The organism is Desulfovibrio intestinalis (assembly GCF_014202345.1).
GTDB classification, from domain to species: Bacteria; Desulfobacterota; Desulfovibrionia; order Desulfovibrionales; family Desulfovibrionaceae; genus Desulfovibrio; species Desulfovibrio intestinalis.
In genome coordinates, this window is sequence record NZ_JACHGO010000004.1 from 288,357 (window position 1) to 386,327 (window position 97,971).

83 protein-coding genes, 2 tRNA genes and 1 pseudogene (1 of these 86 cut by a window edge) are annotated in these 97,971 nt (G+C 54.1%); 57 read left to right on the forward strand and 29 right to left on the reverse strand.

All coding sequences use genetic code 11. The annotated features are described in order from the left end of the window. Positions 1-744, reverse strand: partial view of an amino acid permease gene (locus HNQ38_RS08000; protein ID WP_183719187.1) — the 5' portion only. It extends 648 nt beyond the left edge of the window; the window shows 744 of its 1,392 coding nt (coding positions 1-744); it begins with the start codon at positions 742-744; the stop codon falls past the left edge of the window. Between the two features lie 219 nt (positions 745-963). Next, the gene (gene alr, locus HNQ38_RS08005; RefSeq protein ID WP_343060134.1) at positions 964-2,079 is read right to left on the reverse strand and encodes an alanine racemase; all 1,116 of its coding nucleotides are present in this window, start codon (positions 2,077-2,079) and stop codon (positions 964-966) included. A gap of 309 nt (positions 2,080-2,388) precedes the next feature. Here alr and HNQ38_RS08010 point away from each other — a divergent pair, with 309 nt between their 5' ends. Beyond that, complete coding sequence (locus HNQ38_RS08010; protein ID WP_183719191.1) at positions 2,389-2,703, forward strand: hypothetical protein; 315 nt, start codon at positions 2,389-2,391, stop codon at positions 2,701-2,703. 120 nt (positions 2,704-2,823) lie between these two features. On the opposite strand, the gene HNQ38_RS08015 is transcribed toward HNQ38_RS08010, so the two are convergent. From HNQ38_RS08015 to modA, 5 genes are all read right to left on the reverse strand, one after another. Next, positions 2,824-3,387 (reverse strand): Fe-S-containing hydro-lyase, encoded by a 564-nt coding sequence (locus HNQ38_RS08015; RefSeq protein ID WP_183719193.1) that lies wholly within the window; start codon positions 3,385-3,387, stop codon positions 2,824-2,826. A gap of 9 nt (positions 3,388-3,396) precedes the next feature. Beyond that, positions 3,397-4,242 carry a fumarate hydratase gene (locus tag HNQ38_RS08020; protein WP_183719195.1) on the reverse strand — a complete coding sequence of 282 codons (846 nt, stop codon included), beginning with the start codon at positions 4,240-4,242 and terminating at the stop codon, positions 3,397-3,399. Between the two features lie 808 nt (positions 4,243-5,050). Then, positions 5,051-5,827 (reverse strand): ATP-binding cassette domain-containing protein, encoded by a 777-nt coding sequence (locus HNQ38_RS08025; RefSeq protein WP_183719198.1) that lies wholly within the window; start codon positions 5,825-5,827, stop codon positions 5,051-5,053. Next, the gene (gene modB, locus HNQ38_RS08030) at positions 5,824-6,504 is read right to left on the reverse strand and encodes a molybdate ABC transporter permease subunit (protein WP_183719200.1); all 681 of its coding nucleotides are present in this window, start codon (positions 6,502-6,504) and stop codon (positions 5,824-5,826) included. The genes HNQ38_RS08025 and modB overlap by 4 nt, the downstream gene beginning before the upstream one ends. Before the next feature lie 407 nt (positions 6,505-6,911). After that, positions 6,912-7,664: a molybdate ABC transporter substrate-binding protein gene (modA, locus tag HNQ38_RS08035; RefSeq protein ID WP_183719202.1), complete on the reverse strand. Its 753-nt coding sequence runs from the start codon at positions 7,662-7,664 to the stop codon at positions 6,912-6,914. A 155-nt stretch (positions 7,665-7,819) separates the two neighbouring features. On the opposite strand from modA, the gene HNQ38_RS08040 reads away from it, so the two are divergent. Continuing rightward, complete coding sequence (locus HNQ38_RS08040; protein WP_183719204.1) at positions 7,820-8,944, forward strand: TOBE domain-containing protein; 1,125 nt, start codon at positions 7,820-7,822, stop codon at positions 8,942-8,944. Between the two features lie 767 nt (positions 8,945-9,711). Beyond that, the gene (locus HNQ38_RS08045; protein ID WP_183719206.1) at positions 9,712-11,517 is read left to right on the forward strand and encodes a methyl-accepting chemotaxis protein; all 1,806 of its coding nucleotides are present in this window, start codon (positions 9,712-9,714) and stop codon (positions 11,515-11,517) included. Between the two features lie 131 nt (positions 11,518-11,648). Here the strand turns inward: HNQ38_RS08045 and HNQ38_RS08050 are convergent, their stop codons facing one another. Then, positions 11,649-12,665, reverse strand: a complete 1,017-nt coding sequence (locus HNQ38_RS08050; protein ID WP_183719208.1) for a TIGR01212 family radical SAM protein — start codon at positions 12,663-12,665, stop codon at positions 11,649-11,651. Between the two features lie 243 nt (positions 12,666-12,908). On the opposite strand from HNQ38_RS08050, the gene HNQ38_RS08055 reads away from it, so the two are divergent. The 9 genes from HNQ38_RS08055 to HNQ38_RS08095 all read left to right on the forward strand — a co-directional run bounded on the left by HNQ38_RS08055 (position 12,909) and on the right by HNQ38_RS08095 (position 21,642). Further along, positions 12,909-13,949, forward strand: coding sequence for a rod shape-determining protein (locus HNQ38_RS08055; protein WP_183719210.1), 1,041 nt, complete (start codon positions 12,909-12,911; stop codon positions 13,947-13,949). 124 nt (positions 13,950-14,073) lie between these two features. Beyond that, a complete protein-coding gene (gene mreC, locus HNQ38_RS08060; RefSeq protein WP_183719212.1) occupies positions 14,074-14,964 on the forward strand; it encodes a rod shape-determining protein MreC in 891 nt (296 codons plus the stop codon). Further along, entirely contained in the window at positions 14,961-15,431 is a 471-nt protein-coding gene (locus tag HNQ38_RS08065) for a hypothetical protein (RefSeq protein ID WP_183719214.1), read from the forward strand. Before mreC ends, HNQ38_RS08065 begins: the two co-directional genes overlap by 4 nt. Further along, positions 15,415-17,331 (forward strand): penicillin-binding protein 2, encoded by a 1,917-nt coding sequence (gene mrdA, locus HNQ38_RS08070; RefSeq protein ID WP_183719216.1) that lies wholly within the window; start codon positions 15,415-15,417, stop codon positions 17,329-17,331. The genes HNQ38_RS08065 and mrdA overlap by 17 nt, the downstream gene beginning before the upstream one ends. Before the next feature lie 101 nt (positions 17,332-17,432). Beyond that, positions 17,433-18,539 (forward strand): rod shape-determining protein RodA, encoded by a 1,107-nt coding sequence (gene rodA / locus HNQ38_RS08075; protein ID WP_183719218.1) that lies wholly within the window; start codon positions 17,433-17,435, stop codon positions 18,537-18,539. 25 nt (positions 18,540-18,564) lie between these two features. Continuing rightward, positions 18,565-18,906: a polymer-forming cytoskeletal protein gene (locus HNQ38_RS08080; RefSeq protein WP_183719220.1), complete on the forward strand. Its 342-nt coding sequence runs from the start codon at positions 18,565-18,567 to the stop codon at positions 18,904-18,906. 189 nt (positions 18,907-19,095) lie between these two features. Further along, positions 19,096-19,650, forward strand: a complete 555-nt coding sequence (locus tag HNQ38_RS08085) for a GAF domain-containing protein (protein WP_183719222.1) — start codon at positions 19,096-19,098, stop codon at positions 19,648-19,650. A gap of 205 nt (positions 19,651-19,855) precedes the next feature. Further along, a complete protein-coding gene (gap, locus tag HNQ38_RS08090) occupies positions 19,856-20,872 on the forward strand; it encodes a type I glyceraldehyde-3-phosphate dehydrogenase (protein WP_183719224.1) in 1,017 nt (338 codons plus the stop codon). Between the two features lie 95 nt (positions 20,873-20,967). After that, positions 20,968-21,642, forward strand: a complete 675-nt coding sequence (locus HNQ38_RS08095) for a YoaK family protein (protein ID WP_183719226.1) — start codon at positions 20,968-20,970, stop codon at positions 21,640-21,642. A 191-nt stretch (positions 21,643-21,833) separates the two neighbouring features. On the opposite strand, the gene HNQ38_RS08100 is transcribed toward HNQ38_RS08095, so the two are convergent. Further along, entirely contained in the window at positions 21,834-23,849 is a 2,016-nt protein-coding gene (locus HNQ38_RS08100) for a methyl-accepting chemotaxis protein (RefSeq protein WP_183719228.1), read from the reverse strand. 639 nt (positions 23,850-24,488) lie between these two features. Here HNQ38_RS08100 and HNQ38_RS08105 point away from each other — a divergent pair. From HNQ38_RS08105 to lpdA, 5 genes are all read left to right on the forward strand, one after another. After that, positions 24,489-26,213: a sigma 54-interacting transcriptional regulator gene (locus HNQ38_RS08105; RefSeq protein ID WP_183719230.1), complete on the forward strand. Its 1,725-nt coding sequence runs from the start codon at positions 24,489-24,491 to the stop codon at positions 26,211-26,213. A gap of 810 nt (positions 26,214-27,023) precedes the next feature. Continuing rightward, positions 27,024-28,619: a sodium:solute symporter family protein gene (locus HNQ38_RS08110; protein ID WP_183719233.1), complete on the forward strand. Its 1,596-nt coding sequence runs from the start codon at positions 27,024-27,026 to the stop codon at positions 28,617-28,619. Positions 28,620-28,631: 12 nt separating this feature from the next. Further along, positions 28,632-29,102, forward strand: a complete 471-nt coding sequence (locus tag HNQ38_RS08115) for an OsmC family protein (protein ID WP_183719235.1) — start codon at positions 28,632-28,634, stop codon at positions 29,100-29,102. A gap of 190 nt (positions 29,103-29,292) precedes the next feature. After that, a complete protein-coding gene (gcvH, locus tag HNQ38_RS08120) occupies positions 29,293-29,688 on the forward strand; it encodes a glycine cleavage system protein GcvH (protein WP_183719237.1) in 396 nt (131 codons plus the stop codon). 39 nt (positions 29,689-29,727) lie between these two features. Next, on the forward strand, positions 29,728-31,131 hold the full coding sequence (gene lpdA, locus HNQ38_RS08125; RefSeq protein WP_183719239.1) for a dihydrolipoyl dehydrogenase: 1,404 nt from the start codon (positions 29,728-29,730) through the stop codon (positions 31,129-31,131). Between the two features lie 135 nt (positions 31,132-31,266). On the opposite strand, the gene HNQ38_RS08130 is transcribed toward lpdA, so the two are convergent. The 5 genes from HNQ38_RS08130 to queA form a co-directional block, all read right to left on the reverse strand. After that, positions 31,267-31,806 (reverse strand): 2-oxoacid:acceptor oxidoreductase family protein, encoded by a 540-nt coding sequence (locus tag HNQ38_RS08130; RefSeq protein ID WP_183719241.1) that lies wholly within the window; start codon positions 31,804-31,806, stop codon positions 31,267-31,269. Next, the gene (locus tag HNQ38_RS08135) at positions 31,799-32,614 is read right to left on the reverse strand and encodes a thiamine pyrophosphate-dependent enzyme (protein WP_183719243.1); all 816 of its coding nucleotides are present in this window, start codon (positions 32,612-32,614) and stop codon (positions 31,799-31,801) included. The genes HNQ38_RS08130 and HNQ38_RS08135 overlap by 8 nt, the downstream gene beginning before the upstream one ends. 2 nt (positions 32,615-32,616) lie before the next feature. Then, positions 32,617-33,732 (reverse strand): 3-methyl-2-oxobutanoate dehydrogenase subunit VorB, encoded by a 1,116-nt coding sequence (vorB, locus tag HNQ38_RS08140; RefSeq protein WP_183719245.1) that lies wholly within the window; start codon positions 33,730-33,732, stop codon positions 32,617-32,619. After that, positions 33,729-33,953, reverse strand: a complete 225-nt coding sequence (locus HNQ38_RS08145; protein ID WP_183719247.1) for a ferredoxin family protein — start codon at positions 33,951-33,953, stop codon at positions 33,729-33,731. The genes vorB and HNQ38_RS08145 overlap by 4 nt, the downstream gene beginning before the upstream one ends. A 201-nt stretch (positions 33,954-34,154) precedes the next feature. Continuing rightward, positions 34,155-35,252 carry a tRNA preQ1(34) S-adenosylmethionine ribosyltransferase-isomerase QueA gene (gene queA / locus HNQ38_RS08150; protein WP_183719249.1) on the reverse strand — a complete coding sequence of 366 codons (1,098 nt, stop codon included), beginning with the start codon at positions 35,250-35,252 and terminating at the stop codon, positions 34,155-34,157. Positions 35,253-35,380: 128 nt separating this feature from the next. Between queA and HNQ38_RS08155 the strand changes: the two genes are divergently transcribed. From HNQ38_RS08155 to HNQ38_RS08180, 6 genes are all read left to right on the forward strand, one after another. Then, positions 35,381-36,010: a hypothetical protein gene (locus tag HNQ38_RS08155; protein ID WP_183719251.1), complete on the forward strand. Its 630-nt coding sequence runs from the start codon at positions 35,381-35,383 to the stop codon at positions 36,008-36,010. Further along, positions 36,007-37,260 carry a bifunctional phosphopantothenoylcysteine decarboxylase/phosphopantothenate--cysteine ligase CoaBC gene (gene coaBC / locus HNQ38_RS08160; protein ID WP_183719253.1) on the forward strand — a complete coding sequence of 418 codons (1,254 nt, stop codon included), beginning with the start codon at positions 36,007-36,009 and terminating at the stop codon, positions 37,258-37,260. Before HNQ38_RS08155 ends, coaBC begins: the two co-directional genes overlap by 4 nt. Continuing rightward, positions 37,242-38,108 carry a hypothetical protein gene (locus tag HNQ38_RS08165; RefSeq protein WP_183719255.1) on the forward strand — a complete coding sequence of 289 codons (867 nt, stop codon included), beginning with the start codon at positions 37,242-37,244 and terminating at the stop codon, positions 38,106-38,108. Before coaBC ends, HNQ38_RS08165 begins: the two co-directional genes overlap by 19 nt. 448 nt (positions 38,109-38,556) lie before the next feature. Then, the gene (locus HNQ38_RS08170; RefSeq protein ID WP_183719257.1) at positions 38,557-38,913 is read left to right on the forward strand and encodes a LysO family transporter; all 357 of its coding nucleotides are present in this window, start codon (positions 38,557-38,559) and stop codon (positions 38,911-38,913) included. Further along, complete coding sequence (locus tag HNQ38_RS08175) at positions 38,910-39,509, forward strand: LysO family transporter (RefSeq protein WP_183719259.1); 600 nt, start codon at positions 38,910-38,912, stop codon at positions 39,507-39,509. Before HNQ38_RS08170 ends, HNQ38_RS08175 begins: the two co-directional genes overlap by 4 nt. 141 nt (positions 39,510-39,650) lie before the next feature. Beyond that, entirely contained in the window at positions 39,651-40,343 is a 693-nt protein-coding gene (locus HNQ38_RS08180; protein ID WP_183719261.1) for a DVU0298 family protein, read from the forward strand. An 819-nt stretch (positions 40,344-41,162) separates the two neighbouring features. Here HNQ38_RS08180 and HNQ38_RS08185 read toward each other — a convergent pair. Beyond that, positions 41,163-41,963, reverse strand: a complete 801-nt coding sequence (locus tag HNQ38_RS08185; RefSeq protein ID WP_183719264.1) for a DODA-type extradiol aromatic ring-opening family dioxygenase — start codon at positions 41,961-41,963, stop codon at positions 41,163-41,165. Positions 41,964-42,463: 500 nt separating this feature from the next. Here HNQ38_RS08185 and HNQ38_RS08190 point away from each other — a divergent pair, with 500 nt between their 5' ends. Next, the gene (locus HNQ38_RS08190; RefSeq protein ID WP_183719266.1) at positions 42,464-44,113 is read left to right on the forward strand and encodes a sensor domain-containing diguanylate cyclase; all 1,650 of its coding nucleotides are present in this window, start codon (positions 42,464-42,466) and stop codon (positions 44,111-44,113) included. A gap of 250 nt (positions 44,114-44,363) precedes the next feature. Here HNQ38_RS08190 and HNQ38_RS08195 read toward each other — a convergent pair whose 3' ends face one another. Continuing rightward, positions 44,364-45,641: a DUF4910 domain-containing protein gene (locus tag HNQ38_RS08195; protein WP_183719268.1), complete on the reverse strand. Its 1,278-nt coding sequence runs from the start codon at positions 45,639-45,641 to the stop codon at positions 44,364-44,366. Between the two features lie 683 nt (positions 45,642-46,324). Between HNQ38_RS08195 and HNQ38_RS08200 the strand changes: the two genes are divergently transcribed. Then, on the forward strand, positions 46,325-46,597 hold the full coding sequence (locus tag HNQ38_RS08200; protein ID WP_183719270.1) for a CD3324 family protein: 273 nt from the start codon (positions 46,325-46,327) through the stop codon (positions 46,595-46,597). A gap of 362 nt (positions 46,598-46,959) precedes the next feature. Here HNQ38_RS08200 and HNQ38_RS08205 read toward each other — a convergent pair whose 3' ends face one another. Together HNQ38_RS08205 and cysK are read right to left on the reverse strand one after the other, a co-directional pair. After that, complete coding sequence (locus tag HNQ38_RS08205) at positions 46,960-47,916, reverse strand: chemotaxis protein (RefSeq protein ID WP_183719272.1); 957 nt, start codon at positions 47,914-47,916, stop codon at positions 46,960-46,962. Between the two features lie 321 nt (positions 47,917-48,237). Beyond that, entirely contained in the window at positions 48,238-49,161 is a 924-nt protein-coding gene (gene cysK, locus HNQ38_RS08210; RefSeq protein WP_183719274.1) for a cysteine synthase A, read from the reverse strand. Between the two features lie 220 nt (positions 49,162-49,381). Between cysK and HNQ38_RS08215 the strand changes: the two genes are divergently transcribed. Both HNQ38_RS08215 and HNQ38_RS08220 read left to right on the forward strand, forming a co-directional pair. Next, positions 49,382-49,843 (forward strand): nuclear transport factor 2 family protein, encoded by a 462-nt coding sequence (locus tag HNQ38_RS08215; protein WP_183719276.1) that lies wholly within the window; start codon positions 49,382-49,384, stop codon positions 49,841-49,843. 535 nt (positions 49,844-50,378) lie between these two features. Further along, entirely contained in the window at positions 50,379-51,335 is a 957-nt protein-coding gene (locus HNQ38_RS08220; RefSeq protein ID WP_183719278.1) for a TIGR01777 family oxidoreductase, read from the forward strand. Positions 51,336-51,739: 404 nt separating this feature from the next. On the opposite strand, the gene gap (HNQ38_RS08225) is transcribed toward HNQ38_RS08220, so the two are convergent. The 3 genes from gap (HNQ38_RS08225) to surE all read right to left on the reverse strand — a co-directional run bounded on the left by gap (HNQ38_RS08225) (position 51,740) and on the right by surE (position 55,043). Next, entirely contained in the window at positions 51,740-52,741 is a 1,002-nt protein-coding gene (gap, locus tag HNQ38_RS08225) for a type I glyceraldehyde-3-phosphate dehydrogenase (protein WP_183719280.1), read from the reverse strand. Positions 52,742-52,775: 34 nt separating this feature from the next. Further along, a complete protein-coding gene (gene fba, locus HNQ38_RS08230; protein ID WP_183719282.1) occupies positions 52,776-53,702 on the reverse strand; it encodes a class II fructose-1,6-bisphosphate aldolase in 927 nt (308 codons plus the stop codon). A gap of 573 nt (positions 53,703-54,275) precedes the next feature. Continuing rightward, positions 54,276-55,043 carry a 5'/3'-nucleotidase SurE gene (surE, locus tag HNQ38_RS08235; protein WP_183719284.1) on the reverse strand — a complete coding sequence of 256 codons (768 nt, stop codon included), beginning with the start codon at positions 55,041-55,043 and terminating at the stop codon, positions 54,276-54,278. A 108-nt stretch (positions 55,044-55,151) separates the two neighbouring features. Between surE and HNQ38_RS08240 the strand changes: the two genes are divergently transcribed. The 6 genes from HNQ38_RS08240 (at position 55,152) to nspC (ending at position 62,786) form a co-directional block, all read left to right on the forward strand. After that, positions 55,152-56,183, forward strand: coding sequence for a 3'-5' exoribonuclease YhaM family protein (locus HNQ38_RS08240; protein ID WP_183719286.1), 1,032 nt, complete (start codon positions 55,152-55,154; stop codon positions 56,181-56,183). Further along, complete coding sequence (gene tmk, locus HNQ38_RS08245; RefSeq protein ID WP_183719288.1) at positions 56,159-56,812, forward strand: dTMP kinase; 654 nt, start codon at positions 56,159-56,161, stop codon at positions 56,810-56,812. Before HNQ38_RS08240 ends, tmk begins: the two co-directional genes overlap by 25 nt. A gap of 94 nt (positions 56,813-56,906) precedes the next feature. Beyond that, positions 56,907-57,248: a hypothetical protein gene (locus HNQ38_RS08250; protein WP_183719290.1), complete on the forward strand. Its 342-nt coding sequence runs from the start codon at positions 56,907-56,909 to the stop codon at positions 57,246-57,248. After that, positions 57,241-58,671: a histone deacetylase family protein gene (locus HNQ38_RS08255; RefSeq protein ID WP_183719292.1), complete on the forward strand. Its 1,431-nt coding sequence runs from the start codon at positions 57,241-57,243 to the stop codon at positions 58,669-58,671. The genes HNQ38_RS08250 and HNQ38_RS08255 overlap by 8 nt, the downstream gene beginning before the upstream one ends. A gap of 439 nt (positions 58,672-59,110) precedes the next feature. Further along, positions 59,111-60,322, forward strand: coding sequence for a saccharopine dehydrogenase family protein (locus HNQ38_RS08260; RefSeq protein WP_183719294.1), 1,212 nt, complete (start codon positions 59,111-59,113; stop codon positions 60,320-60,322). Positions 60,323-61,565: 1,243 nt separating this feature from the next. Beyond that, positions 61,566-62,786, forward strand: coding sequence for a carboxynorspermidine decarboxylase (gene nspC / locus HNQ38_RS08265; RefSeq protein ID WP_183719296.1), 1,221 nt, complete (start codon positions 61,566-61,568; stop codon positions 62,784-62,786). A 288-nt stretch (positions 62,787-63,074) separates the two neighbouring features. Here the strand turns inward: nspC and HNQ38_RS08270 are convergent, their stop codons facing one another. Continuing rightward, positions 63,075-64,157: a polysaccharide deacetylase family protein gene (locus tag HNQ38_RS08270; protein WP_246388049.1), complete on the reverse strand. Its 1,083-nt coding sequence runs from the start codon at positions 64,155-64,157 to the stop codon at positions 63,075-63,077. Between the two features lie 277 nt (positions 64,158-64,434). Between HNQ38_RS08270 and HNQ38_RS08275 the strand changes: the two genes are divergently transcribed. The 4 genes from HNQ38_RS08275 (at position 64,435) to HNQ38_RS08290 (ending at position 66,207) form a co-directional block, all read left to right on the forward strand. Beyond that, positions 64,435-64,510, forward strand: a tRNA-Val gene (locus HNQ38_RS08275). Between the two features lie 8 nt (positions 64,511-64,518). Further along, positions 64,519-64,595, forward strand: a tRNA-Asp gene (locus HNQ38_RS08280). Positions 64,596-64,907: 312 nt separating this feature from the next. After that, on the forward strand, positions 64,908-65,351 hold the full coding sequence (locus tag HNQ38_RS08285) for an MmcQ/YjbR family DNA-binding protein (RefSeq protein ID WP_183719299.1): 444 nt from the start codon (positions 64,908-64,910) through the stop codon (positions 65,349-65,351). 268 nt (positions 65,352-65,619) lie between these two features. Then, positions 65,620-66,207, forward strand: a complete 588-nt coding sequence (locus HNQ38_RS08290) for an adenylyl-sulfate kinase (protein WP_183719301.1) — start codon at positions 65,620-65,622, stop codon at positions 66,205-66,207. A 142-nt stretch (positions 66,208-66,349) separates the two neighbouring features. On the opposite strand, the gene HNQ38_RS08295 is transcribed toward HNQ38_RS08290, so the two are convergent. Then, positions 66,350-67,693, reverse strand: a complete 1,344-nt coding sequence (locus HNQ38_RS08295; RefSeq protein ID WP_183719303.1) for a deoxyguanosinetriphosphate triphosphohydrolase — start codon at positions 67,691-67,693, stop codon at positions 66,350-66,352. A gap of 227 nt (positions 67,694-67,920) precedes the next feature. Beyond that, on the reverse strand, positions 67,921-68,805 hold the full coding sequence (locus HNQ38_RS08300) for a LysR family transcriptional regulator (protein ID WP_183719305.1): 885 nt from the start codon (positions 68,803-68,805) through the stop codon (positions 67,921-67,923). Positions 68,806-68,980: 175 nt separating this feature from the next. Between HNQ38_RS08300 and HNQ38_RS08305 the strand changes: the two genes are divergently transcribed. After that, positions 68,981-69,361 (forward strand): hypothetical protein, encoded by a 381-nt coding sequence (locus HNQ38_RS08305; protein WP_183719307.1) that lies wholly within the window; start codon positions 68,981-68,983, stop codon positions 69,359-69,361. Positions 69,362-69,670: 309 nt separating this feature from the next. Here the strand turns inward: HNQ38_RS08305 and HNQ38_RS08310 are convergent, their stop codons facing one another. Then, positions 69,671-71,434, reverse strand: a complete 1,764-nt coding sequence (locus tag HNQ38_RS08310) for a methyl-accepting chemotaxis protein (RefSeq protein ID WP_183719309.1) — start codon at positions 71,432-71,434, stop codon at positions 69,671-69,673. A gap of 1,801 nt (positions 71,435-73,235) precedes the next feature. Here HNQ38_RS08310 and HNQ38_RS08315 point away from each other — a divergent pair. The 13 genes and pseudogenes from HNQ38_RS08315 to HNQ38_RS08375 all read left to right on the forward strand — a co-directional run bounded on the left by HNQ38_RS08315 (position 73,236) and on the right by HNQ38_RS08375 (position 86,004). Then, the gene (locus HNQ38_RS08315; RefSeq protein ID WP_183719311.1) at positions 73,236-74,399 is read left to right on the forward strand and encodes a tyrosine-type recombinase/integrase; all 1,164 of its coding nucleotides are present in this window, start codon (positions 73,236-73,238) and stop codon (positions 74,397-74,399) included. Further along, positions 74,392-75,573, forward strand: coding sequence for a hypothetical protein (locus tag HNQ38_RS08320; protein ID WP_183719328.1), 1,182 nt, complete (start codon positions 74,392-74,394; stop codon positions 75,571-75,573). Before HNQ38_RS08315 ends, HNQ38_RS08320 begins: the two co-directional genes overlap by 8 nt. 141 nt (positions 75,574-75,714) lie before the next feature. Then, positions 75,715-75,921 carry a MerR family transcriptional regulator gene (locus HNQ38_RS08325; protein WP_183719331.1) on the forward strand — a complete coding sequence of 69 codons (207 nt, stop codon included), beginning with the start codon at positions 75,715-75,717 and terminating at the stop codon, positions 75,919-75,921. Positions 75,922-76,104: 183 nt separating this feature from the next. After that, the gene (locus tag HNQ38_RS08330; protein WP_183719333.1) at positions 76,105-76,527 is read left to right on the forward strand and encodes a hypothetical protein; all 423 of its coding nucleotides are present in this window, start codon (positions 76,105-76,107) and stop codon (positions 76,525-76,527) included. After that, on the forward strand, positions 76,514-76,777 hold the full coding sequence (locus HNQ38_RS08335) for a hypothetical protein (protein WP_183719335.1): 264 nt from the start codon (positions 76,514-76,516) through the stop codon (positions 76,775-76,777). Before HNQ38_RS08330 ends, HNQ38_RS08335 begins: the two co-directional genes overlap by 14 nt. A 69-nt stretch (positions 76,778-76,846) precedes the next feature. After that, positions 76,847-78,637 (forward strand): DUF3987 domain-containing protein, encoded by a 1,791-nt coding sequence (locus HNQ38_RS08340; protein ID WP_183719337.1) that lies wholly within the window; start codon positions 76,847-76,849, stop codon positions 78,635-78,637. 545 nt (positions 78,638-79,182) lie between these two features. Beyond that, the gene (locus tag HNQ38_RS08345; protein WP_183719339.1) at positions 79,183-79,806 is read left to right on the forward strand and encodes a YagK/YfjJ domain-containing protein; all 624 of its coding nucleotides are present in this window, start codon (positions 79,183-79,185) and stop codon (positions 79,804-79,806) included. Positions 79,807-80,054: 248 nt separating this feature from the next. After that, complete coding sequence (gene qatA / locus HNQ38_RS08350) at positions 80,055-82,013, forward strand: Qat anti-phage system ATPase QatA (protein WP_183719341.1); 1,959 nt, start codon at positions 80,055-80,057, stop codon at positions 82,011-82,013. A 3-nt stretch (positions 82,014-82,016) separates the two neighbouring features. Continuing rightward, positions 82,017-82,901 (forward strand): Qat anti-phage system associated protein QatB, encoded by an 885-nt coding sequence (qatB, locus tag HNQ38_RS14470; RefSeq protein WP_343060137.1) that lies wholly within the window; start codon positions 82,017-82,019, stop codon positions 82,899-82,901. Continuing rightward, complete coding sequence (gene qatC / locus HNQ38_RS08360) at positions 82,898-84,268, forward strand: Qat anti-phage system QueC-like protein QatC (protein WP_183719345.1); 1,371 nt, start codon at positions 82,898-82,900, stop codon at positions 84,266-84,268. Before qatB ends, qatC begins: the two co-directional genes overlap by 4 nt. Beyond that, positions 84,265-85,065 (forward strand): Qat anti-phage system TatD family nuclease QatD, encoded by an 801-nt coding sequence (gene qatD / locus HNQ38_RS08365; protein ID WP_183719346.1) that lies wholly within the window; start codon positions 84,265-84,267, stop codon positions 85,063-85,065. The genes qatC and qatD overlap by 4 nt, the downstream gene beginning before the upstream one ends. A 196-nt stretch (positions 85,066-85,261) precedes the next feature. Next, the gene (locus HNQ38_RS08370; protein WP_183719348.1) at positions 85,262-85,651 is read left to right on the forward strand and encodes a hypothetical protein; all 390 of its coding nucleotides are present in this window, start codon (positions 85,262-85,264) and stop codon (positions 85,649-85,651) included. A gap of 21 nt (positions 85,652-85,672) precedes the next feature. Continuing rightward, positions 85,673-86,004 (forward strand): annotated as a pseudogene (locus HNQ38_RS08375) (hypothetical protein). Positions 86,005-86,562: 558 nt separating this feature from the next. Here the strand turns inward: HNQ38_RS08375 and HNQ38_RS08380 are convergent. From HNQ38_RS08380 to HNQ38_RS08390, 3 genes are read right to left on the reverse strand one after another with little or no spacing between them, the layout of a single operon-like run. Next, the gene (locus HNQ38_RS08380) at positions 86,563-87,201 is read right to left on the reverse strand and encodes a phospholipase D family nuclease (RefSeq protein WP_221277849.1); all 639 of its coding nucleotides are present in this window, start codon (positions 87,199-87,201) and stop codon (positions 86,563-86,565) included. A gap of 9 nt (positions 87,202-87,210) precedes the next feature. Continuing rightward, complete coding sequence (locus tag HNQ38_RS08385) at positions 87,211-87,573, reverse strand: hypothetical protein (protein WP_183719350.1); 363 nt, start codon at positions 87,571-87,573, stop codon at positions 87,211-87,213. A gap of 18 nt (positions 87,574-87,591) precedes the next feature. After that, positions 87,592-87,900: a hypothetical protein gene (locus HNQ38_RS08390; protein WP_183719352.1), complete on the reverse strand. Its 309-nt coding sequence runs from the start codon at positions 87,898-87,900 to the stop codon at positions 87,592-87,594. 296 nt (positions 87,901-88,196) lie between these two features. On the opposite strand from HNQ38_RS08390, the gene HNQ38_RS08395 reads away from it, so the two are divergent. Then, complete coding sequence (locus HNQ38_RS08395; RefSeq protein ID WP_343060138.1) at positions 88,197-88,550, forward strand: helix-turn-helix domain-containing protein; 354 nt, start codon at positions 88,197-88,199, stop codon at positions 88,548-88,550. Positions 88,551-88,676: 126 nt separating this feature from the next. On the opposite strand, the gene HNQ38_RS08400 is transcribed toward HNQ38_RS08395, so the two are convergent. Next, positions 88,677-90,365 (reverse strand): L-lactate permease, encoded by a 1,689-nt coding sequence (locus HNQ38_RS08400; RefSeq protein ID WP_183719354.1) that lies wholly within the window; start codon positions 90,363-90,365, stop codon positions 88,677-88,679. A 1,156-nt stretch (positions 90,366-91,521) separates the two neighbouring features. Here HNQ38_RS08400 and HNQ38_RS08405 point away from each other — a divergent pair. The 5 genes from HNQ38_RS08405 to HNQ38_RS08425 all read left to right on the forward strand — a co-directional run. Then, on the forward strand, positions 91,522-91,974 hold the full coding sequence (locus tag HNQ38_RS08405) for a universal stress protein (RefSeq protein ID WP_183719356.1): 453 nt from the start codon (positions 91,522-91,524) through the stop codon (positions 91,972-91,974). A gap of 53 nt (positions 91,975-92,027) precedes the next feature. Then, complete coding sequence (locus HNQ38_RS08410) at positions 92,028-93,449, forward strand: sodium:proton antiporter (protein ID WP_183719358.1); 1,422 nt, start codon at positions 92,028-92,030, stop codon at positions 93,447-93,449. A 107-nt stretch (positions 93,450-93,556) separates the two neighbouring features. After that, positions 93,557-95,020, forward strand: coding sequence for a DUF1538 family protein (locus tag HNQ38_RS08415; protein WP_183719360.1), 1,464 nt, complete (start codon positions 93,557-93,559; stop codon positions 95,018-95,020). Between the two features lie 86 nt (positions 95,021-95,106). After that, the gene (locus HNQ38_RS08420; protein ID WP_183719362.1) at positions 95,107-95,820 is read left to right on the forward strand and encodes a P-II family nitrogen regulator; all 714 of its coding nucleotides are present in this window, start codon (positions 95,107-95,109) and stop codon (positions 95,818-95,820) included. Between the two features lie 1,451 nt (positions 95,821-97,271). Beyond that, positions 97,272-97,971, forward strand: a 700-nt coding sequence (locus HNQ38_RS08425; RefSeq protein WP_183719364.1) for an ERF family protein, incomplete at its 3' end; no start/stop codon positions are given.

The window sequence follows — 97,971 nt, forward strand, 5'->3', positions numbered from 1 at the left end:
CCACAGCACCTTGTTGATGGCCGAAGGAATGGATTTTTCGGGGTTGCAGGCTTCACCAGCCGTAACGCCGATAAGTTCGATACCCACAAAGGCGAACATAACCATTGAAAGGGCCATAAACACGCCGGTCATACCGTTGGGCAGGAAGCCGCCCTCAAGCGCGTACAGATTGCTGATGCCCGTGGGCACCCCGCCGTGGCCGAGACCGAACAGAATAATGCCAAGACCAATGGCTATCATGGCAATAATGACCACAACCTTGATGAGGGCGAACCAAAATTCAAATTCGCCAAAAAGCTTTACTGAAATAAGGTTGACGGTTGTCATGGCCACCAGCGCCATCAGCGCTGGAATCCACTGTGGCAAGTCTGGCCACCAGAAGGTGCAGTACACCCCCACTGCTGTGATTTCAGCCATGCCGGTTACAATCCACACGAACCAATAGGTCCAGCCAGTTATGTAGCCCATACGCGGACCCATAAACATGTTCGCGTAGGCGCTGAACGAGCCGGACACGGGATAGGCAACAGCCACTTCTCCCAGGGCGCGCATGACAAAGAAAATGATTATTCCGCCAATGAGGTAGGACAGCAGCAAGCCAGGGCCAGCGGTTCTGATGGCCGTGCTCGATCCCAGGAACAGGCCTACGCCAATAGCTCCGCCGATGGCGATAAGCTGAATATGTCTTGACTCCAACCCTCGGGTCAGTTTTTCACCAGTTACGCCTGTGTTTTCGCTCGACATATGGTCTCCTTGCAAAACCTTGAACGAATTTGAATGCGAGTTCTTAGACAACGAGGTTTTGTGAGTGGGGGGAGCCTCCTTTTCCTCTTGAGTGTGGTGTATTCATCTCGGGCGGGATCCGGTCATCCGCATATGACCTGAATCACCTGACCACGGGACACTACGGCATTCTTTTCAATACAAGACGTTGCAACTGACGGCATGTGAACGGCAACAAGCTCATTCTACATACACTCGGGGCACACGTTTGCCCACCATGCACACGATTTCATAGTTAATGGTACCCAGATGGGCGGCAAGTTCATCGGCAGGCAATTTCGCGCCGCCGAAAAGCAGCACTTCATCGCCCACAGCGGCCTCTGGTATGTGGGTCACATCGGCCATGCACTGGTCCATGCAAATGCGCCCCACCACTGGCGCGCGCTCTCCACGCACAAGCACTACGGCCTTCTTGCTGAGCATACGTGTGTATCCGTCAGCGTAGCCAATGGGTATGGTGGCGAGAGTACTGTCTTTCTGCGTATGAAAAATGCTGCCATAGCTCACGCCCACGCCGGGCGGCACCTGCTTGACCATGGCCAGACGCGCCTTGAGTTGCATGGCAGGACGCAGTTCAATGGGCAGGGGGCATTCGTCCGAGGGTTTTAACCCATAAAGGATTATGCCCGCGCGTACCATGTCCATCTGGGCTTCTGGCATGGAGAGTATGGCGGCGCTGTTGGCGCAATGTTTGATGGCAAGGCGTATGCCCGAAGCCTCAACCGCGGCCAGGGCAGCCTGAAAGCGCCCGAACTGCTTGAGGCAGTAGGAGCGGTCGGCGCTGTCCGAGCTGGCGAAGTGGGTGAACATGCCCTCAAGCACAACATTGGGCAGGCTGGACACATACGAGCAAAAAGCCGCAGCCTCTTCAGGGCGCACGCCGATTCTGGTCATGCCTGTGTCTACCTTGACATGCACCTTGACGGACATGCCAAGATTTACCGCAGCGGCAGACAGGGCCTCTGCCTGTTCTTTGCTGAAAATGGTCTGGGTAATGTGGTTGCTGACCACAAAGGGTGCAGCCTGGGGCGGCGTATAGCCAAGTATCAGAATGGGCAGGGTGATGCCCCCCGCCCGCAGTGCAGCAGCCTCGTCAAGAATGGCCACGCCAAGATAGCCTGCGCCCAGGGCCGCAGCTTCATGCGCAAGAGGGATGGCCCCGTGCCCGTAGCCGTCTGCCTTGATGATGGGGCAAAAAATTACCCCCGGCTTCAAAAGCGACCGTATCTGACGCATGTTGTGACGCAGCGCCGAAAGACTTATTTCCGCCCACACGGGCCTGTCAAAACTGACCACAACGTCCTCCTGCCCGGATAGCGCAGTACCCGTGGCCGACATTCTCTATATATGGACTTATCTGCCCATATGAAAACTGCCTACGAACACAAACCTGTAAAGATGTAGCAACCTGAACCCGTCATACGGCTTTAACTGCTGCCCCTGGAGATGCAAAACAACTCGTTACCAGATTAAAAAATGTTTTTTCAAACATGTGCATCTTTCATTGGCCGCAAAAAATCCCTCTAGAAAATTCGATTATATATCGCCTACCAATATAGGCGGTGTTATCATAATATGTACAATTGATACCACGAGAAAACACCTATGTCCATGCTTGCAAAAAATTTGCAGCATGTTTTTGAGCATTCTTTTTCTCATCAAATCAATTTGATTATTTTTCAGCACGTTACAACTCAAATTACTTTATTACCCGAGATTCAGTGGCATGGTTTCCTTGCCATAGCCTGCCAAAAAACTCTTGCCCGTCAATTACGGCAACAGTTCAAATCAGCAAAAATCCGCACTGCAGGCTGTCTTGAAGTTCATCCGGTTCGATCAATCAACCAGCAGCGTCATATACACTTGTACGTATCGCTTACAATTTTTTGTAAGCAGCTTTCTACAGCTAACCATGCCTAAGTACAAAATTTATCAGATCATTCATCACTCAAACACTTGCAGGCATTTTTTAAGCGCAAGTATGACTTCCTGAGACTCTTTCAAAGGCACGACATAAAAATCTGCCGTCAAACTTCGTTATTACAGACGATCAAAGGGTTGCTGCCCCATTTCATAGTAATTTCCGCCTTCCACATCCATAACCACAATGGCGGGAAAATCCTCTACTTCCAGAGCGGCCAGGGCCTCCGGACCCAAATCCGCATAGGCCAGCACCGTATATTTTTTGATGCTGCGGGCTATCAGCGCTCCGGCTCCGCCAATGGCCGCAAGGTACGGGGCTTCATAACGCCGCAGGGCCTCCGCCACTTCCGCACTGCGGTAACCCTTGCCGATCATGCCTTTGAGGCCTTGCTGCAACAGTTGCGGGGTATAGGCGTCCATACGGCCCGAGGTTGTAGGCCCGGCTGCGCCAATAACCTGGCCGGGGCGCGCGGGGCTTGGCCCCACATAATACACGACGGCACCCCTCATATCCACGGGCAGGGCTTCGCCCCGTTCCAGGCATTCCACCATGCGCTTGTGCGCCGCATCGCGTGCGGCCAGCAATGTGCCGCTGATAAGTACCCTGTCGCCAGCGCGCAAAGAGCGGGCAGTGGCGTCGTCAAAAGGAGCCGTGATGCGCTTAACATCCTGATCTGCCATAACGGTCTCCTACAGTTCCACTTCGGCGTGGCGCGCCGCATGGCAGTTAAAATTCACCGCTACGGGCAAAGAGGCTATATGGGCGGGGGCCCACTCCACATGCACCTTGAGCGCTGTCACAAGCCCGCCGAACCCCTGTGGGCCGATGCCAGTCTTGTTGACCATATCAAGCAGATCTTCTTCAAGGGCTGCATAGCGCGCATCGGCATTATGGCTTTCAATATCGCGGGCGGCCGCGCGCTTGGCGCAAAGTGCGGCCACTTCCATAGTGCCGCCAATGCCAACGCCAATCACCAAGGGAGGACATGCGCTGGGCCCGGCGGCACGCACGGCCTCCAGCACCACCCGGCGCACGCCTTCCAGCCCGTCGGCGGGCACCAGCATTCTGACCAGACTCTTGTTTTCCGACCCGGCTCCCTTGGGGGCCAGCCGCAGGCGCAAGGTGTCGCCCGGAACAATTCTGGTATGGATAACGGCAGGCGTATTGTCGCCAGTATTTTTACGCTCAAAAAGAGGCTCCGCCACGGACGATTTACGCAAATACCCCTGCGTATATCCGCGCCGCACGCCTTCATGAATGGCTGATTCAAAATCCCCGCCCACAATGCGCACGTTCTGCCCCACATCTGCAAAAATCACGGCCAGACCCGTGTCCTGGCATATGGGCATATTCTCTGACCGTGCCAGAGCGGCATTGTCTATCAACTGCTCCAGAATGGCCCGCCCCGTGGGGGAGGCCTCTTCCTTGCCAGCACGGGCCAGCGCCTGCAGAACGTCGTCGGGCAAGTGGCAACACGCCTGCACTGCCAGGCGAGCCACAGCCTGCGATATTGTTTCAGCGTCGATTTCTTTCATAGCTCACGTCTGTTTTTCCGATTTGAGCGCCATTCACGGCAACAACCACACGGCGTGCCTGAAAGAAAAGCAGGAACCGCCCGTGAAGGCAAGTGCCATCCACCCGGAAAATAAGATTTTTTTCATCACGCAGAATATCTTTAATGGAAAAACTGTCAAACAACATTATAGTACTGATACGATACAAAAATGTACTGACCGGCCGGCACATGAAGGAGGTTGAAAAACACGCAAATCAGGCCCATTTTTCAAACGAGTTTGGCAGAATGATAGAAAGAATGCTGAAATCCAACTTCGCATTTGATACAAAATTGTTTCAATACCAATACTGTAAAAAGCCACATTCTGACAAACCCAAACACGCCCAAAACAGCAAATTTCTGCGCCACAAAGAATAGCTTTTTGCAAAAGCCAAAAAAAGCAGCGCACAGCCGGAGTCGCGTTGGCTGTGCGCTGCTGCGCCCGTGAAGGCGCATCTTTCTGTCAGGGATGAGCCTAAGCAAGCTCTGATTAAAGCGTCTTCTGGAAACGCGCAGTTATTCCGTTTGGCAAGGCGCGATCTTTTTTGGAGCAGGAGTGGACTCTTCTGCCCTCGCTTCTGCCCTCGACTGTTTCAAAAAAAGTGAAGCAACGCAGCCTAACGGAATAAATCAGTGTTTCCCTAGAGCAGATTAACTTTGAGAATGTATATTCTCAAAGTTTAAGACACGCTCGCTGCGGCGTTTAACCGCGCAAATAAATTGCGCTTACGCCTCCACGGCGGGCGTCTGCTCACGCAGCCACCTGAGCATTTCAAAATTGAAATGCTCTAGTGAACACGCCCCGGGCAACTTTCTGCTCCGTGCCCCTGCTCCTGCAAATGGCGCAGGCAACAGCCAGGGCTGTCGAAATCGCGCCGAAGGTCGGCATAGTTGGGCACCATGCGGGCGTGCCCGTGATCGTACAGAATGAGGCTGCCGGCAAAGGCGTCCACATCGCCGGGGTCATGCGTAATGATGACCGCCGGGATGGTAAGACCAGCTATAAGCTCCAGCAGTTCTTCGCGCAGACGCTCGCGCAGCAGCGGATCAAGAGCCGAAAAAGGTTCGTCCAGCAACAAAAGTTCGGGTTCTGCGTTGAGCGCCCGGGCCAGAGCCGCGCGCTGCCGCTGGCCGCCGGAAAGCTGTGAGGGCAAGCTGCGGGCCAGATGTCCGATGCCAAAGCGCTCCAGCACGCTCTGCGCACGCTGTTGCTGGGTCGAGCACACGCGCCAGGGCCACAGGCCAGTGCCGCTGTAGGCCACATTCTGTAACAGGGTCAGGTGCGGAAAAAGCGCGTAATCCTGAAACATATACCCTATTTTGCGGCGCTGGGCAGGCACGAAAACGTTGCTGCCGCCGTCATAGAGCGTGCGCCCGCCAAGGCGGATATGACCGGAATCTGGCCGCACAAGCCCGGCAAGACACTGCATGGTCAGGCTTTTGCCCGAACCGGAAGGGCCGAAAAGCACAACATTTTTGTGCTCACCGCCGATTTCATAGTCCACGTCCAGACTGAAGGGCACCGCCGCATTTTTGAAGCTTTTGTATAAGCGCAGGGAAATCATCGCCGCCGCCTTTTCAGTTTCAACAGCAGTTCCGCCGCCATAAGCAGCCCCACGCAGGCCAATGATGTGACAAGAACAAGCCATGTGGCCTGCGCGTCGTTGCCTGCCTGAAAAGCATCATAAATTGCCAAAGCCAGCGTCTGGGTTTTACCGGGAATATTGCCCGCTATCATGAGGGTTGCGCCAAATTCGCCCATCCCCCGCGCAAAAGCCAACATAAGTCCGGCAAAAATCCCCTTCCAGGCCAGTGGCAGAGATACGCTGATGAATACGCGCCACTCTGAAGCGCCAAGGGTTCTGGCGGCGTCTTCCAGGTGCGAATCCACCTGTTCCAGCGCGGCTCTGGCGGATTTGTAGATAAGCGGAAAGACCACCACCGTGGCCGCAACTACCGCGCCCTTCCACGAAAATATGAGGTTGATGCCCAGTTCGGCCAGCCAGTGACCAAAGAGTCCACGCCTGCCGACCAGCAAAATAAGGTAATAACCAAGCACGGTTGGCGGCAAAACCAGAGGCAGAGTACACAAGGCGTCCAGCAAGGCGGGCATGGGGCCTTTTTTTCGGGCCAGCCCCCACGCCATAAGCGTGGCCGCCACAAAGGACACCAGTGTGGCTGTTCCCGCCACCCGGAGTGAAAGCTCCAGCGGGCTCCAGATAGAAATGCCGTCAAAATCCATTAGAAAAACACCCCTCCACTACTACTGCCCACTGCAACCCTTTTGCCTTGGCCTCTTTATGTGCCTTGGCTGGTCTGCCAGCAGGCCCAATTCCGCCTCCGTCTGTGCCTACGGCAGGCTGGCAAAGTTGCGCCTGTGTGCAAGGCGTTGCCAACATGATTTGCAACGCCGCCTGCACTATGCCCGCCATAAAATCTTGCAAATTCCAGGCCGTAGCTCCGCCCAGATTCACCATCAATAAATGCAACAGCCCACAAATTTTGCAGAATCAAAGCCGCGCCAGGCGCTTAACGCCCGGCGCGGCTGGGCCAGCTGCTTATGAGATTCTGCCTGTAACGCCGCCTTATGGTGAAATGCCCCGGCCAAAGTCCCTTCAGGACCAAAAACAGGGCATGCGGCTCAATGCCTTACGGCTTGGAGAAGCCGTACTTGGCCAATACGGCCTGTCCTTCCGGCGAAAGCACAAAGTTCAGAAAGGCCTGACCCATCTTGGGATTGGTGCCCGTAAGAGCAACGGCGATGGGATACGTTACGGGGTCGTGGCCGCCCACAACCATCACCACGTCCACCTTGTCGGCCATCTGCTTGGCGTCGGTGGCATAAACAAAGCCAGCGTCCACTTCGCCACGAGCGACGTAATCCAGCACCTGACGCACGCTGTTGCCCTGAATAAGAGCAGGCTGCATGGCTTCCCACAGTTTGGCGTGGGTAAGGGCGTCCTTGGTGTAACGGCCTACGGGCACGGAGTCGGGATTGCCGATAGCGACCTTTTTGAACTTCTTGAGATCATCAAGGCTTGCAGGCTTCTTGCTGCCTGCCGGCACGATAAGCACCAGATCATTTTCAGCAAAGTTCATACGCGTGGCAGGGTCCACAACCTTGGCGGCCACGGCCTTGTCCATAGTTGCCTGGTCGGCGGAAGCGAACACGTCAACTGGCGCGCCTTCCTGAATTTGCTTGAGCAGGGGGTTGGAAGCGGCAAAGTTCACATTGACTTTGAGGTCAGGGTGCTGCTTTTCAAACATACCTTTCAGCTCGGTGAAAGCATTGGTAAGGCTTGCAGCGCCTGAAACAGTCATCTCAGCTGCCTGGGCAGGCAGGCTCAACAATCCTACACAAGCCAAAGCAAGAAAAATGCGTGAAAAGAACGGTTTTTTCATGGGCTTCTCCCTGGCGCCGCAGCGCGGTAATTTTGACTTAGTCATACAGAAGCAGCACGGGGGGGCAAGGAGGTCACGATTCTCTACAAAACCGTGAACACTGTACAATGTACCCGCTTTGTAGATATAAGACACAAAAAATGACAGGATTCGGCATGGAAAAAAACAAGAACCGTGAGGAAATGGCCGCGCTGCTGCGTACCCTCTCTTCCGCAGACCGGGCATGGCTGCGCCAGCGCCTTATGCGCCGCGATTCCGCCGCCCTGTTGCAGGACACGGGGCGCATAAGCCCGCGCGAACTGCTGGCAGTAGAGTCCTGGTTATGGGAAAAAGCCAGCGTAGCCCGAGGCCCGCGTGAAAAACGCCCGCGCTTGCGCATGTGGCTCATTTTCATGCTGCTGCGGTATGCCGCCCTGCGTCTTGTGGAAATCTTCAGCCTCAAGCCTTCTCATATGGATCTTCAGGAAGGCATAATACATGTGCCTGCCAACGATGGCAGCAAGGGACGCGAAGTTCCCCTGCCCCTGACAGTCAGCCGGCGTTTGCGCCGCGTGCTTGAAGACCCGGCTCTTTTTCCTGAAAGTCAGGAACTCATGCGCTGCGATGCCAGCTATGTACGCCGTTGCCTGCAACAATGCGGTGCAGCGTGTGGTTTGCCCAAGGGACTTTTGAGCGCGCGCTCGCTGCGCCACAGCCGCGCCCTTGAACTGGGCCGCCAGGGGCTTCCGCTGCCTGTTGTGGATATTTTTCTGGGACGCCGCGCCGCGCCGGGACAAAGCGGCATTGTGCGCTGCGATCCGCAGGAGGCCCGCCGCCTTCTGCGAGAACAACTGCAAAGGGAGCGCCCAATGAAAACCAGCGCGCGAAATGTCTTTCAGGGGCGCATCACCACGCTGCGGCAAACCGGTATTCTGGTGGAGGTCGTACTGCGCACAGCCGGAGGCCTGCGTATAGTTTCTCTCATCACGGATGAAAGCTGCCGCACCCTGGCCCTGGCCGAGGGCAAACTGGTGAACGCCAGTGTCAAGGCCCCCTGGGTACTTGTTTCGCCGGGCGAACTGCCCAAAAACTCCTCGCCCCCGGCAGAAAACTGCTTTCTGGGCGTGGTTGAGCGTGTTCGTGAAGACCAGATGGTGGCCGAAGTGGTAGTGGCTCTGCCCGAGGGCAGCCTTGTATGCGCTATCCAGAGCTGTGGGCTGGAATCGTCAGCTGCGCTCAAGGCCGGACAAAAGGCCACCGTTCTCTTCAAATCCTTCTCTGTTATTCTGAACCTGGACTAGACAGCGCCGCCACGAGCGATTTTCTACCAACAGATTTTACTTGAAGCAAAAAAGCGGCCCTTTTCATGCCGGAAGCGTACTCTGCGTACCCGACCGGAAGAAAAGGGCCGCTTGCTGTTGCAGCAGAAAACATACGCCCGCAAACATACTCGCCTTGCCGAAGCAAACAACGACCTAGCCTATCAGCAATTATCAATAATTTTCTGATATGAAAGCCCTTTGTGGATGGCGCTACGCCCTCTCCACAAAAGCCTTTTGCCAATACTGCCTTGCCTACGCCTGCCCTGCCCGCCGCAAGCATGCCGAGCGTAAACCTGCCCCCATGCCTTCTGAAAACATGCAGTAACCACCTTAATTATTGCATGTTTCAGCATTATCACGATCACTGATGCATTTTTTTGATCCAGTATAGTTTCGGGCGACAGCACAGCAACGCTATTAACTTATTATACAGGTAGGTTATATTCAGCATGCCTGCCATGCAGGCAATACTTCTTCTGTGCAGTGCCGCATTTTTTTCAAATATAAATTGACTTGATACAAGTCAGCCTGTAACAATTATTGTAAATATGTATTCTGCAAACAAGTGTAATATCATGCTGTTAAATAATTTTTCTTTTCATTTCTCCGTATGGTTTTATGACATCGTCGTTAAAAAACAGATGCGCAACACCGAATGCAGGGCCACCACTCCATTTCTTTACATGCGTAACGACACTATGTTTTGCCCAACAGTGCAGAGCAGCAGCATCCCCATGAGGTAACAAATGAATGTAAGAATGTGGCTTATCACACTTTGCTGTATCTTCACGCTGGGTATGGGCTCTCTGTTTTTTGCCAATGCCTATATATCGAAACTGGTGCTTGATGATGTAACCCTTCCACAGGTATCCGATACGTTAAAATCGAAATATGAATACGGCCTCAAACATACGGTTGAGCTGGCTGCCCAGACGCTCGGGCACAGCCTTTCCGGCATTAGCAACCCGGAAGAAAAATACGCCCTGATAGAAAAACTGACGGACTTCCAGCGCTTTTTTCCTGACGGCGAGGGCTATCTTTTTACGTACAAAATTGATGGCACCCGCATCAACGTGCCTGTCAACAAAGCCCAGAACGGCCAAAATTTCATGGAACTGAAGGATTCGGACGGGGCCTCTTTTGTTCGTGAGCTTATCGAGGCCGCAAAAAAGGGCGGCGGATTCGTTCTCTACCGTTTTGAAAAACCGGGCGCGGGCGTGCAGCCCAAACTGAGCTATGCCCAGCTTATTCCCGGCACGGACGTCATAATTGGCACCGGAGTATACATTGACGGCATCGACAAGGAACGAACCCGCATCAACGGGCTGATTACCGACAGCCTGGACCATTACGGGCGCGTTCAGCTTGGCCTTGCCGCGGGTATACTTGCCGTTATTCTTGTGGTCTCGTGGGGAGTCGCCCGGCTCATCTGCCCGCCCCTGCTACAGCTTACTGCCGAGGCGGGAGAGGTGGCCGCTGGCCGCCTGGACCATTTGACCGGCATACAGCGCTCAAGCCCGCTGGAAATTCGCGCCCTGCATAATTCATTGGGTATCATGATCGCGAACCTGCAAAACCGCGTGGACGAAGCCGCGCAAAAAACACGAGAAGCGGCGGATGCTCTGGAACAGGCCAAGGTTGCGCAAAGCAGGGCTGAGGAAGCCCAGAACAGGGCTGAAACCGCACGCAAAGACGGCATGCTTGCCGCCGCCGGACAGCTTGAAGGCATTGCGGAAATTATTTCTTCCGCGTCAACCGAGCTTTCTTCCCAGATTGAACAGTCTGACCGTGGCGCTTCCGATTCGTCCCTGCGTCTTGCCGAAGCGGCTACGGCCATGAACCAGATGAACGCCACCGTGCAGGAAGTGGCCAGAAACGCCGGTATGGCCTCGGGCGCTTCCACAGAAACGCGCGACAAGGCGCTGGCAGGGGCCAATGTCGTTCAGGATGCCGTACGCAGCATCGCCCAGGTGCAGACGCACTCTCTGGCGTTAAAAGACGACATGAACCGCCTTGGCGAGCACGCCCAGGCTATCGGCAGCATCATGAACGTTATTTCAGACATTGCGGACCAGACCAACCTGCTGGCTCTCAATGCGGCCATTGAAGCCGCCCGGGCTGGCGACGCCGGGCGCGGTTTCGCGGTTGTGGCAGATGAAGTGCGCAAGCTGGCCGAAAAAACAATGAGCTCGACCAAAGATGTGGCCCAGGCCATCAATGCCATCCAGCAGAGCACGCAGCAGAGCATGGCTGGCGTGGAAAACGCCGTTCACACCATTGGTGAGGCCACGTTGCTGGCGGGAGAATCCGGCGAAGCCCTGCGGGAAATTGTCACCACAGTGGAGGCCACGGCGGATCAGGTCAACGCCATTGCCGCAGCCAGTGAAGAGCAGTCTGCCGCCAGTGAAGAGATCAACCGGAGCATTGATGAAGTAAACGACATGTCGCGGCATACCGCCGCCGCAATGGCCGAAGCCGCAAAGGCCGTCAACGACCTTGCAGCGCAGGCCCAGAAGCTTACGGAACTGATAAGGGAAATGAAGCAGGCCTAAAAGGCTGGCGGCAGTATTGCCATCACAAGGCGAGGCGGGCTGCCCCACGGCCTGCCTCGCCATATTTTTGCGGCGGGGCAAGCATGCAGCAACCTCAGCGTGTTACGGCGCGCTATACTCGCATGCAGCCCCTAGCCCCCGTACCATTCAGGCCTTCCCTCTGGCACATCCGCCGCCTTGCCCTGCCACAGGTCGCGTGCGTTCATGGCTCGCCGCAGGTCGGTGATAACGCCGCGTTTTTCCGCAGCCCAGGCAGGGGCCAGCAGCTCGCCGGGGGCAGGGTCGCTCTGCACACGGTGCATGACGATGCCCGAAGGTATGCGCGGCAAGGCTGTGCAAAGCAGGTCCACATATTCGTCACGGGCCAGGGGGCTAAAGCCGCCAGCCTCATACTGGCGGGCCAGAGCCGTGCCCTGGGGCACATAGACATTGTGCAGCTTCAGCCCGCGCAGCGGTAATGAAAGCGCCCAGTCCAGGCTCTCAAAAAAATCTTTTTCGTCTTCGCCGGGCAGCCCGGCCATAAGATGTCCGCATACGGCGAGCCCCCGCTCTGCAGCCTCACGCACGGCGCGCTCGGAACAGGCGGCGTCGTGCCCACGGTTTATGCGCTGGAGCGTGGCGTCATGGACACTTTGCAGTCCCAACTCCAGCCATACCTCGGCAAGGGCATGCTCATGCCCATTGTCTCCGTTGGCATTTTGCGTATACTGCTCTGCAGAGCTCACGTTGACGGGAAGGCCCGTCTGGCAGGCGGCCAGCAAGTCCAGCTTGCGAGGGCTAAGACAGTCCGGCCGCGTCCCCACGGCCACGCCCAGGCAACCGGGCAGAGCTGCGACCTGTTGGAGCAAATGTTGCAAGCGCTCTGGGGAACCGTAGGTATTCGAGTAGGACTGGAGATAGGCCATAAAGGCCCTGTCAGAGTCGGTTGCGCGGTATTTTTCAAACCACGCCTGCCATTGGCGGGCCAGAGAAAACCCGCGTTCCCCGAGGCCGGAACCAGATCCGGCGGCATTGCAGAACGTGCAGCCGTGACGCGAGAGCGAACCATCGCGATTGGGGCAGGAGGCTCCCGCGTCAAGTGGAATTTTTTGCACCCGTGTACCGTATTTACGACGAAAATACACGGCCAGAGTATGCCAACGCAGCATGTTTACAAGCCTTGACGGCGAAAAAAGCCATGTAGCGGCGAGGACAAAGATTTTGAACCTCGCTCCAGCCATCTTGACTTCACGCCGGATTTAGCAGAACAGTTTTCAGCCTGACGTTACCGATTTTTACCGCCCTCCGCCTTATCCGCACACCGGGCGCGGGGCGTTGTTTTATTGAACTTGACGGACAATTTCGCTTGAGGCGAAGATACGCATACCAGCACAGTGAGGCAAGTTAGAGTAATGTCCAAAATTCTGGATTTCGCATTAGGCATGTTTTCCAATGACCTGGCCATCGACCTCGGCACGGCCAATACCTGCGTCTACGTCAAGGGACACGGTATCGTGCTGCGCGAGCCGTCTGTGGTGGCCGTCAAAAAGGACCAGCGCGGCAACAATGTGGTTCTCGCCGTGGGCCAGGACGCCAAGCGCATGCTCGGCAGAACGCCCGGCAACATTTGGGCCATCCGTCCTATGAAGGACGGCGTTATCGCCGACTTTGAAGTGACCGAGGCCATGCTGCGTCACTTTATCGCCAAGGTACACAACTCCCGCCGGCTGGTGCGCCCCCGCATCATGATCTGCGTGCCCACGGGCATCACCCAGGTGGAAAAGCGCGCCGTGAAAGAGTCGGCTCAATCCGCTGGCGCCCGCGAGGTTTACCTCATCGAGGAACCAATGGCAGCAGCCATTGGCGCGGATCTGCCCATTCAGGAACCTACCTCCAACATGGTGGTGGACATCGGCGGCGGCACCACGGAAGTGGCGGTCATCTCCCTTTCGGGCATTGTGTACTCGCGCTCGGTTCGCGTTGGCGGCGACAAGATGGACGAAGCCATCATGACCCACGTCAAGCGCAAGTATAACATGCTGATCGGCGAATCTTCAGCTGAAGAAATCAAGATCAAGATCGCCTCGGCCTACCCCCTTGATCCTGAACAGCAGATTGAAGTCAAAGGCCGCGACCTTGTGACGGGTATTCCCCAGAATATCATCATCACCTCCGAAGAAGTGCGCAAAGCCATTTCCGAACAGGTGGACAGCATAGTGCAGGCCGTGCGCATCGCCCTTGAACAGACCCCGCCCGAACTGGCTGCAGACATTGTGGACCGCGGCATCGTTCTCACGGGCGGCGGCGCGCTGCTGAAGGGTCTGGACCAGCTTTTGCGCGAAGAAACCTCGCTGCCCATCACCGTCGTGGACGATCCCCTGTCCACCGTTGTTGTGGGTACGGGCCGCGCTATGGACAACCTGCATATTCTTAAAGAAGTGTGTATCGACTAATCTGCGCGGCATACGCGCGCACCCAGCTTCAATGCCGGATTGCTGACGGCGCCGCGCTGGAAGAAACTATTCCAGCGCGGCGTCTCTCGTGTTTAGACGGTCTGCTCAACGGGAGCCCCTGCCTGTGACTCTGCGGCGCATTCTCATACTTGCGGGCATCATGCTCATCCTTTTTCTGGCCATGTACTCATGGAATCAGCGCACGCGCGCGCTGGACGACCTGGCGGCTGAAGTTGGCCTTGAGCTGACCGGGGCTGTGCTCAAGCCTCTGCGCGGCATTCAGGATTCCGGTCAGGACATGTGGGACCGCTATTTTGATCTGGTGGCCGTTCGTGAAGAAAACGAGGCCCTCAGACAGCGCGTCAACGAGCTCGAGGCCCGCCTGCTTGCCAACGGCGAAGACATGGCCGAACTCAAGCGCTTGCGCACGCTCATCCAGCTGCCTGTGGACCAGAGCTGGAGGCCCCTTGGGGCGCGCGTGCTGGCCGGGCGCATGGGCCCCAACGCCGTGCTCGACAGCATCACCATCAGCCGCGGCTACAGCACGGGCGGACGCCCCGGCACCCCCATCGTAACGCATCTTGGCCTTGTGGGCCGCGTGCTCAAGGCCAGCGCCCACAGCGCCATCGCCCTGCTGCTCACTGATCCGGGCAGCCGCATCGCCATATTTTCTCAGGAAACCCGCGCCCCCGGCATTCTCACCGGGCACGGCACAGACCAGCCGATGGAAGTGAACTTCGTGCAGCGCGCAGCCAAAGTGCGCGACGGCGAAATACTCATTACCTCAGGGCTGGACGGCAAGTATCCCAAGGGTATTCCCGTGGCCAGAGTTCTCAGCGTCGCCCCTTCCGACTACACCCAGTTCATGGCCATCAAGGCTGAACCGCTGGTAGACCTGCACCATCTGGAAGAAGTGCTGCTTCTGGAACCCACGGGCGTAGCGCCGCCGCCCGACCTGGGCGCGCCCCCCAAAGAAATTCACGGGCCTCCTGTGCCCGCCCGCCCCGGCTCATGAGCACCCTGCGCAATATCATCTGGTGGCTGTGCTTTCTGGCTGTGGCCGTGGGCATACAGGCTGCGGTTCCAGGGCTGGACGTCATGACAGTGGGCCTTATTATTCTGCTGCAAGAGCGTGACTACAAAAACATGTTCTGGCTGCTGCCCCTCTTCATCCTTTTGCAGGAAGGCATGGGCACAAGAACCTTTGGCGGCGTCATCGTCTGGTATGTAGCCGTCATTGCGCTCTTTCGCATGGGCCGATGGCTGTTTGAGGCGGAAAACTTTCTTTTCATCTTTCTGCTTTCGGCCTGTCTGGGCGCGGCGTATTACGGCGTAGCCTGGCTTATGGCCCCATTGCAGGACCTGCCCTTCAATGTGCAGGACATACTGGATAAAAGCCTGATCCAGGCAATCTTCATACCCGTTGCCTGGAAAATACTGGTGGCAACCCGCCACGGGAAGGGCCATGTTTCGGAAAGCTAAAAAAAGTCTGCTCGGTGCGGGAGAAAAACCCGCCCGTAAAGGCATACGCTCCTGGCTCAAAATCCAGGTCGAGAGTGAAGGCTATCAGCCCCCGCGCGGCGGGGTCATCCTTTTGCAGGTGCTGGTTGGCCTGCTGTTCTTCGTTTTTGTGGTGCGTTTCTGGTATTTGCAGATGCACCGGGGGGCAGATTTTGCACAGCAGGCGCAGAACAACCGCCTGCGCATCGAACGCATTTTTGCCCCGCGAGGCCGCATCATGGACGACCAGGGCAAGGTGCTGGCCGACAACCGCACTGCCTACGGCCTTTCGCTGGTGCGCGAAGACTGCCCCGACATTCCCGCTACCCTTGCCCAGATCAGCGCATGGTCAGGCATTCCCTTGCCCCAGATATGGGACAAATTCCGGCAGGACAGGTTCAAGGTCAAATCATTTGAACCCCTCCTGATGATCACTGACATTGATTTTGATCTCGTGGCGCGCATTGAATCAGAAATCTATGCATGGCCCGGCCTTGAAATCGTGGTGCGCACCAAGCGCAGCTACCCCGAAAAAGATCTTTTTGCGCACGTGCTGGGCTATGTGGCTGAAGCCAACGAACAGGAAATGGCGGCAGACAGCGCCCTTGCCATGGGCGACCTTGTGGGCAAGCAGGGGCTGGAGCTGGAGCTGGAAAAGCAGCTGCGTGGCCGCAAGGGGCTTTACGACGTTGAAGTGGACGCCCACTCCCGCGTGCTTGGCAAGTTTTTGCGTGAAGAGCCGCGCGGCGGCAAGGAAATACGCCTTTCGCTGGACAGGGATCTTCAGGAAGCCGCCTGGAACGCCCTTGGCGGCGAGGCTGGCTGCGTCGTCGTTATGGAGCCGGACACAGGCAAACTGCGCGCGCTTGTCACATCACCAGCGTACGACAACAACCTTTTCGCAGCGGGCATTTCCCAGCGCGACTGGGACGCCCTGCGCACCAACAGCCGTTACCCCCTGCAAAACCGGGTGATCCAGAGCGTATACCCCCCTGGCTCCGTCTGGAAGCTGGTGGTGGCCGCCATGCTGCTGGAGCGCGGCGTCAACCCGCGCGAATCCGTGCAGTGCACCGGGCAGGTCAAACTGGGCAACCAGATCTTCCGCTGCTGGAAGCGCGGCGGGCACGGCGCACAGGACATGCAGAGCGCCCTGATCAACTCCTGCGACGTCTATTTCTACCAGATGGGCGAACGCATGGGCATTGACAAGCTGGAAGAATTTGCCAAGGCTAGCGGCTTCGGACGCCCCACCGGCATTGACCTGCCGCACGAAAAATCCGGTCTCGTGCCTTCCAAGGAATGGAAGCGGCGCCGCTTTGGACGCCCCTGGGTGCGCGGCGAAACCTACAACGTCTCCATTGGTCAGGGCTATACTCTGGTCACGCCCGTACAGATGGCCGTTTTTGTGTCAGGTCTCCTCAATGGCGGCGAACTGCTCAAGCCGCAACTGCTGGACGACGCCCAGCGCGAAGTCAAAGGACGCATACCGGCCAAGGCCTCCACGCTCAATTTTGTGGTCGAAGCCATGCGTAAAACCGCTGGCGGCGGCACAGCCAGAGTGGTGGGCCGCAAGGACGCCGACATGGGCGGTAAAACGGGCACAGCCCAGGTGGTCAAACTTAAAATGGCCGCCAATGACCGCCGACTGCGCACCCACGAAATGGAATATGCCCAGCGTGACCATGCGTGGATAACCACCTGGGGCGTCAAGGATGGCAAGTCCTATGTGGTTGTGGTGATGGTGGAACACGGCGGCGGCGGCTCCAGTGTGGCTGGTCCCGTGGCAAGAAAGGTATACGACCATCTTTTTGGTCCCGACCCCAATGCCCCTGCGGCTCCTGTGGTTCAGGCTCCAGCCAGCCCGGGTGAACGGGCCGATTAACCGCGCCGCATCGCCATAAAATTCTGACGCCGCGCAGGCGGCGCCTGCGCCCAGGCGCGTTACGGCCCGCAAGGGCCCATGCTCTGACCGGATAAAACCGCATGGATAAAAGTCTTCTCAGCTACATCAACTGGGGCCTGCTGGCCTGCATGCTCCTGCTCTACGTTGTAGGCGTGGGCAATCTGTATTCAGCCAGCGGCACCCGTGTTGAGACGGGGCTGGCCTTCAACAGCTTCTACCAGCGGCAGATCATCTGGGGGCTGTGCGGCCTGGCCTGCATGTTGCTGGCCATGACTTTTGACTACCGGCAGCTGCGTAATCTGGCGTGGCCCTTCTTTTTGCTCACCCTGCTTCTTTTGCTGCTCGTGCCCATTGCAGGAAAAACCGTCTACGGAGCCAAGCGCTGGATATCGCTGGGTTTCATGAGCATTCAACCTTCCGAGCTGGCAAAACTTTCAGTACTGGTGCTGGCCGCCCGGCTGCTTGCGCGCGACAGCCTGCCCCTCGGCTGGAAGGACTTCATGTCCGTCCTTTTCATCTGTCTGCTGCCCTGCGCCCTCATCATTACCCAGCCGGACCTGGGCACCACCATGCTCATCCTGCTTATTCTGGCGGGCATGATTCTGTTTCACGGGCTCAGGGGCTATGTGCTCAAAACATGCCTTCTGGCTGTGCCCTGTGTGGGGGCTTTTATGTGGTTCGTGGGCATGCACGACTATCAGCGCCAGCGGATCCTGACCTTTCTTGACCCCACCACCGACCCGCGCGGCACTGGCTACCACATCATCCAGTCGCGCATAGCCATCGGGTCCGGCGAGTTGTGGGGCAAGGGCTTCAAAGAGGGCACGCAAAGCCAGTTGCGCTTTTTGCCCGAACGCCATTCGGACTTTGCCGTGGCCGTCTTTGGCGAAGAATGGGGCTTTGTGGGCTGCGTGGCCCTGGTGACGCTGTTCTGCCTTTTCTTGCTTTCCATTTTTTCCACCGCTGTGCAGGCCAAAGACCGCTTTGGCAGCATGCTGGTGGTCGGGGTGTTCTTTTACTTTTTCTGGCAAATATTGATAAATATGGGCATGGTCATCGGCATCATGCCAGTGGTGGGCATTCCACTGCCCTTCATCAGCTACGGCGGCAGCGCCACCGTGGTCAATTTCACGCTGCTGGGCATTGTGCTCAACGTGTCCATGCGGCGATTCATGTTCAAGGGATAATTGCAAATCCAACGGGGAGACCACTGTGGCCAAGGACGAAATAGCCTACCTGGGTTCCGATACTGTTTATGAAGGCAAGCTGCATTTCAAGGGCACTGTGCGCATTGAAGGCAAGTACAATGGCGAAATCGTCAGCGAAGGCACGCTGAACGTGGGCAAGGACGCCCAGGTCACAGGTACGCTTGATGTGGGTGAACTGCTGCTTTCTGGCCGCTTTAACGGCGAGGTTACGGCCCGCCGCCGTGTGGTGGTTTATGGTTCGGGCATACTGGAAGGCCATGTGCAAACCCCGGTGCTGCTGACGGAAGAAGGCGGCATAATCGAGGGGCAGGTAAGCATGCAAAGTTCCGGCAAGGTCAAAGCCTGAGGAACCTTCGCAAGCTCTCTTGTTCGCCATTCGGGCCGTCTGGAAACCGCCGCCGCCACTATTTGCCCCGGTGAGAAAAATAGCGCATACTCATAGTCTGGCACACTGCAATACGGATATGATCCTTCGTGACCCCCTGGTCACTGTACAGGCAGACTATTTTGCACCGCTTTCTTCAAGGAGGCACACATGGCACAAGACTATTTTCGCGCTCTCAGAGATGTTGCGCTGGTTATCAACTCCAGCCTTGAGCCCAAGGATGTCCTGCATAAAATAACGGAACAGACCGCTGTTACAATGGGCTGCAAGGCAAGCACCATCCGCCTGCTGGACAGCACTGGCCGTTTTCTGCTGCCCAGCGCGGCCTATGGCCTTTCCGCCACCTACCTGCGCAAAGGCTCGGTAGAAGTCAAACGCAGCGGCATGGACGGCGAGGTTCTGGCTGGCAAAACCATCCACCTCAAAGACGCCGCCGCTGACGGCCGCTTTCAGTACCCCGAATCAGCCAAGGCAGAAGGCCTTGTTTCCGTTCTGTCGTCTCCGCTTATGGTGGACGGCAAGGCCATCGGCCTTATCCGCGTATACTCCGCCCAGGAACGTGACTTCACTGCCGACGAGCAGACCTTTATGGAAGCCGTTGCCGCCATCTCGGCCCTGGCCATCGAAAACGCGCGCCTTCATGAAGCACTGCGCAACAATTACGAGCTGATGACCAAACACGCTTACTCGGTCTACGAAGACTAGGGCGCGCCGGGCGGGCCTGTTTGCTTTCGCGTCGACCAACGGCGCATGCCCGGCGGCTGCGCAAGCAAACCCTGCAAATCAGCAGCCTGCCCACGCTGGAGAATGATTCTCCACATGCAAACGTGCCCGGCAGATGACGTCCCTGCGCATGTAACAGCGCGAGGTACCCAGACGACACCCCCTCTATTTCGTGAGGATTTCGCATATGAGCAAAATCAGAATAGGCATTAACGGCTTTGGCCGAATTGGCAGACAGGTTTTTCGCGCTCTGCACCAGAGCTACCGCGACCGCGTGGAAGTGGTAGCCATCAACGACCTGTTTGACGCCGAAACCAACTTTCACCTGCTGGAATACGATTCGGTTTACGGGCGCGCCCACCTGGACGCCAAGATCGACGGCACTGAAGTGACCGTTGGCGACTGGAAAGTGCACTGCTTTGCCGAACGCGACCCCAAACAGCTGACCTGGGGCGAATACGGCGTGGACATTGTTGTGGAAAGCACGGGTATTTTCCGCAAGGCTTCCCAGTGCTCCGTCCACATTGAAAACGGAGCCAAAAAGGTCATCATTACCGCTCCCGCCAAGGAAGAAGACATTACCATCGTTATGGGCGTGAACCATAAGGACTACGATCCGGCCAAACACCATATCGTTTCCAACGCCTCATGCACCACCAACTGCCTGGCCCCTGTGGCTCTGGTGCTGCAAAACGAGTTTGGCATCCAGATCGGCAACATGACCACCATCCACTCCTACACCAACGACCAGCGCATTCTGGACATGGCCCACAAGGACCCGCGCCGTGCCCGCGCCGCTGCGTGCAATATCATTCCCACGTCCACTGGCGCTGCTCAGGCCGTGGCCAAGGTTATTCCCGCGCTCAAGGGCAAGTTCAGCGGCTACTCGCTGCGCGTGCCCACGCCCACCGTGTCTGTAGTGGACTTTACCGGCATTCTGGAAAAGGAAACCGACACCGAAACCCTGCTGGGCAAGCTCAAGCACGCCTCTGAAACCTACCTCAAGGGCATTCTTGAATACAACGACAAGCCACTGGTTTCGATGGACTTCAAGGGCAATCCCGCTTCATCCATCCTTGAAGCTTCCTACACCACGGTGCAGGAAGGCAAAATGGTCAAGCTGGTGGCATGGTACGACAACGAGTGGGGCTATTCCTGCCGCGTCTGCGACCTTGCCTGCCTTATGGCTGAAAAGGGCCTCTAGGCCCGGACCACACAAAAGCTAACAGCCCCTTGCGGGCGCGCCTGCCCAGTGCAAAGCGCGCCCGCAAGCGCTTTTATACCGCAAACGAGCACGCCATGCCCGACACGCAGGCCGCAGCACCCTCCTTTCTGCCATTCTTTCTGGCCGCCAGCCTCGCCCTGGCCGGAGGCTTTGCAGACGCCGCCTCCTTTGTGCTGCTGGGCGTTTTCAGCGGGCACCTCACTGGCAACAGCATATTGAGCGGCATCAGCATTGTTGAGGGCAGCTTTACGCAGTTGTGGGCCATTCTTACGGCTGTGGGCGGCTTTGTAAGCGGCACCGTAAGCGGTGTGCTGTGGCGCAGGCGTATTGGCACCGCGCGCGGCATGGCCCTGCCCCTCGCGCTTGAAATTATTGTGGTGGGCGTGGGCGTTCTGGCATACGAAAATTTGGACGCATCCCTGCGCGACTATGGCCTGGCCCTTTGCCTCAGCCTGGCTTTGGGCCTGCAGAACGGCGTTTACGCCACTGTGGGAACATCCAAGGTACACACCACCTATATTACAGGTGTAACGACCTCCCTGCTGAACACGCTGTTCTACGGGCCGGAACAGAGCGCCGCCAAAAGGCACGACAGGGGCATGTTCGCCACGGTGCTGTGCAGCTTTGTGCTGGGCGGAGCCGCCGGGGCTTTTCTGACATACCACCACGGCGTACTGGGCGTTTTTGGGCTTATGGCCCCGCTGCTCATAGCCATGCCCCTTTGCTGCCGGTTCTTTTCGCGCCCATAACAGGGCCCTGGCTCCAGACAAAGCAGCCCGCCATTGAAGTGGCCCCTGCATCATGATGGGCAACTGATCCGCCGTAATGCGACAGGCCCGTTGCCACACCTGATGGGGCGGCAACGGGCCTGCTTGTTCTGTTCAATAAAGCTATTTGGCCGTTGCTGGAACATTTCAAAGCAGAAATGTTCCAGTTAAGCCTATGACCTTTTCAGTTGATCCACAATGGCCCGCAAATCGCCAGACATGGCCGCGAGCTGCTGAATAGCCTGTGCGGATTCTGCCTGGCCCTTTGAGGTTTCATCTGTAATTCTTGTAACTTCTTCAATGGCCTGAGATATCTGCTCTGAAGCCGCCGACTGCTCTTCAGCCGCCGTGGCTATGGACTGCGCCTGATCCGCGTTGTCCCTGGCGTAGGAGAGAATATTGTCAAGCGCTGCCCCCGAATCCCGCGACAGGCCCGTGGTTGTGCCCACCGCGTCCACTGCGGCGTCCATAGAACGGATGCTTTTTTGCGCGGCCACCTGAATGGCTGAAATGTTCTCTCCCACTTCCTTTGTGGCGCCGATGGTTTTTTCGGCCAGCTTGCGAACCTCGTCAGCAACCACGGCAAAACCGCGCCCGGCATCACCAGCGCGGGCCGCTTCAATGGCAGCGTTGAGCGCCAGCAGGTTGGTCTGGTCAGCGATGTCGTTGATGACATCCATAATGGCTCCGATGCTGTTGGCCTGACGCCCCAGCTCCGTGAGATCATCCTTCATTGCAAGACTTTGCTCCTGCACATGGTTGACCGAGGTGATGACCTGACGCACAAGGTCAGCGCCACGCCCGGCCTCGTTTTGCGTATTTACGGCATTGGTTGCGGCATCGCCGGAATTGCGCGCCACCTCCACCACAGACACGCTCATCTGCTCCATGCTGGTGGCTGTTTCGGCCATGCGCTGTTGCTGTACTGCAGCGGATCTGGATATCTGCTCCGACTGGGCGGCCAGCTCTTCGGTACTTGAGGCTATGCGCTCCACCACGCCCTCAATTTGTGAGGCCGCCTGAAGAATACCGCGCTGGGTGGCCAGCTCGGCCTCCTTGCGGGCCTCTTCGGCTTCGCTCACGGCCTTGCGTGCACGTTCTGCTTCCTGAATGGCAAGTTTTTCTTTTTCTTCCGTGGTGGTTATCATTTCCTTCAGTCTGTTCACCATCGTACGCAAAGCGTCGGCCAGCACGCCAACTTCGTCCCTGCTTCTGACATCCAGATTTTCATCAAGCTTTCCTTCAGATATGGAAGCAGCAAAGCCCACGCACTTGCCAAGAGGCCTGAAAATCAGGCGGGAGACCAGAAAATTTACCATAAGGGCTGAAAGCACCAGGGCAACCACTGCAGCTATGGAGCTGTGCAGCAGGTTTTTATCCGAATCCTGATGAATGACGTCCACGTCTTCGTAGGTCCACACCTTCCAGTCCAGCCCGTCAATAACGTAAAGGCTGCCCTCGTACTGCTTGTTGGTGTGGGTGAAGAATATTCTGCTGTTGGTGCGCTGATTGCGGTATTTATCCAGCCCAGGGATTTCTTCCCACAGGCTTTTGCCAATGCGCTTCTCATTGCTGTTGGCCATGACGTAGCCATCGGCGCGGGTCAGAAAGACATTCTTGAAATCCAGCACGCCATTGGCGAATTGGGTGATGTCCGTCAAACCCAGGTTGATGCACAGCGTGCCTATCACGTTACCGTTGTCCATTATGGGTACGCCCACGGCCATAACAGTGGCCCCGATGGACGAGGTGTAAGGCGTGGTGACAACGCGCTTTTCACCGCCAAAAAGGCGCTTGTACCATTCACGGCCAAGGCTTTTGGCGTTAAAGTTCTGGATCATGCCCTTGTTATTATGTGTTTCGCCATTTTCAAGGCAATAATAGGCTTCAACAAGCTTTGTCTGCTGCAACAACTGGATAAGCACATTCCTGCGGTATTCATACCGGTCTTCACCAGTAACGCCCACAGGGTTGGCCAGCATTTTGGCTGACAGTTCCAGCATGTTGAAATACACGTCCATTTTTTCGGCAACGGCCTTGCCCACTGACCGTGAAATGGTGTCCAGCTGCTCGATTTTGGCGTCGTTGGATGACGAACTGAAGCTTCTGTACGAATTGACCGTCATGGCCAGAATAACCAACGAAAAGAATGCGAAAACACTTAAAACTATCTTACTTTTTGCGCTCATGACGACGTCACATTCCTTGGTGTAAAAAAATGACGAGACAACCTATTGCCAATCAACGGTTGTTGAAAAGAACATGTTTGATAAAGGGGAAGTTTTCAGTTTCAAAAAACTAATATCATATTACTAATAAGTAAAGACACAATATCAAGTTGCAAAAATGCAACAACGCAATTAGAAACACTTTTATTTATTATATCTGCATATAATTTTCTCACACTGCAATCATACAACATTATTCAATATATAATATTAACAATATAACACTATACAGTACAATTTTACCGGAAATATAGCCTGCCTATTCTTCAAAATACTATTTTCTGCATCATTTTCCATACAATACATTGCAAAAACAGCCGTTTGACATATGAGAACTATAGATCACAAAAGAATTTGAAATTAACATCCAAATATGACAGAACCAATATAACGCGCTACAAGCTTGATAAAGTTTCACTAAATTCAAGGAAGATGTATCTCGCGGCTGCACCGGAGAGGTGCGGCCCCGTTTTCCCCCAACAACGCACTGTTTCAGGCACATTAAAGGCTGTGGGGCGCACCGCCGCCAACCTTCGTTTTATTCAGGCCAGCATCGGCCCAACGATCTCCCAATCCGCCACCACAGCACAGGTAAAATCCATGCCCGCACTGCCCGAAGAAAGCATGCTTGTCGAACAGGTCATGCATGACAACCCGGAAACCCTGACGCCTGAACACAGGCTCAAGGATGCCCTGCCAGTTTACGAGCGGCACGGGGTCAACTGCGTGCCCATTCTGGACACAGATAAAAAGGTTCGCGGTATTTTGACCATATTTCGCCTTGTGCAGGCCATACGGCAGGGAAAATCCTTTGAGACCCCTATCGGTGAAGTAATGGATGTAGACCTAGTGAGCATCCGCAATGACGCCACGTTTGGCGCCGCATGCAGCTTGCCCATAGACAGAATGCTTGTTCTCGACCACGAGGACAAACTGGTAGGTGTACTTACCAAGAAAGACCTTATCCACAAGATATACAACGCCTTCTGTAGCGCAGATTACCATAACAGAGAGCTGGACGCAGTCATCAACTGCGCTACTGACGGGATCATGATCTTCGATCAGGAAGGTGTTCCCCTGTACACCAATGATAAAATCCGCTCCTTGCTGCCAGACTGCGACAACCTGCGCAAGCCGGATTCTCCTGCCATGATGGCTGTGGCCGATTTGCTCAAAAAAACCATGTCCTCACGCAAGGCGGGCAGCACTCTTTTGGAGAACTGCAGCGGCAAGCAGGTCGTCTTTACCATCACCCCCATATTCGACGCCGACCAGCGGCCTTTTCGCTGCGTACTTTCTGCGCAGGACATGACCGAAATCACACGGTTGCAGGAAGAGGCAGAAAACAGCCGCCGCAAGCTGGCGGCCTTTCAGGAAGCCAGCCTCAAGGGCACAAAAATCATTGCCCACAACCCTGCCATGCTGCGCCTGCTTGACGAAGCGGCCCGCCTGGGCGGCGTGGATTCCACCGTGCTCATCACCGGGGAAACCGGCGCGGGCAAAGAGGTTGTAGCCATGAACATTCACAACCACAGCAAGCGCCGCCACGGCCCTCTGGTGCAGATCAACTGCGGCACCATTCCGCATCACCTTCAGGAAGCAGAGCTGTTCGGCTACGAAAAAGGCAGTTTTACCGGGGCCAACGCCAGCCGGGCGGGCATGCTCGAAGTCGCTCATGAAGGCACGCTTATGCTGGATGAAGTGGGCGAAATGGATATGGCCCTCCAGGTCAAACTGCTGCGAGCCCTTCAGGAAGGGGTTATCTACCGCATAGGCGGGCGCAAGCCAGTCAGGCTCGATGTGCGCATCATTGCCATGACCAACCGCGACCTGCTCAAAATGGTGCGCGAGAATACCTTTCGCGAAGATCTTTACTACCGCCTCAATGTCATCCCCCTTTCAGTACCGCCCCTGCGCCAGCGGCGCGAAGACATTCTGCCTCTGGCAAGGCATTTTCTTTCCTGCTTCGGTAAAAAGTATTCCTGCCACTGCCACACGAATCCTCAGGAAGAAGAAATACTGCTTCGGTATTCCTGGCCCGGCAATGTGCGGGAGCTTGCCAATTTTATGGAGCGCCTGACCATTGCAAGCCTTTCACTCGGCAACCGAGAGCTGGTATGGGAAAGTTTTGCCCGTCAGGAAGGCCAGCCTGCGCCGCCCAGAAACGCCACCATGCGTGAACAGATGCAACATTTTGAAAAACAGTGCATTGAAAACGCGCTGCGCAATGCGCCAAGCATCAGGGGGGCGGCCCGCGATCTCAGTGTTTCGCACGCTACGCTTCTGCGGAAAATGCGGGAATATGACATCGTGGTTCAAAACTAAACCATTATCCGATACGGCCAGTCCTGATTCCGCCAATCAGCCGCCAACAGCGGCATAAAGGGGCTAGTGGTTCAAAATCAAACCATATGGTTTGATTTTGAACCACTAGCCCTTGTCTTTTGCTGTCCATAACTGCAAAAAAATATCAATAAATCATAGCATGTTATAAAACTGCACAAGCGTCCTCAACTGGCCTCGCGCTTCAGGCATGCACCGGAGCATACTACGATAACAGGCTACAATAATTAGAAGAACTTTTTGGAACAATGTTTGCTAATTACAGAATTTCCTCACCGGCATATGAGCGGGGAATACCAGAGATTCCAACTGTCGCCAGCGGTGATGGCGCACGTCTCTGGAGGGAGAAGAGAGGGCTTAGGGCATTTCTACCTTGAAATGTTCAGGTGGCTGCGTGAGCAGACGCCCGCCGTGGAGGTATAAGCGCAACTTCAGCTATTTAGTTGCGCGGTTAAACGCCGTAACGAGCGTGTCTTAAACTTTAAGAATACATATTCTCAAAGTTTATCTGCTCTAGAAGGCCTGTTGTCACATATGACTGTCCGGCATGGGGCAACATGCCGGACAGTCGTGACTGAAAATTGAAGAAACGCCGCTGCAAAACAGGCGGCCATGCGTGCAGGCGTAAAAACTCTGGATAAGTTTCGCGTTACGGCTGCAGCTCCGCAGTAAGCAAGGATTGTTGGCGTCAACTGTTCGGGTGTTGCCGCACGCCGTTTCGCGCTGCTACGGCATTTCAGCGAAACAGGCGCGGCGAAAGCAAAACGCCCTTGAAAAATATGAGGAGTAATCATGTCATCTTCGGCCATTTGGATGTTCGGGCTTGCCCTGGCCTATACGCTCTTGCTCATCGTCATGAGTCAGATAGCCAAAAAAAAGGCACAGGCGGGTGAAGATTTTTTTGTGGGCGGGCGAAAGTTCAGCCGCTGGACTGTGGCCTTCTGCATCACGGGTCTGTTTTCTGGCTCCACCTATATCGCCATTCTTGAACTGTCCTACCTCACGGGCATTTCTGCCCTTTGGTATGGCGTGGCTGAACTTACCCATGTGCTGATTATTGCACTGGTGCTCATCGGCCCCTTCCGCAAACGCATGATGGTCACGATTTCCGGCCTGATTGGCGACAAGTACGGCAGAGCCGCCAAGGGCATCGCCGGGGGCATCACGGCCATTACCTTTCCCATGTGGTCGGTGGCCACGGCGCTGGCCTTCGCCTCGTGCATCAACGCCATCACAGGCATGGACATGCTGCTCTCCGTAGTGCTCACGGCCGCACTCATGTATGTCTTTCTCAGCGCAGGCGGCATGTGGTCGGTGGCCATGACGCAGACCGCCAACTTCTTTGTTTTCATGATAATGTTCGCAGTGGCCATCTATGCCATTGCGGTCAATCCCGGCTTCGGCGCGGTGGCCGAACTGCTGACCCAGGACGCCAAGTACGGCAACCTTACCAGCGTTGGCCTGCAAACCATCCTGGCATGGTTCGGCACCTTCCTCATCAACGTGCTGCTGGCCCAGGCCGCTTTTCAGATGGCACTTTCGTGCAAGACCGCTGACGAGGGCCGCAAGGGTCTGCTTATCGCCAGTGGTTTCAACGTTATCTTCATAGCTATGGGCGTACTTGTGGGCGCAGCTGCGGCCATTGCCATGCCGGGCAACGCGCGCGGCCTCGTGGCCGTGCCCAAGTATCTTATGGAAACCCTGCCTGGCCCCATGGTTGGCCTGTTCACTCTGGGTATCTGGGCTTGCGCCCTGGGTTGGGGCGCCCCCTGCCAGTTCTCCGGCGCTACCAGCCTTGGACGTGATGTGGGCTCGGCCATCTGGCCTGATGCCGATGACGCCAAGCTTGTCAAGCTTACCCGCCTTTCACTGCTCGCCCTCACCTGCCTCATGATCCTGTTTGGCTACCTGCGCTCCGAACAGGCGGCATGGTGGAACATTTTCGCATGGACAGCCCGCAACGGCGCAACTTTCGCTCCGATGGTGGCAGCTCTTTTCTGGAGCGTGGCTACGCCGCGCGGCGCGCTGACCGCCCTTATCGCCGGCTGCGGCGCAGGTCTTGTATGGAACTGGCTCGGCGGATGGGCCGTAAGCAGCTTTTACCTCAAAATCCATCCTGTATGGGTGGCAATGGCTGCCAACATCATCGGCATGACCGCAGTATCCCTGGCAGAAAAGGGATGGGACTTCATCAGTCCCTCCGGCAGCATCAAAATACTGCGCAACATATCGGTATTGCTTGCCATTGCACTATGCGTAGCCCTCATGGCTGCCGGTACATGGTTCTACCAGACTGGCCTTTGGGGCATGACGGCCTTCCTGACTGTCCTCTGCGCCTGGGTCGCCCTTATTTTCAGTACAGAACGCAAAAAAACCACTACGATATAAGGATTTCTCATCATGCCCAAGATTCACGTGGAATGGAAAGGAAACATGACTTTTGAGGGAAAGGATTCCGACGGGCACAGCCTGATCATGGACGCTTCAGCCATTTACGGCGGCAGCAATCAGGGCGTGCGGCCGATGGAGATGCTGCTCATTTCTATGGCTGGTTGCACCGGAATTGAAGTGGGGCACGCCATGAACAAGATGCGCCTTGAGTACACGAGCTTCAACATAACCGCCGATGCCGTGCGCCGCGATGAAATCCCCCAGATCTTTACCGAAATCAACGTGGAATACACGGTTGAAGGCCAAGGCATCACCCTGGACAGGTTTGTGCGCGCTTTTGAGCTTGGTGCAGTGAAATACTGCTCTGTAGCCAGCATGCTCAAGGCGTCCAGCAAGATCAATTACAGCTTCATTCTTAACGGCCAGCGCCACGCCTACCCTCTGCCCGGAGGACTGGCCGGAGACGAGGCCGAAAGCTAGCACCAACAGGCCACTACACCGAAAAGGCGGTGACGCTTCGCCCGGCGGACTCCCGTCAGGCGGCAGTCAAGCCCCTGCCGCCATAAACATCCGCCAGGATGCAGGCTCCCGCCTTTCCGGACCCGCCGCCGCGCCTCTTGCAACAGGAAGCGCGGCGGCTTTTCACACCGGGCAACCATAAGGAGAAAATATGACTGACAACACCTTGCCTCAGGACCGTTCCTATACCAGCGAACACATCTGGCTGCTTGAAGACGACGATGGCTTCATCGTGGGAATTTCAGATTTTGCGCAGGCCCAGCTGCAAGAAGTGGTTTATGTGGACATGCCTGCTGTGGGCGACATGCTTGAGGCAGGAAAGGAGTTCGGTTCCGTGGAATCAATGAAATCGGTCAATGCCCTGTTTTCTCCGGTGTCAGGCAAAGTTGCAGCAACCAACGCCAGCCTTGAGGATCAGCCCGGGCTTGTGAACAGCGACTGTTACGGCCAAGGCTGGATTGTGCGCCTGCGCAAGACCGATGCTCCGCAGACTGCCCCCCTGCTCTCTGCCGAAGAATACCAGAAATTTCTGGGGTCGCTGGCTTAACCGTTGCGTCTGACGTCACGCGCAGCACGAGGTAACAACATGCGAAAACTGACTATCATCGGCAGCGGCCCCGGCGGGTATACGGCTGCATTCGCAGCGGCCAGAGCCGGGCACAGCGTAACACTTGTAGAAAGCGCGGCCGTGGGCGGCACATGCCTGCACACGGGCTGCATTCCCACCAAGACCTTCAAAAGCTCGGCCGACACGCTGGAAAAAATCCGCCACGCAGGCAGCCACGCCATCGCTGGCTGCTCCGGGGCCGCCATCGACATGCCCGCCCTGCTTGCACGCAAGAATAATGTTACCGGCCTGCTGGCGTCCGGACTGGAAAAAACGTGCGCCAGCCTTGGCATCACGCTGATGCGCGGACGAGGCAGGATAACAGATTGCCGGGAAGTGGTGGTGACCACACAGGAATGCTCCATGCCTGTAGCAAGCGACAACGTCATTATCGCCACGGGCTCACGCCCTCTGGACCTGCCTTCTTTGCCCGCAGATCATAAGTATATCCTGAACAGCGACGATGTACTGCAGCTGGAGCATGTGCCTGCGTCCGTCGTTATTGTCGGCGGCGGCGTCATCGGCTGCGAAATGGCTTGCATTTTCAGGTCATTCGGCGCAGCCGTCACCGTTATCGAGGGGCAGAGCCGTCTGCTGCCCATTCCGTCGGTTGATGCAGAAATGAGCAAGCTGCTGCTGCGGGAAATGAAAAAAACGGGGATTCGCGTCGAGCTCGGCAAAACCGTCAGTTCTGCCGTGACGGAACAGGGTGTTGTAAAACTGGTGACAGGTGCCGCGCGGCCGCAGGATGCCGGGCAGGTTGCTGCGGGCATGCTGGAAGCGGAGGCCGTCTTTGTCACTGTGGGACGGGAACCCAGAACCCAGGGGCTCGGCCTTGAAGATGCGGGCATAGCCATGACGCCAAGAGGCTGGATCGAGGTGGATGACTGCCTGCAAACATCCATGCCCGGCGTATATGCCATTGGCGACGTTCTTGGCCCTGAAAAAGTCATGCTGGCCCATATGGCCTCGGCCGAAGCCGAACATGTGGTGGCGCATCTGGATGCACCCGCGCCCTGCGATTACAGCGTCGTGCCTTCGGCCATCTTTACCACGCCGGAAATCGGCTGCGTGGGGCTTTCGGAAGAACAGGCGGCGGCCTGCGGTTTGCCAGTTCGCAGCACGCTGCTGCAGGTCAGGGAGCTGGGCAAGGCTCACGCCATGGGTGAAATTGCCGGAGTGTTCAAGCTGGTGACCCATGCTGAAAACAACACCATTTTGGGCGCACATCTTTGCGGCCCGCACGCCACTGACCTTGTGGCAGAAGCCGCCCTGGCCATCCGCACAGGTGCAACGGCTGATGCCGTGGCACACACCATTCACGCTCATCCGACACTGGCGGAAGGTTTTTACGAACTTTGCCACAAGGCCGCACGGCAGTAAGCCCAAAGAGCCGGCGGCCGGATTTCAGACGCGCATAAACAGTAGAATCCCCGTGGAAAACCACGGGGATTCTACTGTTTATCATGATGCTGCCGCAGCGGAACATACCCCGCCAGAATTCAGACGGCAGGATACTCAGGCAAAGTTATAGCCAGCTTCAAGAGCCTTTATGTTGGGGGGGATAAGCTTGGCGTAGTGGGCGCTTATCACGCGGTTAAGCGCCTCTTGCACCACGGCAAGCGGCAAACCGCCCGTGGCCTTGAGCCATGCGCCCAGAGCCACCATATTGGCCATTTTCACATTACCCAGGTCGTGCGCCATATCGTTGGCCGGGATGTAGACCGTGCGCAGGGCTGCGTCCAGAAGTCCCTTGTCCACCAGAGAAGCGTTGACCACCTGCACTCCGTCCTTGTGCAGGCGGGGCTGAAACTTGGTCAACGAGGGTTCGTTGAGAATAATGGTAGACAAAGGTTCACGCACCAGCGGCGACCCGATGGCGTGTTCATCCATCACAACGGTGCAGTTGGCCGTACCGCCGCGCATTTCTGCGCCGTACACGGGGATGAAGCTTACCTCAAGGCCGTGCTCCATGCCTGCCTGGGCCAGAAGGTTGCCTATCAGCATGACTCCCTGGCCGCCGAACCCGGCGATTATGACGTCCTGATACTTACTCACGGCCTGCCTCCCCGGCTTCCTGTCCCGCCGTTACGTCCTTGTACACACCCAGCGGAAACACAGGAATCATAGCCTCGGCAATGCGCTTGTTGGCGGCAATGGGGTCCAGATGCCAGTTGGTGGGGCAGCCGGAAAGCAGCTCGATGAAGCCGAAACCAAGCCCCTGCAACTGCACGTCAAAAGCTTTGCGCACAGCGCTTTTTGCGGCGCGCACGTTTTTGACGGAGTCCAGTGAGCAACGCGCGGAATAGGCTACGCCGTCCAGCTGGGCCATAATTTCGGCCATGCGGATGGGCCCGCCTTCATTGTTGATGTCGCGGCCCTGGCGTGTCGTAGTGGTTTTTTGCCCCAGCAGGGTGGTCGGGGCCATCTGCCCGCCCGTCATGCCGTACACCGTATTATTGATGAAAATGGTGGTGATTTTTTCACCACGGTTGGCGGCGTGCAGGGATTCGGCCATGCCGATGGCGGCCATGTCGCCGTCGCCCTGATAGGTAAACACCACAGATTCGGGCCGGGCGCGGCGCACGCCCGTAGCCACGGCGCAGGCGCGTCCGTGCGGGGCTTCAAGGCCGTCCACATTGAAATAGTCATAGGTAAAGGTGGCGCAGCCCACCGCAGCCACAAGAATGGTACGGTCTGCCACGCCCAGTTCGTGCAGCACCTCGCTCACCAGCCTGTGGGCGATGCCGTGGTGGCAGCCGGGGCAGTAGTGGGTATGGCGCTCGTTGAGCACGGGATTTACGTCAAAAACCAGAGTTTCGCCCTCTTGCGGCAGCCATTGGGCGTCTATTTGCTGAACTGACATGGCTATTTCTCCTTGAGGGCCTGTAGCATGGGATCACGCAAAGCGTCAGCCCCGATGAAAAGGCCGGGCATGATGCCGTGCCAGAGCACGGAAGAACCGGTTATGCCGGGCTGGGCAAAGAGTGCCAGCCGGACATCTTCCACCATCTGCCCCGTATTCTGTTCCATAACCAGAAAGCGGCGGCCAGGCGCAATGGCGCGCAGGGCCTCTTCAGGAAAAGGAAAGAGCGTGATGGGACGGAACAGGCCTATCTTGTGCCCTTCGGCCCGCAACTGGCGTATGGCACTGCGGGCGATGCGGCCAATGGAGCCAAAGGCCACCACCACAAGTTCGGCGTCTTCAACGTCCACGCATTCCCAGGCGCATTCGGCTTTCATAGCCTCATGTTTCGCCATAAGCATACGGTTACGTTCGGCCAGCGCGCCTTCAGCCAGGTACACAGACTTGAGCAGACGCGGAGACGCTCCTGCGCCACGCTTGCCAAAGCCTTCGAGCCTCCAGTCCTTGCTCATGGCCGCCAGAGCTTCCGGCGATACAGCGTCAGCCGGGGCCACGCGCCGCACGGGTTCCTTTATCTGGCCCACAATGGCGTCGCCAAGCACCATGACCGGGTTGGCGTACTTGAAGGCCAGGGCAAAGGCGCGAAACATGAAGTCATAGCATTCCTGCGCCGTGGCCGGAGCCAGCGTCAGATTGCGGTGGTCGCCGTGACCGCCGCCCTTGACTGCCTGAAAATAGTCGCCCTGCGAAGGGCCAATATCGCCAAGGCCCGGGCCGCCTCGCTGCATGTTGACCATAACGCCGGGGATATGGCTGCCCGCCATGTAAGAAATGCCTTCCTGCATGAGGGATATGCCGCAGCTTGAAGAAGACGTGAGCGCCGGTATGCCGCAGGCAGCAGCGCCCAGCAGCATGTTCACCGCCGCCACTTCGCTTTCGGCCTGCACAAACTGGCCGCCGTTTTCCGGCAGCAGCGAGGAGAGCACTTCGGGAATTTCGTTCTGCGGCGTGATGGGGTAGCCGAAATAACAGCGGCAACCTGCGTCCACAGCGCCAAAGGCCACGGCTTCGTTGCCTTTTATGAGAATACGTTCAGAGGAGTTTTGGCCCTGACTCATGCCTCGCCTCCCTTCTTGTTTGGACCTTTGAACACGCGAATGGCCACATCGGGGCACATAATAGCACAGGATGCGCAACCAATGCACCGCCCGTCCATTTCCATAACCTCGTAACCCTGACGATTAAAACGGCCGGAAGGCCGCAGAATATGCACGGGGCAGGCTTCCACACACAGGCGGCAGCCTTTGCAGCGTTCTTCCAGAAAAACGACTCGTGACATGTATGCTCCTTGAGGTGCCTTGCCCGCTGCGGGGGGAGGGAAACGGACAGTCTGGCGACAGGCCCGTTCCGCGAAGCTTTGCCGTCAAAGCCTCGTCAATGCCCTGTCATGCCCCGGCGGGACAACCCCGTGAGGCAAGACGGCCACAGGCCGCCGCCGTTCCGGCATGCCGGAAAAGCGGACAACCAGCGGCAAAGGGCGTCAGCGGATCAGCATGGCATCCCCATATGAAAAAAATCTGTAACCCTGGGCGACGGCCTCTGCGTAGGCATCAAGCATGCGCTTGCGGCCCACAAAGGCTGATACCAGCATGAGCAGTGAAGATTCCGGCAGATGGAAGTTGGTCACCAAACCATCAACCACACGGAACGGCCTGCCGGGATAAAGAAAAATATCTGTCCAGCCCGTGTACGCCTGCACGCGGCCACACAGTTCCGCTACGCCCTCAAGAGCGCGTAAACTGGTGGTGCCCACGGCAATGACGGGCCTTTTTTGCGCACGCGCCTCGGCAATGGCAAGGGCAGTGGCTTCGGGAATTTCTACATATTCCCGATGCATGCGGTGGCTGCGGATGTCGGCGTTGCGCACCGGGCTGAATGTGCCATACCCTACATATAGGGTCACTTCCGCCCATTGGAAGCCCCTTTCGGCCAATTTTTCCCGCAGGGGCGGCGTAAAGTGCAAGCCAGCCGTGGGCGCGGCCACAGAACCTGTCTTGTCCTGACGGGCATAGACGGTCTGGTAACGGCTCAGATCATCCTCGGCATCGGGCCTTTTGATATAGGGCGGCAGGGGAATATGCCCGGTTGCCGCAAAGGCCGCCGCCAGATCCCCCTTCCAGGCCAGACGCACACGGCGCTGCCCGAACGGGCCGGATTCCAACACGGTCACGCTAATGCCCGCGCCAAAATCAAAGGATTCCCCTTCACGAATGCTGCCGCCGGAGCGCACAAGCCCTTCTGCCTCGGCGGAAAAGCCGCCGTTTTTGTCGGTCTTGGCCATCTCCACCACTAATGGCAGGGGCGTGAGCAGCAAAAATTCCACCTTGCCGCCCGTGGAGCGCGTACCGAGAAGACGCGCCTGCAAAACACGGGAGTTGTTTGCTATCAGCAATGCCCCTTCGGGCAGGCAGTCCGGCAAGTCGCTAAATTTTTCGTGGCGCAAGTCCAGTGCGCCGGTACGCGGCATGACCAGCAGCCGTGAACCGCCCCGTTCGTCGGGGGGAAACTGGGCTATCTGTTCTTGCGGCAGGTCAAAACGGTAATTTTCCAGTAAAAAATCCGCTTCCTCAATATGCATGGCTTCCGAGCCTTGGTTATATGTTCCCGCCCTTTCCGGCCCTGCTGCTCTTGTCAGCGCAAGGCGTTGAGGCTAGGGTGACGTGATTGCTCCCCTCGATATGACGAAGGGAGGGAAGGAGTATAGCCATGCGGCGGCCTCTTGTCATCCTTACGTTACTGTCACTTCTCGCTACCCTGCCGGGCTGCGCGTCTATCGGGCTGGAAAATCCTTTTTCCAACGACCCTCTGACTGGCGGCACGGACACTGCCACAAGCCTGCTGCTTGGCGTGCCCACGCCTGCGGGCATGCAGCGCTATGGCTCACATGGCTTTCAGGACTTTGGTCCCGGCGGCGGACGCCAGGGCCTGGAAGTTCTGCGCGGCCAGGTAGATACAGGGTTTGCGGCGCAAATCATGTACTCCGGCCTGCAAGGCCAGGGCTGGCAATTGCGCATGGCCCTGCGCAAGGGTGCGCGCGCCGTCTATGTTTATGACCGTGGCGCTACTATGGCTGTGCTGACCTTTGAAAGCCAGACCATGCTGACTGTTCTGAATATCTGGGTTGCAGACCGCCTGCCCGACGGAGCGCCCCTGCCCATGCAGGACGCCGCCAACACGGGCAACAGCGGCACTGGCGGCGATTCCGGCGGCCTTGGCGGCTCAAGCGATTCCGGCGGCATGAATACCTCGCCGCAGGGCGGGCATTCGAGCCAGAGCAGCGGTTCGTACGGCGGCAGCAACAGCAGCGGCGGCGGTCTACAGGAGCGAAGCCTATGAACGATCAGAAAAGCGGCCTGAAAACGCCCTTTGACCACAGCACCCGCTTTGAGCACAAACGGCTGCATCTCGGCGTGTGCGGCTCCGTGGCCTGCTACCGGGCTACGGATCTTCTCCGGGCATGGCGCGGCATGGGCATCCACGTCTCGGTCACGCTCACGCCCGGGGCGCGGCGTTTTGTAACACCCATGCTTTTTGAATCTCTGGGGGCGACACCTGTCTATGAAGACATGTTCACCCAGGGGCAGGAGATTTTCGCCCATCTGGAACCGGGGCAGCACGCGCATGCAATGGTCGTGGCCCCTGCCTCGGCTGACGCGCTCTTTCGCCTTGCCCACGGCGCTGCGGACGACATGCTGGCCGCGCAGGCTCTGGCCTTTGACGGCCCCCTGGTCATCGCCCCGGCCATGAATCCGCGCATGTGGGCCAACCCCGCCACCCAGGCCAATGTGGCCCTGCTGCGCGAACGGGGGGCCTGCATCGTTGCGCCCGGTTGCGGCGGCACTGCCTGCGGCGATGAAGGCGAAGGCAGGCTTGCCCCCCTGCACGACATTTTTCTGGCTGCCTTGCGGACGCTGACTCCGCAAGACATGGCTGGCAAGCGCGTTATGGTCACCCTTGGCCCCACGCGTGAGGCATGGGACGGCGTGCGCTTCTGGTCCAACCCATCCAGCGGCCTCATGGGCGCGGCACTGGCCGTCTGCGCATGGCTGCGCGGCGCTGAAGTGACGGCCATCTGCGGCCCCGGCGTGCGCACCCGCATGCCACAGGGCATCGCCCGGCGCGACGTGATCAGCGCCAGAGACATGTACGCGGTGGCCGCCAGCCTGTGGGCGCAGATGGATGTGGGCATGTTCACCGCAGCGGTGGCGGATTTTTCGCCCAAGCCCATTGGCGGGCGCAAGTTTAAAAAGGCCGAGGCCCCGCAGGGGTTCAGCCTGGACTTCCAGCCCAACCCTGATATTTTGCAAAGTCTTGCGGAAAAACGCGCGCCCGGCCAGAAAATTCTGGCCTTTGCCGCTGAAACCGCACCGGACATGCACGCCCTGCTGCCCCTGGCCCACGCCAAACTTGGCCGCAAAAAGGCCGACCTTCTGGCGGGCAACCTTGTTAACTGCGCAGACAGCGGTTTTTGTTCCCCCACCAACAGCATGGCTGTGGTGGACGCCAACGGGCGCGAAGAAATCTGGCCCAACCAGAGCAAGGCCGACGTGGCCTGGGAGTTGTGTTCGTGGCTTTTGCGTATGTAAATCCCCTGTCCGCCCTCTGGCAGCGCCGCGGGTTATCCAACCTGCTCATGCCCGAAGGATTTGACGCCTTTGCGGCGCCGCAGCCCGAGACCGCTGCCCGCCCGCCAGTGCGCGGAGCCGCGGGAGGCACTTCAACAGCCTACACTGGCAGGCAGGGCGCTCGTCCCGCGCCCTCCGGGCAAGCAGGCCCTTCCGGACAGGCAGGACAAGCCGGACAGGCCGCGAGGACACCGCACCGTTCAGCCGCACAATCCTCTCAAGGCACAGCCCGCACCGCACCTGCTGGTGTTGCGCCCCGCGCAGAATCCGCCGCGCCGGAAACCACGTCTGACAGCCGCCTGTGGAAGCCCTTGCCGCCGCATGTCTGGCCCGCCCCCTGGCGCCAGCAACTGGAAAAAACCCGGCCCGGCCTGATCCTGTGGACGTATTGGAATCTCGGCCTTGACCTCAGCGACCCTCAGGCTGAAGGCCGTCTTGAGCGCAGGGGCTTTTTGCAAAAACTGCTTCAGGATCTGGCGCACCCTGCCGGAACCCACACCTTCTGGCCCGCTGGCCTGCCCGCCGCGCCGGAAGACCGCATGCCCGATCAGGAAGAAGGTCTTGTGCCCCATGCGGACGCCTTCTGGTCAGGGGCCTCACGCCTTGGCGCGCGCGGCGTGGTGGTTATGGGATCGGCAGCAGTTAAGGCTTTGGGGCTGCCCCCCGGCCTGCGCCCTCTGCAACAAACCCGCTACAAGGGGCATATGGTGTGGGTACTGTGGGATGTGGACTATATGCAGCGTGAAGATCAGCGCTATGCCTCCATGCTGGCTTTTTTACGGCAAGCTCTGCGACAGGTCGCCCGCTAACGTATTTCAGCCTTTCAAGGGCAAGGTGCGTGGCAGCAACTACAGCGGCCCCCTGCCCCTTGAGCATGCCCCGAGCGAAAATCACGTTCTTTCGAAACGCCATGCTGCGATGTCAAATTTTCAAAATGAATATTCTCCGATTTTGAGACGGTTTGGCCGCGAGGCTTCTGCCAGCGGGGTCTCGTCGCGCCAGATATGGAGCATGGTAACTTCGGGCAAGCTTAAAGGCTCCAACCCTGCACGAGAGTTTTACGCGACGCACCACGGCACGGGTTTAGCCAAAAATCGTAATTTTGGCAGAATAACAATTTTAAAGCGCACAGCGTTTCAACGGTAAATTGCTTTCGTATATTGGGTCACGGCCACATAAGGGCAGACATGCCAGGCACAGCCCTGCGCTGATTTCAATGCTGGCTGTCGTCAATGTTTTTCAGGTTCGGAGGATTTTGTGTTTATTGCCATCGGCCTCATGTTTCTGGGCATTGCCGCGGGTTTTTTGTTGCGCGGCAAACCGCTGGCCACCCTGCTCACACGCTGCGTCTCCCCGGCTATTGTGCTGCTGCTTTTTGCCCTTGGCATTTCAGTGGGAGGTAACAGCATCCTTATGGCCGCCCTGCCGGAGCTGGGCGGCACAGCCATCGTGCTGACTCTTGCAGGCATAGCGGGGTCTCTTGTCTGCGTGCTCTGCATCCGCCGCTTTTTCCGCCAGCCGCCGGAACCCGCCGCCCTTACCCTGCTTTCTGCCGCCGCGTCTTCTGACGGCATGGCCTCGCCCGCCTCCGGTAACAAGGATGCACGCTCATGAACGGCAGCCTCGTTATTATGGGCTTTTTTATTGCAGGGCTGCTGCTGGCCCGTGCCGGCTTTGTGCCGGACTATTTCATTGAGCATGACATGACGCTCTATGTGTTGTGGCTGCTTATGGTTCTTGTGGGCATTTCAATGGGGTCGGACAGACGGCTTGGAGAGATGCTGCGCACCCTGCGGCCCCGCGTTCTGCTGCTTCCCCTTGCCACTACGGTGGGCACCTTTGCGGGAACAGCCCTGGTCAGTCTTTTTCTTGCGTACAGCGCAGCCGAATGTATGGCCGTGGGTGCGGGCTTTGCCTATTATTCACTCTCGTCCATCTTCATCACGCAGTACAAAGGGCCGGAACTGGGCACCATTGCCCTTCTCAGCAATATCAGCCGCGAACTGATAACGCTGCTTTTCACGCCTCTTATGGTGCGTTTTATCGGCCCAACGGCGGCTATCAGTTGCGGCGGGGCTTCCACAATGGACACAACCCTGCCCGTCATTACACGCTATGCCGGAAACCAGTGGATATTTATCGCCATTGTACATGCGCTGGTGCTGGACTTCAGCGTGCCCTTCTGGGTGACTTTCTTTTGCGGCATTTGAGGTAATAACAGGCAGGAATTACGCTGGCGGCGAGGGCTGGCATCTGTCATGAACGCAATGTGGCGCACCGCCTTGCCAGAATGGAAAAAAACTATAACTATATAAGCGGAGCCAGAACACTGCCCCCGGAGGATATGGATCATGGCCCGAATGCGCTCAGCCAAACAAAAACTGAAGGATTGCATCAATAGTCCAGAATGGCGCACCCATCTGGATGAAATCGCAGAAGGCGGCCTTGAAAACGTCGGACCGCTGTTTTCATTCCTGCTGCTTGGCCCCCAGACCATGCACAGGGCAGCCGTGGCGCTGGGGCAGGTGACAGCCCGCCTTGCCAAAAGCCAGCCAGAAGCGGCCAAAAACATCGTTCGCCGCCTCATGTGGCACCTCAATGAAGAATCCGGCAATATCGGCTGGGGCATCCCGGAAGCATTTGGCGAAATTCTGGCAGCCAGCGAGCCCCTTGCCAAAGATTTTCACCGCATCCTCATTTCCTACATCATTGACCTCGGCCACGACGACAATTTTTGCGACCACGCCCTCCTGCGTCGCTCTTGCTACTGGGCCATCGGACGCCTTGCGCAAGACCGCCCGCAACTGTGCCTTGGCGCGCGTAAATGGCTGATTCACGGTCTGGAAGATGAGGATATCATCTGCCGGGGCATGTCTGCCTGGGCCTTGAGCCAGTTGCCGCCCGACCTTATGGACGCCCCTGCCTTGCGCCGCCTGGCTGAAGCAGAGCACGACGAGACATGCGAGCTTTTTGACGGCAACGACATTTATGAAAAAGGCGTCAGCCAGATAGCCCGCGAGGCTCTGGAAAAACTTGCGGGCTGAGGCCAGGCCACAGCCCGCCGCTTCAGTTCACCGTTTCTGTCTGGCGCAACGCCAAGCGCGTCAGGCGGGCATAGCAGGCATAACGGCCTGACGTAACGGTATGGCGCATCCGCCAAGCGCTTCAGATGGCACTTCAGCAGGCGCTCTCAATGAACGCGCCAGCCGTGCCCTGCGCAGCCGTGTCTTAGTTCCGCCGCGCAAAACAGGCAGTTCTGCACAAAAGGCATCACGCCTTTTGCCGTGCTTATTCTCAATTATAATACAGCCTGCTTTCAGGCCGGAGAGTTCCGGCCCGAAAGTGGCCTGCCCATCAGCCCTGCTAGAGCAGATTAACTTTGAGAATATATATTCTCAAAGTTTAAGACACGCTCGCTACGGCGGGCGTCTGCTCACGCAGCCATCTGAGCACTTCAAAGTTGAAATACTCCAAAAAAATTTACTGCTCCAGAACCTTCATACTTGCCAGCCAGCGCGAGGCGCAATGTATCCGCGCCGGAGCCATTGCGGTGCCGCCTGTTTTTCAGTGTAGAACATCCTCACTATCAGTCTGCTCCAGCACTTACCCTCGGCCACTTGCCGGAAGCAGCACAGGCTCGCACATAAAAAACAGGGTGGCCCAAGACATAGCCCTTGAACCACCCCACCAAAGCTGGCACCCGCTGCAATGTGCAAATCTTTTTGTTTTATTTAAGTATGTTATCAATGTTACGCACAAATATTTCTTCTTTTACGCACACCCCGTAAATGGCTGAATGCACAAAAGCATTGCGCATCAAGGCTCCGCCACTGCAATGATTCACTCGGCCGCCGGGTGTAGCGTTACCCCAGCTCATAGGCGCTCAGCGGCGCGCCCATGGCCCGGCCATGCCAGGCGAGGCTGCCGGAAGCTTCCGGTGCGGAACCGGCAATAATCATGAGCGGTATAAGGTGCTCTTCGCGCGGATGCGCAAAACGGGCTTCGGGGGCCTGCGCCCAATGGGCCAGCCTTTCTTCTCTTTCGGCAGGGTTTGAGTGACACACGGTTTCCGTCAGCCATGCGTCAAACGCATCCGCCCCTGGTATGGGCTCGTTGCTGCCATAGCGGAAGGCACGCATGTTGTGAAAGCTCATGCCGCTGCCCACAAAAAGCACGCCCTCATCCCGCAGGGGAGCCAGAGCCCGCCCGAGCGCCAGATGCTCCCTGGGGTCAAGCCCGCGCTTGAGCGAAATCTGCGCCACGGGCATGTCTGCCTGCGGAAAAGCCAACAGGCCCGGCACAAAGACGCCGTGGTCGTAATCCCGGGTGCTGTCTTCGGCCAGCTTCATGCCAGCGCCGGATGTCAGCTGCCGCACGCGCTCCTTCAAATCTGCCGCAGGGGCGGGCCAGTGCAGATCATAGGTGTGCGGAGGAAAATCATAATAGTCATAATACAAACCCGGCTTGGGTGTGGTCAGCAGGGTAAACTCCGGCTCTTCCCAGTGTGCGGAAAAAAACAGCACGGCACGCGGTTTTTCAGGCAGGGCTGCCGCATAGGACCCCAGCCAGGTTCCCAGAGCGTCCCACGTGTCCGGGGGATTCCAGTCCATAAAAAAGCAGGGTCCGCCGCCGTGAGGGATATAATATGCTGGAATTTTCGACATGATTTTTCCTTCTTTTATGACTGCTCCACAAGAGCCATTCACACAGGGAATAGCCGCTTTCGATGTTTGGGGATAGTCACCGCAGTTTCAAAACTAGAGCAAATTAACTTTGAAAGCTGTTCATTTCAAATTTGTCATTCTGCCCCAAAATGTGATTTTCGGCTGAATCCACGCCACGTTGTGGCGCGCTGCACTCTTGTACAGCGTCAGGGCATTTAAACTTTTTCAAAGGTAAAATGCTCAACACCGCCAAGTTATGTCATATACCTGTTCAGTAAAGTAAGTCATGTTGGACAATACGCCAGAGCCCATGACGTTTTCAGCTTGCCGATACGACACCCTAGCCCGGCCATAGCTCCCTAACCACCTGCATAAGCAGAAAATATTTAAAGAAACAGCTCTTCCCTTGAAATTGGCAGCCCTACGAGTATATTGGCTGTCTGCATTGCTCCATCAGAAATCAGATCAACGCAATCCGCAACTCCCCCACGGAAGGTTTCATGCGTACGAGTTACAGCCTTAAGACGCGCTTTATTGCTACGTTCGTTGTTCTTGTTGTGATTTCCTGTCTTGTACTCAGTCTGGCCATTGGGCGTCAGGCCAGCGAACAGGCCGAAAGCAGAATAGGTGTACAACTGACGGATCAGGCCCGGTACCTCTCAAGAACCCTCGACAGATCCATGTGGTTCTGGAGTCAGGAAATACAGCTGCTGCGCGCCGTGCTCAGCCAGGATAACGACCATTCTCCGGCCAGAATCACGGCCATGCTGAACTCTCTCAAGCAGACCATGCCCACATTTTCGTGGATAGGGCTTACCGACACCGAAGGCACTGTGCTGGCCGCCACGGACAACCTGCTGGTGGGCAATAATATTTCGCAGCGCCCGGTTTTCCAAGAAGGCATCAAGGGACTTTTCATCGGTGATGTGCACGATGCCGTATTGCTTTCCAAGCATCTGCCCAATCCCGATGGCGAGCCTATGAAGTTTGTGGATGTCAGCATGCGGGTGCGCAACGCCTCTGGTCAGATCACCGGGGTGCTTGCGGCCCATTTAAGCTGGACATGGGCCAAAAATATACGGCAATTCATCTTGCAGGACGCGGCAGTCAGCTCGGATACAGAGCTTTTTGTCGTGGCCCGCGACGGCACCATACTTTTGGGCAACGAGCATTTCATCGGCAACAGCCTGAGCCTGCCAATGCTTGAAGACAAGCAAAGCACCGTGCCGTATTGGGATATTCAGGTATGGCCCGATGGCCGCGCATACCTTACGGCTGTGGCCCACGGCACGGGATTCAGGGAATACTCGGGGCTTGGCTGGTCCGTGGTAGCCCGGCAGCCGCTGGGAACAGCCTATGCGCCTGTGCATGCCATCATTGTACGCATTGTGCTGTCCTGCCTTGTACTGTCCTTTGTTTTCGCCGGGGCCGCGTGGAAGGTGGCTGAAAAAATTATTGAGCCTCTCAAAAGTCTTACCAACGCAGCTTACAGCATGAGCCGGGGTGAACCGGCCAGCATGCCCCATAATACGTCCATACGCGAAATTGACGTGCTTTCTCAGGCCCTGGATACCCTGGTGGACAACCTGACCAAGAGCGAGGACGACAAAAACCGGTTCGAAAGTACGGCCACAAGAGATCAGCTCACGGGGATGCTCAACCGGCATGGGCTTGAGGCGCGGCTGCCATCGATTTTATCCCGTCTGCGTGAAAATCACGGTCACGCCGACATCCTGTATATGGATCTGGACGGCTTCAAACCTGTCAATGATGGGCATGGGCACCGCATTGGCGACCTGGTGCTCATCGAAGTGGCGCGACGCATGGCCGCAAGCCTGCGGGCCAGTGACATGCTGGTGCGGATTGGCGGCGACGAGTTTGTGGCTGTGCTGGAAAACAGCGTAACCGGATCTCTGGACATGGCTCAACTGGGGCAGCGCATTATCAGCACCGTCGGGGAGCCCATACATGTTGAAGGGCAAACACTGTGTGTGGGCCTGAGCATGGGGCACAGTCGCTGGCAACCGGACGAGCAAAGGTTTGAGGATGCTCTGGAGCAGGCAGACAAGGCTCTCTATACCGCAAAAAAATGCGGCAAGGACAGGATGGAATTCTCTCACGCGTGCAACAACGAGGCACATCGGCCTTGAACCATAAAGCCCTTTGCTGGCCTCGGCTGTCCGGCGTAAAGGCGTAAGCATTGTTTATCAGTTGCGTAAACGCCATTACAAATGCGCCGTAAACGAAAGCTATCTATTGCTCAACCGTGCGAAGCGCGTGGAAAAGCCGTCGCTGCAACTAGCAGCACGCACGTTCCGGCAAAGCCCAAAAATCAGAAACGCCAGAGCCGGTATGTATCGACTCTGGCGTTTCTTTACAAAACTGCGCTCAGGGGGCGGTTCAGCCAATAGGCTTGTGACTCACCACGCCCTGTTCTTCAAGCTGGCGCATAACGGCGCTGCACCGGAAAATATCCGCGCCAACGGCTTCGGCCTCCTCAAGCAAGGTCATTGTGCCGTCGGCATAAGCCAGCAGGTCCATCATGAGATCCACCTGCTCGGTACAGGAATATCTGGTGCTCAAGGTGGGGTAAAGGCCGCGCCGGCCCAGTTGCGGTTCGCACAAAACCCGGCACTGAAATGTGACGTTTTCTTCCAGAGCTTCAAGAATCTTGCGCATTATTTCAAAACCGCCCTGAAGGCCTTTTTCCGTAACCAGCGAGCAGTCGTCCAGCGAAGTGTGGTATTCTGGAAAAACGTGATATTTCGTGCGCATGACGCTGCACAAGGGCAGATCAATCCCAGGAGCGCAATACTGCCGCTCGTCGCTGCCTCTGTCGTGATAGGTGTAGCTTACAAAGTCTGGGGCAAAATGCCGCAGCACATGCAGAGCTACCCTGTCTGCCAGGGTATCGCCTTTGCGGCTTGGCAGGTAGGAATAGGCGCGGTCATCACCCAGGCATGTCAGGTTAAACCCGGCAATCACCCTCTCGCGCAATTGCTGATAGTTCCTGCTGAGATAGGTGATGGAACCGATGGTTTCGGGCACAAAAACAATGCGATAGGTATAGTAGCGCGGGGCCGCCAGCAGCCAGCGGGCCAGAGCTGTCGCCACAACAGGGCCAGAAAGCTCATTATTGGCCATTGAAGGATGGCACACATAGGTGGAGAGAAAAACTTCCTTATCGCTTTTCCCGGGCAGCACCAGTTCGCCATAGGTAAGATGCCCGGGCGCGAGCGTGGACTTGATAACCGCGTGGTACATGCCGGGTTTGAGCTTTTGGCGCACACTGTGCTTGAGGCAGAAGCCCCAGCGGCGGGCATAGTAGGACGTCACATAAGGAATGGCCTCGGGCAGATCTGGCCGGGAATGCAGATGTTCCTGCAACTCTTCCAGAGGCAGCATGATGTCCACAGGCTCTGAATAGCCTACCACATGTAAATTGCTGTAAGAAAAATCGGCTATGACTTCGCCGTCGGGGCCGGTTAGCCTTGCCTCGGTGATATTCCACTCGTCTGGCACGGTCCAGTCAAAAACCTGGCTACCCGAGGGAACTTCATGTATTTGCAAGTCCGGCATCTCTTCCTTGATTATGGAAAGAGTCTGTCGGACGCCGTTGCCTGTGATGCTGCGGCAAATGGAAAAAAGCCGCTGAAGAAAGCTGTGCAGATTTGGCATGGGAAGAGCCTTGCGCGCCTGTTGTCCGCCCGGGGGTGCGCGGACGTAAAAGTATGGTAAAAAGATCAGCCGCTCTGTTTGGGCCATACTGGCTATGAAATAACGGCATCTTCCCTCCTGCACAGATGGCGACCCCACAGATCGCCTCAACGCGCGGCGTTGGCCCCCGTTCGGAACCCTCTCGCCGCTCTCCCCTTGTTGCCTCACCCGGTCACACCCGGGTCCGCTAGTATTGAAAATAGCGGATATTCGATCCTGTTCATATTTTCATGGCTGGCAGGTCAACCGCCAGCCGGGCATCGCCCCGGCTCACGGGGCTATACGGGCCATACGGAAGCAAAAAGACCGCCGATTGTCCAGCACTGTTTGCAGCATTAAGCCCGGCAAAAAAATAACTTGCTGTAACTAGCTTTCCGAATTGGCAATTTTTTTACGTATTTTCTGGTTAACACTCTGCCATGGCGGAATAAAGCACGCCTCGCAGCACATCATATACACAAAGGTATACGCGTTGACACTACTGCAAAAGCAGACTAAAAAATACAAAAAATTATTTAATGAGGATTTTTATGCGCACATTTCTTGATTCGGTTCTTTATGCATAGCAGAAGCTATTGCATACCAATCTAAACTCTTAAGCAATAGCTTCTGCTCGATCCTGATATACAATTGGGAGGAGCATAATGAGCTATAAAAATGCAGGCGATGTATTACCGCACAAATTACTGTGCGAAATTCAAGAATATATAAACGGTGAATATATATACATTCCGCGGCAGACCTTAAAAAAGTTGCCTTGGGGTGCGTTGTCAGGAGCAAAAAAAACACTTCAGGATAGAAACAGGGAAATTGTAGCCAGAAAAAATAATGGCTGCCCTGTTGCAGAACTGGCAAGGCAGTATTTTCTGTCGACAAAAACCATATACAAGATCATCAACGCCGCCAAAAACGGCTGATTGCACGCGCCCCGATCCCCGGGGCGCTTTTTCTTTGCCGAGGCAAAAGGAGTATGCTCCGCTGGCCCCGGATTGCAGCAGTTCAAAGCGCGCTTTTGCGAAAGCACATTTACGGAGCATGTATACAGCCCTGCTGCGGGCGTATCGGCCTGCCCCCTACCGCATCTTGATGATTTCACGGTCAGGGCACGCTGCGTGATTTTGCTTGAAAATGCCCCGCGGTATGGCGCACCAATACGCATTGCGCGTCACGCTGTGCCCACAGCAGCACAAAAAAGGCTCTCCATACCAAGGTATGGAGAGCCTTTCGATATACACGAAACGGGCCATTTTTGTTCCAGCTCAATATTCTGGCTATTGGCCTAGCTTTGAACCTGCTGGCCCCAGACAGTGGTGATAAGCTCGTGCAGCCTTACGGAAAGAGCCTTGAGATCAGGCTTGGTATACTGGGCGTCGGCCCCGACCAAGGCGCATTTTTTGGCAAGGCTGTCATTAATCATTGAGGAGAAAATGGCTACGGGCAATTTTCTGAGTATGGGGTCTTCCTTGATGCGCTTGCACAAGGCGAGCCCATCCATTGCGGGCATTTCGATGTCGGTAATGACCCCTTGCAGAAAGTCCGATACAGGCCGATTTTCAGCTTCGCAACGGTCACGCACGGTCTGCAGGTAGTCCCAGGCTTCCTGCCCGTTGACGCACTGGTCAACCTTGAAGCGGCCTTCCTTGTTGAGCAGCTCCAAAAGCAGACTGCGTATGCTGCTGGAGTCGTCCACATGCAGGATTTTGTAGGTCTTACCGTCTGAAGCGTCCATGTCTGACGTGTCAAAACGCAGGGCCATCGCCGGGTGCAGCTCGGCAACAATGGCTTCAAGGTCCAGCAGAAAAATAACGCGCTCTTCAAGACGCACCACACCAGTGACGGAGCTGCGGCTCATGTTCTGCAAGAATTGTCCCGGGGCTTCCACATCTGTCCAGCTCAACCTGTAGATGCGGTTGACGCCGGACACCAGAAATCCCGTACAGACGCCGTTAAACTCTGTAACAATAACCTTGGCGTCTTCATTGGTGATGGGGGCGCTGCCCAAAAAACGGGCCATATCAATAAGCGGCACGATACGGCCATTACGGTGTAAAAACGCGCCCAGCAGGGCTTTGTGACGCATCTCCGGCATGGCGGTCACGGGTTGGCGACGACCGATTTCAACCACCTTGGCCACGTTGAGGCCGTAGTGGGCCTCATAGCCGTCCTGGTTGACGTAGAACTCAACTATTTCGAGTTCATTGGTGCCGGTTTCGAGCAAAATATTGGTCTGCGCCATGAAAATACTCCATTAAACAAACTGGACTACGATAATGTGCCGCATGTGGGAACTGCAACCCCTGAAACGCTCGCTTCTCTGTCCAACTTATCGACCAGAACAAATAAGTATTTAGCTCTAAAAATAAAAATATCGTTTTTCCGCGTCTGTTTTACAGGCAACCCAATCTAAACCTGTACGAAAACCCGATGCCGTGTGCGCTATTTGCCTTCGTCATGACCACAACGCGAGTGAAAAAGCCAGCACAGACCGCAGGGGCCGCCTTGCCCTTGCCACACGGGCACGGGCAAATGCGGCCCCCCTGGCAGGCCCTTGGCAGATTTAGGCAGGCTGCGTCATATCGGTGAACAGCCTGGTGGACATATACCTTTCGCCAGTATCGCAGGCAAAGGTGACGATATTCTTTCCTTGCATTTCCGGGCGAGCCGCAACCTTGAGGGCTGCCGCCACGTTGGCCCCGGTGGATATGCCTGTCACAATGCCGCTGCGCATAAGCTGGCGGGCCGTGACCAGAGCTTCTTCAGCGTCAGCCAGCAAAATTTCGTCCAGCAGCGCACGGTCAAGAATGGCGGGTATAAATCCGGCTCCGATACCCTGAATAAGGTGCGGCGAAGCCTTGCCGCCAGAAATCACGGGAGAAGCGGCAGGTTCCACGGCAATAACCTTGAAGCCGGGGATGCGCTCTTTCAAAAAGCGGCCAGCACCCGTAATGGATGACCCGGAGCCTACGCCCGCAACAAGCACATCCATCTTGCCAACGCTGTCGCTGTAAATTTCAGGCCCGGTGGTTTTGTAGTGCGCCTGCACGGCTTCAGGGTTGGTGAACTGGCCGGGGATGAATCCGCCCTGCTCTTCGGCAATACGGCGGGCTTCTTCAACGGCTCCGGTCATTCCCTTGGCTGCCGGGGTAAGCACCAGTTCGGCGCCGAGCCCCTTGAGCAGATTGCGCCGCTCAATGCTCATAGATTCCGGCATGGCAAGCACGCAGCGCAGGCCGCGAACGGCTGAGACCAGGGCAATACCAATGCCCATGTTGCCGCTGGTGCCTTCAACAACAAGGCCGCCCGGCTCAAGTTCGCCCCACTGAAGAGCATTTTCGATAAGATGAAAAGCCACACGGTCCTTGATGGAGCCGCCGGGGTTACGGTTCTCAAGTTTGAGCCAGACCGTGCCGGGCAGTTCCTGTGAAAGATCAAGCCGCAGCAGGGGAGTATTGCCAATTGCCTGAAGAATGTTGGTCAGCATGGCGAGAAAACCTCATATTGTCGTAGGGAAATTCCCGAAAATCCTGTGGGATGGGCAGGTGAAGCTTTACAACAGACGCGTTTTGCTTAACAGTCAGGGTTAGAGAATAAAGGAAAGTGCATCCATTGGCAAACTTTCCTACAGGTTCATGCCGGGCCAACTCCCGGCGCGCGACAGCCTTGCGCCGCACAGACGGCTCAGCATAACGACGGAGGACACCATGAAATTTCTCAAATCCGCATCTCTTGTCTTCGCTCTTGTTCTTTGCCTTTCCGCCAGTCTGGCTCAGGCCAAGGCCGATACAGTGGCTCTGTATACCGAAGCCGTCATGACAGGCGACATCCCTGCCCTTGAAACCCTGCTGGCTCCCAATTACTGGCACATCGGCGCTAACGGGCATATCGAGGACAAGGAACACTTTATCCAGTCCATCAAAAACAAGGAACTGGTGGTTGACCGCCTGACCATCATCAATGTGCGCACCACGATGATCGGCGGCGCTACGCTGCTGACGGGCAACGGCTCCTTCAAGGGCACCGCTGTGCCTGCCCTGCCAGAAGGCCTTATGCGCTTTACCCTGGTGGTCGTGAAAAACCAGAACCGCGATCAGGTCGTGCTGTTCCAGGCTACGCCCGTTGTTGCCAGCACTGATTGCAGGGACGGCAACTGCAAGATCCAGTAGCCTCCAAGCGACATTCCAATACTGCCAAAGCCCCGTCATCGACGGGGCTTTTTGTTTGGAGCAACCTGCGGATGGAATGAATCAATTGTTCTGCAAGCATTTACATACAATCCCTGCCACGAACAGGCGCAGGCGAGCAACGTTCGCCGTAATGTGCCAGTTTCATGTGCAATCCGCCGCAATGACAAACCCGATTGCGCGGGTTTGCCGCGCCGTTTTATTTCCGCCTGGAGTGGTGGAGAAATATAGAAATTCCGTTTACAATAGCAGTCAGAGCTCCTACAGGCCCAAAGCCGCAATCCCGCCGGAGCCGTGGCAACACGCACGGCCTGCAAATACCAACGGCAGAACCCGGCAGCAGCATATCAGCGCTGAAAGATATTTTCCCCGGACCGAAACACGCCCAATTTCTGAACAGCAGCACAGTTCGCTGACAAGTGCCGTTCACTAGCAGACTCATTGCCCAATTTACCTGCACCAGCAGGCCCGTCGTAACAACCTGATGCCCAAAACCTCCAGACCGACAGGATAGACCATGCATATACTTATTCTGGGTTCCACAGGTTTTATCGGTTCACAAATTACATCCCACCTTTTGCAGCAAGGGCACATCATCCGCGCCGCAGCAAGAAGCAGTGCGAGCCGCCCGGCGCGCCCCGGCCTTTCGTACGCCCCCTGGGACGGCAAAACAGCTTCTGGCCTGCTGCCTTTGCTGGAAGGCATTGACGCCGTGGTTAACCTGCAGGGTGAAAACATCGGTGCCGGGCGCTGGACCGAAGCACGCAAGCAGGCCATTGTTCAAAGCAGGCTGAATGCGGGGCATGCCCTGACCTCCGCCCTGCACGCCCGGCGTGACGCAGGGTTAACCCTGCCGCACACAGTGCTTCAGGCGTCGGCCTGCGGCTACTACGGTTTGTGGCAGGACGCCTCCACCGCGCCCGAATGCGACGAAAACAGCGCCAGAGGCCAGGGTTTTCTGGCAGAAACCTGCGTTGTTTGGGAAGAAAGCACGAATTCTGTAGAAACACTGGGCATACGCCGCTGTATCCTGCGCTTTTCGCCCGTTATCGGGCAAAAGACGTCGGGAGCCGCCGGGGGATTTCTGGAACGGATGTTGCCGCCATTCCGCTATTTTCTTGGCGGGCCTGTCGGCTCTGGCCGTCAGCCCATGAGCTGGGTACACATGACCGACGTAATACATGCCGCCCAATTTTTGCTTGAGCGGCAAGACCTGCGGGGAATTTTCAATATCAGCGCCCCTGCGCAGGTGGACATGCGCCAGTTTGCCAGCGCTTTGGGCAAGGCCTGCTCACGGCCGTCGTGGCTTCCGGTTCCCGGTTTCATCCTGCGGCTGGCCCTGGGGCAGATGGCCGAAGAGCTGGTTTTGAACGGGCAAAAATCTGTTCCCTCACGCCTTGCGGAATCCGGCTATGCCTTCCGCTGCCCGAACCTTGAACAGGCTTTGACGGACACGCTTACCACGCGCGCATAAGGCGGCCTTCATGCAAAACAGCCTACCCCGCGCCAGAGAGAACACGCCTACCCGGCGCGCATAGGGCGACGGCCACAACACGTTTGGCGCAACTTTCAAAAATCATCTGCGCAAGAGCATATGCGGTACGGACTCCACGCCTGTACCGCTTATGCGTATTGACGTTGTCACCACGAACGTAAATCAGAAGCGGGCGGCGGCTTTGCCGCGCCGTACCGCGACGGATTTCCGTGTCTCTTCGCCCGGCGGATCCGGCGGCGATGGCGGCTCCGGCGAAGATAGCGGCTCCGGTGGCGATGGCGGAACAAAAACCACGACGCTGTGTTTACCAGTAAAAAAAGGCGGCACGAACGTTGAGTCCGTGCCGCCTGTAAACTTTCAAGCCCTATAGGTGCTTGGAGCGGTTAGCAGGTGCTGCCAACCATACGCAGCAGCCGCAACAACTGATGCGTAAAGCCCGCTTCGTTATCGTACCAGATGAGCACTTTGACCATAGTGCCGTCGAGCACCTGGGTAGAAAGCGCATCCACCACGCCGCCGTGCGTGCTGCCCCGGTAGTCGATGGAAACCAGGGGTTCTTCGGAATATCCCATATGCGCGCCCAAGGTGCCTTCAGCGGCAGCCTTGATGGCCTCGTTGACAGCCACAGCGTCACAGTTGCGTTCCACTTCACAGGTCAGGTCCACCAGTGAGCAGTCAAACGTAGGCACTCGCACAGACATGCCGTTGAGCTTGCCTTCAAGCTCGGGCATCACGATGCCCACAGCCTTGGCCGCACCCGTGCTGGAGGGCACCATAGACACCGCAGCCGCACGGCCGCGACGCCAGTCTTTGTGGGAACCGTCCAGAATACGCTGGCTCATGGTGTAACTGTGAATGGTGGTCATGAGGCCGTGGCGGATGCCAAACTTCTCATGCAGCACCTTGGCCACAGGGGCCAGACAGTTGGTGGTGCAGGAAGCCGCAGAAATGACCTTGTGCTTGACGCAGTCGTACACATGATCGTTGACGCCCATAACAATCATAGCGTCCACGTCTTTGGCCGGGGCCGAAATAACGACCTTTTTCGCGCCACATGCCAAATGCTTGGCAAGGCCCTCGCCGTCCTTGATGGTGCCCGTCGTCTCCACGGCAATGGTAACGCCCAGGCGTTCCCATTCCCACTCACCGGGCTTGCAGCGGGTTACGGCGATATGGCGACCATTGACTATGATGCCGTTTTCGTCGTGATCCACGCTGCCCGCAAAGGTGCCGTAAGTGGAGTCGTACTTGAAAAGATAGGCCAGGGCGGCATTATCGGCGCGCGCGTTGATGGCGGCGATTTGCAGATCCTGGTCATCGGCCAGCAGCCGCAGCAGATAGCGGCCAATGCGGCCAAAGCCGTTCATTCCCAGTTTGACGGGCATGTTGCGCTCCTTGACGAAAACGTATGTGTGTTTTTTAGGCTTTGCCCGAAGATCCCATCACATTACGGATCTTGTGCGCCACCATTTTTTTGACTGCTTCCCGGGCGGGCTTGAGATAGGACCGGGGATCAAATTCTTCAGGATGCTCGGCAAGATACTGACGAATGCAGGCCGTGACAGCCAGGCGAATGTCCGTATCCACGTTGATCTTGCACACGCCCATGCCGGCAGCTTTGCGCAGCATGTCTTCAGGCACGCCCTTGGCGCCGCCGACATTGCCGCCGTACTTGTTGCACAGGGCCACAAATTCCTGCGGCACGCTGGAAGCGCCGTGCAGCACCAGGGGATAGTCGGGCAGTTTCTTGCTGATGGCTTCAAGACGGTCGAAGTCCAGCTTGGCTTCGCCCTTGAATTTGTACGCGCCGTGGCTTGTGCCAATGGCAATGGCCAAAGAGTCGCAGCCCGTGCGTTCCACAAATTCCACAGCCTCGGCAGGGTCGGTGTAGACGTGCTCGTCAGACTGCACGTGCTCTTCAATGCCCGCCAGTTTGCCAAGTTCCGCTTCTACCCACACGCCACGGGGGTGGGCATATTCCACCACCTGCTTGGTGAGGGCGATATTTTCCTCAAAGGGCAGGTGAGATCCGTCGATCATGACAGAAGTAAAACCGCCGTCGATACAATCGCGGCACATTTCAAAGCTGGGGCCGTGGTCAAGGTGCACGGCCACGGGCACGCTGGCGTCAACGTCCAGAGCGGCGTCCACCAGCTTCATGATGTAATCCTGGCCCGCGTATTTGCGTGCGCCGGAAGAAACCTGAAGAATAACCGGGGACTTCTCTTCAGAAGCCGCGTTCATGATGCCCTGGATAATTTCCATGTTATTGACGTTGAACGCGCCAACGGCGTAGCCCCCCGCATAAGCGGCGGCGAACATTTCTTTGGGATTGGTAAGAGGCATAAATTCCTCCGTGTTTTTCTGCGGCAAAGGGCTGCCGAAATACTCAGTTTTAAATGGCATTTGCCCGTGCAGACATCAAGAGAGCATGGCTAGCACCAACGCCTGTCACAAGCAAGAGTCACATACACCAAATTTACGCAAAGGGGAATGGTTTAACGCCCCCACAAGGGCATCACTGGCTGTCCTGACAGCTTTCAAAGCCAAAAAGCCCGCGCCTTTTTCAAGGCAAAATCGCCCTGGTAAAAAAAAGAGGGCCTTTTGCGAACAGTTGCGGCCGTCAGCCTGCAAATTCTTGCAACAGCCAGTTCGTCAGACATTTCCCCTTCTGCGCCGGAAACGGGGATAGTCAGCAATAAACCATTCGTTGAACGCTGGCCTGTGCCATCATATCAGCCGACAGCACAGGGCAGACTACAGGTAAACCCGCACAGTGCCGTCAGTACAGACTGCCCACAAAAGGGCTGCCACTGCTGGCACATCCTGCACCCTGCCCTGTTGTCATCAGCAGCAGGCAGTCAGAGTGAAAAACTGGCGGTCAAACAGCGTTGGAATGCAATGCAACGGTAATCTGCTCTAAAGACCCATTTTTTCCAGGGCGCGCATACCCCTGTGGTCTGTAAATTCAAAATTCAGGGGCGTCATGGTGATGTGCCCCCGGTTGAGCAAATCCTTGTCCGAATCCGGCTCAATACTCGCTATGGGGATGTCGCCCTCAAGCCACCAGTAGGGAACGCCACGGGGATCTTCACGCTCAAGGTACACGTTTTTCCACACAGCGCTGGTCTGGGGGCAGATGCGCAGTTCCCCGGCTTCGTCCAGAGGGCAAGCCGGATAGTTGACGTTGATAACCCGGCGGCGTCCCACCTCGGCCCAGTTGATGCGGCTGGCCAGGGCCACGGCGTGCCGGGCCTGCGGCATAAGGTCCACGTCCGGCCCCGTATTGTGGCTGAAGCTGTCGTGCGAAACAGCCATGCTCGGCAGTTCTTCATGGGCGGCTTCGGTAGCTGCGCCCACAGTGCCGGAATAAAGAATATCCGGGCCAACGTTGGCCCCGGCATTGATGCCGGACATGACAAGGTCGGGCCTTTGAGGCAGCAATCGGCCCAGAGCCAGCTTCACGCAGTCGGTAGGCGTGCCGTAGACGCCTGTGCCCGTAAAGCCGGGTTCTTCAATTACTGTAGCCCGCACGGGTTCAAAAACCGTAAGCGAATGCCCCACCCCGGACTGCTGGCGCATGGGGGCCACAACGGATACCGTGTGCCCGGCTTCAATCAAAGCCGCGTACAAGGCACGCAGGCCCCTGGCCCGGATGCCGTCGTCATTGGTCAGGAGAACGTTCATTGACAATACCTCGGAAAGAAGGGAAATTCGGGTCATAGACCCGTTGCGGTTCACCGCCGTGTACGGAGACCAAAAAGCTCGGAGCGCTGGCCGCTCCTGGAAAGATATATGGAAAAAGGTTGTTACGTCAAAGACATTAGCGCCGCGTCCGAAGCGCGCGGCCTGTTCGCCGTCAGTCAGGCGGCGCAGGGACAATCCCGCAACGGCCCTTACTGGCGGCTTACCCTGGTAGACGCCAGCGGCAGTCTGGAAGCCAAGATATGGAGTCCCCTCAGCGCGGATTTCAGCGAAATACCTTCCGGCTCCCTTGTCTGGGTTGAAGGCCGCGCCGGGCTTTACCGCGATCAGGTACAGCTTACGGTGGAACACATGCGCCTGCTGGACGATGCCGAAAGCGCCACTGTGGACCACACGGCCCTCATGCCCGCCAGCCCCTACCCGCTGGATGACATGTTGCAAGAGCTGGACGGGCTTATAAAAACAGAGTTCACATACACCCCCTGGCGCAAGCTGGTGCAGGGCTTCTTTAACGATGCGGAACTGCGGGCTGTCTTTCGGGTATGCCCGGCGGCCAAAGGCGTACACCACGCCTATGTAGGCGGCCTGCTTGAACATACGCTGAGCGTCTTCACGCTCTGCCGCCGCATTGCCGACCAGTACCCCGAACTGGACCGCCAGACACTGCTGGCCGGGGCGCTTTTTCACGACATTGGCAAGATCCGTGAATTTTCAGGCGGCCTTGCCAATGACTATACCGACGAAGGCCGCTTGCTTGGCCACCTCATGATCGGCATAGAAATGCTGGCTCCTTTCATGGCCAAATCCGGCCTTGAAGAGCCTTTGCAACGGCACCTCAAGCACCTTATTTTGAGCCACCACGGCGAACTTCAGTTCGGCGCGGTGCGCCCGCCCCACACGCCAGAGGCTATGGCCCTGCATTATGCCGACAATCTGGACGCCAAGATGGCCCAGTGCCGAGGTCTTTTCGCCCAACTGGACGAAGAAGGACAGGATTGGACCCCCTGGCAGGCCACCCTGGGACGCCCCGTTCACCGGGCAGCACGAACGCCGGAAAAAGCCGCCCCCGCAACCCGCAAAAAGGCGGTCAAAGAAGAATGTTTATCACTTTTGAAGGTATAGAGGGCGCGGGCAAATCCACAGCCATTGAATTCCTTGTGAATTACCTGCAGGCTCACGGATACGACCCCGTCACCACCAGAGAACCCGGGGGCAGCGCCCTTGGAAGACGCCTGCGGTCTTTGCTGCTGGATGTGCGCACCACTGGCCTTGCCAGCCGGGCAGAACTTTTTCTTTTTCTGGCCGACCGCGCGCAGCATGTGGCAGAGGTCATCCGTCCCGCTCTTGAGGCCGGGCAGGTGGTGCTTTGCGACCGCTTCACAGATTCCACACTGGCCTATCAGGGCTATGGCCGCGGGCTGGATACCGAATATCTGCGCAGCCTCAATCAGGCGGCCACGGGCGGGCTTCAACCGGAACTGACCCTGTTGCTGGACCTGCCCGTGCGTTGCGGGCTGGAACGCGCCGGAGAACGCAACCGCGCCGCCGGAATAGCCATTGCCGAGGGCCGCTTTGACAGCGAAAGCATTGATTTTCATGAGCGTGTGCGCCAGGGGTATCGCGCGCTTGCCGATGAAGAACCCGAGCGCTTTGCCATCATTGATGCCGCGCAGCCGCCAGAAGACGTAGTGCTTCAGTGCCGCTCTGCCATTGAGGCACATCTGCGCCGCCGTGGCCGGGGACTCGACTAGGCAGCGCCTGCCGTCATACCCTGGCCGCTTTCACTGAAGCATCACAATTTCGTCACATAACCTGTTTATACTCCGCCGAGTCGGGAGAAATATCATGCAAGAATTTTACGACCTCAAGATCGAAGGCACAAAGCTGCATTTCATCCCCCGCCCAGGCGGAGCCGAAGGCTTTGAATTCGCCCTGCCCGAACCCCCTGAAAACCATGCAGCGGCGGGCATTCTGGGCGACCCCGAGCTTATGTACTGCGTGGCCTTCCGCAGGGAAGACGGCCCCGGCGGCATCTTTGCAATGTACGATGAAAGCGGCCTGCTGTTCGTAGCTGTGGCTGGCAATAATCTGGCCTACTCGCTGGGTCTGGCCCAGATGGGCCGCATGGTGACCTATGCCCGTTACGGCGCAGACATCTTTGACGCTCTGGACGAAAACGATGACTGATCTGCGGGCCGGGCAACGCCCGGCGGCGCACTGTTCCCCGCAGGTGGACATAAAGACCGCCTTCCGTGCCGCACAGCGGCTGGGAGTGGTCTTTTTTCCGGCCTTTGACTGGGCCATTTCCGCCACCCATCCCGAGCGTGAAGAGCGCCTGCTCTATACCCGCGACCAGCTTGTGGAAGAAGGGCTGTTCGATATTCCCGGCATTACGGAATACCGCCCATCCTTCGCCAGCCACGCGCAGCTTGAGCGTGTTCACTTTTGCCTGCCCACGGCCCGCGCTGTAAGCACAGATTCGCATCTGGCGGCGGCAGGCGGGGCCATACGCGCGGCCCGCCTTGTGCTTGAAGGGCACGAAGACCGCGCCTTTGCCCTTGTGCGCCCGCCGGGGCACCACGCCATGCGTGTGGTGCACGGCAACCGCGGCTTCTGCAATATCAATAATGAAGCCGTCATGGTTGAATACATCCGCGACAACTACCCCCGCCCGGATGGCCGCCCCCTGCGCATCGCCATTGTGGATACAGACGTTCACCACGGCGACGGCACGCAGGACGTATTCTGGAACGACCCACACACCCTGTTCATTTCTCTGCATCAGGACGGGCGCACCCTTTACCCCGGCACGGGATTTCTCAAGGAATGCGGCGGCCCCGGTGCGCTTGGCCGCACAATCAACATCCCCCTGCCGCCGGAAACCTCGGACGAAGGCTATCTTTACGCCATCGAACACGCGGTGCTGCCCATCCTTGAAGACTTCAAGCCGGATTTCATCATCAATTCCGCCGGGCAGGACAACCACTTCACCGACCCTCTGGCCAACATGAAGCTGTCGGCGCAGGGCTATGCGGCCCTGACCAAGCTGCTGAACCCCCATGTGGCCGTGCTTGAGGGCGGTTACTCCATCCGGGGGGCGCTGCCCTACGTGAATCTGGGCATCTGCATGGCGCTGGCCGGGCTGGACGCGGGCGACATCCGCGAGCCGGGCTGGACGCCGAAGGCCACGCGGCAGGACCCCAAAGTGGGCCAGTACATAGCCCGCCTGTGCGAACAGGTGCGCGACTGCTATTTCAACCCGCCCGCAGAGCCGTTTGAAGGCCGTGTGGAAGGCCGGGGGCAAGACAGCTGGTGGGTAAGGCAAAAACATATTTTTTATGATACGGATATGCTCAGTGAGGGGCAGACGGAAGCATGGCGGCTCTGCCCGGACTGCTCCGGCCTGGGCCGCATTGAAACGGCGTCAGAGCGCGTAGCCCGATCGCTTTGCGTGCTGATACCGCGCCATGCGTGTCCGGCTTGCCGTGCCAAGGGGCAAGAGGTTGCCGCAGAGGGCCACAAGGCCGGACGCCACGCCCATATCATAGTGCTGGACGGCAACGCCGCCAACATCGCCACAGCTGCCGGAGACGACCTGCTGCGGGTATAGAAAAGGTCTCTCCGTTAGAAAATTGGTATTTCAAGAGCAGCAACGGCATGCGCCTTCAACGTTGCCCCAATGCGATCCCGATGCGGCCACAGGGCGAGCACAAATGCGATCGCAGATGCTAGACGAGCACGGCATTAGCTGGCCGGGTACGTCATCCACTGGTTCAGGCATCTTCGTAATTTGTTGCAGGCCCCCTGCCCGTTCTCACGCAGGGGTCAGGTTTTGAATTTTCAGGGGTATTATGGTCTGGCTGTGTAAAGGCCGAGCCGGATGCTTATAATCCGGTTGACGAATCCGGTCTTTGCAGGCATATAGCCGGACTTTGCGCCCGCAACGGCAACTGCTGCCAGAGGCGCTTTTTGTGTGATGGGACGTGACCGGGCGGCGAGGCCGCACGGATTTTCTTTTGACCCCCTATCTTGCTGGAGAGGGAAGAGCTATGGCGAATATCCTTATCATCGGCGCGGGCGGCGTCGGGAGCGTGGTTGTCCACAAATGCGCCCAGGTGGCCAGGGAAGGCGGCACGTTTGACAAGATCACCCTTGCCAGCCGCACGGTAGCCCGTTGCGATGCCATCGCAAAGAGCGTGAAGGCGCGCTACGGCATAGACATTGCCACTGCTCAGGTGGATGCCGACAACGTGCCCGAACTCTGCGCGCTTATCCGCAGCATCAAGCCTGATCTCGTGTGCAACGTGGCCCTGCCCTATCAGGACCTGCACATAATGGACGCCTGCCTCGAATGCGGCGTGCATTATGTTGACACGGCCAACTACGAACCGCTCGACACCGCCAAGTTTGAATACAGCTGGCAGTGGGCCTATGCTGACCGCTTTCGGGAAGCCGGGCTTACCGCCCTGCTCGGTTCCGGCTTTGACCCCGGCGTCACCAACGTTTTTGCCGCCTGGGTCATGAAGCACGAGCTGGACGAAGTGCATGTGCTGGACATCATCGACTGCAATGCGGGCGATCACGGCCAGCCCTTTGCCACCAATTTCAATCCTGAAATCAATATCCGCGAAGTGACCGCGCCGGGCCGCTACTGGGAACGTGGCGAATGGGTGGAAACCGATCCCCTGTCCTGGTCGATGAACTTTGATTTTCCTCAAGGTATTGGCGGCAAGAAGTGCTTCCTCATGTATCACGAGGAGCTGGAGTCGCTGGTAAAGAACCTCAAGGGGATTCGCCGAGCCCGCTTCTGGATGACGTTCTCTGACAATTATCTCAATCATCTTAAGGTTCTGGGCAATGTGGGCATGACCCGTATTGATCCCGTGAACTTCCAGGGGCAGGATATTGTGCCCATTCAGTTCCTTGCCAAGCTTCTGCCCGACCCGGCCTCGCTTGGCCCCCTGACCAAGGGCAAAACCTGCATTGGCGACCTTATGAGGGGCGTCAGCGGCGGCAAGGAAAAGACTGTTTACATCTACAACATCTGCGACCACGAAGAGTGCTATGCCGAAGTGGGTTCGCAGGCCATTTCGTACACCACGGGCGTGCCTGCCATGATCGGCTCCAAGATGGTGGCCGAGGGTACGTGGCGTAAGCCCGGCGTGTGGAATATGGAGCAGTTTGATCCTGATCCCTTCCTTAAGGATCTGGGCAAGTATGGCCTGCCCTGGCAGTGCGTGGATGTGACGGGGAAAGTATAGGGCTGGTAAACTAGCTCTAGTTTTTGAAAGGCTGTCTGCCCGGTTACGGGTAGACAGCCTTTTATTTTTTCTTTGTCGGAAATGAAGAGCGCTGGAAAGTAAGATGGTGCTTTTGCCAAGACGACTTGTACCCTGCGGGTACGACAGTTTTTCTTCTCTCTCATTTTGGCCGCCTGCGCGGCGCGCGGCAAGGCGGGGCCGGTTATGGGGCTTCGCCCCCTTCTCGGCCCCCCTTGCATCCCCCCCGAAGCACCCCCTGCTCTACCCCGACCGCCAAGTCTCTTTTTCGGGGGCGGCTACGCACGAACCTCGCCGACGTGTCGGCTTCGGTTCTTTATGACGCCGCCCCCGACAACAGGCAGCGCTGCGCCTGAGAAACTGCAATATCCCAATCAAATTGCCTATGCAGTTATACCAACCGCCTTTGAAAACATTGGGATAACTATGGGAGCGTGCTTTTCAGTACACCGCAACCCTGCTGAAAAACTGCCAGAATTCCCTTTACTCTTAAAAATGGATGATAGGATTACGCGGCGTAATTTTTTATACAACTGGGCTGCTCTCATCCCGGCCTCATTGATCCACCTTGGAACAACCCTTCGCCATATCCGTGTCTTCGAAATGCACTCCCTCACAACATATTCCGAACTTTCGCGGCAACCAAACCCTCAGTATCCAGACGCCCCCAAACTTTCAGCCAACGCGAAAGCGCCCGATGGCGTTGCGCGGCGCGCAGGGAGATCCCCGACCGAAGGGAGGGAAGCTCCCGAAGCGAGAGCCGCGCATCCCTCGCGCAATGACGGAATATGGAAAGCCCGTAAAGGCTACCCCGTGGAAATGGAGATATATGGAAAATCCAGCGGGGTCGTCCGGGGGGAGTGCAGAGGGGGCCTCGGAGGGGCGGCAGCCCCTAACAGGCCCCTTCTGCCGCCTGCCGCGCAGGCAGTGCCGCCACGAGCGCCTTTTCCGTTATTTCGGCGTCGAACTTCTCCTTTTATTCCAGTCGAGTACTATAAGAGTACGCTCCCTATATAAAAGGTTCGTTCTCCTTGAAATAACAAAAAAAATCATCTCGTGGCGACACCGCCTAGGCGGCCAAAACAACAGGGACGAAAAAGCCTCCGTGCCCGCAGGGCACAAATAATCCCCCTTGCACCCGCGCCACCAATACGTCAAAATTCAAAAAGCAGCCGCACCAAAATCTTCACGCGCCTGCGAAGCAAATCCACTCAGAGGAACCTCAATGCACTGCCAGCACCTTTTATTCGATCCGGCCCGCATTCCTTCGCCCTGCTTTGTGCTGGACGAAAACCAGCTTTTAACCAACGCCGCGATCCTCAACACTGTGCAGGAACGCACCGGAGCAAAAATCCTCCTTGCCCTCAAGGGCTACGCGGCCTGGGCAACCTTTCCCCTGCTTTCCCGCTTCAAGGGACACGGCCCGCTGTGGGGCGCCTGCGCCAGCTCTGTGGATGAAGCCCGTCTGGGCCGCGAGGAATTTGGCGGCGAGGTCCACTCCTTCGCCGCGGCCTGGAACAAGCGGGAAGTGGCTGAGCTTCTTACCCTGACGGACCATATTGTCTTCAACTCCTTTGCGCAGTGGCGGGAATTCGCGCCTGCCATTGAAGCCTGGAACCAGGGCCGTTGCCCCGACAGACAAATACAGTGCGGCCTGCGCATCAATCCCGAACATTCTGAAGGCGCTGCGGAAATATACAATCCCTGCGCGCCGGGTTCACGCCTGGGCATACGGCGCAAGCACTTCGACCCCACGGCTCTGGACGGTATTTCCGGCCTGCATTTTCACACCTTGTGCGAGCAGGGAGCAGATGCGCTTGAACGCACCCTGGACGCAGTGGAAAAAAACTTCGGCCAGTGGCTGCCCAACTGCAAGTGGATCAACATGGGCGGCGGGCACCACATCACCAAGCCGGGTTATGACCTGGACCTGCTCTGCCGCCTGCTCAACCAGTGGCGCGACCGCTATCAGGCGCAGATATACCTTGAACCCGGCGAGGCTGTGGCTCTGGACGCGGGCTGGCTGGTAACAACGGTACTGGATGTTATTGAAGCCGACATGCCCATTGCCATTCTGGACATAGGCGTGCCCTGCCACATGCCTGACGTTATTGAAATGCCCTACAGGCCGCGCGTAATGTATGAGCAGGACAGTATAGCTGTTCAGGCGGGCGAAGCGGGCGAAAAGGCATGGACCTGCCGCTTGGCAGGCAAATCATGCCTGGCGGGCGATGTGGCGGGCGAATATTCTTTTGACGCTCCCCTCAAGCCGGGGCAGCGCCTCATATTTGAAGACATGGCCATCTACAGCATGGTCAAGACCACCACGTTCAACGGGCTGCGCTTGCCTTCCATTGGCATCTGCGGACAAGACGCTGGCGGAGAAGCAGATTTTCGCATGCTGCGCCAGTTTGGCTACGGCGATTTTAAAACCCGCCTTTCGTGATTCGGGCGTCAAACACCGCGTTGCCACCAGCGGTCTTGGAGCAGAGTAACTTTGAAAATATATATTCTCAAAGTTTAAAACACGCTCGCTACGGCGCTCAATCGCGCAATAAATAGCGCTTGGCCTCCACGGCGGACGTCTGCTCACGCAGCCATCTGAGCATCTCAAAGTTAAAATGCTCTCACAACGCGCTTTTCAGATACAAAAAGACCCCCGGCTTGCCGGGGGTCTCGCGTATACGTCTATGGTTGTTGCGGCATTGCCGCTCAATCATAAAAAATCAGAAAATCACGCCCCGGCAGAAGCCGCTTCTGCGGCAGGACCGGAAACAGGGCCGCCCACAGGCAAACCCGAATTGGGGCCAGGGGCAACGGGCGCTACACGCAGCAGCGGGGGCTGCCCCGCAGGCTGGTGCGTCTGGCTGCCGTCAGCATTACTGGCCTGATTGTCACTCTGGGCGTTTGACTGAAGGCCTTCTGCGGCGGCGGCATCCTCAGACTGCCAGGGGCGGCTGGTGCGGGCCAAGGGCAACTTGGCCGTGCCAGCCGGGTAGCTTTCAGGCGGCATTTCCTGAAAATTTTCCTTGGGCTGGGCAGCCTGTTCAGACTTGCGGGCGGCGGCGAGAGCATCAGGCTGTGAGCGGCGGGTCATAAGCACGCCCGGCTCAGGATCAAGCAGCCCGTCCAGATAGTCGCTCACCGTCACAAAACGCTGACAGCCTCCGGCGCGCAAGTCGCTGATAATCCTGGGCAGATCTTCCACAGTACGCTTGTGCGTGTCATGAAAAAGAAACACGCCGCGCAAGGCGCCGGGGCCGTAAACCGTGCCACGGGTGCTGCGCAAAACCGCATAGTTGGCGGGCAGGCTTTTCCAGTCGCGGCTGTCCAGCGACCAGAGCATGATGCCCAAACCCAGCTCTTCCGCTGCGGCCACAGTATAGTTGTCATACGATCCATAAGGAGGGCGCAAGAAGGAAGGATTGGCCCCAAGCGACCGGAGAATCGCATCCGTGCGGGCAATCTCATTCGCCTTGTTCGCAGGTGAAAGCAGGCGCAGGTTGGGGTGTGAGTAGGAGTGATTGCCCACTTCATGCCCCTCGGCCACAATACGCTGCACAAGCGCGGGGTAGCGCTCTGCCTGTTTGCCCAAAAGAAAGAATGTGGCCGGGATGCCGTATTCACTCAGCATATCCAGCAAATGGGGAGTATTGGGGGAGGGGCCGTCGTCAAAGGTCAGCGCGCACAAATTTTCGCGCATGTGCTGGTCCATAATAACGCCGCCGTCCACCACGCGGGCCTCAGGCGCGGAAGCTGCTGATAATGTCAGCGCGAAAAAAAATACCGCCCAAAGGCGAATCCATAAGGGTTTCATCTCATTGCCTCTAAAAAACTGCTGTCACTTCGCTTGCCGGGGCTGTTCAGGGGGCATGCCCTGACCTGCACTGCGGATGCCAATCATAAGAAGTGCTAAGGGAGGGTCTAGCACTCAGCTTGTTCTGGCGCAAGGCAATGAAAGCGCCGGGCTTGGCAAAATAACAACTTATTTAATAAAATCAAAGAGATAATTTTTTTATTATGTAAAAATTTTTTTACTTATGACTTTTCTCTTGACTCCGGGGGTGGTTTTGCATAGAAACGTCTGGTCGGGAGGGCAGTTAGCTCAGCTGGTAGAGCACCGCCTTCACACGGCGGGGGTCACAGGTTCAAGTCCTGTACTGCCCACCATAAGACTCGGAGCGGTAGTTAAGTCGGTTATAACGCCGGCCTGTCACGCCGGAGGCCGAGGGTTCAAGTCCCTTCCGCTCCGCCAGAAAGTTGAAGAGGAGTCAGTAAAATGGCTCCTCTTTTTCTTCTTGGTTCCCTCCCGTAGCCTATCTTGGCAAATTGCCTTTGCCCCGCTTTTTCTTTCAAAAGTACCTTCCCGCAAAATTCGCATTTACTATAGAATTTACGCAGCGATGCAGCTGGCATTCGGGTTTGCCCATTGCTTGCGCATCTTCTTGCACTTGATTATTTGCAATGCTTGCGTTGGCGCGGCACTTCCTGCCGCAGCCGCTCCTTTTCTATCCTGCCGCAAGCCGCGCGCCGAAGCGAATCCCTTACTTCCAGCATGAGGGCTGCCATGCCGCAACGAAAAAACATCCTCGCTCATGCTCTGAAAAAATACGGCACGGGGCCAGACTACCTTTGGCCCCGCCAGCCCTGCTATGCAGTGCTCCGCCACGGCCACACGCAAAAATGGTATGGCATCATTATGGACGTAGCCCCTCGGGTTCTTGGCCTGGACAGCTTGGCCGGGCAGAACGAGCGCGGCGAGGTGGACATTATCAACCTCAAATTAGCTCCCGTCGCGGTGGCTGCCCTGCTGGAAAAACCGGGCTTTCTGCCTGCCTACCACATGAACAAGAAGCACTGGGTTTCCATTTTGCTTGACGGCTCCGTCCCATTGAAGGAAATCCACACCCTTTTGGACCAGAGTTACGAGCTGACCAAAAATGTGACCCTGCGATCATCGTCTTCCGTCAGAAAAAAGATTCGCATGGACCTCGGATTTCAAGACTTCTGAGTCCCCCGCCGGATACGCCTGAAAAACCGGCACTAGCGCTAAAATGACCTGCCGCGCACAGAAATGACGATAAACTGACTGTGCGCGAAGGCGCACGGTTCATTCCTGCGCTTGCCGCATGTCAAAAATGCGCACAAACGCTCGCTCTCAAACCATATCCGGCTAAAATATAAAGATTTTTATAAACTGGTCAGATTATTGCAATTTTACAGGCGTTCTCCGACGCGGCCTCCGCGTCCAACGCAACGCGCAAGCAAGCGAGGTAAGCATGACGCCTGTAATCTGGCTGCTGGGCCTTTCCGGCAGCGGCAAAACCGCCCTTGGTTCCCTTTTGCGCCTGTACCTTGATGGGCAGGGCATTAAAACCGATTTTATTGATGAAGGCAGATTTTGCCGTCAGGCCGATATTGCCCCTGAAACACGCACTACCGCCGTGGATGCTTTGCGTGACCACGTTTTGCAGCAGCACGCCCAGGGCCGGGTGTGCGTTGTGGCGGCCACTACCCCCTATGATGGCATGCGTCAGAAAAACCGCGAAATTCTGCCCCTGTACCACGAAGTATGGGTGCGCTGCTCGCTGCAAACGCTGGTCGACCGTGATACCCGCGGGTTGTACGCCAAAGCCGGACACATGCACATTACTGGCTTGTGCGGCCTTACCGACACGTTTGATGAACCCCGCCATGCCGACCATGTGATAGATACTGACCATCGCAGCCTGGTGGAAAGCTATCTTCTTTTGCGAGATTTTGCCCTGAATGCTCTGGACGGCGCGCGCCGTTGGGCCCGCGTGGGGCAGATGCTGCCTGAAAACCCGCTGGCCGTGACCAGCCAGCACCACAGCTTCGCGTTTTAGGACATTCGTATTTTACTCTATATAGAAGCAAGCCCCGGAAATCCTGATTGGCCAGGATTTTCGGGGCTTGGTATTTTATATTCAGTCTTTTGCGAATTACCCGGGCGTGCCGCCGAGGGGTATTCTCTGGATATCCTCTGCCCTATTGGGCCGCTGTGCCCGAAAACTGCTGCGAAATAAAAGTCGCGTAGTCGTCCGTCATGCCAGACACAAAATCCAGCACGCGCAGATAGGCCGTGTACAGGCACTCGCCCTCTGCCGGAGCATTGGAACCCATAAGCGTCAGAGCGCGTGTTTCCTGATAGGACATGGGGTTCTTTTTGCTGAAATTAAAGCAGGCCGGGATAAAAATATCCAGCAGGCGCTTGTACAGGGTGTATGTGCCTATTTCCAGTGCGGTTTTCTGCGGATTGTTCATGATCTTGTTGTTGAAGACTTCCTTGGCCGCAGCCATAAAATCCGCCACATTCTTTTCGGCGTGTTTGAGCAGATCGCCCTGAAGCGTGCCGTTCATGATATCTTCATAGTTATCAAGAAAAGTCTGTACCACCGAAGGGATAATGCACGACATGGCCCTGGTGCGCAGCATGCCCGAACGCCGGCGGTCGGAATCCATCGCGTTCAGACGGCCCGCGTCCATATCCTCGTCGCCCAGCAGCGGAGCCATAGCGTTCTTGATGTCCTGATAGGTGATGATGCGCAACTCGCGCGCGTCTTCCATATCAATGATGCGGTAGCAGATGTCGTCCGCCGCTTCCAGCAAATAGGAAAGAGGGTGCCGACGCGCGCGGTCGTCGCGCATCAAGCCCAGCGTGGTGAAAATATCCGTAAAAACGGCCTGCTCCGCCGTGTAGAAATTGAACTTTCCGCTGGACTGCCCCAAGGCCTCATGGGCGGAACGGGGATATTTTACAAGACTGGCCAGCACAGGAAAGGTCAGCCGAAACCCGCCAGCATCCTTGTTGTTTTCAAGCGTATTGATAACGCGAAACCCTTGGGCATTGCCGTCAAAGGCAACAAAATCAGCCCGTTCGGCAGGGCGCAGTTCCTTGAAGTAGTGCTCTGTATGGCCCGTGTCCTTAAACCAGTCGCGTATTGCTTCTTCTCCGGCGTGGCCGAAGGGCGGATTGCCAATGTCATGCGCAAGGCAGGCCGCCTGTATGATCTGGCCGAGGTGGTCGGGGGTGAAACCCTCCGGCAGGTCTCCTTTCTCCGCCAGCGCCTGCCCAACCTGAAGCCCCAGTGAACGCCCGACGCAACTTACTTCAAGCGAGTGGGTGAGGCGGTTGTGAATATGGTCGTTGCGCACCAGGGGGTGTACCTGGGTTTTCTTGGCCAGCCTGCGGAAAGAGCTGGAAAAAATGATGCGGTCATAGTCCTGCACAAAAGGATTACGCACCACATCCAGAGGGGCAAGATTTTTATCCTGACGGGTCTTGCGGTAAGGGGCCAGTAAACGGCTCCATTGCTCTTGGTGGCTGCTCATAAATTCTCCTTCCTGGCAGTAAAATCAGGGGGTTCGTTCGCAGCGTGCCCTTGGCGCCATCCCTCTGAAGGCACGCAGGCGCACGGCAGGCACTGGCCCGCCAAGTCATGCGCCCACGCAGCAGTATTATTGCCATTGCGCTGGCAAGAAACGCTGATACATGCAGCCCGTCACGTCCGGTCTTGCGCCGTCAGCACCAAGTGCACCGAGGCAATGGCACCTCGCCACTACAAACCCTGAAAATGTGCGACGATATGGTCCACAAACAGGCGTATACGCTTGGGTGGACGGTCACTGGGCAAGGTGAGGTTTATATCTATTTTCGTCAACTCCCAATCGGGCAAAAGCTGAACAAGTCTGCCTTCTTTATCATACGCACTGGCAAGCTGGGGGATAAGCGTTGTCATCCCCTGGTCGGCAAGCAGCAATTCCAGCGCCAGGCCAATGCTCTGCACTGTATGCCTTGGTTGCAAAGCCACGGTTTCCGTTTGCCCCTGTTTTGAGCAGGTCACTACCGGGCGTCCCTCGCTGGATTGCGCTATGAACGGCATACGGGCCAGATCCCCCGGATGCTCGGGGTGGGGATGCCTATCCAAAAATTCTCTGGTGCAGAACAGGGCGGGCTGCATAGACAAAAGCCTTCTGACCTTGAGGTCCGGGTAGGGAACGGGGCCGGTTCTGATATCCAGATCAAAGGGTTCTCTGTGCAGGTCTTTCCACTCTGTAGAAAATACGGTGTGCAGGCTTATTTGCGGGTACTGCTCCACAAAAGGCCCCAAAGCGCCGTGCATGCAGCAATGGTACACAAATGACTCAACCGACATGCGTATGGGCCCGCCCGGTTCGGTCTGTTTTTGCATGAGCCTGTCCCTGACGCTGTGGGCCTCGGCCATGATGAACTTGCAGCTCTCCAGCATTTCCTTGCCGTCTTCCGTCAATCCGGCGATGCGCGTGTTGCGGAAAAACAGCTTCACCCCCAGAGACTGCTCCATCGCCGCAATGCGCCGTGAAAGCGTCGCAAGCGGAATATCCAAAGCTTCCGCAGCCTGGGTAAATGTCGGGTGGTTGGCGGCCTCCAGAAAATACGGAATATCAGCCAGAAATTTTCTCATATCATCTCTCATTTATGACAACATTATGAGTACATTTTCGTCATATATAAGCATCTTTAACAATGATACGTAAGAACCGTATGAAGTCAACGCGAAGCACAGGCAGGCAATATTTACTGACAAATCCTGCTGTCAGAAACGGACCTGACCTGTAAACCCGCAATCGAGGAAACATATGAACGATGAAATTCAGGTGGATGAAAAACTTATTGAAGCCTTTCACCTTATGTTTGACCACTTTCCCGAGGGAGTGCAACTGGCCCACAAATCCAAGCGTATTGTGGCCCTGAATGCGGCCTGTAAGTCATTGGGAAGAGACGTGGGCATGATCTGCGCAAAGCACGGCCCGGCAGAAGCCCATAAGGGATGCCTTGCGCACAAGACGGTCAAAAATCATGCGGCGTCCTGGGTGAAGGGAGCGCAAGAAGGCCCCGGCGGGCAAACCCCGGTAGTATTCTGGCTGCCCATTGACGGATACCCCGATTTTTTCATTCACTTTGGCGTGGGCTACATGAAGGACTACGCCCTGCCGCCGGAGCTTGATGAGGAAAAGTAAAAAGAACCAGCCCGACAGACAGAAATGAAGCATGCGCTTCAAAGAGAGCATGCCTTCAGGGCCGCATTTCAAGACAGCAGCCCCCTGGCAAAGACCTGTAAGCCTTTGCGCTGCGAAGACCGGCGCTGGCGCGTGTTACTGTGAATGCGCAGAAAATGGCCCAGAGTCTTCTGCCTTGAGCTTACCGCATACTCCCAAAAGCATCCCCCACTCTTTCACCTGCCAACAGCACGCGAAAGGTGGGGGATGTTATTATGCCCGTTTGTAAAGACAACGTTGAAGTGTGAAGCATTTCAACGTTACTCTGCTCTAAGCCGCGCCGCCTCCCTGCTTCATTTCGCTAATCAGTCCCTGAAGCACATTGGCCTGCCGGGAAAGTTCCAGAATAGCTTCTGAAGACCGCTGCATATACTCGGCATTTTCGCCGGAAATCCTGTCCACTTCGTCCAGACTGCGGTTTATTTCTCCGCTGGCGGCGGATTGTTCTTCCGAAGCAGCGGCGATGGCGCGCACCTGATCCGTGGTCATGTCCACCATAGACACGATCTCGGCCAGAGCCGCGCCGGACTGGTCGGCCAGTTCGCCCGCGCCCTGAATGCGGGATACCGTGCGGGTAACAACGTCAATCGTCTGCGTTGTGCCAGACTGGATACCGCCAATGGCTTCTCCCACTTCGCGGGTTGCCGTCATAGTTTTTTCGGCCAGCTTGCGCACCTCGTCGGCCACCACGGCAAAACCGCGTCCGGCATCGCCCGCACGGGCCGCTTCAATGGCAGCATTGAGGGCCAGCAGGTTGGTCTGGTCTGCAATATCGGCAATGACGTTCAGCACCTTGCCAATGGCTTCGGCCTGAACACCTAGTCCGGCCATGCCGTCCTTCATTTCTCCAGCCTGCTGCTGCACCTGACGGATATTGTTGAGCAACTCCGTAACGGATGAAGACCCTTCTTGGGCTTTGTTTCTGGTCTGGTCAGCGGTATCAGCTGCGTGGGACGAGCTTTGGGCCACCTCCAGCATGGAGGCGTTCATCTGCTCCATAGCCGAAGCTGTTTCACGCACGCGGTCTGCCTGCTGCGTGGAACCGTTGTTGGCACTGTGGATGAGATCTGAAAGATTTTCAGAGGCAAAGTTGAGAGCCTTCACAACAGCCTCAAGCTGATTTGCGGCGTAAAGCATGCCCTCTGCCTTGGCCTTTTCGGCGTTTTCCTTGGCTTCCTGCGCCTGCTTCATGAATACCTGCGCCTCGTCCCGCTCTTTTTGGGCCTCGGCAGTGGCCCTGCTTGTTTCAGCTCTGAACCCGGCCAGATTATCTGCCGTGGCATTGAGAGCCAGCACCAGAGGCGTGAGGGAAGATTTTTTGCTGGTATCCAGCCTGGCGTCCAGATCATCGGAACCCAACTGGCGCGCGAAGGCCACGCACTGGCGCATGACGTTAAGGTCGCGGCTGGTGGAGAGAAAACCCACGCCGTAAATAGCCAGCATAGAAAGCCCCAGCACTATCCACATATTGGTACGGCTTTGCTCGATCTGCCCCTGCATGTGCTGCATGGCGGCGTCAAAGCGGGCATTCATGGCCTTGTCGAACTGGCCGCCCTGCTCGCGGTAGGCCATAGCGTACGGGGTGGCCACTCTGGCATAGTCGCCGTAACTTTTGTGGCGGTCCTCAACCGGAACTTCCTTGAGCGGCAAAAGCACGTCTCTGCCGTTGGCAATGAAGCTGATAGCGGCCTTTTGGGCGTCAGCTATGATCTTTTGTTCCTGGCTGCTGAACGGCATTGCAGCAAGTTGCTGAAAGCGGTTCTCATTGCGTTTGGCAATGTCGCTCTGCTGCTTGATATCTTTTTCCAGGTCACCTCCCAGCATGGCGTCACGGGTGAGGCGGCTTACGTAGTTAATGTCCTTGGCGATTTCAAGACTGGTCATTTTGCCCACCACATCCACGTCACGCATTTGCGAAAATGAACGGTTCAGGGTGGATACAGAGTCGAGGGAAAAGGCAAACATGACGGCAAGCGCCACGGCCCCAATAGTAATTGTCAGAAGAAATTTTCCACGCAAAGAAAATGAATTCATGGCGATACTGCTTGTCTAAGAGTTGAAAAAATTCGGCTCTTTTTTAAAAAATATATACTAACTGCACTAGTTGCAGATTGTGAGGGAAGAAGACGGCGTCGGCAAACGTCGTTGATATTCTTGATTTACCGGGTTGTACAAAACAACATATCGGAGAAAATTTAGCAAGCTATAGGTCCCATTTTAACTACATAGAACAACTATAATTATTACCACACCTATATGGTATCCATAGCTGATATGCTCACTATTAATCATGCTGACACCCTGTCCTGTGGCGGGATCAGCATTTGGATACGTCCACTGCTCACAGGTGGCTAAAAAATCACCCTATGCCGATAAATATTGGTAAAAATCCACGTTAAGGCGATCCGGCACGGCAGCGACTTGCCTTGTACTTGCGCGGCACCGTTTGAGTGGCGTTCGACAGCAATATAGTTAAACATATTAATTGATAAACTACAAAAAAAGCCCGCGCGGGCCAATCCCGGCGGGCTGCTTCTCCTGGTGGCGCTCACAGAGCATTACCAGGGGCCAACGAAGACCTATTAAATCAGTAGGAGACGGGCATTGTCAATATCAGTTTTCAGTTTTTATGAATTCAAAGTAAAAAAGTATGAAATACGGGCAAAATCAAAAACTATCTCTGCGTATTACAAAATTTCCAAATCGAAGCATTTTCTCAAGAGCACGTCCTCAAATCAGCGTTGGAATTAAAAATGACGTCAAAACTGAGAATGACGAGGCCTGGGAACCGCCCCACCCAAGAGCGTGGTCAAACAAGTTTTTGTTGGTATTTCAGCAGACTACGCACACAAACAAATCATGTCCGGCAGGTACATCTGCACAAACATCGTTGGCGCAATCATTATCTCGGCAACAAAGCATAAAAAGGACAGTGGGATAGTCACAACGCGGCAAGACTCGCCAAGCCTGCGCACAGCACCCAGCCACACGCCCCATTACAGGGCATGACGACAGACGTCACACAGCGTGCTGACTTCAAGAGCGTGGGCACGGGGTGGAGATACACCTAGCGGCGAACACGGATACGCCGCAACGAATAAGGGTCGGCATGAAACCGACCCAGGAATGGGGAGAGGCACAATATCCTTTCAATAGAGCAACATATATGATGGACCAGTCATGGGGCGACTGTTGCGTTTAATCATAGACAGCGCCAAGTGGCTTTCTGGAGGCAAGAACGTTACGATTTGATGGCAGCCCTCTGGCTTCACTGATTTTCGACCAAGCCCTGCTATTCGTACTGCGACCTCTCACACAGCTCAAACAGTTAGGGATATACCTTGCCTCGAAAAGCAAGCTTATAGCGCTACGAATGCTGCCAGATGCTCTCCGAACCCCTTAACGGATGAAGCAACAGAGATTGGCGGGGCAGGGGTCTTATGGCCGCGCCCTTGGTGGCAGCGAACGAGGTTTCGGCCTCGCCCCGCAAAATAATGGCAAAAACAGGAGAGGTTGAATAAGCTCTTAGCGCTTCACATTTTTGTGGAGGAAGGAGCTTGAAGCGGCGATCAACGCCGTAAAGACAAAAAAATAGCACTCAGGGTTCACACCCAAGTGCTTTCTTTTCTAAATGGTGCGCCCGGCGAGATTCGAACTCACGACCTTTGGCTCCGGAGGCCAACGCTCTAATTTTGCCTCATTTTTCATTTCTTTTTATTATTAATCAATTTTGGATGGATAGCCATAAATAGACTTGCATCTAGTTGCATCTTTTGGCATCAGAATCAGCAGATAAGGTTGGAAATACGGTTGGAAATTCAGAGGAAGGATTGCCATGACTGGAAAAGCCCGCATGAAGACGAACTACCCTGGAGTCTTTTTCCGGATTGCCGAGCGCAAAGGCAAATCCGGTGAGGAACGCGTTTATTATATCGTTTTTAAGCAAGACGGTAAAGTTATCGAGGAAAAGGTTGGCAGACAGTATGCGGACGACATGACCCCAGCCAGGGCGTCCGGCATCAGGGCCGAACGCATAGAAGGAAAGCGAGTTTCCCGTAAGGAAATCCGTGAAGCTGTTCTCGCAGCGAAAGCGGCAGAAGTGACCAAGCCGACCATCGCCAGACTCTGGGATCAGTATCAGCAATCTTTTGATGACGGGAAAGCCAGGAAAGCAGATATAAGCAGATACCACATCTATATAAAAAGCCTTTTTGAAAATAAAACACCAAATGAAATCACCACGCTAGATGCTGACAAGCTTCGTCATAAGCTGCTCAAAATGGGCAAAAGCCCGCAAACCGCAAAACATGTCCTTGCACTACTTCGCCGTATAGTCAGGTTTGGCGTCAAAAAAGGACTATGCGCAGCCACAGACCCTTCAAAGCTTCATTTTGAGATGCCGAAAGTGGACAATCAAAAAACGGAAAGCCTAACAGCCGATCAGTTGAAAAAATATCTCGAAGCCATTGACAGGGAACCGGATCAGGATGCCGCAGCATTCTTGCGACTTGCACTGATTACAGGCATGCGCAAAGGGGCTCTGATGGCACTTCAATGGGCCGACATAGATTTTGAAAGCGGTTTCATTCTGCTGCGAGGAGAAGTTGCCAAAAAAGGCACGACAGAGCGCATTCCCCTCTCACATGCGGCACGGGCTGTACTGCGGGGTGTCAAGAAAACCGACAGTCCCTTTGTTTTTCCGGGTAAAAATGGTGCACAACGTAAGGATTTTCGTAAAATTGCGATACGAGTAAAACAACGTGCTGGTCTCCCAGAGAATTTTCGGCCCCTGCATGGTCTGCGCCATGCTTACGCCTCGTTTCTTGCTTCTAGCGGCAAAGTCGATTTATACACATTGCAGAAATTGCTGACGCACTCCAGTCCGCAAATGACCCAACGATACGCCCACCTTGCCGATGAAGCGATGCAGCGTGCGGCGAGGGTCGCTGATGAAATATTTATAGCAACGACTGATAATAAGCAGGGCCACAATGGATAATAATGCGCAAACTGACTATCTCAAGGCGTTAGAGAAGAAAGGCAATGAATGGATTTGTGCGTATGAAATTATTGAGAGGTTGGAAATAAGCCTTGAAGAGCTTCTCAATGCATATGGAGATGGGCTTATTGTCTATGATGCTGATTTAAAAAATAAACTTTATCCAGTATCACAGCTTGATGACAAAATTTTGTATTCGAATGATGCTGCTTTATTTGGACAAATTGACTTTGATTGCCAAAAAGAAATGTTGGTTTTATTAAAGCACGATTTACCAAGTTGCCTTAAGTTTGAACTTAATGAAATGACTGGTGAATGGCGGCTTACAGTTGATTATGATGGGTTTACATCTGACCCTTTCAGCAGACGAGAATCAGGTGAGTACGAATATACCATTTCAATGAAAAAGCTATATAATTTTTCAAAATATTCTCGTGATGAATCTGAGTTTACCATTATTATACATGCTGCTTTTTTGAAAGATGCATGTTTAACTATGCAGACTGCTGGTTCGGTAAAACTTGATGATATCACAGTGCTATTGCAGGCTCTCTATAACAACATAATGTTTTATGGTGTTCCGCTGTATTATCTTAATAAAGCAAAAAGAATACTGGACTTTAAGGATTATAATTCGGCGAGAACGTTGGCGTACGCATCAGAGTTTGCTTATTATTATTTTTATGACGTTCCAAAAACGAAAGATGGAATCGAAGTTTTTTCTGATCTCTTTAGTATTGATGAATATGCCAGAAAATACAACATTTCTTATCAAACTGCTCGGCGTGATATACTACGAGGCCAGCAAGGTCTTTTTATAAAGATTGCAGATTTTCGTGATTTTATTGAGAAAAAAAAAGAGAAAAGCATTGAAGAAAAAACGGATGAGTGGGATAAATTTACCCTTCCCCAACAGGGGGACACCTCTCAAGAAGATTTTGGTAAATACAAACTTTTCGTAGGATTGAAATTTAAAGGTTGCTCATTGAAAGAAATTTTTGATGAAGTTTTGTCAAAGTCAAGTAAGGCGACAACTGAAGCGGCTAAAGACACTGCCTGCAGTAAACTGGGTAATAAGGTAAAAAAATTTGCTAGAGAGAACAATTTACCGCTTTGGATTGAAAATCGTGGACGGCCAATAGCTGGCAACGATAAATATCGAATTTCGGAATGAAAAAATCTGAAAAAATCACGCCATTCATTGTTGTGCATGGTAAATAATTCTTAAAATTTTTCCTATTATCACCATTTGACTCCAAATAACTATGGGGACGTGCTGAATGGCACGCCCCCATTTTTTTATTTGGAGGATTACATGTCCGCTGACACTGATGTGAAGCGCTGGCTTGATGAAAGAGAAGTTAGCGATCTCACAAAATTGAGCCTTTCAACGCTTAGGGCACATAGGTTTTTAAGAAAAGGCATGCCCTATTCCAAAATTGGGAGATCAGTTCGGTACTGCTGGGATGATGTGGCGACATTTATGGCCAATCATCGAATTGATCCGACCGTGATTCGCTAACGCCTTATGCGACTTACGCTTTATCTTTGCCCATTGAGTTCCAAATTGTGGGTAAAGTTTTCAGAGCGTTGTCATGGTATCCGCTTGGTTGGCAATAAGGGCAAGCCAGTGTGCGAACTGTTCTTTAATTATTGTCTGAGCTCCCTCTGCAAACATTGCAGGGGGGCTCAGTAAGGAGTGACTATGAACGGATCAGAGAGTCCAGGGCCACTTTCGGCAAATGTCGAAGGAGCCATGTTGCAAGGCGAAGATACAAATGCCTCCACGGTTATGAATCCGAAAACACGCAATCGCCTTTCAGCCCGCGACAAAAGGGCAAAGCGTGAAGCAGTAGCGGCTGATTATCGTGCAGGGCACCCGAAGCTTGCGATCATGCTGCGGCAGCACCTTAGTAAGCCTCAGTTGAGCGAGATACTTGCGCATTTGTTCATGGCCGGAGAACTCTCTCCCGTTGCCCCTTCGTATGAGCTGGTTACGGCATCCACACCGATTAAGGCTCTGTCTCAATTTGCAGACGGTTCTGTCGAGTACGTCCGTGTTGAGCAAGATGGGCATGGCACGAAATTAACCTCTTACCTCCCAGGAGTCGAAAATGAACACTGCTAAGAATGATGAAAATATGCCGGTGGCTAAAGGTCATGTTGTCAAGGTAGAGGTCCTCCCCCCAGAGGTATACCCGGTTGCGCCTGATGCCGAGATGATCCGTGGTGTCACGGAAAATCTGCTCAACACCGCTCTGGATAAAATTGAAAATACCCATCCCGACAGACTCAAGAAGCTGAAAACGATAACCTTCCGTCAGCATTTTTCGACTGTTCCGACCCAGATGGAAGTCATTGTGGATCTTGGGGATTAGCTCAAACCAATACTGTCTGCCGGGAGACTTGGCTCCCGGCAGACAGGCCACCTGCAAAAGGAGCACACAATGGACGGTTTAGATGATCTTATTGATGTGGCTGCGAGCAATGGTGGAAGCGCAAGGAGTATAGTTCTCCCAATATCGCGCTCGACACGAAACCATGAAAATACCCCCGCTGTGCGTAATAGATTCAATGGTGATACACAGTTGAACCCTTCACTGCTAAGAGGGCTTGGTTCTCAAAATGCTCAGACGATTGATCCATTTTATGAATTGGAACGGGCCAATCGATTAATGAAGGAAGCCAAAGAGTATAAGAAAAACACTGAAGAGATCGAGCGCAGGCGCCGCATTGCTCGTAAGCAACGGTGCCTTAAAAGATCGGAGATCATACCGCTAGCACAGCAGGAATTGGATGCATCCTTCACATGTACCTTGCCAGGTGGTATTGTAGGCACTGCGCTCTATCTTTCTAAGATTACAGGTTTAGACCCTCTTGGCGTGGCCTTTTGCATCCTTGGAGCCACTTCAATTGCTACCTGGGGGCGAGTCACCGTCAAACTTTCGGAGACTTGGTCTGAGCCTGCCGTTGATATCCTGCTTCAAGCGTCCGGCTCTGGGACAAGAAAATCCTCGCTTGTGTCACATCTTCGTTCCCCATGTAACCAGTTTTGTTCCAAAGCGAACGAAGGCTATGAGGAGCGCATCAAAAAAAATAATGAAAATGTACGGTTGACAAAAAACGCTGCAGGCATGCGCGCGAAAAAAATACTTATCTCGGCCATTGAAGAAAGTAGCGGCCATGCGCAGCAGGACGCGATTGAGATTTTGAAGGAAGCCATTGATGAGGCCACGGAATTTAACCTAAAGCTATCGCAGGGTGTAACTGTCCATCCTCCAACGCAGTTATTAGTGGATAAGGGTACACCTTTTCAATTGGCTGCCACGCTTAGTGAACAGGGTGAGTGTCAAGGGTGCATCACAGCCGAAGGCAATATGATCGCCAGCAAGATGGTCAGCTCACCAGAAGCTGCAAATCTGTTTCTTCGGGGCCACACACAAGAACCATACGTTTATGAAAACGCCAAAATGCGGATTGAGCTAGCCCACCCGGCGTTGCCAATGGTCAATCTGGTGCAGCCGATAGTGGCTAGTAATTTTTATAGTAACGAAACCTTGAATGAAACTGGCGTAACAGCTCGTTTTGTGCCGTATTTTTACAAGGATGCAACACCTGACTCACAAGCTCCCAGCACTGAGGTGCCGATTGAAGCATACAATGTAAAAATAATACAGCTACTTCAGCTGTTCCATACTCAAGACAGGAATGCCCCACGCTATCAAGTTGGTGTAACACCCGAGGCATTGACGCTCATTCACAGTTTTGAGGAAGAAGTCCGCAACGAAGTAATCTCAAGTATGCCTGAAGCTGCCGAGCCGTGGTTACGTAAAGCTCACGGACAGGCAGTACGCTTTGCGTGGGATATTCACGCATGGAATAGTGATCAACCGCATTTGTGCTCCATTGCCGAGGAAGAAATGCGGCAGGGGATCGCTCTCGTTCGTGCCAACTTTCCGCACGTCAGATACGCTTACGATCCGTGTGGATTAGTTGCGTACAGTGTTGCGCAAAAGATTCTTGAAAGCCTTTATCGTATCACGGACCGTTGGGAGCAAGACAAACTTATAGATGACGGTATAGATTCGACGACCATACAGCAACGCATTGGCGTTAAGTCTAAAGAGGTCAATAACGCTTTACAGCTTCTTGGTCGCCATAATTATCTGGTTGTCTACGATGATGCGAGCAATAACCTTAAGATCGCACTACATCCATATTTCTATGATTGGAGATAAACTTACACTAAGGGCGGAAAATTCAATCAGAGGACGATAAAGGCGTCTAGGAAGTAACCCTAGACGCCTTTATCGTCTTCTTGAGTGTCCAAGGGAAGTTTTCGTTTCTTCCCCCGACAAGATTGAGCACTATGAGTAGGCACCATGCAATATTTCTAAACACACAATATAGGCTTATGGCGCTTAATTGTGCCAAGGGATTCATGTGAAGCACTTCAAAGACTCTCGGTGCAAATTGACGGGTGATGGCATGTCGATATGTTTTTCTAGAATGAACGGATTAAGCCATCCAAAGTGCAGAGCCCCAATGATATGCAAAAGCTAATTCCCTCAAACTCATATACCCAATTAAGCTTGCTTGGCTTGAGGTTTTTAGCTTGACCGACCTGAATTACCTGCATCAACAGCGAAGGTATGATTGTAGTACTTATATAAGAACTATAGTTATTACATCTACACTACAACAATTTGCATAGTTATAAATACAAAAATCAACATGATATATGTGTAGAAAGATAGTGTATAAACATAAATAGGGAATTCAAATGCATAACATCAACTTTATAGAAAAGATATATGAAAATGACCATAGCCTGTATAGGCAAGCTATATATAACAATTTAGCAATACTCCTTACGGAGTACACGACGTCATTCAGCAAAACAATGGTTGTTCGTTTTGATGTCACTTACCCCAAAAGCTTTATGGCTGTTGAAGATAACAGCGACATGTCAGATCTCATGAAACTGCTTATTCAACAGTGTTCACGTAATGGGGTATCTCCAGCATATTTTTGGGTAAGAGAGCAATCTCTCAGAAGCGACAACCAACACTATCATTGCATGCTCTTACTCGATGGTAACAAGACTTGCTGGTACTATCCCTACATTGAACTAGCAGAAAAAATGTGGGGCAGGATACTCAATGTGGATCCTAAAGGGCTGATCCACCATTGCGACAGGGATCCTGACGGCAACAGGCAAGCTAATGGCATTATCTTGCGCAGTGATGACCCCAAATACGAAAGCAAGATTGATACCGTTGTACGACAGGCAATGTACTTGGCAAAAGACCATACCAAGGGATTTTACAACGATGGTATTCGAGATTTTGGCATGACTCGGATCAGCAGCATCTCTCAGCTTAGGAAAAAGTTCAGGAGCAACTAGATGTTCTGAGCAGGGAATTCACCTTATCTGCCCACATGCTATCCGCGGTTGTTTAGCAAAAATCCAGCTCTGAGTTAGAATGTTTCGTTAGCGATGCAATGCTGTTGAACACAAGAGCGCGTGCCCATGTCATATGCAAAAAACCAGCTTTATTGATTTCATAGCAGGGATAGAGTAACAAATTTAACATTACGTAAATGCAGTTATATAAAAAGCTCAAACTGGTACAAACATACGCCGGAGTATGCATGTTCTTGAACGACCAGGAAACGGCTACAGACCTTCTCCACTATGAGGCGATTGCTCAAACCATTGTTAGTTTGATCCTCAATACACCGAAGGCTCCGATGACCATTGGCGTACATGGTGATTGGGGGGCTGGTAAATCGAGCGTTCTCAAAATGATTGAGGGCGAGTTGGCTGGGGAAAATCGCGTCTTATGTCTCTGGTTCAATGGTTGGGCGTTTGAGGGGTTCGAAGATGCGAAAATCGTTGTCATTGAAACGATTGTCGAAGAGCTCAGGCGGGCTCGCCCGGCCTCAACCAAGGTCGCTGAAGCTGCAAAGAAGGTGCTAAAGCGGATTGATTGGCTTAAGCTCGTCCAAAAGGCTGGAGGGTATGCATTTACAGTTGCCACAGGCATTCCCACGTTTGGTCAGATGAATGATTTTTGTGACTTTGTCACTTCTTTTGCATCTAAAGTGCAGGCAGGCGTCTCTGCGAGTGATTTTGAAGAAGCAGCTAAAAAGGCTAGCGAATTCATTAAAGAAACTCCAAGTGGCAGTGGCAACCTCTCCGAGCACATTCACGCCTTTCGTAATGATTTCAAAATTCTTCTCGAATCAGCAGACATTGACCAGCTTGTAGTCATTGTGGATGACCTTGACCGCTGCCTTCCCAAGACAGCTATCGCAACTCTTGAAGCAATCCGCATGTTCCTCTTTGTCGATCATACTGCATTCATCATCGGTGCAGACGAAATGATGATAGAATACGCTGTCCGCGAGCATTTCCCAGACTTGCCGCCAAGTTCCGGCCCTGTCAGCTACGCTAGAAATTACCTCGAAAAATTGATCCAAGTACCATTTCGTATACCAGCCCTAGGGGCAGCCGAAACCCGGATCTATGTGGCGCTCCTGATTGCCGAGAGTGTTTTGGGGCCAACCGATGCACGTTTTGTCCGACTTCTTAGTGCGGCACGTGAGGATATGAAGAAACCATGGGCAAGCCGAGGGCTTGACCAGCGTGCCGTTGAGGCTGCGCTACAGGGTGATGTGCCGCAAGAAATAGCGTTTGCCCAGACAATGAGCGCACATGTCACGAGCATTTTGAGCGAAGGAAGTCGAGGCAATCCCCGCCAGATTAAGCGTTTTCTCAACTCAATGATGCTTCGGCAAGCCATCGCGGCCGCCCGTGGGTTTGGTGCGGAAATTAAAAGGCCTGTGTTAGCGAAAATTATGCTTGCGGAACGCTTCAAACCCGAATTCTATGAACAAATCGCTCGCCTAGCTGCAAATCACGCCGAAGGCAAACCAGAGGTTATGCGCGCGTTTGAGACGTATGTGCGGCCTGTTCGTCCATCAGAAGGAGGTGAGGGCCGCAGGGCTGTTGAGAAAAAAGAGCACCATGGGGCGAATTCTGCCCCATCGCTCCCGCCCGAAGTGGCTGAATGGGAGAAAAGTGATTGGGTGAAGGGGTGGGCGATGATTGACCCACCCCTTGGTGATGTTGACCTTCGCCCATATGTCTTTGTTACGCGAGACAAGCGGACTTCTCTCGGTGGGTTTGTGACGAACAGTCACTTGGAACAGCTTGTTGATGTATTGATGGGGCCGCAGATGGCCGTCAGTGGTGCCGCGCAGGAGGTGGGAAAACTTATTGGCCCCGACCAGGAAGAAGTATTCGAGGCGATCCGAGGACGTATCCTCCAAGAAGACAATTTCAAGGCGAAGCCAAAGGGAGTCGATGGTCTTGTGCTGTTAGTGAAAAAGCACCCGGTGCTACAGCGACGTCTTCTCACGTTCATTAGGGAACTGCCGACGGATAAATCTGGGGCTTGGGCAGCGTCCAGTTGGTTGAGTTGTCTCTCAGATTCCGTTACCCGTATTGAATATTATTCAATCCTAGAGGAATGGAGCAATTTAGAAGATAACAAGGCACTTCAAAAATCTGCGCAAGGGATGCTAAAGCTCAAGGAGGGAAGGTAAAGAATGGGTACATCGAAATGCTACGGTGGGCCGTCGAATGGGCTTATCCCTCCCTTTGTTGATGATCCGCAGCCATCTCTGGTGCCTCAAAGCCCAACTGGACAGCCGAGTCTTCCCGGCGACCCAGCCTTGCCGGTATCTTATCCAACCCAACCTCAGATTCCAAACACAACACCACAAACCCCGCCCCGCCTCCCTGATACTGATGGAGCCGGTAAACTGCGCGGGGCACGCAGTGCTTTTTCGCGCTATTGCAGATCGGGTGATCGAGCGATCCTCGGGCGAGCTCTCTCAAATTATGTACGTAAAGGGACTGGAGGAGCACGAAACGCTGTCCATCGGATGTCCTCACCCCGCGCAACCGCCCGGGCAATGCTTCAGGTCATCCGTGATTTCGAACGAAATGGATCAGCGGAAACTCTGCGCCAACTCAATATTCCTGAGCTCATCGGGCGCCCTGCGGTGGATACATTTATCGCAATTTTTGAGGTTCTTTGCCCCCCAGGTGGCACTATTGACCAATCCATCACGCGTGAAGCCATGCAGGAGTCCATCGGCGATATGGCCGAGGCTGGCGTAGGGGGGATTGACGCCATAACCTCGGAACAACTGAAGGATTTTTTCCTTAATTTTGTTGCCAGATCTATTGAAGGACGCGTCATGGCCGACATCGGAGGTCGTGCGATTTCGCTTCCCGAGGATGTCTCGGCTGTGGAGTATGCACAAGAACAACTTCACGACTTTGTTTCTGGTGCAACGCGAGGGATGCTGTCGGGGCGTCTTGACTCCCTAGAGCATTTGTCAGATCGAGACATCGCAGCTGTTGTTGATGAAATATATGAAACGGCGTTCGAACTTGTTGCCGCCGCAGGGGAGGCGCAGAGATGAGGCATCACAATATCATTGCCCGGCTCGGGCCTAGTGATACAGGAAAAATTGAGATGTCAAGTCCCAATACGTACACGACGGATATCCAATTTATCGCTAACTCTGGCCTGTGTTTTGGACTAAGCAACGTGTTACGCCAACTCCGAGAGTTGGGGTTGCGACCTTCAGAAACATCCGTAGATTTGGTATTGCTCGCTGCCGCGATCACCGCGGCTGATACCCGTATCTCACGGGCGGCTGATGCACAGGATGCATGGACGAGAAAGATTGATATTCACGTGCCCGTCCAAGATCCTGAGCGATGGATTACTCAAGGGTCTCTCATCAACAAGATGTTGAGATTTCTGACAGGAGATCGGTGGCATATTCACTTTCGTCCTCGTCCCCCTGAAGTTGGCACGCTGGCAGCTCCCCCAAGTATTCTCCCCTTAGCAACTCCCTCCTCGGTTTGCCTATTTTCAGGAGGACTAGATAGTTTCATAGGTGCAATAGACCTTATTGCCTCCGGCGAAAGCCCCATACTGGTGAGCCACTATGGAGACAATCTTACTCCTGGATATCAGGACCACTGTGCACATGTCTTGAAGCAACATTACCACAGCAAAACAATACATCGTATCCAAGCTAGGGTTATCTTCCCGACCAATACCATTGCAGCCAGATTTGTAGAAAATTCACAGCGTGGTCGTTCTTTTCTGTTCTTTGCCCTAGCTTCGCTGACCGCGGATGCTATCGGTAATGACATGACCGTGTACGTGCCCGAAAATGGTCTAATTTCACTCAATGTACCGCTAGACCGCCTTCGCCTCGGTGCCCTTAGTACCCGAACAACACATCCCTATTACATGGCTCGGTTTGACGAACTCTTGAGTGGACTTGGGCTTCGAATTCGCCTTGTGAACCCTTATGCGTTTCTAACTAAGGGGCAAATGGCCAAAGCCTGTGCGGACCTCCCGTTCCTTCAACGAGAAGCCAAGTATACCATGTCTTGCTCCTCGCCAGGAGGTCGCCGTTATGACCCAGACCCCAGGCAGCGCGATCCAAAACACTGCGGGCGCTGTGTACCTTGTTTGATCCGTCGTGCTGCAATCCTTGAAGCTTGGGGAGTTGATGACACCCCATACCGCATCCCCGACTTGAGGGGGCAAATTCTTAATACTAAAATGGCGGAAGGAGAACATGTGCGCTCATTCCAATTTCTATTGTCTAGACTCATTCGGAAGCCGAGTCGGGCCAGGCTGGACATCCTTCGTCCTGGCCCCTTAACGGATCACCTAGACAAACTTGCTTCTTACGAAGCTGTCTACCTTGCAGGAATGCAGGAGGTTGGCCGATTGTTAGAAGGTGTTGTTGCGAGGCCGCTGTGAACGAACGAGACAGCCAAAAATCCTACTGGGTGGACTTTCACTGCCACCTCGACCTGTACCAAGGCCATGCAGAGTTAATTGCAGAATGTGATCGAGAAAAAGTGTCCACGCTTGCAGTTACAACCACGCCGAAGGCGTGGGCACGGAACTGTGAACTGGCAGCACACGCCACGCATGTTCGTGTCGCATTGGGCCTTCACCCGCAGCTCGTTGCCGAACGGGCAAACGAGATAGCTCTATTTGAGCAGTATCTGGCAGGCGCGCGTTACGTAGGTGAGATCGGGCTTGACGCTGGTCCTCGGTTCTATCGCAGTTTACCCGACCAAGAGCGTATATTCGAGAGAATCCTTCGTGCGTGTGCTGAACAGGGTGGGAAAATTCTCTCTGTGCATAGCACTAGAGCTGTCGGGAAAGTGCTTACCTATATTGAGAGAGTTCTACCTCCAAATAAGGGGCGAGTTGTTCTGCACTGGTTCACCGGATCTATAGCTGAGGCTAGACGAGCCGCCGCTTGGGGCTGTTATTTCTCTATCAACAAGGAAATGCTCAACTCGCCGAAGCATAGTCAACTCATAGCTAAGCTACCCGGTGATCGACTTCTTACGGAGACGGATGGACCATTTGTCCTTGTCCAAGGAAAGCCAATCCGCCCGCGCGAAATCACCACCACCGTTTCGCAACTTGCTAAGCTCCGTGAAACTACCGAAGACGAGATGAGGAAGGCTATTCTTGGCAACCTCAACACATTACTCACCAATGATATAGACAGATCTCGCAGTGAAGTGGCGAATATCTAGGGAGTTACTTGTATGCTCCGTTCGTTGTTCCGAAGTTCGATATGCGAAAGTATCTTGAGTTTGTTCTTATTGACTCAGCTATCCGAAATAATCTGAAATGGTGTGCTCGGTTTTATAAAATAGCTCTCACGCCTACACCAATTGAGGAAATTATCTCTGCTATCTTGAGGGTACTGCAAACTAAAAAGAGGGGAATATGGGCTTTTTTGACTATTTGACTGGCGGGAATGCAAAGGTTGCGGCCAATACATTGGCTGACATTCATTACACATGTAATGGCGAATATTGGGGTACATATACGCTAGTGCTCTCGGCCATTTTAAACCAGGCCATTCAGAATCCGAACAACAAGACAGTAATAGCCATGGAAATGGTGCGTAGGAATGAAATTCTGAACTATACAGATCTCGCCGTCCTAAACCTGAATTTAAATGTAGCCCCGGCGGGTATGAGTTATGCTGCTACCTACAGTGATTTCAGTCAAAACATTATAAAGTACTTGATCAGAAGGAATATCCTGATGCAGTTTATCTCTGGTGACAATAGGCATTTGACGAGAGATTTTGTAAGTTCTTTGGCCTCATGATTATTTATTCAGGAGGCCTGTTTGCATCCTGCGCAGAAAGACGACATCGGACATGTCAAGCTGTCGCGCTGGCTGCAAAAAATGGCGGGGGGGAACTGGAAATCACGGTGACCGCAGACAAGGAATTTTCTGGCTATGATCCGACGCACAAACCCGTGGTGCATTGCGGCGGGTGCGTGATTACTCGGGGACAGATGATGGCTCGACAACGCGCAGCGGATATGGCCGGATGCCCCATGACCAATTACGGCGTGGCCATATCTCTAGTGCAGGGGATTCTGCCGCGCGTACTGGACCTTTTCCCGAAGCCCTTTCAGTGTTCGAGGCTGCACACACTGGCAAAAACGGGATAGGTACACACAGGATTTGCGTTGAAGGCATCCGTTAGCGCGAGTTGCAAAGTTGCACGGTGGAAGCGTAGGAGCTCTTTTCCTTTTTGGCTTTTCAGCCAAAACGCCAGTTGCCGACTCGTTGAGTATTTGCTCCCTATCTGCGTCTAGTGAACGCCAAATTCCAAACTCAATTCCGTAGACTGGAAAGAGGAGCTAGGGGCACCTTGGCCTTGAATGCCAGTAAATAGTTTTTACGCTTTTTGTTATCAGTGCTCTCCTTTCGGTCAAGTGTAGCTATCACACTTAGTCTAATTGGGGGGAGCACCTTTGTTCCAAGGTAGCACGATGAAAAGATCATACACCAGTTGCTTTGCTATGAGGATATACTGACAAGTTCGTTGACATATGTTCCTCCAAGGGCGCAATCCAAAATGGCGAGGCCAGACATGGGAACTCAGGAGCATACGCGGGTGTAGAAAATGATGAATACTCAACTGGATGAATCTTATATTGAACAATACAAGTAATTTTAGCAGTATCCTTAAATATAAATCTTCAAGAAAGTTCATCTCTCACACATTACTCTGCACCTGCGTGCTCCAGATGCAGTTCAAAGTTTTGTAGATATTTTGCACTTAATGAACAACTATGAATAATCAGTAGATTTTCTGCATTGCGTTCTTCAGCCGACTTTGTGAAGTTGTAGCTTCCTGTGATAACTACTTGCCTATCTATGATTATGACCTTGTTATGAGCAATGGCGTGAGTGTAGTCGATATACAAAGGGATTCCCGCGTCTTTGAGTCGTTGGATTTTGCTATTTTTGGCTGTTAGTTGTGACTTGTCCAGTATTACCCGTATGTGAACCCCTTTTTTGTACGCCAAGATTAAGGAGTCACATATGTAATCTGAGGTAAAACTATAAGCAAGAACGCTGATATCTTCAGTTGCTTCGCGGATATTTCTGGATATAGCAGTTTCTGCACCCCCCTTGGGGGAAAAATATATTTCAGTATAAGCGTTCTGGATATTAAGTGACGCACCCGAAGCGGATTGCGCAAGAAGTCCGAAGAGGACATGAGCCAATAAAAAGGTCGTTATTAACGTTGCAATAGGTTGCAGAGCCCAGCAGGCCCCTATTAATAGGGGCCTGCTGGGCTCTGTTTCCAATTCAGTCACATTGGGGAGCATGCCTTTTAAGCCAAAAACTTTTACCATCGGAATAAGCTAAAATTGATCCGCGAGCTTAACGATAAGGCCCGCCCCAATGGCAGCGGCAAAAAACGCGGCTACAGCTTGTGGCCCAATAAACCAGAACAGTTTTTGCTTCACAATGGCGGAAAATCCTCCAGTGGTGAAAATCATGTCTGGGATGAAAAGCTTTCGTACAAAGTCACCCAACAAGGTTCCCCAATAACCACTGATCACGCCTGCGATGAAGGCTATGATCTTAGTAAACAAACCGTAGTTATAGGATTCTTTCAGGCTTCCAACTATAAGGCATGCCATTATGACGGCAATAATTATGTGGGCGATTTTCATTGGATTCTGTGAAAACGGCTTATGCATTTCTCCATTCACATCAGACATGAATAGTCCTCCCCAATATTACTTTGTTTTTGTTAATACAATTTCAGCAAGGCCTGTCTGTTGCAAAAACACTTTAGAACGCATTATTATTTTTCTTTCAGAATCAAAAATTATTTCAATAGGTGCACTGCTATTTAATGTTATTACAATTATATTGCTTTTATCTTTTTTTACTTCAAAAGGAAGTATGAAAGCATCCTTTTGAGTTTCAGTATAATAAATTTCAACGGTCTTCCCAAGAACATCAAAATTTAATGAGGGTCTGACCATTCTACTTATCAATTCAGATTTCATTTCTTTTGACATCTTCCCGTATTCTTTGCTCAAATCAACGGTTTCTTTCCTGTCTACTGACCATTTGCCATGAAGTTTTTCCAGGTTGTTCCCGCTTGATCCACACGCCAACAAAAAAAGCTTACAACGAATACGCCAACAAGCTTGATTAAAGCCCCTAGCTGATTATTCACCATTTAACCCCCTCTTATGGGTTTATGCGTAGCGCGGGATTGCAGCCTGATATTTTAATGTTTACGTCTTTTACGCCTTAAAATACGCTTTTAAGCGTATGTCAATGCAGTTCCTACCGTTTAAACTCAATTCCAGAATTTCTTCTGGAGGGTGCGGTGAAAGAACGGTCCAACTCCTTGACGCAAACAGTGGGGCAAGCCATTTGTCTACGCCGGAAAGCCTTGGCGATGTCTCAGGAAGAACTTGCAGAAAAAGTCGGTATTGGGCAGCAATCGCTTTCACGCATGGAACAAGGAAAAATTGCACCCAAGTTTGAACGCTTGCAGTTATTTGCCGATGCGCTGCAGTGCCGTGTTGTTGATCTGTTCTTAGCGCCAGAGTCATCTGCTGACGCTTGCGCCGAATCTCTCGCGAACTTATTGCGTCCACTTTCAGAAGAGCAGAGAGCCTTCGTTCATCAATATACAACGCAATTGGTGCAATTTTTGCGAAAAATGGCAAAAGCTTAAAAAGTAGTAAGCCCAGCCTGGCATAACCAGGCTGGGCTTTTCTTTATACGGGTAGTTTTGATTTACAATAATAAGGCGGCCATTGGGCCACCTTATTATTATCAGTTCAAGAGAAATACATTAAAACTAAAACACGGTGGGGTTGGCAACAACCAGTACCCAGCAGATTATGCCAACGACAATACCATACAGCAGGAAAGGCCAGAATGTGCGGCGAAGCACTTCTCCTTCGCGTCCGGAGAGTCCCACTACAGCGCAGGCGGCAACGATATTATGTACGCAAATCATGTTGCCCATGGCGCCGCCCACAGCTTGGGCAGCCACGATAATTTGGCGTGGAAGTTCTAATGTCCCGGCCATATTCCACTGAAATTCTGCGAACATAAGATCGGAAACGGTGTTAGAACCCGTAATAAAAGCTCCCAAACCGCCCACAAAGGCCGCCAGCATGGGCCACACGCCCCCCGCGAAAGCTCCCACAGCTTCGGCTAAGGCCAAGGGCATGGAAGGAAGTCCTGTAGGATTGGTAGCGGAACCACGGAAAATGGACACCATTGCCACCGCAAAAATCAAGGCAATGGTAGGTGCCTTCATTTTTCGGATGCTTTCTTTCCAGGCACGGGAAACAGCTTGACCAGACATTTTGTGCAGTAAAATTGTTAGCAAGGAAACTACAATAAAGAATGTACCGGGCAAGTAGAGGTAATCAATGCTCGCATTGACGCCATTGAACCCCAGAATGTTTGTAAAGCTGATTTTCTGGTTGGTTAGCCATCCCTTAAGGCCAAGCGAAGGAACGCGTGAGATGACAAGCAGTATGCAAATTATCACATAGGGAAGCCACGCGCTGAACTGGCTCATATTGGCGTGAAATTCAGTCTTTGTGCTGGCAGGTACGGTGCCTGTCCAAGCTTTGTCCCATTGGCTGGAAGGAGCGAAGTCCCACGAATCTTTAGGAACACAGAAGCCTTTCTTGGTGCCCCATACCACCACGCCAAGACCGAGCAGTCCTCCCAGAAGTGAGGGGAATTCGGGTCCCAACAGCCATGCGCAAACAAGGTAGGGCACGAGAAAGCACACAGAAGCGAACACGCAGAACTTCCATGCCCTAAAACCAATGCCCCAAGATTTTTCCGCGCCAAAGAAGCGGGTGAGAAAGCCAAGCATAAAGATGGTAATAATTATGGCCATAGGGGCGTGCATAATGGTGGCCCACTCACCTACAGCTTTGCAGAACCCGTCGTAACTTTGGAAAGGGAGGTTGGGATTGGCAGCCACCGCCTCGGCCACGCTGCCTTTCAGAAAGCCGAAACCCACAATAACGGGTGTGCCCACCGCACCAAAGGTCACAGGCACAGAGTTGAAGACAAGACAAACAACGGCGGCGGCCATGGCTGGGAAGCCAAGAGCCAACAGCAAGGGTGCTGCCAAGGCTGCGGGGGTGCCAAAACCGGCCGCGCCCTCAATAAAGGCCGCAAACATGAAGCCAATGATAATGGCTTGGATGCGCCGATCACGGCTTACACCCTGCATACCGCACTGAATGGTTTCCATGCCGCCGCTTTCCTCCAGTGTATAAAGGATAAGGATGGCACCGAAAACTATGATTAATACGCCAATGGCCACAACAACGCCTTGCAGCGAGAGAGCGGCAAGATATAGGATATCCAGCTTCCAGCCGATCACACCACTAATGGCACAGACAAGCCACGCCAGTGGCATGGCCCGGGTGGCGGGCCAGCGCAAGCCAACCATCAAAATCAGGGCAATAAGAATTGGTATGACGGCCAACAACGCCAATACTCCAATAGACATGGCAACTCCTTTATCAGCCTGTACGCCTACGCATCCAGGCATGGCTATGGCTCATAGTGTGCCTTAATCTTCCACAAACCCTATGAAATAGGGGACAGAGCAGAACTGAAGAGTACTGTTCCAATCACAAAGTATTTCGCTATACAAATCTCGGCACTTGTGACGGTGGAAGGTAGGGTAATCGTGCTCAGTTACATAATTCAAATGTTGAATAAATTCTGTTGTGTTAGGAGTATCAATGTCAAAAAAGCGGTTCTTGATATTGGGGCATGAACACATGTTGAATAAAAAATTCATATTTTGTCATGACAACTGCTCCCTTGGCTTAAGGTTTATTCAGAGAATGTAGTGCTTATATTCATACATCCCAATGAATATGAGTACTATTTCTCGAAGTTAAGATTTCTACAGATATCTTCATCCTGAATAAAAAACAATAGTTTTGTGAAAGTTGGTCGATCGCATTCCAGAAATTATGCCTGTTGGTTGCCTGCTCTGCATTGTGGGGATCAAATAAAGTCGAAAGCCCCGGCAAGGCCGGGGCTTTCGAAGGTGAAATGAGCAGTTGTTAATTTAAAGTTGCATATTTTATTATTGGTGTCAAACGGTCAATGCCAAAAAAACTTAGACGTATTAGCTGGCAAAGCATTGGCTGAAGCAAAAATAATGCGCCGCATATATTACATTGTGACGAAAGTTTATATTTTTTTTTGTATGGAAAATTTTTCTTTTTAGCAGAAAATAAGTGATGCCAATTAATTTTGCGTTTGCTGGTGTGATAATCTTTTGACAATACGAAAAGTTAAATTGTGTTTTTCATGTATTTTTTTGATTATAAAATATTTATTTATGGAATCACGTCAACAAACAACTATGCTGGGTATCTATCTTGTTTTGTTGGATAAAGTGATTTTATTCAGCATCTTGCGGGAACGATTATTCAAGTTGTGGCGCCAAAGAAGTCTTTGCCACCAACTGATTGTCTGATATGTTTTATGAGCTATATCTTAAAAAGACATGTAAACAACCAGGTAAAACGGTTTATATATCAGATTGTTATTAATTTATTATAAAAATCAAAATAGTCTCTCTTCGATAAGTGGGTCTCGATAGGCCTGACGTGGCTTGTAAAAACTGTTTAACTCACGGAGAAAATATGGATTATTCCAATATTCTCGTCCCAGTGGATGGCTCAGAAGATGCGAAATCCGCTTGTCAGGTTGCCGCACAGCTTACCGGCGCCATACCCGGGAAAGAAACCATACACTTACTGTATTGTGTGGAATCTATCCCCAGCCTGATTGGAGGTGAGCAGCGCGCGATGCTCATGCAAAAGCATGAGGAAGAAGGCATGAAAATTTTTTCCGATGCTTGTTCTCTTTTTGATGAAATTAATATCACCATAAAAACTTATGTTAAGTACGGATCTATTGCAGAAAGCATTGTTCGTACAGCCTCAGAACTTGGTTGTACAATGATTATAATGGGCACACGGGGAAAAAGTGAACTAAAAAGCATTGTCATCGGGAGTGTTAGTCATGACGTTTTACGAAATGCTTCAATGCCTGTGCTTTTGGTAAACAAAAAACATATGGTCACGGATAATTGATTGTATTCGATGCAGACTGAACACAACCGTGTGTTCGAGCTTTTGGAGTATCTATGTCAAGATTACTGACTTGTCTGATTGTATTTGCCTTTTCACTATGCCGACCCGTCACCGCCTTGGCTGCAGGGCACCCCACGGTTCCGGGAGCGGAGCTAACTGCTTACTGGGTGATTCCTTTTGCCTGCATGCTGCTTTCTATTGCCATAATGCCACTACTGGCACCGCACTTTTGGGAACATCATTTCGGCAAAATTTCCATATTTTGGGCTTTGGCCTTCGCCATACCCTGTGCAATAGTCTTTGGCTTTCCTGTTGCTTTATATGAGTTGTTACACATTATCCTGCTGGACTATGTTCCTTTTATTATTCTTCTTTTCGCTCTCTTTACAGTGGCTGGCGGAGTGCGACTCAAAGGCTCTCTCACTGGAACCCCTCTGGTGAATACGGGTTTGCTGGCTGTAGGCACAGTGCTTGCGAGCTGGATGGGCACCACGGGGGCAGCAATGCTGCTCATCAGACCTCTTTTGCGAGCCAACGCCCATCGGCGCTACAAGGTACATAGCGTTGTTTTTTTTATTTTTCTGGTGGCCAATATTGGCGGGTCACTCACGCCTTTAGGAGACCCTCCACTTTTTTTGGGCTTTTTGAAAGGCATCAGCTTTTTTTGGACAACTGTTAATCTTTTTTGCAAAACGCTTCTGCTTTCAGTGGCCCTTCTGCTTATCTATTTGCTGCTCGATTCAGTACTTTTTGCCAAGGAGGGAAAGCCAGTTCTTCTGTCTGAAGACGATAAGGCTACAGAAAAATTCGGCCTCGACGGAAAGATTAATCTGCTTTTTTTGCTTGGCGTAGTGCTGATAGTGCTGGCCTCCGGCCTTTGTCCACTCGGTGTTCTTGTGGAAATTTACGGTGTACCTGTTGAAGGGCAAAACTTGCTCCGGGATATTTTGCTGTTATGTATCGCCGGACTTTCCTGGCGTTATACCGACTACAATTGTCGAAAACTCAACGGTTTTTCCTGGGACCCCATCAAGGAAGTTGCCAAGCTCTTCCTAGGAATTTTCATTAGCATGATTCCGGCCATTGCTATTCTGAAAGCCGGAGCTGACGGGGCTCTTTCTGGGCTTATTCAACTTGTGTCTACTGATGGACAGCCGAACAACGCCATGTATTTTTGGCTTACGGGCTTGCTTTCAAGCTTTTTGGATAACGCTCCCACTTATGTAGTTTTTTTTAATACTGCAGGGGGAGATCCAGCCCACCTTATGTACGATATCCCCGCGACTCTTGCTGCCATATCTGCAGGTGCAGTGTTCATGGGCGCCAATACCTATATCGGTAATGCGCCCAATTTCATGGTTCGGGCCATTGCGGAAAATCAAGGCGTGCGAATGCCGAGTTTCTTCGGCTATATGGCATGGTCCTTTGGCATACTCATCCCTCTATTCTTTTTGCTTACATGGATCTTCTTTTAGTACTCAGCCCGCCTTGCATCAGAATGTGCGATGTAAGCCGGGCTCTTCCAAAAAGATTACGGCATGGGGCGATAAAGCTTCAAAAAAGCATGAGGCAATAATATATCGTGATTTTATTGGAAAAAATAAAAGAAAGCTCAATTTCTGTAATTCCGGTGATGTTATTGGTGCTAGCCCTTCACTTCACTGTGGCGCCTCTGGGCGCCACAGTGTTGAAATTTCTTGTGGGAGGTGTGCTGCTCATCCTGGGATTGAGTATTTTTCTATTAGGCGCGGATATTGGTATTTTGCCGGTAGGACAAAGAGTTGGCGCCACGCTGACATCCCGCCGTAGCTTGGCTTTACTCCTGAGTGCTGGCTTTATTATCGGTTTTTTTATCACTGTCGCCGAGCCTGATGTTCATGTATTGGCAGCGCAGGTTGCTGCCGTTTCCCCATCTTTGTCACGACCTCTGCTTGTGGGCATGATTGCTGTAGGTGTGGGAATTTTTGTGGCTATAGCCTTAGGAAGGATCGTGTTGCAAATCCCTCTCAAGGTCATGCTGATCTTTTTTTATACTTTGGTATTTGCCTGTGCTTTTGTGACGGATCCCGCCTTTCTGGGCGTAGCTTTTGATGCGGGGGGGGCTACTACTGGCCCCATGACGGTGCCCTTTATCATGGCCTTGGGGGTAGGCGTGGCTGCAGTGCGAGGCGACAAAGGCAAGGACGACAGTTTTGGCCTCGTGGGGTTGGCCTCCATAGGCCCGGTGCTTTCAGTGCTTTTTCTCGGAATGTTTTTCCCGGGAGGCTCTGAAAAAATATCGGACACGGCTTCTGCGCAAGCCGAGGGTGTTGGGGCCCATTTCTTGGCTTTGACGCCACAGGTGATCCACGAGGTCGGCATGGCCTTGGGCCCTCTGATTCTACTTTTTGGCGTGTTCCGTATTTTTTTATTGCGATTGACGCGCTATCAAACCGTCAAAATGATTATGGGGCTTGCCTATTCTTTCGTTGGATTGGTTTGTTTTTTTGTAGGAGTTCAGGGAGGCTTTATCCCGGCCGGGCGAGAAATGGGAGCATTGCTGGCTCTACATGATTTTCGTTATCTTCTGCTGATCGTGGGTGTAGCCATGGGAGCCCTCGCCGTTTGTGCCGAGCCGGCCGTGTGGGTGCTGAACGCTCAGGTGGAAGAAGTTTCAGGCGGGCATATCAAAAAAAGCGTGATGTTGATCTCCCTGTCTCTTGGCGTGGCAACCGCCGTGGGGCTTGCCATGGTTCGGGTTATCACGGGGTTGAGCATCTGGTGGTTCCTGATCCCTGGATATGTACTGGCTCTGGGGCTTATGCGCTTTTGTCCTCGAATGTTCACGGCTATTGCCTTTGATTCCGGTGGGGTGGCATCTGGGCCGATGGCATCCACCTTTATTCTTGCCTTCACGCTTGGAGCGTCGCATAGCTTGGGCGGCAATCCCATTGCCGATGCTTTTGGCGTCATTGCCATGATAGCCATGACGCCGCTGATAGCCATCCAACTCCTTGGGATTTTTTTTGATCGCCGGGAACGTGCAATGAAGCTACGTCATAAGTAATAAATACGACCTCGACATGCCAAAACAGTATTAACTCATCAAAAAAGTGTGTAAGAGGTTAAAGTGCAAAAGATGGATGTTCAGTTATGACCTCAATGGCAACAACATACACTCCGGGCAAGCTTTTGGTGAGCATTGTAAACAGAAATCAGGGCGAAGCCGTTGTAGCTGTTACAAAAAAAGCCGGAGCGCGTGGCGGTACGATTTTGATGGCCAAGGGCACGGCCGATAATGCCATTCTACGCATGCTTTATCTTGCGCAGACGGAAAAAGACTTGGTGCTTACGCTTGTTCAGGATGACGCTATTCCTACGGTCGTTACCGCCTTGCGTGAAGATACGTATTTGAAAAGAAAGGCTTCCGGTGTGGGTTTTGTTATTCAAGTACCTGGAATTTTGCGGCATACTCTTTCAACTGTTTGTGAACTTCCATTTTTTCCCATAGAAGATGTAGAAGAGGTATCCGGCATGAGTGCACAAGCGACCCATGAGATGATTTGCGTCATTGTCAACGTCGGCTATGCTGAAGACGTTATGAGCGCGGCGCGCAAAGCTGGGGCCAAAGGGGGAACAGTTCTCAACGCACGTGGAACAGGGCGGGAAGAGGATGTAAATTTTTTTGGTATTTCGATTGTTCCAGAAAAAGAAACGCTTCTTGTCATTGTGGAAAAAAAGCAGGCGAGAACCATTTTGGATGCCATACGCCAGACTTCATGCCTCAATGAACCTGGCATCGGCATAGCATTCTGCATTGATGTCGAGCAGTTTTTTCTTCTAGGGCCGCTGGCAGAAAAATCGTAACAATTCTTCTGGCATAGCATAGCAACGACAATAGAAATGAGTAACGAACCCCCAAATGACGTTGTACTCTTTTCGCTTTAGTCGAAGCAGACAACCTTCAAGTCGCACTTGTAGACGGGTCACTGCCGATGTCTTCAAGCAGCTCCAAGGTGTCCTGCTGGGCACGACGCCAAAAGTTCCTTTCCGCCTGTATGCAATCCACATATGGCAGGGCATAGAGCATTTTAACTTTGAAAATGGGTGAATGCTCCAATGGACAACTTTGAAATATGAAACGCTTCAAAGTTAATCTGGTCTGGGATAAAACCATCGCAACGGTGGCAGTTCCAAGTCAGAGATTAAACGGGTTCAGGAACTCACTTTTGCCAGAAAAAAAGACCGCTTCATCCGTCAACCTCCTGCTAAGATAGAGTTGATGGGCTCCTTGTGCTTCATGATAATAAATTATGAAGCGTTAGAGACAGTTATGCTTGCCATTATGATTCTGATCTATATATTTACATGATTGTTGTTTTGTTACAATACATTTTTATTGAATGATTGATCAATATAGTACTTTTTAAACAAAAGCAGTATAGGATTATAAAATAGTTATTTATGAACAGTTGTAAAAAAATCACAATTGTATTGTTTTAAATGTAGTTAATTATTTACTACTGTTAATTAATTGCATAATAATATTATTCATTATAGATTTTTTATGTTATTATAAATTTTTATTATATAATATTGATGAATATTATAGTTTATTTTCAATGAGGAAGAATTTGTGTTTTAGGCGAATAGCCTTGCCAAAAAATCAAATATTGAAGTGCGACGTGGTATTATTGTGATACCAAAATGGTCTGGTTTCGGCACTGGGGTGGCCTACTTGTAGATAAAAGAAGAAACATGATGCAACAAAAACGAAATATATACAGAAAGTTCTGACTAGAACATTGAGTTCGATCTAGGTCATATTCAGCCAGGTTCCATGTTTGGGCGGATTGAGAAATTTAAAGCATTCCCACACTGATTTTGCTTTTGACGATGGAACTCAGACATGGGTGTCTGAACTTCAAGGAAAACTGAAAGATAAGAATCTCAAGTGGATCGCTATGCCTGCGCCAGCAGCTCGCAACGCCCTTAGCAAAGCTTCTGGCCTAAACTAAGAAGCGTGAATATTGGTAAAATGTTGGGTGTTTCAAGGAGCTGGACTTCACACTTGGCTGGGAAACCGAATTAGCGCTTTGTCCAGTTTCGCTTAGAATGGGCACGAAGTCGGCAATCCCGCGAGGAAAGGTCCATGGCGGCTTCGGGCTTATGCTTATGCTGACATGAATATTTTGTGTTTCAATAATTTTAATAGATATATTATTCCAGTAAGAAGGCAGAAGTTAATTTCAAAATACCTCTGAAGGCCCTGTCCAGCGCATCGTTGGACAGGGCCTTCTCATTTCTGGAGGCACTTCATGACCCCATATCAATCAGAAAACATCATCGAACTGGCCAAAGCTCTATTGAGTGTGCAGCGAACCGTGCGGCCCATCGTCAAGGACGCTGAAAATCCCTTCACAAAAAGCTGGTACGCTAGCCTCAACAGCGTCATGGACGCGTGCCGTGATGCGCTCATCGAAAACGGCGTCTGGCTGTGCCAGTATCCGGTACCGGTGGAGCAGATCAACTCCCTGGGGCTGGTTACCAAGCTGACGCATGCAGAGTCTGGGCAATGGCAAAGCTCTCTCGCCGTTGTTCCTCTACCAAAGGCCGATCCGCAGGGCATGGGATCGGCCATGACCTACGCGAGGAGGTACGCCTTGACCGCCATGTTGGGCATGATCACAGAAGATGACGACGGCGAAGGAGCGCGAACCGGTAGAAAATCGGCCTCTCGGACGAGATTGCCCGTAAACAGCCCTGATACTCGAAAAACGGCTTCTCACGATGGCACCATCAAAAACAAATCTTCACCCCCCTTAGATCGGCTGCCAGCAAGCCTTGAAAATCTTCCACCGCTGGAAGGTGTCACCTACCAACAGGTAACGGCCCAGGACGGACGGCCCTGCATCATTGCCACCGGCAACACGCAGGCCAAAAAGGAATTGCTCACAGGTGCAGGCTTCCGCTGGAACCCGCATAGAAAATTGTGGTGGAAGTATGTTGATGCCGCAT

Bases quoted from the DNA above. Each gene is read 5' to 3' on its own strand.
- HNQ38_RS08325 (WP_183719331.1), top strand. From the start codon at position 75,715: ATGTCCGCTGACACTGATGTGAAGCGCTGGCTTGATGAAAGAGAAGTT.
- cysK (WP_183719274.1), bottom strand. From the start codon at position 49,161: ATGCTGACCAACATTCTTCAGGCAATTGGCAATACTCCCCTGCTGCGG.
- nspC (WP_183719296.1), top strand. From the start codon at position 61,566: ATGCACTGCCAGCACCTTTTATTCGATCCGGCCCGCATTCCTTCGCCC.
- HNQ38_RS08220 (WP_183719278.1), top strand. From the start codon at position 50,379: ATGCATATACTTATTCTGGGTTCCACAGGTTTTATCGGTTCACAAATT.
- HNQ38_RS08215 (WP_183719276.1), top strand. From the start codon at position 49,382: ATGAAATTTCTCAAATCCGCATCTCTTGTCTTCGCTCTTGTTCTTTGC.
- HNQ38_RS08110 (WP_183719233.1), top strand. From the start codon at position 27,024: ATGTCATCTTCGGCCATTTGGATGTTCGGGCTTGCCCTGGCCTATACG.
- HNQ38_RS08115 (WP_183719235.1), top strand. From the start codon at position 28,632: ATGCCCAAGATTCACGTGGAATGGAAAGGAAACATGACTTTTGAGGGA.
- HNQ38_RS08330 (WP_183719333.1), top strand. From the start codon at position 76,105: ATGAACGGATCAGAGAGTCCAGGGCCACTTTCGGCAAATGTCGAAGGA.
- rodA (WP_183719218.1), top strand. From the start codon at position 17,433: ATGGATAAAAGTCTTCTCAGCTACATCAACTGGGGCCTGCTGGCCTGC.
- HNQ38_RS08380 (WP_221277849.1), bottom strand. From the start codon at position 87,201: ATGGTAAAAGTTTTTGGCTTAAAAGGCATGCTCCCCAATGTGACTGAA.
- HNQ38_RS08025 (WP_183719198.1), bottom strand. From the start codon at position 5,827: ATGATTTCCCTGCGCTTATACAAAAGCTTCAAAAATGCGGCGGTGCCC.
- HNQ38_RS08290 (WP_183719301.1), top strand. From the start codon at position 65,620: ATGACGCCTGTAATCTGGCTGCTGGGCCTTTCCGGCAGCGGCAAAACC.
- HNQ38_RS08340 (WP_183719337.1), top strand. From the start codon at position 76,847: ATGGACGGTTTAGATGATCTTATTGATGTGGCTGCGAGCAATGGTGGA.
- HNQ38_RS08250 (WP_183719290.1), top strand. From the start codon at position 56,907: ATGCAAGAATTTTACGACCTCAAGATCGAAGGCACAAAGCTGCATTTC.
- HNQ38_RS08145 (WP_183719247.1), bottom strand. From the start codon at position 33,953: ATGTCACGAGTCGTTTTTCTGGAAGAACGCTGCAAAGGCTGCCGCCTG.
- HNQ38_RS08285 (WP_183719299.1), top strand. From the start codon at position 64,908: ATGCCGCAACGAAAAAACATCCTCGCTCATGCTCTGAAAAAATACGGC.
- HNQ38_RS08305 (WP_183719307.1), top strand. From the start codon at position 68,981: ATGAACGATGAAATTCAGGTGGATGAAAAACTTATTGAAGCCTTTCAC.
- HNQ38_RS08175 (WP_183719259.1), top strand. From the start codon at position 38,910: ATGAACGGCAGCCTCGTTATTATGGGCTTTTTTATTGCAGGGCTGCTG.
- HNQ38_RS08385 (WP_183719350.1), bottom strand. From the start codon at position 87,573: ATGTCTGATGTGAATGGAGAAATGCATAAGCCGTTTTCACAGAATCCA.
- HNQ38_RS08310 (WP_183719309.1), bottom strand. From the start codon at position 71,434: ATGAATTCATTTTCTTTGCGTGGAAAATTTCTTCTGACAATTACTATT.
- qatA (WP_183719341.1), top strand. From the start codon at position 80,055: ATGTTCTTGAACGACCAGGAAACGGCTACAGACCTTCTCCACTATGAG.
- HNQ38_RS08135 (WP_183719243.1), bottom strand. From the start codon at position 32,614: ATGTCAGTTCAGCAAATAGACGCCCAATGGCTGCCGCAAGAGGGCGAA.
- tmk (WP_183719288.1), top strand. From the start codon at position 56,159: ATGTTTATCACTTTTGAAGGTATAGAGGGCGCGGGCAAATCCACAGCC.
- HNQ38_RS08400 (WP_183719354.1), bottom strand. From the start codon at position 90,365: ATGTCTATTGGAGTATTGGCGTTGTTGGCCGTCATACCAATTCTTATT.
- HNQ38_RS08105 (WP_183719230.1), top strand. From the start codon at position 24,489: ATGCCCGCACTGCCCGAAGAAAGCATGCTTGTCGAACAGGTCATGCAT.
- HNQ38_RS08065 (WP_183719214.1), top strand. From the start codon at position 14,961: ATGAGCACCCTGCGCAATATCATCTGGTGGCTGTGCTTTCTGGCTGTG.
- HNQ38_RS08045 (WP_183719206.1), top strand. From the start codon at position 9,712: ATGAATGTAAGAATGTGGCTTATCACACTTTGCTGTATCTTCACGCTG.
- mrdA (WP_183719216.1), top strand. From the start codon at position 15,415: ATGTTTCGGAAAGCTAAAAAAAGTCTGCTCGGTGCGGGAGAAAAACCC.
- HNQ38_RS08320 (WP_183719328.1), top strand. From the start codon at position 74,392: ATGGATAATAATGCGCAAACTGACTATCTCAAGGCGTTAGAGAAGAAA.
- HNQ38_RS08345 (WP_183719339.1), top strand. From the start codon at position 79,183: ATGCATAACATCAACTTTATAGAAAAGATATATGAAAATGACCATAGC.
- HNQ38_RS08050 (WP_183719208.1), bottom strand. From the start codon at position 12,665: ATGCTGCGTTGGCATACTCTGGCCGTGTATTTTCGTCGTAAATACGGT.
- HNQ38_RS08195 (WP_183719268.1), bottom strand. From the start codon at position 45,641: ATGCCAAATCTGCACAGCTTTCTTCAGCGGCTTTTTTCCATTTGCCGC.
- HNQ38_RS08095 (WP_183719226.1), top strand. From the start codon at position 20,968: ATGCCCGACACGCAGGCCGCAGCACCCTCCTTTCTGCCATTCTTTCTG.
- modB (WP_183719200.1), bottom strand. From the start codon at position 6,504: ATGGATTTTGACGGCATTTCTATCTGGAGCCCGCTGGAGCTTTCACTC.
- HNQ38_RS08085 (WP_183719222.1), top strand. From the start codon at position 19,096: ATGGCACAAGACTATTTTCGCGCTCTCAGAGATGTTGCGCTGGTTATC.
- qatC (WP_183719345.1), top strand. From the start codon at position 82,898: ATGAGGCATCACAATATCATTGCCCGGCTCGGGCCTAGTGATACAGGA.
- gap (WP_183719224.1), top strand. From the start codon at position 19,856: ATGAGCAAAATCAGAATAGGCATTAACGGCTTTGGCCGAATTGGCAGA.
- HNQ38_RS08190 (WP_183719266.1), top strand. From the start codon at position 42,464: ATGCGTACGAGTTACAGCCTTAAGACGCGCTTTATTGCTACGTTCGTT.
- HNQ38_RS08180 (WP_183719261.1), top strand. From the start codon at position 39,651: ATGGCCCGAATGCGCTCAGCCAAACAAAAACTGAAGGATTGCATCAAT.
- HNQ38_RS08155 (WP_183719251.1), top strand. From the start codon at position 35,381: ATGCGGCGGCCTCTTGTCATCCTTACGTTACTGTCACTTCTCGCTACC.
- qatB (WP_343060137.1), top strand. From the start codon at position 82,017: ATGGGTACATCGAAATGCTACGGTGGGCCGTCGAATGGGCTTATCCCT.
- lpdA (WP_183719239.1), top strand. From the start codon at position 29,728: ATGCGAAAACTGACTATCATCGGCAGCGGCCCCGGCGGGTATACGGCT.
- HNQ38_RS08405 (WP_183719356.1), top strand. From the start codon at position 91,522: ATGGATTATTCCAATATTCTCGTCCCAGTGGATGGCTCAGAAGATGCG.
- HNQ38_RS08100 (WP_183719228.1), bottom strand. From the start codon at position 23,849: ATGAGCGCAAAAAGTAAGATAGTTTTAAGTGTTTTCGCATTCTTTTCG.
- HNQ38_RS08185 (WP_183719264.1), bottom strand. From the start codon at position 41,963: ATGTCGAAAATTCCAGCATATTATATCCCTCACGGCGGCGGACCCTGC.
- gcvH (WP_183719237.1), top strand. From the start codon at position 29,293: ATGACTGACAACACCTTGCCTCAGGACCGTTCCTATACCAGCGAACAC.
- HNQ38_RS08010 (WP_183719191.1), top strand. From the start codon at position 2,389: ATGTCCATGCTTGCAAAAAATTTGCAGCATGTTTTTGAGCATTCTTTT.
- HNQ38_RS08270 (WP_246388049.1), bottom strand. From the start codon at position 64,157: ATGAAACCCTTATGGATTCGCCTTTGGGCGGTATTTTTTTTCGCGCTG.
- HNQ38_RS08205 (WP_183719272.1), bottom strand. From the start codon at position 47,916: ATGGCGCAGACCAATATTTTGCTCGAAACCGGCACCAATGAACTCGAA.
- HNQ38_RS08015 (WP_183719193.1), bottom strand. From the start codon at position 3,387: ATGGCAGATCAGGATGTTAAGCGCATCACGGCTCCTTTTGACGACGCC.
- HNQ38_RS08335 (WP_183719335.1), top strand. From the start codon at position 76,514: ATGAACACTGCTAAGAATGATGAAAATATGCCGGTGGCTAAAGGTCAT.
- fba (WP_183719282.1), bottom strand. From the start codon at position 53,702: ATGCCTCTTACCAATCCCAAAGAAATGTTCGCCGCCGCTTATGCGGGG.
- HNQ38_RS08260 (WP_183719294.1), top strand. From the start codon at position 59,111: ATGGCGAATATCCTTATCATCGGCGCGGGCGGCGTCGGGAGCGTGGTT.
- HNQ38_RS08300 (WP_183719305.1), bottom strand. From the start codon at position 68,805: ATGAGAAAATTTCTGGCTGATATTCCGTATTTTCTGGAGGCCGCCAAC.
- HNQ38_RS08020 (WP_183719195.1), bottom strand. From the start codon at position 4,242: ATGAAAGAAATCGACGCTGAAACAATATCGCAGGCTGTGGCTCGCCTG.
- HNQ38_RS08055 (WP_183719210.1), top strand. From the start codon at position 12,909: ATGTCCAAAATTCTGGATTTCGCATTAGGCATGTTTTCCAATGACCTG.
- vorB (WP_183719245.1), bottom strand. From the start codon at position 33,732: ATGAGTCAGGGCCAAAACTCCTCTGAACGTATTCTCATAAAAGGCAAC.
- HNQ38_RS08315 (WP_183719311.1), top strand. From the start codon at position 73,236: ATGACTGGAAAAGCCCGCATGAAGACGAACTACCCTGGAGTCTTTTTC.
- HNQ38_RS08040 (WP_183719204.1), top strand. From the start codon at position 7,820: ATGGAAAAAAACAAGAACCGTGAGGAAATGGCCGCGCTGCTGCGTACC.
- HNQ38_RS08255 (WP_183719292.1), top strand. From the start codon at position 57,241: ATGACTGATCTGCGGGCCGGGCAACGCCCGGCGGCGCACTGTTCCCCG.
- coaBC (WP_183719253.1), top strand. From the start codon at position 36,007: ATGAACGATCAGAAAAGCGGCCTGAAAACGCCCTTTGACCACAGCACC.
- HNQ38_RS08370 (WP_183719348.1), top strand. From the start codon at position 85,262: ATGGGCTTTTTTGACTATTTGACTGGCGGGAATGCAAAGGTTGCGGCC.
- HNQ38_RS08240 (WP_183719286.1), top strand. From the start codon at position 55,152: ATGGAAAAAGGTTGTTACGTCAAAGACATTAGCGCCGCGTCCGAAGCG.
- HNQ38_RS08295 (WP_183719303.1), bottom strand. From the start codon at position 67,693: ATGAGCAGCCACCAAGAGCAATGGAGCCGTTTACTGGCCCCTTACCGC.
- modA (WP_183719202.1), bottom strand. From the start codon at position 7,664: ATGAAAAAACCGTTCTTTTCACGCATTTTTCTTGCTTTGGCTTGTGTA.
- HNQ38_RS08420 (WP_183719362.1), top strand. From the start codon at position 95,107: ATGACCTCAATGGCAACAACATACACTCCGGGCAAGCTTTTGGTGAGC.
- queA (WP_183719249.1), bottom strand. From the start codon at position 35,252: ATGCATATTGAGGAAGCGGATTTTTTACTGGAAAATTACCGTTTTGAC.
- surE (WP_183719284.1), bottom strand. From the start codon at position 55,043: ATGAACGTTCTCCTGACCAATGACGACGGCATCCGGGCCAGGGGCCTG.
- HNQ38_RS08200 (WP_183719270.1), top strand. From the start codon at position 46,325: ATGAGCTATAAAAATGCAGGCGATGTATTACCGCACAAATTACTGTGC.
- gap (WP_183719280.1), bottom strand. From the start codon at position 52,741: ATGCCCGTCAAACTGGGAATGAACGGCTTTGGCCGCATTGGCCGCTAT.
- HNQ38_RS08410 (WP_183719358.1), top strand. From the start codon at position 92,028: ATGTCAAGATTACTGACTTGTCTGATTGTATTTGCCTTTTCACTATGC.